We start from the raw sequence: 112,836 nt of genomic DNA, 5'->3' as shown, positions 1-112,836 counted from the left end.
CGATGTCGTGGAGGACGACCGTGGCGAGATTCTTTTCGACCAGACGCTGCGCCGCCGTCGCTCCGACAAATCCGGCGCCGACCACGGTGACTTTGGGCTTTCTCATGCCGACAGTGTAACATGCCCCGAGGGGTTTCCTAGGGGCGGTTCTTGGCGAAGACTGCGCGGAAATTGGTGCGGGGGGGGAGGACGCGAAGGGGGCGGTGGATGCCCTTCGGGACCGGGTACAGACCCTGTACAGGTGGAGGCGATCCGCACGGGTTAGACGACGCAAGAGGGGCTTCGCCCCTCCTGGACCTCCCCATCAGATAGGCCTGAACTGTTGGGAGCGACACCGCATTAGGCCATCCGCTTCGGGTAGAAAGAGTCCGCTAGTTCCCTTGTCCGCTTGGGAGGAACTACGCGTCCGAGTGCTGGCGGAACCGAAGCGGCCCTGCTCTTTTGGCTACCGCGTCGGGAAACCCTGCTGCTTCAGGTACTCCCGCACCTGCGGCACGGTCATCTCGCCGTAGTGGAAGACGCTCGCGGCGAGGACCGCGTCGGCCTTTCCCGCGCCCAGCACTTCGGCGAAGTGCTCGATCTTTCCCGCGCCGCCGCTGGCGACGACGGGGACGGGGACGGCCTCGCTGACGCGGCGGGTGATCTCGATGTCGAAGCCGGTCTTCATCCCGTCGGCGTTGATGCTGTTGAGGACGATCTCCCCGGCGCCGAGCTCGACGCCGCGGACGGCCCACGCCTCGGCCTCCCACTCGGTTTCCTTGCGGCCGCCGTGGGTGAAGACTTTCCACAACCCGGCGGGGGTCCGCTTCGCGTCGATGGAGAGGACGATGCACTGCGCGCCGAAGCGTTCCGATCCGGCCCGGATGAGGTCGGGATTGGCGACCGCCGCCGAGTTGACGCTGATCTTGTCGGCCCCGGCGTTGAGCATCGCCCGCATGTCGTCGACGGCGCGGATGCCGCCGCCGACCGTGAGGGGCATGAAGCACTGGTCGGCGGTCCGCTCGATCACGTCGAGGATGTTCCGGCGCCCCTCGGAGGAGGCGGTGATATCGAAGAAGACGAGCTCGTCGGCCATCTGCTCGTTGTAGCGGAGGGCGAGGGCGACGGGATCGCCGACCTCGGTGAGGCCGCCCGCCTCGGCCCGGCCGAACTGCTGCCCGCGCGTGACTTTCCCGGCGTGGACGTCGAGGCAGGGGATGATCCGTTTGGCGAGCATGGCGTGGCGTTTTGAAAAGGGGCCTTCGTACTACGCGAAAGACCGGACTATTGCCAACCCTCGATTTGCCGCAGCGCCTCGTAGACGCCGATCCCGACCGAGGTCGCGAGGTTGAGGCTCCGCACGCCGGGATTCCGCATCGGGATCGTGACGCAGGCGTCGGCGTGCGCGGCGAGGAGCGCCTCGGGGAGCCCCTTCGTCTCCTTGCCGAAGACGAGGTAATCGCCGGCGCGGTAGCGGGCCGCCGTGTGGAACCGCTTCGTCTTCGTGGTGAAGAAATGCCACCCGGCCCCGGGATCGGCCTGGGCGCGGAGGGCGTCGAGGTCGGCCCACGTCGTCCAATCGAGGAGGGGCCAGTAATCGAGCCCCGCCCGCTTCAGCGCCTTGTCCGAAAGATCGAACCCGAGCTTCCCGACGAAATGGAGCCGCACGCCCGACGCCGCGCAGAGCCGCCCGACGTTCCCCGAGTTGCCGGGGATCTCCGGCTCGACGAGGACGAGGTGAAGGCGGGGAAGGTCGGGCATGGGGCTGCCCTTTATAAAAGGGCTCCTCCCCTGCCGCCTAGGGAGAAATCGCCCGCCTCGGCAATAGATTGTATCTAACGATTAGTTTTTACTCGAAATAATGTAATTTCTTATTGTGCCACATTGAGGGTCTCATGTAGTACTCCCTCCCGAATCCTTTCTATGGTGAAGCCTTCTTTCGCCCGTTTTGTCGCTCCGGTCGTTTTCGGCCTCTTCGTTGTCGCGGGCGGGGCGCGGGCCGATGACGGAAGCCTCACCCTGACGGGCGCGTCGCTGAATTTCTCCCTCCAAAGCGGGAGCACCGGGACGCTGGTCATCGACGGGAGCAGCATCGCGAACGGGACCGTTCTCCAGCTCGCAGCGGGAGCGTACACCTTCGGGGGCGGCTCATCGGTCGTCGGCGTCGCCGGGACCTTCACCCTCCTCGATCTCAGCCCTTCCTCGACGATCACCTTCTCGAATGTTTCCGGGACCTCGGGCGCGACGCTGACCCTCAATTCGACCTTCAACCCCGGCGGCAGCGCCGCCTACCTCACGGTCAGCGCGGTCGGCTCCACGACGACTTCCATCATCGGCGCGACCACCGTCACCGTCGGCGGCGCGAGCGACACCCAGGCAACCTCCCTGCTGTTAAGCGGGGCCTCGATGACCTTCGACCTCGCCAGCACCACCAGCCACGATCAGGTAGACGTCGGGACGCTCGGCTCCGTCTCGTTCTCCAACACGGTCCTCACCCTGAACGAGGTCGGCACGACGCTCGGCACGGGGACCTATACGCTCTTCACCGCCGGAACGGCGGGCAGCTACTCGGGATTGGTCGTCGACGGCAACGGGGCGATCAGCGGAGGCCTGACACTCTCCTCCTCGACGCTCAACGGCATGAACACGGCCCTCTCCCTCTCGGGCGGCGACATCGTCCTCACGCTTTCCGCCGCTCCGGAGCCCTCGTCCCTCGCCCTCAGCCTCCTCGGCCTGGGCGCGGCGGCGTTCACCCTCACTCTGCGTCGTCGGCGTCCGGTTCCGGCAGCCACGTCGGGTCCCGCCGGTTCTTGGCCCGTTGGAGACGGACCGGCTTCGGGTAGTAGCCGACCTTCATGAGGTAGAGCCCCATCGCGGGGGCCGAGGCAGGGGCGGCGGTCCGCTTGCCCGCCCTCACGATCTTGCCGAAGTCGGCGGGCGAGAGCTTTCCCCGTCCCACCCGGGTCAAGGCCCCGACGATGTTCCGCACCATGTGGTAGAGGAAGCCGTCGGCGGTGACGCGGAAGAGGACGAGCGGCCCCCTGCGGGAAATCGCGAGCTCGGAGATCGTCCGCACCGTCGTCGTCCGCGCGTAGCCGGCGTTCGAGGCCATCGCGGCGAAATCGTGCTCCCCGCGCAGGTGGGCGGCGGCGGCCTCCATCGCCGCGAAATCGAGCGGCATCGGCAGGTGCCAGACGCGGTCGACGAGGAAGGGATCGCTGAAGGGGGCGTTGTGGACGCGGTATTCGTAGGTCTTCTCCCGGACGTCGAAGCGGGCGTGGAAGCTCGGCTCCAGGAACTCGGCCTTCGTCACCCGGATCGCGAAGGGAAGGTGGTCGTTCAACGCGCGGAGGAGGACCGGGGCCGCCAGCTTCCGGGGCGCGGTGAACCCGGCGACCTGGCCGACGGCGTGGACCCCGGTGTCGGTCCGGCCCGAGCCCTCGATCGAGATCGGGCGATTCCAGATCCGCGCGATCACCTCCTCCACGGTCTGCTGGATCGAGGGGTGGCCCGCCTGGCGCTGCCAGCCGTTGAAGGCGGCCCCGTCGTAGGCAATGGTCAGCTTGTGCCCCGCCATCGGATGCGCCGACATCAATCGTGCTCCGGCGATTCCAGGTCGGGCCCCGCGTCCTCGATCCCGGGATGGACGGTGAGGCGGTCGAGGTAGGCCTGGAGGAGGACGGCGGCGGAGGCGCTGTCGATCTTCGTCCGCTGGTCCTTCGCCTTGTGGCCCGCCTCGTGGAGATAGCGTCCGGCCTGGACGGTGGAGAGCCGCTCGTCGACGGTCTGGATCGGCGTCACGATCGTCCGGGCCAGGTGGGCGATGAAGGCCCGCACCTTCTGCGCCGCCTCGCCGTAGGAACCGTCCATGTTCCGGGGCATGCCGACGACGATCGTCTCCACCTTGTGCTCGGCGACGATGCCGCGGAGGGCCTTCACCAGCGCCCCGAACGGCTCCGCCGGGAGGAACGGGAGGGGCCGCGCCAGCGACCGCGTCGTGTCGCTCACGGCGACGCCGATCCGCTTGGTTCCATAATCGAGGGCGAGGACAGACATAGGGGCAAAAGGACTTTGAAGAAACGGGCAGAACGGTGCCAGATCGCCCCCCCGGGAGCCACCTTTTTTCCTCATTTCCATCGTCCCTGATTCGCCTACGCTAAACCCCTCATGTCCCGCCCCGCCCTTTATCTGAATGAAGCCACCCGCCACCGCATCCGGGACGGCCACCCGTGGGTCTTCCGCAGCGAGGTCGCCCGCGTCGAGGACGGGGCCGTCGACGGCGGGACCGTGCGGATCATCGACACGAAGGGCCGCCCCCTCGGCTCGGGCATCTACAATAGCAAGTCCCAGATCGTCGTCCGCCGCTACTCCCTCCGCGACGAGGAACTCGACTCGGCCTTCCTCAGCCGCGCCCTCGACGCCGCCCTCGCCCTGCGGAAGCGGCTCCCGGCCCGCAACGCCCAGCGCCTCGTCTGGTCGGAGTCCGACGGGCTCCCCGGCCTGATCCTCGACCAATACGGCACCGGGGAGGAGGCCGTCCTGGTCCTCCAGACCGTCACCGCCGCGATGGCCCGCCTCCAGCCGGAGATCGTCGCCCTCGCCGCCGAGAAGACCGGGGCGAAGACGATCCTCGCCCGGAACGACATCGCCGTCCGCACCCTCGAAGGGCTCCCGCGCGAGCAGGGGGCCCTCCTCGGCTCCTACGCGCCGCCGACCCGCCTGAACATCCTCGGCGTCGACCTCGACCTCGACCTCCTCGCCGGGCAGAAGACCGGCCTCTACCTCGACCAGCTCGACAACCACGCCGCCGTCCTCCCCTACGCGAAGGGAAAGCGGATCCTCGATTGCTTCTGCAACCAGGGCCTCTTCGCCCTCGCCGCGAGGAAGGCGGGCGCGGTCTCCTGCGACGCCCTCGACCAATCGGCCGAGGAACTGGGCCGGGGCAAGGCCGCCGCCGCGCGGGAGAACCTCGAGATCAACTGGATCGAGGCGAACGCCTTCGACTGGCTCCGCGAAGCCGAGCGGCGGAAGGGGCGCTACGACATGATCGTCCTCGATCCCCCCTCGTTCACGAAGACCAAGGACCAGGTCTCCTCCGCCCTGCGCGGCTATCACGAACTCCATCTCCGCGCCCTGCGGATGATCGGGCCGGGCGGCCTGCTGGCCACCTACTGCTGCTCCCACCACCTGACGCGGGAACTCTGGCACACCATGCTGCAAGGCGCGGCCAAGGACGCGGGATGCACCCTCCGCCTCGTCTCCACGCTGGGACAGGGCGGCGACCACCCCGTGCTGCTTCATATTCCCGAAACGGAATACTTGAAGGGATTCCTGGTGGAGAAGATTTAAAAGATTGCGAAGGGGGCGGTGAACGCTCCTTCGGGACCGGGTAGATGACCCTGTACAGCTGGATGTACCCCGCACGTGTTAGACGACGCAAGAGGGGCTTCGCCCCTCCTGGACTTGCCTCCCGGCCCTGCAAGTTTGTTTCCCCTGAGGAACGAGTGTCGCTACCGCGACGGCAGTCCCCGTCAGATAGGCCTGAACTGTTGAGAGCAGTGCCGCATTAGGCCGTCCGCTTCGGGTAGAGAACGTCCGCTAGTTCCCTTGTCCGCTTGGGAGGAATCACGCGTCCCAGTGCGGGCGGAGCCGAAGGGGGCTGAACGTCGTTTTCCTACCCCTTCGCCTGCCCCCGCTTCTTCGCGATCAGCAGCCCCATCACGATCCCCAACGCGAGGACGAGGCCTGCGATTCCGGCGGTGATCCAGACGGCGGTCTTCGTGATCGGGTAGCTGCTGGCGACGACGTCGCAGCAACTTTCGGCGAGGAACGGAATCATGAGCCATTCTCCTCCGGGCCGATAAAAAAGAAAAGCGCGATCCCGCGAGGGTCAAAACGCATACTTCACCGCCGCCGAGAACGTCCGCTGCGGGAACGGATGGTAGAGGAAGTATTTCTCGCCATTCACGTTGTCGATCCCGGCATCGGCGGAAAAGCGATCGTTGAATTTGTATTGGGCGTGGAGGTCGAAGACCACGAAGCTGTCGAAGGAGCCCATGACGCCGTTGTTGTTGTCGGTGTTGTCGAGCGTCGAGTATTGGACGCCGCTGTAGCGCCCCGCCGTCGTGAGCGCCCAATGGCGGTCCGGATGGTAGGTGGCGCCGAACGTCGCCCGCCAATCGGGGACATAGGGGACCCGCTTGCCGACCGCCGTCGAGCCATAGGCCGTGGCCCACGCGGGATCGCTGAGGATCTCCGAGTTCACGTAGGTGACGCTGTCGAAGAGCGTCAGCCCCTCGATGCCGACATTGTCTTTCTGGAAGGCGAGTTCGATGCCCGTGTTGCGGACGACGTTGACGTTGGAGACGTAGGAGGTCGGGGCGGTCGCGCCCGCCAGGTAGGAGGTCTGGGAGATCAGCGCGTTGTTGATGTACTCGTTGAAGACCGAGGCGCGGAGGCTCCCGCCCCCACCCGCAAACTTCCGCGTGACGGCGAGTTCCTCCGAGATCACGTTCTCCGGCTTGAGGTTCGGGTTCGGCGCGGCGTAGGTCGTCCCGGTCGAGACAATCTGGTATAATTCCGTCACCGTCGGGTAGCGGTAGGCCTGCCCGAAGGAGCCGGTGACGTTCCACCTCTCGCTCGGGTCGTAGCCGAGGGAGAGCTTCGGGGAGAAATTGACCTTCGCCATGCCCGGCTGATTCGTCACGGTCGTCCCGGTCACGCCGCCGGTCGCGTTCTGGGTGGTGGCGAGGTTGTAGCCGTTCGTCGCTTCCCAGAATTCGAGTCGTCCGCCGGGGGTCAGCGTCCACTTCGGGGCGAATTTCCAGGCGTCCTGCGCCCAGAGGGCCTCGGTCATCGTCATCCCTTCGCCCTTCGTGTAGAGCGTCGAGGTCGAGTCGGCCCCGGCGTTCCACGTCGGCGTGGCGTAGGTCGGGTTGCTCAGCTCGTAGCGGTCGCCGTGGAGGCCGAAGCTGATCTCGTGGCCACCCTCTCCGCCCGTCCCGGCGGGTCGGTAGATCCCCTTGAGGTCGCCGTTCGTCCAGTTCGTCCCGTCCATCCGGGCGATGTTTCCGTTGGTGCTGAAGTTGGTCCCCGTGCCGACGGTGTAGGGACTCCGCTGGAGGTCCTGGAGGTAGTAGTAGTTCGAGGCGACGACTTCCCAGTCGAAATCGTCCTTCGTCTCGCTCTTCAGCGAGAGGGCGTTGGAGAGGTGGCTCTGGTCGAGGGAGTAGGTGTTGCCCGCGAAGCTCTTCAGCCCGCCGAAGGTCGCGTTCCCCGCACCATCGCGCAGGTAACTTTGGACGCGGGCGTCGGCGTCGTTGTTCCAGAAGCCGATCTGGTAGGTCGCCTTCCACGCCGGCGTGAGGTCCCAGGCGAGTTTCCCCGTCGTGTTCGTCATCTGGGTGTGGAGGAGGCCGCCCGCGCCGAGGACATCAGCCCTAGTTCCTGTCTTGCCCGCCGCCGCATAGGCTCCGGTCGTCCCCGCCGGGGCCGTCCCGCCCGCCGACGAACTCGTGATCAGGGCGAGCGGCTGGCTGTAGCTGTTCTGGAAGTTGTAGGTCACCAGCCAGGCAAGGTCCTTGTGCCGGTCGCCGAGGACGAAGCTGCTCTGGTCGGTCTCGTAGGTGTCCTTCGTCCCGTAGAGGCGGAAGGTCTGGAACGACTCGGTCTGGCTGAAGTCGGCGAGGAACGTCTCGGGCATCTTCGTCGTGATGAGGACGACGCCTCCGGCCGCATTGCCCGGATAGGCCGCCGCGAAGGGGCCGTAGATCACGTCGACCCGGTCGATCTGCCCCGGCGAGACCATCCCCCAGCGGGGCGCGCCGTTCGTGTTGTTGTTCCCGATCAGCGCGGAGAGCAGGACGTCGTCGGCGTAGACGAGGCTGCGGGCGCTGGCGTTGACGCCCGCCGTCCGCGTGGCGAGGACGGCCTGGGTGTCGCCGTTGTTCCGCTTCCGCAGGAAGAGGCTCGGCTGGTATTTCAGCGCGTCCTCGCTGTCGACGATGTTGAGCGTCTCGTCGATCCGGTCGGCGGTGAGGCTCGCGGCGGTGTTCGGGAGCCGATACTTCGCAACCGGCGAGGGTAGACCCGAAGGGGCCGCCGCGCTGACGACGACTTCCTCCAATTTCTGCGCGGGTTCCTCGGCCCCGACGACCGAAGCCAATAAACCCGATAATCCGACAGCCAGCCCGGCCCGGGCGGCCTTGTTCCAAAACGAATCCAATGAACTCATACGAGCTCCTTTCCGTGCCGCGCGGACGCGATCGCGCCCGGCGGAAATGACGAGGGGGGGGAGGCGGGCCCGAAAAGGGCGCGCCGACGACGGCCTAGCGCGCGGCTAGGAGAGGAGGCCTCGCGGCGGGAGCGCGGGCGGGGCCTCGGTCCGCAGGGGACCGACGAGGGCTTCGGTCCGCCACGCGAGGCGGGCGGAGGGGAAGGCGGGCGGGACGACGGAAGGAAGGGAGGAGACGGCCTCGGCTTTCTTGGCGGCCTTCACGAGGAGGAGGCCCGGGGCGGGGTCGTCCTTCTCCTGCTTCTTCGTGATCACGATCTTCGCGCACATCTCGCAGGGATGCTCGCCGTCGAGGGTCTGGGCGACGGCTTGGCGGAGGGACATCTTTGCCTCGACGCGCTCGGCGACCATCCCGGCCCAGGCCACCGACTGGAGCACGGCCCAATGCCCTCCCGCCATCGCGAAGAGGGCCAGGGCAACCAGCGGATAGCCGAGGAACCGAACCATGCCCCCCCATCCAAGGGAGGCCTCCCCGGAACGGCAAGCCCCGATCGGCCCCTGCGACATCGTGCCACAGGGTTGCCTACCCGGGAAACTTGTCCTATCTTCGGGCGCGTCATGGAAGACGCTTCGGGAAAAACCGCCGACCGGGGCTCATTCCGTCTTGTCCTCTTTGCGGGAGGGAGCGTTTTCCTCCATCTCCTCGGCCTCCTGCTCCTCGTTCTCTTCTTCCACAACGCGAAGACGCCCGGACGGGGCTTCGCCCCGGCTCCCTCTCTTTCGCTGAGCTTCCTGAACGGGGCGGCGGCGGCGCGCCCGGCAGCCCAGGCCCAGGCTCAATCTCACGCCGCGGCCTCCGCTGCCCCGACGCCCGAAGCCGTCCCGGCCCCGCCCCCGGTTTCTCCCGTTGCCGTCGCGCCGATCCCGCCGCCGCCGCCGACTTCCGTCCCGGCGCAGGGCCAGAGCCCAGGTCAGGAGAGCGCCCCCGCCGAAACGATGGCCTCGTCCGCCACCGCCGCCAGCTCCTCCGAAACCGAAGCGGGCACCAGCGCGAACACGAGCGCAAACACCGGCCCTTCCGCCAGCGGCAGCGCCGCCTCCCCCCAGGCCGGTCCCGGCACCCTCTCCCTGTACGGCGTCGAGGGATCGGGCCGCCGGATCGTCCTGGTCTTCGACGTCTCGGACTCGATCTTCCTCCGCCGGCCCGGCCTCTTCGACACGCTCTACGCCGAGGCCCTCGCCCGGATCGACACGCTGCCGCCCGCCGTCCTCTTCGACCTGATCGTCTTCAAGAACGGCTCCCTCGCCTGGAAAGGGGAGCCCCTGCCCGCCACCGAGGCCAACCGCGCCGAGGCCCGCCGCTGGCTCGCGAAGGTCGCCCGGCAGGGCATCCACTTCTCCGTGAAAGGCGGCACCCCCGGCGTGCCCTCCTTCGAGGGGAACGGCACCCGGGGCGACACCGCGCTCCGGCAGGCCATTTCCCTCGCTCCCGACTGGATCATCGTCGTCACCGACGGCCAGTGGCAGGTCACCGGGGCCAACGCCCGCCCCGATCCCATCCGGGCCGAGGCCCTCCTCGCCGACCTCCGTGCCCGCGCGGACTCCCTGCCGAAGATCGACATCCTCCTCCTCACCTCCCGGAAGACGACGGCCCAAGACAATGCGATCACCCAGGCGCTGAGCGAGCAGAGCGGCGGCAACCTCGTCCCGCTGGCCGACGAAGTGGTGGCTGCCCACTAGAGAGCGGCGTCCCGTTCCGACTCCCCCTCATTGACGTTTCCCGTTCCCGGGGCAAAGTTAATGCTCCCTATGCCGCGCCTTCCCGCCCTCCTCCGCCCCCATCCCTGGCTCGGTGGCGGCGCCTTGGCGGGCCTCGGCCTTCTCGGCCTCCTCTTCGGCATCCTCCTCGTCGCCTCGCTCTTTCCCGGCTTCACCATGCGGCAGGTGGCCCGGCTCCTCCACTCGCTCAACGGCCAGACCCTCGCCTTCTCCGGGGCGCGGTGGGACAGCTCCTCTTCCCTCGCCCTCCTCGACGTGACCATGACGGGCCCCGATCCGGCGGCCCCCGATCCCTACTTCCGCGCGAAGCGGGTCGAGATCGTCTGGAACTGGGCGAAGCTCCCCACCGTCCGCCGCCTCCGCCTGATCGAATTGGAAGAACCCGAGATCACCGTCGGCAAGATGGCCGCCGCCTTCGCCGCCGGGCACAAGGAGACCGAAAGGAAGGCCGTCGCCGAGGCCGACGACGACAAGGACGACACGAACCCCATCGAGATCATCCGCCACATCTTCTACAAGGTCCGGATCATCCGCGGTACCGTCTGGCTCGACAACCTCGCCCCCGGCATGGAGGCGATCCCCCTCTCCATCGGCGGATCGACGCCGCTGGAATGGAACACCGGCAGCGTCTCCCGCGCCGCCGCGAAGGAGAACGAGACCCAGGTCGCCGTCGCCAACGGCGTCCGCCTCTACGCCCGGGACGACCAGCTTTCCCCCGTCCTCGACCTCGGCCACATCGAGATCCACTTCACCTGGGCCGGCCTCGCCCGGCAGGAGATCGAGTACCTCTCCATCTCCGACCCCACCATCTACATCGGCCCCCGTCTCTTCGCCTTCGCCGACGAGTTCAAGGCCCACCTCGCCCCCGCCACTCCGGCTCCAACTCCGGCTCCAACTCCGACTCCGGCTCCGGCGCCCGTCCCGGCACCGGCAGCCGCCGACGCCCCGGTGAAGGAATGGGTCCTGAAGGACTTCGGCCTCTTCCATCTCCACCTCACCATCACCGCCTTCGGCGAGCCCGGCCTCGCCCTCCCCCTCAGCTTCAACTCGACCTCCCAGAACCTCAGCATCAGCCAGCTCAGCCACCTCCAGTTCAAAAACCGCCTCGTCATCAGCGCCCCGGAGCTCGATTTCCCCGCCTACGGCGTGAAGCTGAGCGGCCTTGACCAGAGCAGCGGCGTCGAGTTCAACCTCCCCCCGCAGGACAGCACCGCCCGGAACCTCGTCGAGACGATCAAGATGAAGGAAGCCAGCTGGAAGGAGATCGCCGCCCAGGACGTCTGGGCCACCGTCACCTTCAACCGCGAGGGGATCTTCGGGAAGATCGGCGGGAAATTCTACGACGGCTACCTCGACGGCTTCTACCGGGTCGGCTTCGGCGACGGCTTCCCGTGGCATGCCGGGCTCTACATGAGCGGCAGCCAGGCGCAGGTTCCCGTGCGGAAGGTCGCCGGGGAGCACTTCGACCTCTCCGGGAAGGTCAACGCCCACGTCGTCGTCGACGCCCGCGCCCGGGAAATCCTGACCTGCGAGGGGGAGCTGAAATTCCCCTCGGGCGGCCGCCTCGCCATCCCCTCCGTCGCCGAGGTCGCCACCCGCCTCCCCGAGAGCTGGGGGCCCTACTCGGCCCAGCGGCAGATCGTCGCCCGCGTCCTCGAGAGCTTCGAGAACTATCCCTTCGACCTCGGCACCGTCCTCCTCCACTACGGCGTCCCGACGAGCACCGCCGAACTCCATCTTGAAGGCCCCGCCGGAAAGCGTAACTTTGTCCTGAACTGGAAACAGGAAAACCAGACCACCCCCGGATTCTCCCTCCCCGAGCAAAAGCCCCCCCAGATTTCCGTCCAGATCGACAAGCCCACGACATCGACCCCGTCGCCGATCCCGCCCTCAACCCCGCCTCCCAAAAAGCCATGACCTTCCCCCGCCGCCCCCTCCTCCTCGCCCTTCCCTGCGTCTCGCTCCTCCTCAACGGCTGCGCGCCGACGGTGAACGTCGCCGTCCCGAAGCCCGTCGTCATCGACGTCAACATGAAGGTCGACGTCACCAGCCGCAACGAGGCCCCGAAACCCGCCGCCGACGCCACCAAGGACAAGACCGGCGGGGCCGCCGAGGACGCCCACAACCTGAGCTCCGAAGTCCAGTCGCTGAAGGAGACCCACTTCATCGGCGAGGCGGCCACCGGCTACGTCGCCATCCGCGATCTCCCCGCCGGGAACGCCGCCGCCGGGAAGGTCAACACCGGGGAAAACTACGGCGACTACATCAAGCGGATCGTCGACGAGGAGAACCGCGCCCGCCGCACCATCTACGGCACCCAGGCCTCGACCCAGGGGACGACCCTCGACGTCGAGGCCCGCGCCGCCGGGAAGCGCCTCTTCTCCCAGGCCAACTCGGGCGAATGGCTCCAGGACGAAAACGGGAAGTGGACGCAGAAGTAGGGGAACGGCAATCGGCAAGGGACCGAAGAGACTATTCGTGAAACGGGCGGCTTTCCGGTTTCATTTCGCGCGATGCGGGCTTGAGTCGGGTCCGAAACCGGGCCATAACAGATCGCAATGACGGAGCCCTCCCCATCCGGAACGGCGACGCCAGCGGCAGGGGAACCGTCGGCCGTCCCCGACCTCGCCCTCGACCTCCAGACGACGCGGACCCTCCTCGACGGCGTCATCCGCCACGCCCTGCGCGGGACCGCCGCCTTCCGCGCCCTCCGGGACGCCCGGGGCCGGATCACCGACTTCGCCTGCCTCCTGGCCAACCCCGCCGCCGGGCTCTTCTTCGGCGAGGACCCCGATGCCGCCCCCCAGCCGGAGGCGAAAAAGAAGGGCAGGGCGTGGTCGGAAAAGACCCTCCTGGAGGCCGCCCCCCACCTCGATTTCGAGGGCATTTTCGAGACCTTCGTCGCCGTCGCCAACAGCGGCGAGCCGGTCGAGTTCGAGTATTACACCGAGCATTACGCCGCCCCCCACTGGTTCCAGATCAACGCCGCCCGCCTCGGCGACGGCTTCGCCGCGACCTTCACCGACATCACCTCCCGGAAGGCGATCGAGCAGGACCTGGCCGAGAGCCGCCACCTCCTCGACGGCGTCCTCCGCAGCGGCGTCGATGGCATGCTCGCCTTCTCCGCCATCCGCGACGAGAACGGGAAGATCATCGACTTCCGCTTCATCCTCGCGAACCCCGCCGCGGAGCGGACCTGGGGCGGCGGCCAAAGCGGAAAGGGCCTCGTCGGCCAGCGCCTCCTCGAGGTCCTCCCCCAGCACCGGGAGAGCCCCCTCTTCAACCACCTCGTCCACATCGTCGAGAGCGGCCAGAGCGACGAGTTCGAGTACGAGACCATCCCCCCGACGCCGACGCCGCTCCAGGCCTTCGCCGGGACGATGAAGCCCGCCGCGCCGGAGTGGTTCCGCATCGCGGGCGCCCCGCTCGGCGAGGGGATCGCCATCACCTGCACGAACATCTCCTCCCGGAAATGGGCCGAGCGCGACCTCGTGAAGGCGAAGGAAAAGGCCGAGGCCGCCGACCGGGCGAAGGGCGAGTTCCTGGCCATGATGAGCCACGAGCTGCGGACCCCGATGAACGGCGTCATCGGCTTCAGCAACATCCTGCTGGAGACCACCGGCGTCGATGCCCAGCAGAAGGACTACATCAACACGATCAAGCGGAGCGCCGAGTCCCTCCTCTCCCTCATCAACGACCTCCTCGACTTCTCCAAGATCGAGGCGAACAAGCTCGAGGTCGAGAGCTGCCCCTTCCAGCTCCGCGCCTGCATCGGCGACGCCGTCGAGATCCTCAGCCCCCAGTACCGGGCGAAGGGCCTCGCCCTCGTCCAGGAGATCGCCGACGACGTCCCGGAGCATCTCATCGGCGATTCGGCCCGCCTCCGCCAGATCCTCGTCAACCTCCTCTCGAACTCGGCGAAGTTCACCGAGAAGGGCGGCGTCACGCTCCGCGCCTTCCTCGGAGAAGGTCTCGCCGGGGACGGCACGCGCCACCTCCACCTGGAGGTCTCCGACACCGGCATCGGGATGACGGAGGAGGTCATCGCCCGCCTCTTCCGCCCCTTCACCCAGGCCGATTCCTCGACCACGCGGAAATACGGCGGCACCGGCCTCGGCCTCGCGATCTGCAAGCGCCTCGTCGACCTCATGGGCGGCGCCCTCGCCGCCACCTCGGTCCCCGGCCAGGGGAGCACCTTCCGCTTCACCCTCCCCTGCCGCGCCCACACCCCCTCCCCCGCCGAGGCCGCCTCCAACGCCTCGAACGACGAGAGCCTCCCCTTCGCCGCCCGCTACCCGATGCGGATCCTCGTCGCCGAGGACAACGCCATCAACATGCGCCTCGTCCTCCTCCTGCTGAAGCAGATGGGCTTCGGCGGCCATCCCGCCGCCAACGGGATCGAGTGCCTCGAGGCCGTCCGCGCCGCGAAGAAGACCAACGCCTATCCCTACGACGTCATCCTCATGGACATGCAGATGCCCGAGATGGACGGCCTCGAATGCACCCGCGCCCTCCGCTCCGAGGGGAATCCGATCCAGATCATCGCCCTCACCGCCGACGCCATCAACGGCGCGAAGGAGCGGTGCCTGGAGGCGGGGATGAACAGCTACCTCACGAAGCCGCTGAACCGGAAAGCCCTGGAGAACGCCCTGCGCGAAGCCTGGCTCGCGGGCCGGGCGGGGGCGAATTAAGGGATCGCGGGGGGAGGGGCGGCCCTTCGGGACCGGGTACATGACCCTGTACAGGTGGATGTAACCCGCGCGTTTAGAGATGCAAGAGGGGCTGCGCCCCTCCTGCACCACCCCCTCTGATAGGCCGTGGTGTAGATGGAACGCAGCCCTAAAGGCCGTCTCCCGTACGCTCACTTTACTCCGCTGGATCTAACCTCCTTGAGGGCCGAGCCATGGGAAGGAGCGGCCAGAAGCAAAGTTATCTGGCCATCGCCTTTCTCCCCGCCACCATCAGCGTGGGGAACGAGATCCGCAGTTCGCCGTTCTCCTCCCGCGGCGCGAGGCCGCCGGAGTCGATCCCCCGCAGCGCCTCCTCCCGGTAGAGGGCGCGGAGCAGCTCGTCGTCGCCCGGCCTCGGGAACGAGGAGGCGAGGAGCGATTCGATGCCGACGTCGAGGCGGTAGAATCCCATCCGCACCGCCTCCAGGCCGACCTCGGCGGCCATCGGCTCGAAGCTCTCCAGCGGGATCACGCGGGAGTGGGAGGGATCGCGGAACCGCTCGAAGCGGTCGTAGGCCTCGGCCTGCTCCAGCGGGACCGAGGCGTCGATGACCAGCACCGTCCCGCCCGGGCGACAGACGCGGACCATCTCCCGCCAGGCCCGCTCGGGCTCGGTGAGGTGGTGGAACGAGTAGCGGGTGACGACCATCGAGAACGTGCCGTCGGCGAAGGGGAGCGCCTCGGCGTCGCCGACCTCCCACGCCACGTTCCGCGCCCCGCGCGCCGCCTCGGTCCGCCGGGCCTCGGCGATCATCGCCGGGGTGAGGTCGATCCCCGTGACCCGGCCCGCCCGCGCCGCGAAGGCGCAGGTGACCAGCCCCGGCCCGCAGGCGACGTCGAGGACCTCGTCCCCCGGGCCGACGCCGGAGAAGTCGAGGATCTTCGCGAAGATTTCCGCATCGGAGTGCTCGGGCCGGGCGGCGAAGGGACCGGCCTGTTTCGTGAACTGTTCGAGGATCTCCGCCCGATGGGCCGAGGCGGCGGCAGAAAGGTTTGTCATCGCTCCATCTTCCCATTTTCCGAACGGGTCCGCTTTCGTCTTTCGGCCATTCTTTTGCTTTTTCCGGCCAAACAGGGTTGAATGGGGATTCCGCTCCATGCCCCACCCCTCCCTTTCCACCGCCGCCACCGCCCGGGAACTCCGCCGCCTCGGCCTCGTCCAGGCGCAGGCCCCCGCCTTCTCCTTCGCCGACGGGACGGGGAAAGAGCCGCGCACCCTCGCCTACGGCTGGCACCGGCACGCAAACCACCAGCTCCTCTACGCCTTCCACGGCACCGTCCGGCTCGAGACCGCCGAGGAGGTCTGGCTCCTTCCGCCCCACCGGGCGGCATGGATTCCGGCCGGGGCCCGCCACCGGACGATCCTCGCGGGGGTCTCCCTCGGCAACGTCTACTTCGACCCGAAACGGTATCCCTCCCTCGGCGGGGAACGGAGCCGCATCCGGGTCTTCGCCGCGCCCCCCCTCCTGCGGGAGATGATCGGCTATTCGCTCCGCTGGACGAACAAGCCCCGGCGGGCCGAGGAACGGCGCTACGCCGCCGATTTCTTCGCCACCCTCGCCCAGCTCTGCCGCACCCTCTGCGCCGAGCCCCGCCTTCCCTACTCCCTGCCCCGGATCGGCCCCGACCGCCTCCGGGCGGCGGCGGAACAGGCGCTCTCCACCCCCGGCGCGGCGGCCCTCGCCGACGTCGCGCGGGCCGCCGCCCTTTCGGAACGGACCTTCCGCCGCCGCTTTCACGAGGCGGCGGGGATGACGTGGCGGGAATACGCCCTCCGGGCGCGCCTCCTGCTGGCGATGGAGAAACTGGCGGGAGGAAAGGAGAACGTGACCGAGACCGCCCTCGCCGTCGGGTTCAACAGCCTCAGCGCATTCGGCAAGGCCTTCGCCGGCTTCACGGGAGAGACGCCGAATGCGTTCCGGCTCCGCTCCCTCAGCTCTCCCGCCGATCCCGCTAGCCCTGCTTCTTCTGGCACGCGGGACAGAGGCCGTAGAAGCCGAGCTCATGCCGCACCGAGGCGTAGCCGAGGCGGGAAGTGACTTCGGCCTCCATGGCCCGTCCGGGGCAGTCGAGGCCGGTCGGCTCGACTTTGCCGCAGCCGACGCAGAGGACGTAATCGTTGTGGCGGCCCGCCTCGGCGAGGACGTAGTAGGGGGTCCGCTCGTGAAGCCAGATGCGGCGGACGACGCCGATCTCCTCGAGCTTCTGCAGGACACGGAAGACCGTCGCCGGATCGCACTGCTCGGCGATGCCCGGGGCCTCGGCGACGGAGGAGAGGGTTACCGGGGTGCCGCGCCGGTCGAGGAAGGCGAGGATCGTGTCCCGGGCCACCGTCTTCCGCAATCCCGCCCGGCGGCAGGCCTCGACGGCGGCGCTGTAACGGTCGGAGGCCTTCGCCTCCCCTTTTGCATCGGTCCTTGCCTCTCCCTTCACCGAGGTGACGGCGAGGCCGAGGTGGGTCTCCCCGTCCCCGGCGCAGCCGCAGCCGCACGACGAGAGGAGGGAGGGCGGAGCGGAACGCTTCTTCATGGACCGTCGGCTTCCCTTATTTTCCATTGGCCGCCGAGGGGCGGCGCGCCATCGCGATCTTGCTGTTCGCCGCCATCGGATAGAGGCCGGGGCAGCAGCCGATGATCTCGACGAAGGCGCTGTTGAAGGCGCTGAGCGAGGTGTAGCCGACCTCGAAGGCGACCTCGGTCACCGTCTTCCCCGCGCCCCCCTTGCCGCCGTTGCGGAGGAGCTCCGCCGCCCGCTCGATGCGGACGCCGCGCAGGTATTGGGGGAGGGTCATCCCGACGGCCTGGGAGAACGTCCGGCTGAGGTAGAAGGTGCTGCAGCCGACCTCCTTCGCCAGCATCTCGAGGGTCGGCGGGTTTTCGAGGTCGCGCTTCAGGAGGAAACAGACCCGGTCGATCCGTTCCCGCATCTGCCGCTTGCGCCGCTCGCAGAAGAGTTCCGGCTCCCCCTCGGCCTTGAAGAGGATCTGCCCCATTACCTCGGCGACCTTCGCCGGGTACCACAGGGGCCGGGCGGCGGGCGGGACCGGGGGCTCCAGGAGCTGCTCCCGCAGGGCGAGGAGGGCGGTGGGGAGGGGGAAGATCTCAAGGAGCGGGACCGACTCCTCCGGGGCGTCGAGGAAGCGGTGGACGTCGTCCCGGAGCCCGGCGCGGAGTTCCGGCGTCCCGAGGGCGGTCCCCATGAACCCGGCCGAGAGCTCGATCGTCACGAAGCGGTGCCGCATCCCGGGAAGACGCTGCGCCTTCAGCCGCTCCTTCCCCGTCGTGTAGAGGGCGGCCTGCCGGGCGGCGAGCGGCTGCATTTCCTTCCCCGCCCCGTTCATCCCGAAGCGGGCCTCGCCCGAGAAATTGAGGCAGATTTCGAGGCTCGGCGCGTGGAAGCTCCGGCTCCAGTCGAACGGCTTCTCGGTCTCGAAGTCGTGCCACTCGACGCTCATCCCCTCCCCCGGGAAACTGCCGTAAAGCGGCCGCCAGCTCCCCTCGATGGGACGCCACGCCGCCGCTTCCTCCGCATGGGCGAGGTCGGGGGGGATGGGGGAAAGGGTCTCGGGCGGCATGGCGATGACGGTCGAAAACGGGTCGGAAACAAACCTAACACGTTTCAGCCAAACTACAGGGTGAGGGCAAAATAGGGAAGACCAAGGTTGTCCTGGTTATGCTCGGAATTGTCATCCTTTACCCTGGGAAGCGGGCGCGGCGCAGGGGGGAAGGCAAGGACAAGAAAGGCGGGATTTTGGCCAAGGAGCCGCAAGACCGCCGCCGGGGAACGGCCCACGATGGAGCCCTATGAACAGCCTCGGTTTCCTCTCTTTGGCGCTTCTGGCGGGAATGATGTTGCCCCTGCAGGGCGGCATCAACAATCCGCTGAAGCAAACCTTCGGCTCCTCCCTCATCCCGGCCTTCGTCACCTTCTCCGTCGGCTCCCTTTTCCTTCTCCTCTACGCCGTCGTCACCCGGGTGGCGATGCCCGAGGCGCGGCTGATCGCCCGGATCCCGTGGTGGAACTGGATCGGCGGCGGCCTCTGCGGCGCGATCTTCATCAGCCTCATGATCGGCCTCTGCACCCGCCTCGGCGCGGGGACCCTCTTCGCCCTCATCGTGGCGGGGGAGATGGTGATGTCGCTCACTCTCGACCACTTCGGGTGGCTCGGCTTCGCCTCCCACGCCGCCACGCCCGGACGGCTCGCCGGGGTCGTCCTCCTCATCGGCGGCATTTATCTGATCGAACATGCCTGAACTCCTTCCCCCCCAAACCTCCAACCCTCCCCCGACCATGCCCCTCCTTCCTTCCTCCCCGAAGTCCCTCCCCGGCCATCCCGGCGTCCTCGCCTGGGTGCGGGAGATGGAGACCCTCTGCCGTCCCGCCGCCGTCCATTGGTGCGACGGCGGCGAGGCTGAAAAGAAGAGCCTCACCGAACTCGCCGTCGCCGCCGGAATCCTCATCCCGCTCAACGCGAAGCGGTGGCCCGGCTGCTACCTCCACCGCTCCCACCCGGGCGACGTCGCCCGCGTCGAGGAGCGGACCTTCATCTGCACCCGGACGCGGCAGGAGGCGGGGCCGACCAACCACTGGACCGCGCCCGACGCCATGTACCAGCGCCTCCACAAGCTCTGCGAGGGTGGCATGGCGGGACGGACGATGTACGTCGTCCCCTACCTCATGGGGCCGCCGGGATCGGCGCTGACGAAGGTCGGCGTCGAGGTCACCGATTCGATCTACGTCGCCCTCAGCATGGGGATCATGACCCGGATGGGAGCGGTGGCGTGGCAGCACCTGGCGCAGCTCGGCAAGACGGGGACCTTCACGAAGGGCCTCCACTGCACCCTCGGCGTCGATGCGGAGCGGCGCTACATCGCCCACTTCCCGCAGGACAACGCGATCATCTCCACCGGCTCGAATTACGGCGGCAACGTCCTCCTGGGGAAGAAGTGCCTCGCCCTCCGCCTCGGCTCCTTCCTGGGCCGGGACGAGGGGTGGATGGCCGAACACATGCTGATCCTCGGCGTCGAGTCGCCCGAGGGGGAGAAAGCCTACGTCGCCGCCGCCTTCCCGAGCGCCTGCGGCAAGACGAACTTCGCCATGATGGTCCCGCCGAAGCGGTTCCGGGGCTGGAAGGTGACCACCGTCGGAGACGACATCGCCTGGATGCGGCCCGGCACCGACGGGCGGCTCTACGCCGTCAATCCCGAGGCGGGCTACTTCGGCGTCGTCCCGGGGACGAACTACCAGTCGAACCCGAACGCGATGATCTCGATGTCCCGCGACACGATCTTCACCAACGTCGCCCTCACGCCCGATGGCGATCCTTGGTGGGAGGGGAAGGACGGGGAGCCCCCCGCCCGGGCGATCGACTGGAAGGGGAAACCGTGGACTCCCGCCTCGAAGGAAAAGGCGGCCCATCCGAACAGCCGCTTCGCCGCGCCGATGCGGAACAATCCCGCCCTCGATCCCGGGGTCGACCGGCCCGAGGGGGTCCCGATCAGCGCCATCGTCTTCGGCGGCCGACGCGCCACCACGATGCCCCTCGTCTTCCAGACCTTCAACTGGATCCACGGCGTCTACGTCGGCGCGACGATGGGCTCGGAGACGACCGCCGCCGCCGGCGGCCAGACCGGCGTGGTGCGGCGCGACCCGATGGCGATGCTCCCCTTCTGCGGCTACAACATGGGGGACTACTTCACCCACTGGCTCCGCATGAGGAAGCTGCTCCGGAACCCGCCGAAAATTTTCCACGTGAACTGGTTCCGCCGCGATGCCGACGGGGACGGCGCCTTCCTCTGGCCCGGTTTCGGGGAGAACATGCGGGTCCTGAAATGGATCGTCGACCGCTGCCAGGGCCGCGTCCCCGCGCTGGAGACCCCCCTCGGCTGGATGCCCGAGGCGAAGGACATCGACATGAAGGGGCTGACGAAGGAGGACAACGACCGCCTCGCCCGCTCCCTCGCGATCGACATCGAGGGCTGGAAGAACGAGGTGATGCTCCAGGACGAGCTCTTCCTGAAGCTCTACGCCGACCTCCCGAAGGAGCTTATCTTCCAGCGGGAACTTTTGATTTCGCGGCTTTAGCGGCCTTGGCCGGGGCCGGTTTCAGGAGCCTCTCCCGGTACGCGCTGGGGGAGGCCCCCGCGATCTTGCGGAAGACCCGGTTGAAGTGGCCGAGGGAGCCGAAGCCGCACTCGAAGGCGATCTCGCTCACCCGGAGGTTCGGGTTCACGAGGAGGTTCCGCGCCTTCTCGACCCGGGTCCGGGAAAGGTACTCGGTGAAGGTCAGCCCCGTCGCCTTGCGGAAGAGCTTGCAGAAATAAAAGGTGCTGACGTTGAGCGCCTTCGCCATCTCGTCGAGGGAGAGGTCGTCCCCGCTCCGGTCGGCGATGAGGCGTTTCGCCTTCGTCACCATCGGCGATTCCTCCTGCGTCTTGCGGATGAGGAGCTGGTTCGCGAAGGCCGAGAGGTGCTGGGCGAAGATCTCGAGCAGCCGGATCATCGCCCCGTATTGCTCGGGAGAGAGAACCTTGCCGTGGAAATAGGCATCCTCCAACCGGCGGAGGTCGACCTCGACGCCCCACTCGATCAACTGGCGGCAGACCCGGGAGAACCCCGCCCGGCTCGGCTTCCCCAACGCCACCTGCCCCGTCTGGAGGAACCCGATCACCTCGGTCCCCACGCGGAGCGGCACGGCGGTATCGGAAAGTCCGGCGAAACAGGTGACCGTCGCCGATTTCTCCCCCGCCTGCGCGCCGTCGGTCATCTTCTGCTGCACCTCCAGGCAGGCGGCGCAGCTCCGGCTCGACTGGGCGAGGAGGAGGCAGAACGGGTTCTGGTTCTTCTTCCCCTCCATCGCATGCCGCCAGATCTCGTGCGGACGAAGGGCCAGGGGGAGCCGCGTGGCGTCGCTGAACGCCGCCTCGTAGTCCCGATAGATCCGGGATTCGGAAAGCTGCTGAAGGATTTCGGTGGGCTTCAGCATCTCCCTGCACGATACCACGGAGGTCAAGACAAGATCGGCCCTCTTTTGACCAACCGATGCGGAGCAGGGCGCGCCCGCAGGCGTAGGCTGGAACCAAGGAACACCACCATGAAAACCAACCTGAAATCGCGCAACGCCCCCGCCCTCGTCCCCCTTCCCTACCAGGCGGAGGAAAGCGAGGACATCATGGGCCTCGTCCGGGAACTGATCGACGGCGACCAACCCGGCCTCCTCTCGACCGTCGACGAGCAAGGCTTCCCCCGGACGCGCTGGATGTCGACCCTCGCCTGCCAGGACTTCCCCTATCTCTACACGCTGACGGCCCCCTCCAGCCGCAAGGTCGCCCAATTGCAGGCCCGGCCCCGGGTCAGCTGGACCTTCTTCAACCGCGACCTCACCCTCGTCGTGAACCTCACCGGCCGGGCCACCGTCCTCACCGATGCGAAGACCGTGAAACGGGTCTGGAACCAGGTGCGGGACAAGCATCACGCCTACTTCCTCCAGAACTGCGCCGAAGGCCCCTCCACCGCCGTCATCTGCACGCGGGTCGAGCGCGTCGAGTGCACCACGCCGCAGAACTACATGCATTTCCAGATCAACCCCGAGGAAATCAAGGAAGACTAGCTCTTCCTCCTCCCACCCCGGAGAAACCACTATGAACACCCCCCTCTCCCCCCTCGCCGCTTACCTCAACACCGAAGGCCCCCGGCACCACTCCCTCCACCCCGCGGCCCTCGACCACCCCGGCCCCGTCATCACCCTCTCCCGGGAGGAAGGAGCGGGCGGCGAGGCCATCGCCCGCCTGGCCGGGACGATCCTCAGCGAACGGGGCCCCCACCCCCGGCCCTGGCTCGTCTTCGACGACGAGCTCGCCGCCCGGATCGTCCGCGACCATCACCTCCCCGACCGGATCCGCGCCTTCCTGACCGACGAGCAGACCTCGGCCATCGATGACATCGTCGAGGAACTCGTCGGCCTCCATCCCGACCGTTTCCTCCTCGTTCAAAAGATGATCGAGACGATCCTCGGCCTTGCGAAGATCGGCCGCGCGATCTTCGTCGGCCGGGCCTCCCACATCGTCCTGATGGGGATGCCGGAGGCGCGGCACATCCGCATCGTCGGCACCCTCGAGGAGCGGGCGAAACGGCTGGCCGATCCCTCCGCCCTCCCCGGCCTCAGTCCCCTCTCCCTCGCCGAGGCCCGCGCCCGGGCGAAGAAGATCGACCGCGCCCGGATGCGCTTCATCGGCCATTACTTCCACCGCGACATCGACGACCCGCACGGCTACGACATGACGCTGAACACCGACCGCCTCTCCCTCGAGGAGGCCGCCCGCATGGTCGCCGCGCTGGTCCCGGACTCGACGGTGCCATTCCTGTGACGGCGCGCTAAAGCGGTTGCAGTCCCCGGGCCCCTCGTCTACCGATGAGGGCGCATGACCGAGCCCACGCCCTCGCCCGACGCGCCCCGCCCCTCGTTCCGCGAGGCCTCGCGCTTCTGGCTGAAGCTCGGCCTCGTCAGCTTCGGCGGCCCCTCGGGGCAGATCGCCCTGATGCACGCCGAAGTCGTCGAGCGGAAGAAATGGGTCACGGAGGAGCAATTCCTCGCCGGGCTCAATTACTGCATGCTCCTCCCCGGCCCCGAGGCGCACAAGCTGGCCATCTACCTCGGCTGGCTCCTCCACCGGACGCGGGGCGGCCTCGTCGCCGGGATCGGCTTCGTCCTCCCCGCCGCCGTCCTGCTCTGGGCGTTGAGCTGGCTCTACGTCGCCTATGGCACCGTCCCCGCGCTCGCCGGGCTCTTCCACGGGCTGAAGCCGGCCGTCGCCGCCCTCGTCGTCGCCGCCCTCCTGCGGATCGGAGGGAAGGCGCTGCGGAGTCCCGCCGCCCATGCCGTCGCCGCCGCCGCGTTCCTCGCCCTCTTCGCCTTCCATCTTCCGTTCCCGCTCGTCCTCGGCGAGGCGGCGTTGGCCGGCTTCGCGGCGGGGCGGGGCGGCCGGAGTTGGTTCCTGCTGAAGGCCGCGCCCGGACCTGCCGCGCCGTCCGTTCCCCCCTCCTGGCAAGGGGAGGGCCGCCGCCTCATGCGCGTCGGCGGCCTCGGCCTGCTCGCCTGGCTCGCCCCCGTCGCCCTGCTGGCGTGGGCGCTGGGGCCGGGACAGACGCTGGTCCGGGAAGGATGGTTCTTCGCGAAAGCCTCCCTCATCGGCTTCGGCGGGGCCTACGCCGTCCTCCCCTACGTGGGACAGCAGGCCGTCGAGCACTTCGGCTGGCTCCAGCCCGGACAGATGATCGACGGCCTCGGCCTCGCCGAGACGACGCCCGGGCCGCTCGTCATCGCCCTCGAATTCGTCGGATTCCTCGGCGCATGGAACCAGCCGGGAACCCTCCCCCCCCTCCTCGCCGCCACCCTCGGGGCCGGACTCACCGCCTGGATGACCTTCGTCCCGAGTTTCGTCTGGATCTTCCTCGGCGCCCCCCATGTCGCGCGGCTCTCCGCCGACCGCCGCACCGCCTCGATCCTCGGTGCCGTAACCGCCGCAGTCGTTGGCGTCATCCTGAACCTCGCCGTCTGGTTCGCGCTCCACACCTTCTTCCCCGAGGCACGGGGCGGGAAGATCGACCTCTTCGCCATCGGAGTCGCCGTGGCCGCATTCATCGCACTGGTCCCCGGAAAAAGAAATCCCATGGCCGTGATCGCCGCCGCAGCAGCGGCAGGCCTCATGTGGGAAGTATTCAACCCCTAAGCGCCCCTCTCACAATAGGAGTCAGGGCGTATTGGCCCCGTCTCTCCCTATCGCTCGTACCCTCGGGCGCTCCAGGAACCATCCGATTTTAATCCAGTTCGGAAATAAGGCGCCGCCCAAGCGCGTCCGCCTAGCTAAGGCCCTCCGAAGGGGAGGTTCCAGGAGGGGCAAAGCCCCTCTTGGGCTATAAAGCGGATCGCCTCCAGCTGTACAGGGTCGACCCCGCCCGCCCCAACGGGCGCTCCGCCCCCTACTCCCCCTCAAAACTCAAACTCTCAAAAATCGTCGAGACATGCTTCACCTTATTCCACGTCTCGAGCAACAGATCGGGCCAGCGGGGAGCCAGATTGTTCACTCCCTCGCGATAAACGAGCCACTCCGGCGATTCGCCGGGGTTCCACTCGGGCGGGAAGTAGGTCCCCGAGGCCCCGAGGCGGAAGAGGTGGACGATCTGGTCGGCGAGGGAGATCATCGCCGCCTCCTCGACGGGGCCCGGGCTGTAGCTCCACGAGTGGTGAAGCCGGATCGCCTCGTAGAGCGAGGGCGGGAGGCCCTGCTGCTGAAGGTACCACGCCCCGATGCTGGCATGGTTCAGCCCGGCGATCTCAATCTCGACGGGGGAGATCTCGCACTGCTTCTCCGCCGTCTCGGTGAGGATCTTCTTGAAAATATCGGGGGCGAGGAGGGCGAGGGCGAGCTTGCCGATGTCGTGGAAGAGCCCCATGACGTAATAAGCCTCGTCGGTCATCCGGGGCTGGCGCATGTAACCCGAGAGATGCTGGAGGACGATCGCCACGGCGACCTCGTGGAGCCAGAAGTCGCGCCACGTCAGCAGATGTTCCGGGATCGGGGCCGTCGCCTCGATGAGGCGGGCGGTGAGGATCGCGTTGCGGACCTGGTTGAGCCCCAGGAAGAGGACCGCCTCGTCGATGTGGAGGATCGGCTCGACCGGGGCGTAGAAGGCCGAGTTCGAGAGCCGGAGGATCTTCACCGTCAGGCTCTGGTCGGCGCGGATCAGGGCGGTGATTTCCTGCACCGTCGTCCGGGGGTTCCCGGTGAGGTGCTGCAGCTGCTTCACGATCACGCCGAGGGAGGGGAGGACCTGGCTCGCCTTCGGGTCGGAAATCAGCTCGTAAATGGGGGGCTGGCCGGGGGTCGCCTCGCTCGGGGGCTGAATCGGGGGCTGGGATGCCGTTTTTTCCATCGGAAATACGCTAAAGCCTTGCGATGCAGTTTCAGGAAGCAGACGGGGCTTCGGTGACCGAAACCATGTACGAAACGGAAGAGCCCGTCTAGCATTTAAAGAGCCCGGGCGGCGTCAGCCGAATGAAGCACATCGCGCCGGACAGAGCCCGTCCATCTTCCCTGTTGAACGGGTCCGAACTCCCCCCGATGCCTAGGTAGAAAAAGAGAAAGATTCGCGTATTCCCGATTTTACTAGAACTACGCAAACGAGGTATGCTAAGTGCTTCCCTCAGTAACCGTCGCCGAACATTCAAAAACGGAAGCCTTGCCTGTGCATATCATATCGACCTTCGCCCGAGCCGCCGCCAGAGAAGTCTTCGCCACGATGTTGAACATCGAGGTGGCGGCCAATGAGACGGAGGACGACATCGCCAAACCGCCGATCGAGATCTCCGGCGTCAGCGGCGGCGTCAGCTTCACCGGCAAGATGACCGGCATCCTCTACCTCAACCTCACCGACGGCCTCGCGAAGGCCGCCGCGAACCGCATCCTGGGAGACGATCCCAACCGCCCCGCCGACGAGGTCAACGACGTCGTGGGCGAGCTCACCAACATGGTGACCGGCAACCTCAAGTCGAAGATGGCCGACCGCGGATTCAACTGCGCCCTCAGCATCCCCACCGTCCTCCGGGGCCTGAAGGTCAGCGTCGACAACCTGCAATCCCCGCTCTCCCTGACCAGCTCTTTCAACGTGCCCGAAATCAACGAGACGTTGAACATTTGCATTTTTGCCCGTTTAGAGGAATAAGACTACCATGGCCCAGCCCAAGATCCTGAGCGTCGACGACAGTAAGATGATCCACATGGTCATCGGTCGCGCCTTCAAAAATTACAACGTCGATCTCTCCTTCGCCAGCAACGGCGTCGAGGGCCTCGCGGTCGCGACCCGGGAAAACCCGGACCTGATCATCCTCGACGTCACGATGCCCGTCATGGACGGCGTCGAGACGCTCAGCAAGCTCAAGGCCGACCCCGTCCTGAAGGAAATCCCCGTCATCATGCTGACGGCCGAAGCCGGCAAGGAAAACGTCGTGAAGATCGCCCGCATGGGCATCCGCGACTACATCATCAAGCCCTTCACCGAGCAGGTCCTCCTGGAGCGCGTCGGCCGCGTCCTCGACCTCCAGCCCAAGGGCTCCGGCGAGAACCGCAACAAGACCCTCGAGGACACCGCGAACATCCTCGTCGTCGACGACAAGCCCGCGATCATCGACCAGGTCCGCTCCGCCTTCTCCAGCACCTCCTGGCGCGTCACCAGCGCCGCGCAGTGCGGCGAGGCGATCGACCTCTCCTCGAAGGAAGTCCCCGACGTCATCCTCATCAACCTCTCCCTCCCCGAGGGCGCGGCGTTCAACTTCTTCCAGATGATGCGCGCCAACACGAAGACCAAGTCGGTCCCCGTCTTCGGCATGAGCGTGAAGACCGCCACCGAGGAGCAGAACCGGGCGCAGTCCATCGGCTTCAACGGCGTCATCACGAAGCCGATCGACCCGTCGGAACTCTTCTACCGCGTCTGCCGCGCGATGAACGTCGACACCTCCAGCCGCTACTTCTTCGTCGCCGGCGGCATCCAGGTCTGCAAGATCCCGAACAACCCCTCGCAGATCATCGCCACCGAGCTCGCGAACTACATCTCCCCCAAGACCCGGGAAATGGTCGATTCCGGCCTCAACAAGCTCCTGATCGACGCCAGCGAAGTCCAGCGGATCGAGATGACGATCATCAAGCTCCTCCTCCAGATCGTCCAGTCGTGCCGCGAGCTGAGCATCAAGTTCCGCGTCATCGGTTCCAGTGAATTCACCGGCCAGGCCCGGGCGTTCGAAGAAACTAAAGATCTCGAAGTTTTTGCCGATAAGGAATCTGCGCTGATCGGATTTTAGTTGATTCCAAAAGATTGCGGGCGGATGGAGCCACCCCAAAGCAGGAATCCCTAGGCCTCCGCTTGGCGCGCAAGCGCCATGAAACGCAATATCTCTGTAAGTGGTTCGCCCCGAATGATTCGGGCGCAACCCCGGCATCCCTTCCCCAGCCCCATCCTGGCGCTGGCCTGGAGTGCGTTTACCCTGAGCCTCCTCCTCCCCTCCCCCGGGGCGTCGGCCTCCGATATTCCCTACGCCGACGTCGACCAGACCGTCTTTTCCCCGAATTCCCCCCAGGCGACCCACTTCCTCTCCAATCCCGTCGCCATGCGCGCCGGGGTCCGCGGCGGCGGCGACCCGAAGGACATGATGGCGAGCTCCAACGAAGTCGCCCTCCCCCCCCTCCCTGACGCCCTCCGGCCCCTCGGACCGGCGAAGGTCGCCCCCGCCCCCCGGACCGAATCGATCATCGCCGAGCTTCCCGCCGCCCACGGCCTCGGCATGGAACCCGTTCCCTCCAAGGCAAAGGAGCACGCCGGCAATGACGGCGGCGACCTCCCCGAAGCCGACGTCGTCCAGGAGACGCCCGCCCCGAAGCCCGCCTCCAACGCCTTCCTCGACTGGGTCCGCGCCCATCGGGACGCCGAGGAACTGGCCAAGCAGCAGCGCGGCCAATACAACGCCGACGGCTCCCCCGCCTCCGACGCCAAGACCAAGGGCAAAGCCCGGGAAGAAGACGGCACCGACGGCGACGGCGACGACCTCCTCCTCCACATCCGCTACCCCTACACGTGGAACCAGGAGGCCCCCTCGGGCCACGGCAGCTCCGTCATCTACACCGTCCCGCAGCGGTAGGCACGCGCCTCCGGTCGAGAGCGAAGAGGTAGACATCGAGGGGAGGGAACGGTACCGTGCGAGGCAAGATGGTGATCCTCCGCGCCGCCCTGCTCCTCCTCCTCACCCTCGGGCTCACCCTCCCGTCGACGCTGCCGCTCCACGCCGACGACAACGACTTCAACCCCGGCATCGCCACGCCGAACGAAGTCCTCGCCCAGGCCCGCCGCTGCGCCGACCGGGGGGACTACGCCATCGCGATCCAGCTCATCGAGCGTTTCATGCGGGTCCCCGGCGTCGACCGGCCCGCCCTCGCCGAGGCCGTCTTCCTCCGGGCGAAGATCGCCCAGAAGATCGACGAGCCGACCGCCGCCCTCGTCTGGTACCGGCGCTACCTCTCCGAGTTCACCGACCAGATCGACGCCCCCCGCGCCATGTTCCAGTCCGGGGAGCTCTACAAGCAGCTCGGCGCCTACGACCGCGCCCGGGAAGCCTTCTACAAGACCCTCTCCTTCGCCATCAACAAGGCCTCGTCCCTCGACAAGTCGGACTTCTCCTCCTCCCTCCGCCTCTCCCAGGCCGCCACGTGGGAACTGGCCGAGACCGAGTACCTGGCGAACAACTGGGAACGGGCCGACGAGCTCTACGAGCGGTTCAAGAAGCAGAATCCCTCCCTCGAGAAGCTGATCCAGACCTCGAACTTCCGCCAGGCCGACATCGCCTTCCAGCTCCACAAGGTCCCCGACGCGATCGCGAAATACGAGACCGCCCTCGCCATCGCCCCCTTCCATCCCTTCGCCGCCGAGTCGTGGCTCCGCCTCGTCACCCTCTACGGCATCACGAAGGACAAGCCGAAGCAGACCGCCGCCCTCCAGTCGTTCATCTGGCTCGTCAACACGCTGGAGAAGGACGACCAGCTCTACTGGCAGCGCCGCTGCGCCGACCAGCTCCTCGCCGAATACAAGGGGAACCTCCTCGACCAGACGGCCCTCCTCGAGACGATCCTGAAGAACAAGGAGAATCCGGCCTGGGCGAAGATGCTCGATTTCTACCTCTCCCTCCTCGACCGCCAGGCGAGCGACCCGACGACGAACATCCCCCGCCCCTCCGCCGCCGCCAACGACGATTGGAACCGGTGGCTGGGCGACTTCCGCACCCGCCTCGGCGGCATCATCCAGCAGATCGAGGTGATGCGAAACACCGACACGACGCCCGCGCCCGCCCCCAGCGCCAGCCTCGGCTCGATCGGCGATACCGGTCCCGCCCGGGCCCCCTCGGCCCCGGCCTCGACTTCCACGGTCCTCGCCCCCCCCGCCGCCCCGGCGAAATAACCGCCGCCCCTACCGCTCCGGCGTAGGGAGGATATTGCCGGAGATCGTCACGTCGGCCCCGAGGCCGGAGACGTTGCAGAGCGCCCCGAGGCCGCTCTTCCCCTCGACCCGGTTGTTCACGATCAGGGCCTCGGTGAGGTGCGGGTCGCCGCAGAGATTCACGGCGCACCGCTTCTCCCCGGTGAAGAGGTTGTTGCTCAGCATCAGCCCCGAAACCGGCTGGTCCCCCTGCCCGAGGATGATCCCCTGCCCTCCCGGCCCGGCGAAGCGGAAGACGTTCCCGTCGATGAAGGTGTGGGTCAGCGGGTGGAGGACGTAGATGCCGACGCCGTCGGGCGGGATCTCGAAGGTGTTCCCGACGATCTGGCAGTTGTCGAGCGGCGTGGCGGCGGTATCGCCGTAGGCGGCCACGCCGCAGTTCCTCACCGTGTTGCCCGTCATCTTGAAATTCGGCTGGGTCGATTTCCCTCCCGCCGTGAACCAGTTCAGCCCCTGGGTCGCGAGGTGACCGTTCTCGTCGAGGCCGTCGAGGAGGTTCTCCTCGAAGAGAAGGTCGCGGTTCGCAAACGTCGTCTCCCCGAAGCCCGAGAGGCCGAGGAGAAGCTCCAGCGAGCGGGCCTCGCTCATCGCGTGGAGGTGGCAGCGGCGGACCGTATTCCCGAAGCCGTCGGCCCCCGGAGGCCGCCCGATGGCGACGTAGAAGGCCTCGGTCCCGGCGGTCTGGTTCCCGTTGTAGCCATGGATCATCTCGACCCCCTCGATCAGGCAGTGGGTCCCGTTGAGGCCGAGGGCCGTCGCGACGATCTTCGCCTTCGGAAGATTCGCCCCCGCCTTGCCCGGATTGCAGTCGAGCGTCACGTTCCGCAGCTCGAAACCGGCCAGCCCCCCGGGCCGGGCGAGGCCGCCCTGCAGCAGGCAATAGCTCGTCGCCTTTTCCTTCGCCTGCCTCGACAAGCCCGCATAGTCGGCGCGGAGGATCGTCCGCCCCTGCCCGGCCCCCTCGAATTTCCAGCCGTCCTTGAGCTCGACGCCGCAGAGCAACTCGCCCGCGCCGCAGAAGCGGGAGGCGGGTTCGATCGGGAAGGTCCCCTCGGCGAAGTGGACGCGGGTACTCTCGGGAAGCGCGGCGAGGAGGGCCTTCATCCTCGCCGCCGTCGATCCGTCGCAGGGGTCCTGCGCCGTCCCCCGGCCCGCCGCCTTGTCGGCGCGGATCGCGATCCAGACCTCCCCCGGAGGAGAGGCCGCCAACGCCCGGCCCGGAAGCAGGCCGAGGAGGAGGCAAGCGGCGGAGAGCGGAAGGAGGAAACGCCTCATCATCGCTCTCCCTTTTCCTCTTCGTCTTCGTCTACTTCGCCGGAGCGGCGGGGAGCGCCTTCAGCCGCTCGTCGGCCTGGGCGAAGAAGGACGATTGCTTGTACTTCTTCACCAGCAGCGCGTAGGCGTCGCGGGCCTCGGCGTTCCGTCCCGCCTTCTCGTAGAGCTGCCCGGCGCGCCACAGCCCCTCGGCGGCGACGGAGGGGACCGATTCGTAGAAGGCGTCGATCTTCTTGTAATTGTTCACCGCGTTCGGGAGATCGCCCTTCGCGTCGGGGAAGAGCTTCCCCTGGGCCTCGAGCGCCTGGGCGAAGCCGAGGAGGGCCTGCGCCTTGATCTCGGGCGTCGAGGCGCCCGCCATGATGATCTGCTTGAAGTAGTCCTGCGCCTTGTCCTGGTCGCCGCGGCCCGCCGCGGCCCGCCCGCGCCCGAGCTTCGCCTCCCAGATCTTTTCCGACCAGGGGTAGTTCTTTTCGAGCTCGCCGAAGAAGGTGTCGGCGGCGGCCGAATCGCCCGCGCCGAGCTTCGCCGCGCCGAGGCCGTAGGCCGCCGCCGCCTGCGCCCGGTCCTCGCCCTGCCCGGTGTAGCTCGCCTTCAGCTTCGTGAAGACGGCGACGGCCGTCTCCCACTGCTTCCCCGCCAGCAGGAGCTCGCCGAAGCGTTCCAGGTCCTCGGGCGTCCAGAGGATCGCCGCGTCGGCATAGGCCTTCTGGTAGAGGGGGAAGGCCTCCTCGGCCTTCCCGCGCCGCATGATGACGGCGGCCCGGGCCAGCTCGTAGCGGCCCTTGGCCGGGGCGGCGGCCTTGGCGGCCTGGTCGGCAAAGAAGCCGGTCCCGGCGTCGAGGGTGAAGACCCCCGCGTCGATCTTCAGGATCGTGACCGCGACGAGCCCCTCGAGCGCCCGCCCCGCGGCGCGCGCCGTCGGGAAGCGGTTCACGGCGTCGAGCGCCGCCGCCGTCGCCGCGTCGGTCCGCTGCGTCCAGAGCTTCTTGTCCTCCTCGCCGAGCGCCGTATAGACGCCGAGGGCCTTCGCCGCCGTCAGCCACATCGCGGCGAGCTGCGCGTCGGCGACGGGGGCGATCGGCGTCGCCCCCGCCGCCGCCGGGGCGTAGGTGGCGGCGGCCTTCTCGTAATCGGCCCGCTTCTCGTAGACCTGCCCGATCACCATCGCGGCGCCCGCCGCCTGGGGCGAATCGGGGGCCGCCTCGCGGAGGAGCTGGGCGATGGCGAGGGCCTGGTCGAGCTCGTTCTGGGAGATGCGGAGCTGGACGGCCTGCTGCCCGGCGTAGATCGCGTAGGGTTCCTTCGGGTAGTCCTTCAGCACCTGCTCGAAGGCGGCGATGGCGCCGGGGACGTACTTCTTCTGCGCCTGGGCCGCGCCCTTGTAGTAGAGGAGGGCCGCCGAGGCGAGGGGGGAGATGTTCTTCGGGACGAACTCGTCGCTGAGCGCGATCACGAGGTCGAAGGAACCCGCCTGGGAGAGGGCCGCCGCCGACTGGACCGCCGAATCGGTGCGGAGCCGGGCCTCGGCCGCGGCGTTCAGGAGGACGATGCGGAACTCGGCGACCGCCTCGGTCGGCTTCCCCTGGGCGGCGAGCGCGCGACCGAGGAGGAAGTGGGCGCGGGGCGCCTCGGGGCTCGCCGGCTTCTTCTTGAGGAAGTCGGTGAGGACGGGGACGACGGCGGCCTCCTGCTTCAGCGTGATCATCGTCTCGGCCAGTTCGGCGACGGCGGGATCGTAATAGCGGCCGTCGGGGGCGTCCTGGATGTAACGTTTGTACTGCTCGACGGCGGCGGGGAATTCCTCCTGCTGGCGGAGGGTCTGCGCGATGAAGTAGCGGAGGTTCTTCGAGTTGGGATCGGTGGCGAAGTCGGCGATCTGCTTCTGGAGAGCCTCGTCGGCCTTCGCCACGTTCTTCTGGAGGGTGTAGGTGAGGACGGTGAGGTACCCCGCCTTCTTCCGGTCCTCCTCCGAGGCGGCGAGGGGGCCGTAGAAGCGGAGGACAGTGCGGGCCTCGTTCTGCCGGTCGGTCCGGACGTAGGCCTCGCCGATGCGGAGCCCGGCGGAGACGGCGGGATCGGGACTCTTCTTGATCTCGTCGATCACCGCCTGCTGCCGCTGGCGGCGGTCGAGGAGGGAGCGGTAGAGGGCCTTGTTCCCGGAGAGGGCGGCGTCGCGGATCTTCCCGGCGATCTCGGCGAGGTTCTTCTCCTCCAGCGGGAGGATCCGCTCCTTCGGCAGGACCTTCACGAAGGCGGCGATCGCCTTGTCGAACTCGGCCGAGCGGGCCGCCTTGTTCGCCGGGCCCTGGAAGACCTCGGCGTAGTCCATCTCGAGCGCGCCGATCTCGGTCTGCGCGTCGTTGGAGAGGGCGGCGAGCGAGGGGCTGGCCTGGACGTGGGAGAAGGCGTCGAAGGCCTTCGCGACGAACTGCTGCACCAGCGGGACGTCGATCTTCGTCAGGTCCTTCATGATCACGGCGCGGGCCGAGGCCGCCGCGATCTTGCCGCTCCAGAGATAGTATTCGCCCTTCTCCTCGCTGTTCGGGTATTCGGCGATCAGCGTCGCCGCCTCCTTGTCGGCCCCGGCGTTGTCCCCGCCGAAGTAGAGGGCCTGCATCCGGTAGTAATGGGCCTCCTGGCGGAAGATCCCCGTCGGGTTGTCGCCCGCGGCGGGGGGATAATCCTTCAGGTACTTCCCGAAGGCCTCGCCCGCCTGGAGGAGCGCCTTGTCGCGGTCGGCCTTCACCGTCTGCCGCGCGCCCTTGGAGAAGAGCGCCTGGCCGATGTAGTAGCTCCCCATCTCGCGGAGGTCGCCGGGATAGGCGGGGGTGGTCGCGACCTTGGTGAAATTCTGGAGCGCGTTGTCGATTTCGCCGACCGCGAGCTGGGCCTGCCCGAGGGCGAGCATGGCGTCGGGATAGATGACCTCGGTCGGGTAATGGTCGACGATGTCCTTCAGCGGGGTGATCGCGCCGGGGTAGTCGCCGGTATTGAGCGCCTCGACCCCCTGCTTGAACAGGTCGGCCGCCCCGGCGGCGCGTGCCTGGGAAACCCCCGCGAGGGAAATGACGAAAAGAGCCGTCCCAAAGGAGAGGAGTCGGACAGCCTGCTTCAGCTTCAATGTACCGATAGACACCAGGGCAGTATGACGGGCCGCCCCGTCAAATGGCCACGCTAAAATTGAAATTCACGCCATCCCGATTTTCTTCTTATTTCCGTGCTATTCCGGTCGGAATCAGCGAGAAAGGAACCCCTCCCGAACCCCCTTTTTCCACCCATGAGCCAATCCCTCCCTCTTTCCCGGGAAGTCACCGCGATCCGCATCCCCGGCGGCGACTCCCATCTCCTTCCCGTCGGCACCGAAGTCGTCATCACCCAGGCGCTGGGCGACACCTTCACCGTCGCCGTCCCGAGCCTCGGCGGCCTCTTCCGCATCGCCGGGACCGACGCCGACGCCCTGGGCCGCACCGCCGTCACCGAGGCGCAGGCCCTCCCCGAGGGCCAGACCCTCGAGGAGGCGGCGTGGGAGAAGCTCAAGAATTGCTACGACCCCGAGATCCCCGTGAACATCGTCGACCTCGGCCTCGTCTACACCCTCGAGATCGCGCCCGACGCCGAGGGCAAGGGCTCCGTCATCTCGGCGCAGATGACCCTCACCGCCCCCGGCTGCGGCATGGGTCCCTCGATCGCCGCCGACGCGCGGGCGAAGCTGCTGACCCTCCCCGGCGTGACCGAGGCGCAGGTCGCCGTCGTCTGGGACCCGCCGTGGGGGCCGGACCGGATCACCGAGGCAGGGAAGAAGAAGCTGGGGATGGTGTAGCGGCGCGAAGGGGGAGGCGTTCCTACTTCGCGTGAATCGCCTCGGCGAACGGACGGACGAACTCTTCCAGCCGCTTCGCCAAATCGGGCTCTTTTCCCCACTCGCCGATCTTTTTCACGATGGCGCTGCCGATGACGACGCCGTCGGCGGTCTGGGCGACGGTGCGGGCCTGCTCGGGCGTCGAGACGCCGAAGCCGACGCAGATGGGGACCGGCGCGCGGTCCTCGAACCGGTCGCGGTAGGCGTCGCGGATCGCGGCGACCTGCTCCTTGATGCCGGTCGCGATCTCGCTCTGCATCCCCGTCACCCCGGCGCGGGAGACATAATAGATGAAGCCGCTCGCCGCCGGGGCGATCTCGGCGACCCGTTCGGGCGGCGTCGTCGGGGCGATCAATTGGATGTGGCGGAACCCTTCGGGAAAGACCGACTCCCCGCCCTCCAGCGTCTCGCCGACCGGGAGGTCGAGGACCAGGGCGCCATCGACCCCGGCCTTCTGCGCCTCGCGCAACGTCTCGGCGAGGCCGCGCCGCAGGAGGGGATTCAAATAGGTGAAGAGGACGATCGGGACCTCGGTCCGCTTCCGCGCCGCGGCGACGGCGGCGAGGAGGCCGGGAAGCGTCGCCCCGGCGTCGAGGGCGCGCTGGGCGGAGAGCTGGTTCACCACGCCGTCGGCCAACGGATCGGAGAACGGGACGCCGAGCTCGACGACGTCGGCCCCGGCCTGCGCCAGCGCGACGATGAGGTCGGGCGTCGCCGCCAGCGTCGGGTCGCCGCCACCGATGTAGGCGACGAAGGCCTTCTTCCCCGCGGCGTGGAGGCGGCCGAGGGCGGCGTCGATGCGGTTCGGGGCGAGGCTCGGCGTGGCGGTCTGCGACATCCCGGTATCCAACCGGGAAGCGGAAGGCGGTGCAACCCGGAAAGATGTGGTAGATTAGGGAGAGATGCCGCCCCAGACCCCCGAACCTCGCGACCCGACGCAGCCCGCCTCCTTTTGGGAGACCTTCTACCATCCGGCGAGCGGGGCGATCATCCTCGGGATCGACCTCCTCGCCTTCGGCGGCGAGGCGGCCACCGGGTTCCTCGACGTCCTCTTCGTCTCGGTCGCCGCCTTCGCGGTCACCTTCGTCGCCGTGTGGCAGGTGGAGAAGCGGTGGGGCCGAGGCCACGGAAAGGGAACGGCGGCGTTCTGGAAGGCCCTCCTCGGCGCGATCCTCGCCGGAATCCCGCTGCCGATCACCGGGACCCTCTTCGGGACGGCGATCCTCTTCCTCTCCGGCCTCCACCACCTGAAGCTCCGCGCGGGGCTCCTCGGGCTGAAGGCGATCCGCAACCGGCTGCCGGGCAACCGATCGCTCAAATAGAGGCGAGGACGGTCCCGGCCCAGAGCCGGAGCCCGTCGAGGGTCAGCCCCGGGACGACGGCAGCGACCTCGGGCATCGCCCGCGCCACGATCCCGGCCTGCCCGCCGGTGGCGACGACGTGGACGGTCCCCTTCGGCTTTTTCCCCGCGAGGAGCTCGCTCCGGACCGCGCCGAGGATCTCCCGGATCATCCCCCGGTAGCCGATCACCGCGCCGACGCGGATCGCCTCCTCGGTGCTCTTCCCGATGGCGCGGCGCGGCTCGCGGACCTCGACGCGGGGGAGGAGCGCCGTCCGCTCGTGCAGGTACTCGGTCATCATGTTCAGGCCGGGGGCGATGACGCCGCCGCAGTAGGCCCCGTCCCGGTCGATCACGTCGAAGGTCACCGCCGTGCCGAAGTCGATGACGACGGCGGGCGCGCCGTAGAGGGAGCGGACGGCGAGGGCGTTCGCCAGGCGGTCCGGGCCGATCCGGGCCTTGTTCGGATAGCGGACCGGCATCCCCAGCGGGACCGCCTCCCCGTGGAGGACGTGGAGCCGCCTGCCGAAGACGCGCCGGAAGATCTTCGTCCGCGCCGGGACGACGCTGCTGAGGAAGACCGCCTTCCCCTTGAAACGGCGGGCCAGAGCCCGGACCGTCGCGAGGTTGAGCGACGGCGTCGGGCAGGTGCCGCCCTGCCCGCGCAGCAGGCGGCCCGGCGTGGCGACGGCGTACTTCGTGAACGAGTTGCTCACGTCGACGACGAGGAACGGAGCCTCTTTCTTTTTGAGTTCGTCCGGCATGGAGAAGGCATCTATACCTTGCCTGCGCCTTTTTGCAAACGGATGAACTTCCTCACCCTCCATCCCCTCCTCGGCATGCGCCACCTGGCCCTCGACGAGTGGAACGCCGCCCTCCGCGCCGCCGGGCACGAGGTGGAGGAACGGGCGCTCCGCCGGCCCGACGCCCCCCCGGAGGAGACCGCCGCGGCCCTCGCCGCCGAGATCGGGCGGAAGGACCCCGCCGCCCTCTTCGCCGCCAGCGCCCTCCTCTTCACCCTCCCCTCCTTCTTCGAGCGGCCCGAGGTCGCCGGGCGCCCCCTCGTCTGCTTCTGGTTCGACGATCCCTACCGGCCCGTCACCCGTTGGGAGCGGGAGCCCGGCTTCCTCGACGCGCTGCGGCGGCCCCACGTCCATCACCACGTCTGGGACGGCCATTGGCGGGCCTGGCTCGCGGAGCGGCACGGCATCGCCTCCCGCCCCATCCACCTCGCCGCCGATCCCGACTTCTATCGCCCCCTCCCCCCCGAGGGACGGACGGTCGACGACGTCGTCTTCATCGGCACCCTGGCCTCCCGCGCCGCCATCGAGGCGCGGAAGGCCGCCCTCTCCCCCGTCCTCGCGAAGGCGGCCCGGCAGGTCGAGGCCGCCCTCGTCGCCGCCCCCTTCGGCGCCGATCCCTTCGCCCTCGTCGAGGCCGCCCTCGCCGGATTGCCCGAACGGCTCCGCGCCGAGGTCGAGGCCCTCGCCGTCCGGACTCCCGACGCCCTCCTCGCCCTCCGCGCCCTCGCCTGGCACCTGGGGAAAAACGAGGTCCGCCGCCGGATGCTCCGCGCCGCCCTCGACGCCGCCCCCGTCACCCTCTTTTCCGGGAATCTGGAACAGACCCAGGCCGGGGCCGGGGAACTGGCCGCCCTCGTCGGCCCCGCCCCCCATCCCCTCCACTTCCACAATACCGGGAACCTCCCCCTGCGCGACCTCCCCCTCCTCTACGCCGAGGGCCGCCTCCACCTGCAGGGGACCGATCCCCAGTCGGTCCTCGGCGGCCTCCCCTTCCGCGTCTTCCAGACCACCGCCTGCGGCCAGGCCCTCCTCACCGACGTGAAGCCGGAGCTCCTCGCCTGCTACCGCGAGGGGACCGAGATCGCCTGCTACCGCACCGAGGCCGAGATCGCCCCGGCCATCGCCCGCTGGCTGACCCACGCCCCGGAACGCCAAGCCCTCGCCGCGGCGGGACGGGAACGCTTCCTCGCCGAACACACCTGGGCCCACCGGGTGCGCGAGGTGCTGGGAGGATTGGGCCTGACGAGGGCCGCTTAGGATTTGGGATCGGAACGGATCGGGGGTAGAGTGGGGGATGAAAGCTCTTGCCCTCTCGGGGCTCGCCCTCGCCCTCCTTTTCTCGGGATGCGCGGTCGAGACGGGATACTCCGATCCCTATCCCCCTTCTTACGCCTACCGCGATTCGACCGTCGTCTATTACGACGCCCACCCCCGCTATTACCCCGCTCATCGCCAGACCCATCGCCCGCCGCCCTCCCGGCCCGCGCCCCGTCCTGCGGGCCATTCCACCGCCCACGCTCATGCCGCGGCCCATCCCGCCCCTCCCTCCGGGACTCCCCCGCCTCATCCCCATCATTAGGAATTGCGGGACCGAAGTGGGATCAGGGAGTGGATTTGAGCGCCGATCGGGCGTAGATTAGGGGATGAAAGCTCTCCTCCTCCTGGGGCTCGGTCTTTCCCTGCTCCTCTCCGGGTGCGCCCTCTATATCGACGACCACCATCCCCATCATCATCACCATTACCATCGTTATTAAGGCGCTAGGGCGTGTTAACGATCTAAAGGGGCGATGCCGAAGCCGAAGGGAAAAGCGGCCCTCTCCTCTTCGGCATTTGAAATCATTGCTTTAGTACTTTTTTTACTCATTTTTCCGGGTATCGTGAGCGTACCCTGGAATGATTCCGGGGTGGAAAGAACGAGGACGGAACCATGAGTGCCATCGGTACCAACATCGCGGCCCTGAGCGTCGCGACCTACATCAACCAGAACAACGAGGCCTCGAGCCGCTCGATCAGCCGCCTCGCGTCGGGCTCCCGCCTCGCCATCCCCTCCGACGACGCCGCCTCCGTCGCCGTCAGCGGGAACCTCACCGCCCGCGTCGCCCGCCTCGGCGCCGCCTCGACGGTCACCCAGAGCGTCGTCTCCCTCGCCCAGACCGTCGACGGCTTCCTCTCCACCATCCAGAGCCAGCTCACCCGCCTCGGCGAACTCGCCCAGGAGGCGAGCAACGGCTCCTTCGGCAGCGCCGACCGCGCGAACTACCAGACCGAGTTCTCGACCCTCCTCTCCCAGATCAACCTCATCGCCACCAGCGCCACCTTCGACGGCCTCTCCCTCTTCAGCGCCGGCACCGTCACCCTCGCCGTCAACGCCTCGGGCAGCACCGACAGCCTCGTCCTCTCCACCGTGGCCACGGCGACCAGCCTCGGCCTCTCCGCCGTCTCGATCAGCACCGTCACCGCCGCGACCGGGGCCATCACCCTCCTCACCGCCGCGATCAGCTGCATCACCTCCCGCCGCGCCTCGGTGAACGCCGACATCTCGAAGTTCAACTTCTACAGCACGAACATCGGCTACGAGCAGACGAACGTCATCAGCGCCAACAGCGCCATCTCCGACGTCGACATCGCCTCCGAAAGCACGAAGCTGAGCCAGAGCATCATCCTCACGAAGTTCGGCGTCTCCCTCCTCGCCCAGTCGAACTCGAACCAGAAGACCGTCCTCGGCCTCCTGACCCCGTCGGCCAGTTCCTCGCGGTAAGCCGGACGTCCTTGACCTGAAAGCCCTCGGAGCCTTTTGAAATCAGGTTCCGAGGGTTTTCCATGGGATGGTCAACCGAGATGCATTTCCCCTCTCATTCCGCAACGTAGCCTCATGACGCCGTGAGTAGTCCTGAGTAGTTCCCACTACTTTTTTACAAAAAGAACTCAAGTTTACCGTGTGCCTTCCGAAATAAGGGACAGAGCATCGGTTAAATGACTGATGTTCGAGAGGGAAAACCCTCGAAAGGCTCCCGAGACCTTAGGAAAACCCCGGGGACGTCGGCAGGAAAAAACCGACCTGACTCCATGATGGAGACAGTAAGCAGAAAGGAACTCTTATGGCCGTTATCGGAACCAACATCGCCGCCGTCAGCGCGACGAATTACCTCAACTACAACAACACGCAGCTCACCAAGTCGATCCAGAAGCTCGCCTCGGGCTCGCGCCTCGCCGATCCGTCCGACGACGCCGCCGGCGTCGCCGTCTCGGGCAACCTCTCCGCCCGCATCCGCCGCCTCACCGCGGCCTCGCAGGGCGCCCAGGACGTCGTCTCCGCGGCCCAGACCACGGACGGCTTCCTCACCACGATCCAGAACATCCTGACCCGGCTCTCCGAGCTGGCGCAGGAAGCGACCAACGGCTCCTTCGGGAGCGCCGACCGGGCGAACTACCAGACCGAATTCGCCACGCTGCAGACCCAGATCGATTCGATCGCGAGCAACGCGACGTTCGACGGCATCAGCCTCTTCACCTCGACGAGCGTGACGGTGGCGATCAATGCCGACGGCATCGTCGACAGCCTCACCCTGTCCTCCATCGGAACGACGACGAGCCTCGGGATCAACGCCGTCTCCATCAGCACGACGACGGCGGCGATCTCCTCGCTGACGCTGCTGAACACGGCGATCGCCTGCATCACCACCCGCCGCGCCTCGGTGAATGCCGACATCTCGAAGTTCAACTTCTACATCACCAACATCAACACCGAGCGGACGAACGTCACCAGCGCCAACAGCGCCATCGCCGACCTCGACATCGCCACGGAAAGCACGAACCTCTCGAAGTACAACATCCTGCTCCAGTCGGCCACTGCCGAATTGGCCCAGGCCAACTCGAGCCAGCAGGCGGTCCTCTCCCTCCTCAAGTAATTGGGTAGCGGGTAAACTCCTCCAAGGTTAAGCAACAGGCCGGTCTCCGAAAGGGGACCGGCCTCTTTGTGCTCCTTTCTTCTCACTCCCTTTGGAGCAGGCCGAGAAAGAGTTGTGCCGTTATTCGGTCTTTTTCCCAAAAAAGACTAAAGTTTCCCTTTTTAAATCCGATACACGAGTCAGGACTCGGTCTGCAGATCGAGATTCGAGAGGAGGGATTCCTCGAAAGGTCGCCGGGACCTTCATGTAAAAACCGGATGTCGGAAGGAACCGACCCGAGCCCATGACGGGCTTGGGATTAGAAAGGAACTCTTATGGCAGTGATAGGAACCAATATCGCCGCGGTCAGCGCGACGAATTATCTCAACTACAATAACACGCAGTTGACCAAGTCGATCCAGAAGCTCGCTTCCGGGTCCCGCTTGGCCGACCCCTCCGATGACGCGGCCGGTGTCGCCGTCTCGGGGAACCTCTCCGCCCGTATTCGCCGCCTCACCGCGGCGTCCCAGGGCGCGCAGGACGTCGTCTCCGCGGCCCAGACCACGGACGGCTTCCTCACCTCGATCCAGAACATTCTGACCCGGCTCTCCGAGTTGGCGCAGGAAGCCACCAACGGCTCCTTCGGCAGCGCGGACCGGGCGAATTACCAGACCGAGTTCTCGACCCTGAAGACGCAGATCGACTCGATCGCCAGCAATGCGACGTTCGACGGGATCAGCCTCTTCGCGGCGACGAGCATCACGGTCGCGATCAACGCGGACGGCGTCACCGATTACCTGACGCTCTCCACCGTTGGCAGCACCACGAGCCTCGGCATCAGCACGGTCTCGATCAGCACGACGACTGCGGCCCTCTCCTCGTTGACTTTGCTCAACTCGGCGATCAGCTGCATCACCACCCGTCGCGCCTCGGTCAATGCCGATGTCTCGAAGTTCAACTTCTACATCACCAACATCAACACCGAACGGACGAACGTCACGAGCGCGAACAGCGCGATCGCCGACCTCGATATCGCCTCCGAGAGCACCAACCTCTCGAAGTACAATATCCTGCTCCAGTCGGCCACGGCGGAATTGGCCCAGGCCAATTCGAGCCAGCAGGCGGTTCTCTCCCTCCTGAAGTAATTCGGTAGGTGGAATGAAAAGGCCGTCCCGGAAGGGGCGGCCTTTTTTTGTTTGGGGGGGCGGCCTTGCGGAGGGCCCTTCGGGGCTGGCGGGGTCGACCCTGTACAGCTGGAGGCGCTCCGCTTTATAGCCCAAGAGGGGCTTTGCCCCTCCTGGAACCTCCTGTTCTGAGGGCCTTAGCTAGGCGGACGCGCTTGGGCGGCGCCTCGTCTCCGAACTGGATTAAAATCGGATGGTTCCGGTACGCCCGAGGGTACGTACTGAAGGGGGAGCAGTACCCATACGTTCAGACTCCTAGGGGAGAGGGAGGGCGGCTTTGGCTTTGCCACGGCCTAGGTAATTTTCCCCGCAAAAGAATCGCAAAAAGAATTAAGGTTTTTGGGCCTGCTTCCGAAATAAGGGATAGAGCATCGGTCATCGAGACCGGGGTTCGAGAGGAAAGGAATCCTCGACAGGTTGCCGGTCCTCTAAAAACCGGAACGTCGGAAGGAACCGACCTGGCCCCATGATGGGGACAGTATTTGAAAGGAAATCACTATGGCCGTCATCGGAACGAACATCGCCGCCGTCAGCGCGACGAACTACCTCAACTACAACAACACCCAGCTCACCAAGTCGATCCAGAAGCTCGCTTCCGGTTCCCGCTTGGCTGATCCCTCCGACGACGCCGCCGGCGTCGCCGTCTCGGGCAATCTTTCCGCCCGTATCCGCCGCCTCACCGCCGCCTCCCAGGGCGCCCAGGACGTCGTCTCCGCCGCCCAGACCACCGACGGCTTCCTGACCACGATCCAGAACATCCTCACCCGCCTCTCCGAACTCGCCCAGGAAGCGACCAACGGTTCCTTCGGCAGCTCGGACCGCGCGAACTACCAGACCGAATTCGCCACGCTCCAGACCCAGATCGACTCGATCTCGAGCAACGCGACGTTCGACGGCATCAGCCTCTTCGCGGCGGCCAGCATCTCGGTTGCGATCAACGCGGACGGCGTCACCGATTACCTGACGCTCTCCACCGTCGGCAGCACCACCAGCCTCGGCATCAATGCGGTCTCGATCAGCACGACCACGGCTGCGCTCTCCTCGCTGACGCTCCTGAACTCCGCCATCGCCTGCATCACGACCCGCCGCGCCTCGGTCAACGCCGATGTCTCGAAGTTCAACTTCTACATCACCAACATCAACACCGAGCGGACGAACGTCACCAGCGCCAACAGCGCCATTGCCGACCTCGACATCGCCACGGAAAGCACGAACCTCTCGAAGTATAACATCCTGCTCCAGTCGGCCACCGCCGAATTGGCCCAGGCCAACTCGAGCCAGCAGGCGGTCCTCTCCCTCCTCAAGTAATTGGGTAGCGGGTAACTCCTCCAAGGTTAAGCAAAAGGCCGGTTCCCTCGCGGGAACCGGCCTCTTTGTTTTTACCACCTCTCTCCTCTTCCCCAGGGAAAAGCGGGACGGAGAAAAAGATTCCTCAAAAAAAGGTAAAGTTTTCCCCGTTCCTTCCGAAAGATAAGACAGGACGTCGGTCATAGACCGAGGTTCGAGAGGAAGGAATCCTCGACAGGTTGCCGGTCCTCTAAAAACCGGAACGTCGGAAGGAACCGACCTGGCCCCATGATGGGGACAGTATTTGAAAGGAAATCACTATGGCCGTCATCGGAACGAACATCGCCGCCGTCAGCGCGACGAACTACCTCAACTACAACAACACCCAGCTCACCAAGTCGATCCAGAAGCTCGCTTCCGGTTCCCGCTTGGCTGATCCCTCCGACGACGCCGCCGGCGTCGCCGTCTCGGGCAATCTTTCCGCCCGTATCCGCCGCCTCACCGCCGCCTCCCAGGGCGCCCAGGACGTCGTCTCCGCCGCCCAGACCACCGACGGCTTCCTGACCACGATCCAGAACATCCTCACCCGCCTCTCCGAACTCGCCCAGGAAGCGACCAACGGTTCCTTCGGCAGCTCGGACCGCGCGAACTACCAGACCGAATTCGCCACGCTCCAGACCCAGATCGACTCGATCTCGAGCAACGCGACGTTCGACGGCATCAGCCTCTTCGCGGCGGCCAGCATCTCGGTTGCGATCAACGCGGACGGCGTCACCGATTACCTGACGCTCTCCACCGTCGGCAGCACCACCAGCCTCGGCATCAATGCGGTCTCGATCAGCACGACCACGGCTGCGCTCTCCTCGCTGACGCTCCTGAACTCCGCCATCGCCTGCATCACGACCCGCCGAGCCTCGGTCAACGCCGATGTCTCGAAGTTCAACTTCTACATCACCAACATCAACACCGAGCGGACGAACGTCACCAGCGCCAACAGCGCCATTGCCGACCTCGACATCGCCACGGAAAGCACGAACCTCTCGAAGTATAACATCCTGCTCCAGTCGGCCACCGCCGAATTGGCCCAGGCCAACTCGAGCCAGCAGGCGGTCCTCTCCCTCCTCAAGTAATTGGGTAGCGGGTAACTCCTCCAAGGTTTAAGCAAAAGGCCGGTTCCCTCGCGGGAACCGGCCTCTTTGTTTTTACCTCGGAAACCCGGCCAGTGCCGTTCCGACCGCCGAGACCACTTCGTCCCACGCCCCGTCGCGGGGCTGGCGGAAGAGGCGGGCCGTCGGATACCACGGCGAGTCGGCGCAATCGCGCAGCCAGCGCCAATCGGCGGCGTGCGGCAGCAAGATCCAGAGCGGGAGCCCCATCGCCCCCGCCAGATGGGCCGAGGCCGTGTCGACCGAGATGACGAGATCCATTTCCCGGAGCCGCAACGCCGTGTCGTAAAAATCGGACCCGTCGGGAAGGCCCGCCAGACCTTCCTCCCACCATCCGCCCGGACAGCCGTCGTGATGGAATCCCGTCCAGCGGACGCCGGGGACGGCAGCCAGCGGGGCGAGGAGGGCGGGCGGGATCGAGCGGCGGAGGTCGTTCCCGTATTTCGGATTGCCCGAGGCGACGAGGCCGACCCGGAGAGGACCGCGATCTCCCGTCCGCCCCGGTTTTTCATCCCAGGCCAGGTACGGCACCGACGCCGGAATCGTCTCCAGCCGCGTCCGCACGATGTGGGGCAGGGAGAGAAGGGGAGCCTCCCACGCGGCCTCCCGCGCCGCCCGGTCGATCTCCGAGGCGCGGACGATCCCGTCGACGCCCGGCACCCGGGCGAGCAGCCGCTCCAGCAGCGGGTCGCAGGCGAGGAGGACGCTTCCCCCCCGCTCCTTCGCCAGCGCCGCATAACGGGCGAACTGGATCGCGTCGCCGAAACCCTGCTCCGCGTGGAGCAGCAGCGTTCCCGAGAACGGTTCCCCCGTCCAGCGCGGCACCGGGAGACGGCGGTAGGCCCCGAGGTAATCGCGCGCCTCGTAATCGGCGAAGCCGTTCTCAAGATCGCCGAGGGTGAGCCGGGAGAGGGCGCGGTTCCAGCGCAACGCCGACGACGGCCCCTCCCCTCCCTCCAGCGCCGCCGCTTCCGCGTACCGCCGGAGCGCCGCCTCGGGCCGCCCCTGCCGGTGCTCGACGATGCCGAGGTTCACCCGTGTCTCGGCCCGCTCCGGGCGGAGCGCCGCCGCGCGGGCGAAAGCCTCCCCCGCCCCGGCCAGGTCGCCCGCCGCGAGGCCCTGATTGCCCAGGCCCGTCCAGAGCCCGGCCATCCGCGGATAGGCGCGCAGCTCCTTTTCCCAAAACCCGGCTGCCGCGCCGGGAGCCAGTCCCTCTGCGACCAGCGCCCGTTCGAGGTTGTCGGCGATTTCCCCGTTTCCCGGATCGGCTTCCGCCGCGCGGCGGAAGAGCGCCGCGATCGTCCCCGGCGCGGCCTCGGCTTCCTCGGCCAGCAGGCCGAGGTTGTTCAGCGCCACCGGATGCGAGAGGCCGAGGGTCGCCGCCCGCCCGACGCAGGCGCGGGCCGCTTCCTTGTTCCCCGCCCTCACGTGGCAGAACGTCGCGAGGGCCAGCGCCTCGACGTGATCGGGTTCCGCCGCCAGGAAGCGGTCGAGGGCCGACGTCCCCTCCCCGCCCCGCCCCTCCTGGAAGAGGGCGATGATCGGCTGCAACCGGGGATCGCCGGTCTGGCCCGCGCTCACGTCAGGAGCCCCCGGAGGCGGTGGTTCCAGAGGTGCTCCGACGCGGTGCGGCGGCGCGCCCGCTCGCCGAAGGCGAGGGCCGTGTCGGGATCGGCGAGGAAACCCCGCACCCGGGCCTCGGCCTCGCCGAGGGAGGCGATCGCCGCGATCTCGCCCTCACCGTAGCAGCGGAGGACGTCGGGCGAGGCGAAGTTGACCGAGACCCGGCCGTAGGCGGCGATCTCGAAGAGCTTCTCGTTCGCCGTCGCGTCCCGGCAGGCGTTGGAGCCGTTGAGATGGCAGAGATAGTTTTGGTAGACCTCGCCGAGGCGGTGGAAGGGAACGTCGGGCCGCGCCTCGATGCCGTAGGCCCGCCACGCATCGGCGTTGCTGTGGACGTCGAGGAGCCCCGCCCGCCACAGGCGGTGGACGAGGGCGGGACGGTCGAACTGGTTCGCCATCTTCACGACGAGGAGGGCGTTGAGGATCTCCCCGGAGTGGTTCAGCGCGGCGAGGACCGCCGGGAAATGGGCCTCCAGGGCCCGGAAGACGACCGCCGCCGGGATGTAGGGCTCCCGCGCCCGGAGCTCGAGCGCGTGGGCGAAGAAGGCGAGGACCGACGGCTCCCGCGCCACGAGGGCGGCGAAATGGCTCCGGGCGAAGAGGAGCGCGATCTCCCGCGCGAGGGAGCGGATCTCCTCGATCTCCGCCCCCCGCTCCAGCAGCGCGAGGAGGGCCGGTGGCGGGGGGACGTTGAGGCCGGGGTTCCCGACGAACGCGGCCTTCCCCTTCGTCTCGGGAGAGGGCCACTCCCGGCGGCGAAGCGCCTCGGCGGGGGCGGCGAGGAAGCTGAGCCGGGTGTTCGCAAAGCCGAGGAGCCGCATCTCCTCCAGCTGTCCCCGCCCGTAGCAGCAGTGGAGGACCTTCGGATGTCGGAGGGCCTCGGGAAGGCGGGCGGCGGCGCCGGGGAAGCAGGCGTTGTAGGGGGCCTGGCACCAGGCCTTCACGTCGTCGAACCAGAAGGAGACGACCCGCCGGATCCGGGGATGGTCGAGGAAGAGGCCCGGATCGAGGTACCAGTTCAGGTCGAGGCCGAGGATCGTCCCGATCCCGCCGGCCTCGATGCGCCGGGCGATCTCGCGCCCGATGACGGCCCCCGTCTCGGCGGCGAAGGAGGCGTCGTCGTCCTCCATCAGGACGCGGGCCCGGATCATCCCCGTTTCCCAGATCTCGGTCCGGTGGCCCTCCTCGGCGCAGGCGCGGGCGATCGCCTCGGCGGTCTTCGTCGCGGGAGTCGAGGCTTCGTGGATCGCGACCCAGACGCCGTCCCTGCCTTCTTTTTCGATCCCTTCGTCCGAGCCCGGATCACCCCCCTCCTCGACCCCCATTTCAGCGCCGTGAGCCGCCAGAACCTCCTCGAGGAAAGCCCGCAAGGCGTCCGAGGGCGCGGAGAAAAGGCGGATCTCCCCGATGTCGAAATGGGAAAGGAAAAGCCGCTGCTGCGTCACCAGCACGTGCCGGACGCCGACCGCCGCGACGTCGCCCGAGTCGGCCAGGCGGGGGAAGAGCGCCTCCATGTCGGCGAGGTCGCGGAGGAGCACCCGCTGGCGCTCGTCTCCTCGCCCCGAGGAGAGAGCCGCGCGCGCGCGGCGGGCGCGACTCCAGGCCGCCGGGTCCCCGGCATCGGCCAATAGCAGAATCGTGCTTTTTCCCATCACTCCCATTCCTGCCACCCTCGCATCCTCATCGGAGCGCGGCCAGCTCTCTCAGCAACGTCGCCACGGCGGCCAACGGTTCGGCCCAGGCTGCGGCCACGCTCTCATGGCTCGTCCCGGCGGGGGGCGTCGCCTGGCGCAGGAGCCGGACCGAGGGATACCACGGCGTGTCCCCGCGGCGGAGCATCCACCGCCAATCGGGATGGAAGGGGAGGAAGAGCGCCGTCGGCTTCCCGAGGCTCCCCGCGAGATGGGCCACGGCGGTGTCGACCGAGATCACGAGGTCGACCTCCTCCAGCGCCATCGCCGTGTCGTAGAAGTCGGCGAAGCCGCTCCCCGCATCGCGCAAACCCCGCCCCTCCGGTCCGGCGGGCCAGCCCGCCACCGCCTTCGCGACGAGGGCGGGATCGCCCTTCTGGAAGCTGATCCACTCGATGCCCGGGATCGAGGCGAGGGGATGGAAGATCGAAAGGGGGATCGAGCGGAGGCGGTCGTTGGCGTGGGCCGGATTGCCCGCCCAGACGAGGGCGACCTTCAACAAGGGCTTCCGCCCGGGAGGCTTCGCCGCGATCTCCTCGTCGTCCTCGATCCCCGCCTCGTCGGGGAGGAAGAACCGTTCCGGCGGCGGGACCGTCCCCTCCGTCGTCCCGAAGCGGAGCGCGGCGGAGATCATCGGCAGCTCGTAATCGCACGGCGGAACGGTCGGCGATCCCGAACCCTTCCCCGCCCCCCCCTCCCGGCTGACGACCTCGGAGACGCCCCGCGCCGAGACGAAGAGACGGCGGAGGCTTTCCGGGCAGGCGACGACGACCTCGGCCCCCCGTTCCGCCAGCAGCGGCGCGTAGCGGATGAACTGGATCGCCGTCCCCGCGCCCTGCTCGGTCCAGAGCAGGATCCGCTTGTTCCGCAGGTCCTCCCCCTTCCAGCGGGGCATCGGGTAGCGGAGGGGCGCGTTATCGGGGAGCCGCCACCGCCACTCGTATTCCTCCCAGCCGACCTTGAAGTCGCCGCAGAGGAGGCGGGCGAGGGCCCGGTTGCAGCGGACCTCGGCGTCGTCGGGATCGAGGGCGAAGGCCCGGTCGATCGCCTCGAGCGCCCCCGCGACGTTCCCCTGCTCGAGCTGGGCGAGGGAGAAATTGCGCCAGACCTTCGCCGCCTTCGGAAGCTGGAGGAGCGCCTCCCGCAGCTCGGCCTCGGCCGCGGCGGGCTGGTGTTCCTCCAGCAGGCAGGTGCCGAGGTTGAAGTGGGCCCAGGCGTAATGGGGGGAGAGGCGGAGCGCCTCGCGGTAATGGCTGACGGCCTCCCGCACCTTGCCGACGCCCTTCAGCGTGTTGCCGAGGTTGCTGTGGGCCTCGGCGTAGGTCGGCCGGAGGCGGAGCGCCATGCGGAGTTCCCGCTCGGCCTCCTCGAGGTCGCCGAGGTTGAAGTGGCAGACGGCGAGGTTGTTGTGGATCTCGGGGACCGCGTCGAGGGTCGGCAGGGTCTTCCGGTAGATCTCGATCGCCATCGCCGGATCGCCGGCCGATTGGAGCTGGAGGGCTTCCTGCGCCATCGCGGCGGCTTCTTCAAAGGAGGGGGCACTCATGGGAGGAGGATCATGGGCCTGGGGTCCCATGGTGGACGGTTGCGACTCCCCCTTCCGAAATCAACGCGGCGGCAGGCCCGGCCCCGATGGCGCGACCTTCCCTTCGTTCTTTTTTTTCTTCCGCCAAAATCGCGAGCTCCCCGGCGAGGCGCTCGGCCAATCCCTCCCAGTCCCCGGGCCGGGGCTGGCGGAAGAGGCGGGCCGTCGGATACCAGGGCGAGGTCTCCCGGTCGAGGAGCCACCGCCATTCCGCATGGCACGGCAGGAGGAGCCAGAGCGGCTTCCCCATCCCGCCCGCGAGGTGGGCGACCGAGGTGTCGACCGAGATCACGAGGTCGAGCCCCGCGACGACCCGCGCCGTGTCGAGGAAGTCGCGGCACTCGGCCACCGCGTTCGGGAAGGGATAGTTCCCGCCCTTCCCCGGCTCGAACTTCTGGAGGCCGACGAACTCGACCCCCTCGACCCGCGTCAACGGCACGAGCGCCTCGACGGGGCACGACCGGCTCCGGTCCTCGACATGGGCGGCGCTTCCGGCCCAGACGATGCCGACGCGGAGGGGGCCATCCTCCCTCTTTTCCTTCCCCGCCGCGTCGTCGGTCGAGGCGAGGTAGGGGACCTCGGCCGGGATCGCGTCGAGCGTCGGGCTGAAGATTCCCGGGAGCGAGAGGAGCGGCGCGTAGTAGGCGAACGGCGGCCGGGGCATCCCGCGGAGGATCACCCGGTCGAGGCCCGGGACGCCGCGCAGGACGCGGGCGACCTCCGGCTGGCACTCGATCACGACGGAGCACCCCTCGCCGCCCCGCTCCTTCACCTGCCGCGCGTAGCGGATGAACTGGAGCGTGTCCCCGAGGCCCTGCTCGGCCAGGAGGAGGAGGGTCTGCCCGGGGAACGGCTCCCCGAGCCAGCGGGGCGCGTTGGAATCGATCTCCCACAGGAGCCGGTAGGAGCGGAAGCGCCACTCGAATTCCTTCCACCCCTCGGCGAAGTCCCCCTGGAGGAGGCGGACCGTCGCCCGGTTGATATGGGTCTCGGCGTGGTCGGGCTTCCGCGCGAGGGCCTTCTCGAAGACGGCGATCGCCTCGTCGATCCGGCCCTGCGAGCGGAGGCAGGCGCCGTAGTTGTTCAGCGCCTCGACGAGGTCGGGCCGGAGCTGCGTCGCCCGCGCCAGCTCCGGTTCGGCCTCGTCGAGCCGCCCGAGGCGGTAGAGCGCGGTGCCGAGGAGGAACCGGTACTCGACCTCCGCCCCCGGATCGCTCCCGTAGCGGGCGGCCAGCGGGGCGAGGCCCGCCACCGTCTCGGCGAAGCGGGACTGGGCCAGCAGGGCGCGGGTGAGGTTGAACTGGGCGGGCTCCAGCCGGGGGGCGAGTTCCAGCGCCGTGCGGAAGCACCGTTCCGCCAGCGGCCCCTTCTTCCACGCGAGGAGGGCGAGGCCGTAGTTGTTCCACATCTCGGCGTTCTTCGGATCGAGGCGGAGGCCCTCCTCGAAGGCCTTCGCCGCCTCGGGGACCTCCCCCCGTTGGAGCGCGATCAGGCCGAGGAAGTTCGCGGGGCCGGGCTCCTGCGGGAACTGCGTCCGGCACGAGGCGAAGAGGGGGGCCGCCTTGTCGAGATTCCCCGCCTCGTAATACCGGAGAGCCTTGGTGAAAAGGGGGTTTTCCATGCGCGGCGGGGAGGGGTATAAAAAGACTATCCCTCTCCCCCAAAAAAGCAACGGAACCCCATGTCCAAACCGAAGAAAATCGACCTCTCCGCCGCCGCCTCCCCCCTCGCCGCCGATCCCTTCGCCGCCCTCGGCGCCCTCGACACCTCGGCCCTCCCCCCCGGCCACGACGGGGTAGCGCCTTCCTCGCCCGAAAAGGCGGCGAAGAAGGGACGCCTTCTCCTGCGGCGGGAGAAGAAGGACCGGGGCGGCAAGACCGTCGTCGTCGCCTCGGGCTTCCCGAACGAGGCCGAGGCCGACGGGACCGTCCGCGCCGTCCGCAAGGCCCTCGGCTGCGGCGGCACCGTCGAAGCGGGTACGAGCGGTTTTGAAATCGTCATCCAGGGAGATCGCCCCGCCGCCGTCGCCGAGGCGCTGCGCCAGCTGGGCTATCCCGTCGGCGGCGTAATCCAATAAAGCGGACGAATCGTGCAAAAAGAGAGGTTTCCCTCAAGGCTTCTCTTGTTTCCCGATAAAACAGCCGCTATGCCTGAGTAATATCCCCTACCGGATGAATCGCGCCTTAATCTACTCCCTGGCCGGGCTCGCTGCGATCCTCATCGTCGGCCTCGCCGCCCTGGCCCCCGGCAGCGGCGCGAACCAATCGACCGACGGCCTCGACGAGGCGATGCAGACCTACATGAACGCCATCCTCACCGGGGACAAATCGGCCTTCCTGAACTGCTTCTCCCGCAGCAGCAACTGGCGCTTCATCTCCTACCGGGCGAAGACCCACGCCACCGTGCGGAACACCAGCATGAACTACGAGGAGACCGCGAAGGAAATGGCGCGCGAGGGCGGCCTCTGGTCGGCCTTCTTCGGCGGGACCGACGCCTACCGCTACCGGGACCGGATCGCCGACCATCCCCTCCGCGTCTGGACGAAGGACGAGACCCACTCCTTCACCATCCCCCGGAGCGAGGGCGTCATCAGCTTCGTCCGCTGGGCGCGGGACGAGGACAGCGGCCGCTGGGTGATCAAGATCATCGGCGACGACTCGCCCTGATCCGTCCGGCCCCGCCTCCCGCGCGCTGCGCTCAACTCGCGGCGACCTGCGCCCCCTTCAGCGCGAGCAGCAACTCGGTGCCCGGGACGTCCCGCACCTCGAAGCCCCGCTCCCGGAGGAAGGCCGCGCATTGGACGCGCATCTCGATCCCGTGGTATTCGAGGAAGACGACGCGGGCCGTCCGCAGGGTCTGCTCCGCCCCCTTCAACGCCTCGAGCTCGTGCCCCTCGATGTCGATCTTGACGATCTCCGGCGCGGGGGAAAAACCGTCCAGCGTGCGGACGGGGAAGCGGCGGGTTCCCTTCGCCGAGAGGATCACCATGCTCGAATCGGCGTCCTCCTCGAAGCAGACGAAGCCGTCGGAGGACGAGATGCCGCAGTGCTCGACGCGCCAGTCGCCCTCCCGGCCCTCCTCCCGCGCCTTCATGTAGAGCTCGCGATTGGCGTCGAGGATGTCGAAGCAGCTGCCCGGCTCGAAGGAGCGGACCCGGGCGCGCGGATTGACGGAGAGGGCCCAGAGCGCGAAGGCCCCGCAGTTCGCGCCGACGTCGAAAATGACCGGCGCGGGGAACCGCCGCAGCTCCGCGGCCAGGGCCTCGTAGCTCCGCCGCACCACCACCTCGTGGAAGAACCGGAGGCCCGAGGGACGGTCGGAGCGGGCCAGCCAGCGATGCGGCCCGAGGCGGAGGACGAAGCCCGCCTTCACCCCCGCCGCCTTGCAGGCGAGGAAGGCGGCCAGACCGGGAAGGGAGCGGAGCCCCCCGTAACGGACCAGGCTGAGGACGAGGGAAAGGGTCGACATCGTTCCCGGGGTTTCGGTGCTTCCGTTTTCCGCGTTCGGAGGGGGCCTATCCCCCCGCCGTCAGGTGCTTCGCCAGGATCTTCGAGTTCCGCCCGCTGTTCTCGTACTTCTCCCGCCGCTCGGCGGGGAGGAAGTCGGGGGCCACCTCGCGGAAGCCGCCCTTCTGCTGGAAGAAATTGAAGGCCTGGGTCGAGAGGGCAAAGAGCTCGGCCGCCCCCTTTTCCTTCGCCAGGTCCTCGACGAAGAGCATCAGCTTCCGGCCGATCCCCTGGTTCTCGTGGGCGTGGCTGACGTGGAGGCAGGCCATCTCGGCCTTCTTCTCCTCGGGATGGACGTGGAGGGCGACGCACCCGGCGATGCTCCGGTCGATCTCGAAGACGTAGTAGTCGGAAAGCTGCGCGAGGATGCCCGCCCGGGTCCGCTTCACGAGGCCCTGGGTCTGGACCGATTCCTCGGTGAGCGCCAGGATCCGCGAGACGTCCTTCTTCAGCGCCCGCCGGATCGCGGTGTATTCGTTGGCGTAGATCATCGTGCCGATGCCGACCTTGGAGAAGACCTCCCCGAGGATCGCCTCGTCCCGCCGCCCGTCGAGGATGTGGGACCGGCCGACGCCGTTCTTGCACGCCCGGATGCCGTGCTCGACCTTCGACCGGAGGCCCTCGTCGATCTCGTTGCGCGACTTCTTGAAGAATTCCTCGGCCTCGAGGACCGACATCTGGCTGATGAGCCCCTCGCCCCGGAGGAGGCCGGGCTGCGGCGAAAGATAGATCAGCTTCCCGGCCCGCAGCTCCTCGGCGATCGTCTGCGCGACGCCGTCGGAATTGACCCGGTAGGTCCGCCCCTCGCCGTCGAAGCCGAGCGGCGGGACGACGGGGATGATGCCCCGGTCGAGGAGCTCGTTGAGGAACGCCGTGTCGAGCCGCTCCACCCGGCCGGTGAACTGCCGGTCGACGCCGCCGATGATCCCGAAGGGATGGGCGATGACGGCGTTGGAGTAGCAGGCCCGAAGGTCGTTCGCGGCGAGGCCCTCCATGATCTCGTGGGTCACCCGGTTCGCGGCGGTGAGGGCGACGGCGAGGGTCGCCTCGTCGGTGGTCCCGGTGCCGTCGATGTTGGAGAGGGCGACGCCGGAGGAGGCGGCGAGGTCTTCCATCTGCTTCGCGATGCCGTGGACGATGACGACCCGGATGTTCAGGCTCCGCAGGACGGCGATGTCGAGGAGGATGTTCGGGAAATTCTCGTGCGCGGCGATCGCGCCGTCGATGGCGATGACGAAGACCTTTTCCCGGAATTGGGGGACGTAGGTCAGGATGCCGCGCAGGTCGGAAACATTCATGATGACGAGTAAGGTACGATTAACGCCGATTTGACGCTTGGCGAGACTTTACCAAGCGGGCCGCCAGCACGATCGCCGCGATCATGCTGCGGGGGTCGGCCTTCCCCTTCCCCGCGAGGTCGAGGGCGGTGCCGTGGTCGGGCGAGGTGCGGATGAGCGGGAGGCCGAGGGAGACGTTCACGCCGTCGTGGAAGGCGAGGAGCTTGAACGGGATCAGCCCCTGGTCGTGGTAGGCGCAGACGACGGCGTCGAACTCCCCGTTCCTCGCCCGCCAGAAGACGGTGTCGGGGGAGTGGGGGCCGGTGAGGGCGAGGCCGGGGAAGGCCTCCCGCGCCGCGGCGAGGGCGGGGACGAGGATCCGCCCCTCCTCGTCGCCGAAGAGGCCGTTCTCCCCCGCGTGGGGGTTGACCCCGGCGAGGGCGATGCGCGGGGCGCGGACCCCCTTCGCCTGGAGGAAGGCCGCCGTCTCGACGACGACGCGGAGGATCTTCTCCCGCGTGATTTTCCCGAGCGCCCGGCGGAGGCTGAGGTGGGTCGAGAGGAGGGCGACGACGAGGCGGGGCGAGGCCATCGCCATGACGACGTCGTCCTCCGGGACGCCGCAGCGGGCGGCGAAGAACTCGGTCTGTCCCGGATAGGGAAAGCTCAGCCCCTTGCTGGCGCGGATGAGGGTCTCCTTCTGGACCGGCCCGGTGACGACGGCGGCGTAGCGGCCCGCCTTCCATCCGGCGGCGGCGGCCTCCAGGGCCTTCAACGCGATCCCGGCGGAGCGGGCCGTCGGCCTCCCGGGCGCGACCCCTTCGGCGGAGCCGAGGACCTCGTAGCGGAACCCCTTCGGGAGCCGGGGGGAGCGGAGGGCGGCGGCGACGACTTCGGGGCCGATCCCCGCCGGTTCCCCGAGGGTGATCGCGAGGGTGGGGAGGAGAGCCCGGGCTCCCGTCTTGGCCATTTAGAAATTGGTTTTGATGAAGGCCTTGCCCCGGAGGCCGTCGATCCACTTCTGCTGGAGCCGCTGGCGCTCCTCCTGGAGGAGGGTCCGCTCGATCGAGGCGCGGACCTCGGTCATCGAGGAGACGCGGGGCCGCTTCGTGTCCTCGACGCGGACGATGTAGAAGCCGTCGTCGGAGGGGACGACGCGGCTGGTCTGCCCGGGCTGGAGCCCGAAGGCGACCTTCACCAGCTCGGCCCGGAGATCGCCGCGCCGCACCCAGCCGAGGTCGCCGCCGTCGGCGCGGCGGGGCCCCTCGGAATAGGAGCGGGCGATCTCGGCGAAATCGGCGCCGGAGTCGAGCTTCAGCAGGATCTCGTCGGCGAGGCCCTTCACCTGGTCGGCGCGGGCGGGATCGGTCGCCTTGCGGAGGAAGATGATGCTGACCTTCGCCTGCTCCTCCTGGGTGAACTGGGCGACGTTGTCCTGGTAATACTGCTCCACGCGGTAGGGGGAGACGACGATGTTGTCGGGGATGTTGTGGCGGCGCATGTAGCCGATGGCGGCGTTGTCCCGGAAGTTCTTCTTCACCTCGGAGAGGGACATGCCGTTCGACTGGATCGTGCGGATGAAGGCGGTGCGGTCCCCCTCGTACTGGTTCTGGATCATCGCCTTGATCCGGGCCTCGATGAAGCTGTCGGGGATGAAGAGGCCCTGCTCCTTCGCGTCCTGGATGATGAGCTCCCGCTCGATGAGGGCGCGGAGGGTGTTGAGGCGGGCCTCCTTGATCTTCTCGACGAGGACGGGGCCGTCGTAGGTCTCGCGGAGGGAGCGCTCGGTGTCATCGACCTGCTTCTGGACTTCGCTGAAGGGAATGACCGAGTCATTCACGATCGCGATGATGCCGTCGGCCATCTGCGCGCGGAGGGGGAGGCTCGCCGAGAGGAAAAGGGCCGAGAAAAGGGACGCGAAGACGAAAAAAGCCCCGGAGAGCCCAGTTAAACGAAGGAAAGAAGCCATCGGCGTATCTCGGCGAACTTATTTTCCGGCGTCCCCCCCGTCAAGCGGGGAAACTTACCCCCGATCATGACAAAGTCGCCGTTGCGCTTCAAAATCAGCTTTTCACCCTGGGTTTCGATCAGGGAAAGGCCCCGTTGGGCCCCCAAAATTCGCAATTCGGTGACGGCGAGGAGCCGTTCGACCGGGAGGGGCCACTTGCCGTGCCGGTCGAGCCACTCCCGCCGGACCGCCTCGAGGTCGTCGAGCGTGGAGGCCTCGACGACCCGCCGGTAGCCGTCGATCCGCCACCGGCTCTCCTTCAGGTAGACCGTGGGGAGGAGGGCCGGGGGGCGGACGTCGGTCGCCTCGGAGCGGTGGAGGGCGACGAAGTCGAGCTGGACGCGGCACTCCGCGGGATCGGTCGCCAGCTTCCCGCCCTTGATCCGGGAGACGGCCTTCTTCAGCAGGTGGCAATAGAGATCGAAGCCGATCGCCGTGATGTGGCCGCTCTGCGCGGTGCCGAGGAGGTTCCCCGCGCCGCGGATCTCGAGGTCGCGCATCGCCAGCTTGAAGCCGGAGCCGAGCTGGGCGTACTGCCGCATCGCGCCGAGCCGCTTCCGCGCGTTGCCCGCGCCCCCGCCGACGCCCGTCGTCCCCCCCTCGCGCGGCAGGAAGAGGTAGGCGTAGGCCTTCGCCGTCGAGCGCCCGACGCGGCCCCGGAGCTGGTAGAGGTCGGCGAGGCCGAAGCGGTCGGCGCGGTCGATGAGGATCGTGTTCGCGTTCGGGATGTCGAGGCCGCTCTCGATGATCGTCGTGGCGAGGAGGACGTCGGTCTCCCCGGCGACGAAGCGGTGCATCACCTCCTCGAGCTCGTGCTTGTCCATCTGCCCGTGGCCGATCTCGACGCGGGCACCCGGGACCAGCTCCCGGAGCCGCGCGGCGACCCGCTCGATCGTCTGGACGCGGTTGTAGAGGAAATAGACCTGGCCCTGGCGCGCCAGCTCCCGCTCGATGGCGGAGCGGATCACCCGCTCGTCGTAGGGGCTGATGACCGTCTCGACCGACTGGCGGTTCGCCGGGGCGGTCTCGAGCGTGCTCATGTCCCGCGCCCCGGTCATCGCCATGTAGAGCGTGCGCGGGATCGGCGTCGCCGAGAGGGTCAGCACGTCGAGGAGGCGGAACAGCTGCTTGAACCGCTCCTTCTGGACGACGCCGAACCGCTGCTCCTCGTCGATCACGACGAGGCCGAGGTCCTTGAAGGCGACATCCTTCGAGAGGAGCCGGTGGGTCCCGACGACGACGTCGACGCCCCCCTCGGCGAGGCCCTGGAGGACCCGCTTCTGCTCCTCCGGCTTCCGGTAGCGGCTCAGCAGCTCGACGCGGACGGGATAGTCGGCGAAGCGTTCCCGGAGGTTCTCGAAATGTTGCTGCGCCAGCACCGTCGTCGGCGCGAGGAAGGCGGCCTGCTTCCCTCCGGTGGCGGCCTTGAAGAGGGCGCGGATCGCCACCTCGGTCTTGCCGAAGCCGACGTCGCCGCAGATCAGGCGGTCCATCGGGCGGGGCGATTCCATGTCCCGCTTCGTGTCGGCGATGGCGCGGAGCTGGTCGGGCGTCTCGTCGTAGACGAAGGCCTCCTCGAACTCGGCCTGCCACGGCGTCTCCTCGTCGGGCGGGTAGGCGAAGCCGCCGAGGGTCTCCCGCTCCGCCTGGGTCGCGATCAGCTTCATCGCGTATTCGGCGACCGCCTTCCGCGCCTGGGCCTTCGCCTTGTCCCAGCGGGGGCCGCCAAGCTGGTCGAGCTTCGGCGCCTTCTTCGTCGCCCCCATGTAGCGGGAGACGAGGTAGGCGTCCTCGAGGGGGACGTAGAGCCGCGCCTGGTCGGCGAACTGGAGGACGAGGGCCTCGGTCTCGCCCTCCCCCTCGGCCGGCGAGGGGAGCGCCTTCATCCCCATGTAGCGGGCGATGCCGTGGTGGAGGTGGACGACGAAATCGCCGTCGCCCCATTCGGCGAAGGCCCCCGCGTCCCGCCCGCCGCCCATGATCCCGCCCACGCCCCCCGCGCCGCCCGTCGGGGAGAGGCCCGGCTTGGCGGGGTTGCGCGCCTGCCTCCCTTTCATGCGGAGGGCGCGAAGGGTCTGGTAGCGGCCGAAGATCTCCGCGTCGCTCAGCATCGCCCGCTTCGCCGCGGGCCAGACGAAGCCGCGCAGGAGCCGCCGCTGGATGAAGGCGACCGCGTTCGGGGCGACCTTCTGCTCGGCGAGGATCTCCCGCAGCCGCTTCTCCTCCCCCTCGTTGTTCGAGGCGACGACGACTTCCCATCCGTCGCCGAGCCAGCCCCGGAGGTGGTCGAGGAAGAGATCGCGCCGGTGCTCCTGGACCGTCCAATCGGCGCTGTTCCTCGAGTGGAGGAAATCGTGGGCGAAGAATTCGAGCCCGGGCAGCTCGGCCGCCTCCTCGGCCCCGGCGTCGCGGTCGTCGAGGCAGAAGGTGACCGTCCCTTCGGGAAGGTATTCGCGGAGCGTCGCCCCGCCGAGGCCGAAGGCGATGACCTTCCTCCCCTTTTCCCCCTCTTTTTCCGAGGTCGGCGGCGCGACCCGGATCAGGCTCACCTCGGCCTCGTCGAGCGAGGCGACGGACCGCTGCGTCACCGGATCGAACTCGCGGAGCGAGGCGACCTCGTCGCCGTCCCACTCGCTGCGGACGGGAAGCATCGAGGCCCACGAAAAGACATCGACCACCGCCCCCCGGACGCTGAACTGGCCGTGGATCTGGACCTCCCCCTCGCGCTGGTATCCGGCCTCCTCCAGCCGCTCCAGCCACGACTCGCGGGACAGGGTCCCGCCAACGGCCAGGAGGACGACCTCCCGCGCCAGCGACTGCGGCAGCGGCAGCGGCTGGTCGAGCCCCGCCCGCGTCGCGACGACGAGGGGAGTGCCGGAACCGCCTGCCTCCCGCTGCACGCGACGGGCGACGCCGAGGCGCTCCGCCGCCACGTTCGGATCGGGAAGGGCCTCGCCGACGAGGGGCTCGGCTTCGGGGAGGAGAAGGAGGCCGGGACCATCCGGGGAGGGAGTCCACGCCTCGAAGTCCCCGGCGAATTCCTCCTGCGTCCGGGGCCCCGGCGCCAGCACCAGGACGGGGCGCCCGAGCCCCGCCATCAATCCGGCCACGACGAAGCCCTGGGCCGCCGCCGGAATCGCGGCGAGGGAAAAGCAGGGCGTTTTCCCCTTGGCCTTGAGGATCTCCTTCCGCGCCGCGGCCAGTTCCTTATGGGAAAACCAGGCCTCCGCATCGAAGACCGGCGCAGGCGGAAGGGAGACAGACGAAGAGCGACGGGAAGAGGCCATGCGATGAAGCAGAGGCAACTCTAAACCCTGTCACGCCCTTTGGAAAGGGAACACACAGCTTTGCTTGTGGATGCTCCTTCCCATGGCTCGGCCCTCAAGGAGGTTCGATCCAGCGGAGTAGAGTGGGCTTATGGGAGACAGGCCTTTAGGGTAGCGCCCTATCTACACCACGGCCTATCAGACAGGACTGCCTGCGCGATAGCGCAACACCTCGTAAAGGGGCAATTAATTAGCAGGGTCGGGAGACAAGGTCCGGAGGGGCGACTGCCGTCGCGCTAGCACACTCGTTCCTCAGGGGAGACTAACTTGCAGGGCCGGGAGGCAACCCCTCCGTTCGTTCAAACGCGCGGGTTACATTCACCTGTACGGGGGATGTACCCAGCCCCGAAGGGCCGCCCCTCCCCCTCACCCCAGCCGCATCTGCCCCGCATCCACCCGCACGGCCCGCGCCGCCGGGGCGTGCCCGGACCGCCCCTCCCCGCCCCCCTCGACGACCGCCACCAGGTCGGCAATCGAGGCGTTGAGGATATCGGACTGGTTCTGCAGCTCGCGGGCCATCCCGGAAGCCTCCTCGGCGGCGGCGGCGTTCGACTGGGTCGCGCGGTCGACGTCGGAGACGGCCGTGTTGATCTGCTGGATGCCTTCGGCCTCTTCCTTGCACTGGCTGACGATCTCGCCCATCGCGCCGTCGGCCTTGACGATCTTCTCGAAGATCGCCTTCAGGGTCACATCGACCTCCCCGGCCTTCCGGCCGATCTCCTCGAGCTTCCGGCCGACCTGCTGGTTGATCGCGACGCCGGTGACGCTCCGCTGGATCGAGTCCTCGATGATCGCCGAGGTCTCCTTCGCCGCCTCGGCGCTCCGCTGCGCGAGGGAGCGGACCTCCTCCGCGACGACGGCGAACCCGGCCCCGGCCTCGCCCGCGCGGGCCGCCTCGACGGCGGCGTTCAGCGCGAGGATGTTCGTCTGGAAGGCGATCTCGTCGATCGTCTTGATGATCTTGGAAATGGAATCGCTGGAGGCCTTGATCTCGTCCATCGAGGCGGTCATCTTCCGCGAGGCGTCCTGGACGTCGTGGACGCCGTGGGTCAGTTCGCCCATCCGCTGGACGCTCGCCTCGGCCGAGGCCCGAGCCTCGCCCGCCAGCGCCTTGGAGAGGGCGGCGTTGTCCGACGTCCCCTTCACGATACTCGAGATCTCCTCCATCGAGGCGCTCGTCTCCTCCAGCGAGGCGGCCTGCCCGCTCGCCCCCTCGGCGATCTGCTGGCTCGACTGGGCGAGCTGCGCCGCCGATGCCGCCGTCTGCTCCGAGGCCGTCGAGATCGTCGAGATCACGCGATGAAGCGAGACCGAGAGGCTCCGGTAGGTGTAGATCCCCGCCGCCACGAACCCGACCAGCGCGAGGACCGAGAGGACGGCCGCGATCACCTGCGTATGCTCGCGCTGCCCGTCGAAGGCGGCGTCGCTCTTTTCCGCCTCGGCCAAGGCATCTTTGGAAAGGGAGCCCAGATCGTCCTCGATCCCGTCGCGGACCTTGTCGAAATCACCGTCGATCTTTTGGAGTTCGGGGAAATTGTTCGCCTTCACCAGCGATGCCATCTTCTCGTAGACCGCGTCAAAGCCGTCGACCTTCGCCTTCACCCGGGCCGCGGCGGACTTCTCCGCATCGGTATCGGCCTTCGTCGCGAGGTCGGCGAGGAGGCTCTGGAACTCCTTGTTCACCTCGGTCCAATCCTTCCGGTTCTGGTCGAATTCCTGATTGATCACCAGATCGCCGATGACGGTGTAGGTCTTTGCGGGCATCGCCTCGAGCCGCCCGATCAGGAGCGCCTTGTGGACGGCGTCAAAGCCGCGGTCCTGGATCTTCCCGAGGGTATAGAGGCTGACATTCAGCAACACCACGAACGCCGCGATCGCGACGAGCCCGATGACGGCGTTGAGGGCGATTTTGGCTTTGAGACTAAGCTTTTTCATAAAAAATGGACTCCCCGAAAAACGATTTCTACGATCGGCAAACATCGCCACATTGTCGCCTTCAATGCCAGAGATAAAGACAAATTCGTATTACAAGTAATATCACTTAAGCTTATTTCACCTTAGAAAGACCTTAAGGCCCTTATAGGTCCCCCCTCCCAGAAGAGCCCCGAGGAGGGGGGCAATCAGGTAGACCGTCAGCCAGCCCCAGCCATTCACCCGAAACGGGATCCCGCCCCATCCCGCCCAAGACGAGACCAGCCGCGGCCCCAGATCGCGGGCCGGATTGAAGCAGGCCATCGTCAACGGCCCCAGGAGGGCGATCAGCACCGCCACCGCAAGGCCGATGAGCGCCGCCGCCAAGAGGGGGCGTCGACCGCCCGTCCCCTCGCTCACCCCGCCGATCACCAGCAGCAGGACCGCCGTCCCGGCGACCTCGACGGCAAAGGCCGCCCCCTCCGCGATCGAAAAGTACTCCCCGAAGACCCTCGCGCTCGCCTCGCTCCCCGGCAGGCCCCGGACGATCCCCTGCGCCGTCTCGAAATCGGCCAGCTTCCCCGCGAAAATCAGGTAAAGGAGAGCCGAGGCCGCCATCGCCCCGGCCAGCTGCGCCGCCCAATAGCCCGGCACCCGCCGCCACGGAAAGCCGTTCCAGACCGCCGCGCTGAGCGTCACCGCCGGGTTCAGGTGGGCCCCGCTCCACGCCGCCGTCAGCCGGATCGCCGCCGCGACGCCGAGTCCCCAGACGAGCGGAACCCCGAAGCGCCCCATCCCCACCCCGCCCGCCACCGCGACGCAGAGACTGCCGCACCCGAACCAGACCAGGAGAAACGTCCCGACAAACTCCCCGACCAGCCATCGCGGCACGATGCCGATTGGAACGACCTCCCCCTTCATGGCCTTAGCAGCAACCGGGGCCGGAGCAACAAGACCCGTCCGCCGCCGCCGCCCCGGTTTCTGCGGGACGGGCGCACGATTTCCCGCGTTCCTCCAGCTTGCATTGCAGGACCGGGAGACGGAGGAAGACCTCGACCGCCTCGGCCTTCACCTCGACCTTGTCGATGTGGAAGACGACCGGGGGAAAGACATCGTTGCCGTACTCGATCCGCAATTCGGTATCGGGGTCGACCGCGATGAGCCTGGAGACCTCCTCCAGAATGCCCGTCACCTTCCCCGCCGCCATGGCCCGTTCCGAGTCGGGATCGTCCGAGAGCCAAAGCTGAAAGATGGTTTCCTTCCAATGATGGGCCATGCCCCCGCAATCGACCGTCGCGAAGGTCGCCGTCTTCACCTCGGAAACGTGATAGGAAGGGTGGACCACGACTTTCCGGTGATCGAGGAAGCGGAGGAACTTCGTCGGATGCGATTCGATGAGCTTGAGGAATGCGGAGGTTTGCATAGGGGTTGGGGGGCGGTTCAGACTTTCAATCCTTCAGGGCATCGCGCCATCCGTCGGCGTAAGCCTCGAAGACCCGGCCGATCTCGTCGCGGACGCGGCGGAAGACGGCGAGGACTTCCTCCTCGGTTCCCTCCGCCTGGGCCGGATCGTCGAAGCCGTAGTGGTGGCGGCCAACCTGGCCGGGGAACACCGGGCACGCCTGATCGGCGTTCCCGCAGACCGTGATCACGATGTCGATGCGCCGGTCGAGGAACTCCGCCATGTTCTTGGAAGCGTGACGGGAGAGGTCGATGCCGATCTCCCGCATCACCGCGATCGCCTTCGGGTGGACGTATCCGGTCGGCTTCGACCCGGCGCTGTGCACCTCGAAGAGATCCCCCGCGCGATGGCGGAGAAACCCCTCGGCGAGGTGGCTGCGGCACGAATTGCCCGTGCAGAGGATGAGGACCTTTTTCATGGGAATAGATGCATATATGCAATTTTAAGCATATATGTCAACCCGTTCCCGCCTGTGGAATTGACTTGGAGGGAAAGGAGGGGAATCGTGGGGGCATGCCCGACCTCGCCTCGTTCGCCCGCCAGCACAAGGCCCTGGGAGATCCCTCGCGCCTGCGGATCATCCGCCTCCTGAAGGAGCAATCCCTCTGCGTCTGCGAGATCGAATCGGCGCTGGAGCTCCCCCAATACGCCATCTCCCGCCACCTCGGCATCCTCCGCCAGGCCGGGCTCGTCGAGGGCTGGCGCGAGGGAACGTGGATGCACTACCGGCTGGCCGAAAAGCTGCCCAAGGCATGGCTGAAGGCCCTCGACGCCCTCTGCGAAGTCTGGGACGCCGACAAGCAGCTGCAAAAGGACCGGAAGCGCGTGAAGACGCGATGCTCCTGAGCGGTTCCCCGCCGGAAGAAGAAAAACGAAACGTCGGACCGGCGAGATTTGAACTCGCGACCCCTTCCACCCCAAGGAAGTGCGCTACCAGACTGCGCTACGGCCCGTTACGTTTCGTACCCCGAATCGGGCGAACCCGATAAGGAGGGGTGACGCTAAAGGATTTTTCCCGGATCGACAAGTGTTTCTCTCTAATTAAAAGTAGCCCCTTAGAAAGACGCCCGCATGCCCCCTTCCCGCCCTCTCCGCATCGGCCTCTACGGCGGCACCTTCGATCCCGTCCACCACGGCCACCTGATCGGTGCCCGGGACGCGCTGGAACAGGCCTCCCTCGACCTCCTCGTCTGGATTCCCTGCGCCCGCTCCCCCCACAAGGCGGGCCCGCCGCTCACCTCCGACGCCGACCGCCTCGCCCTCCTGGAGCGGGCCCTCTCCTCCCTCGGGGAGCCCCGGTTCCTCATCTCGCAGCTCGAGATCGCCCGGGCCCGGCGCCAGCCCCTTTCCCCTTCCTACACCATCGACACCGTCCGCGCCTTCCGCGACGCCTTCCCCGACGCCGCCCTCTTCTGGCTGATCGGGGCCGACCAGCTCCCGAAGCTCGGGACGTGGAAGGAAGCCGCCGCGCTCCGCCGCCTCGTCACCTTCCTCCTCCTGGAACGGACGGACGATGCCGGAGGCAAAAAAGGGAAACAGCGGAAGCTTCCGGCCCGGGTCGCCGCCCTGCCCTCGCCCCGGATCGTCACGATTTCGGCGACCGAGATCCGCCGCCGCGTCCGGGCCGGTTTGCCCGTCGATCACCTCGTCCCGCGGGCCGTCGCCACTTCTATTGCCAAAAGGGGGCTCTACCGATAGTCTGGCCGGCCGACTCCATCACGTCCCCCAAGATCCAAGTCCAAGACTATGCCCGCCAAACCCGTTAAAAATCCTGAAGGTCTGAAACTGGCCAAGCTCTGCCGCGCCTTCGCGGAGGAGAAGAAAGCCATCGATCCGATCATCCTCGATCTGCGGGAAATCTCCTCCGTGGCCGACTTCTTCGTGATCTGCTCCGCCGACTCCGAACCCCAGCTGAAGGCGATCGGCAACGGCCTCGAGAAGATGCTGAAGGACGACCACGACGTCCGCCCCCTCGCCGTCGACGGCTACCCCGTCAGCCAATGGATCGTCGCCGACTACGGCGACGTGATGGTCCACATCTTCCACAAGACGACCCGGCCCAAGTACAACCTCGAAGGCCTCTGGCGCGACGCGCCGGTCGTGAAGTAACCCGTCCGGGTTACTTCCTCTTCATGGCGGCCTTTTTCAAGGCCGCCTTCTTCGCCGCCGGTTTCCGCTTCGGCGCGTCCTTCCGCTTCTCGATCAGTGCGTAGGCCGCGTGATTGTGGATGCTCTCCATATTCTCGGCCTCGACCTTGTACCACGTCACCTGCGGATGGGCGTTGACGCGGAGGGCGACGTTCCGCACCAGGTCCTCGACGAAGACCGGATTGTCGTAGGCCCGCTCGGTCACAGCCTTCTCGTCGGGCCGCTTCAGGAGGGAGAAAATCTCGCTGCTCGCCGAGGCCTCGATCAACGCGATCAATTCCTCGATCCAGACCGTCTTCTCGAATCGCACCGCCAGGGAGACGTAGCCGCGCTGGTTGTGCGCCCCGTAGGCGCTGATCGCCTTGGAGCAGGGGCAGAGCGTCGTCACCGGGACGATGACGGTGAGGACGAAGTCGCGCTTCGGCCCGTCGACCGTCGTCTCGAACTTCACGACGTAGTCGACCAGCCCGACGGCCCCGGTCGCCGGGGCCTTCTTGCCGATGAAATAGGGGAACTCCATCTCGATGTGGGCCCGCTCCGCGTGGAGCCGCTTCTGGAGGGCGCGGAGCATCTTCTCGACGTTCTCCACGTGGATCAGCCGCCCGTGGGCATTGAGGATCTCGACGAAACGGCTCATGTGGGTCCCCTTGAACTGGTGGGGGAGGTCGACCGTCATGGCGAAGGTCGCCACCGTCGACTGGGTCGCGTGGGCGCGGTCCTTCACCTCGATCGGATAGCGGAGGCCCTTGACGCCGACGCGGTCGATCGGGATGTTGCGGGTGTCCCGTTCGCCCTGGCGATCGGGGATGGAGGCGGCGGAGGCAGTCATGAGTGGGGGGATTCAGGCTACCGGGAAATCGCCCAAACGCAACTCTCGCCGTTTCCCGGGGTTTATGCCACAAAGGGTTTCCTGTGTTCCGGGCCGCGTTACTGATTTGTCTCATCTGGGGGGGAGTTCTCCTCGCCTCCCCCGCGCAGGCTGCCGATCTCCATGCCGTCCACCGCGTGAAGAAGGGGGAGACCCTCTACGCCATCGCGAAGGAATACGGCACGACCCCGGCGGCCCTCGCCGCGGCGAACCACCTCCCCCCGGGAGCCTCCCTCCGCGTCGGGCAGAAGCTCGCCGTCCCCGGGAAAACCGCCTCCCGCCCCGCGCCGACCCGCGCTGCCGTCCCCGCGCCTTCAACAGCCGCGACGGCGACGACACCCCCGCCGCCCGCCGCCGAAGACAACGGCAAGGAGGACCGGGACGATCCCCCGCCGAAGTACCTCTTCATCGTCGGCAAGCTCAAGGCCGCCATCGACGACGCCCCCGTCCGCCAGGGCCGCTGGCGCTACATCGTCTTCCACCACAGCGGCACCTCCAGCGGCAACGCGAAGGCCTTCGACTACTTCCACCGGAACGTGCGCGGCATGGAGAACGGCCTCGCCTACCACTTCGTGATCGGGAACGGCCACGGCTCCGGCGACGGGGAGATCGAGGTCGGCGGACGGTGGACGAAGCAGCTCCAGGGCGGCCACCTCCACAGCGACGAGCTGAACATGATCGCCCTCGGCGTCTGCTTCGTCGGCGACTTCAACACGACGCGTCCCACGAAGCGCCAGATCGCCGCCGCCATCGAGCTGGTGACCTATCTCCGCCAACGCTGCGGCGGCCCCGATATCCTCTTCAAGGGCCACAAGGAGATCAACCCGCGCCCGACCGAATGCCCCGGGAAGCTCTTCCCCCTCGCGGCGTTCCACAAGATCTTCGATTGATCCCCCGCAATAATCGGTATCGCCTATTCCTCCCGTTCTCCATACAAAAAGCCCATGAAAGCCGCCCCTCCCTTCACCCCTCTCACGCTGAAGACCCCCGCCGCCAACCTCGCCGCCGTCCTCCACGCCGCGCCGGGGAAGAAACTGGTGATCCTCTGCCACGGCTTCACCGGGACGAAGGCCGAGCACAACCGCCTCTTCGTCCAGACGGCCCGCGCCTTCCAGAAGGCGGGGATCAGCGCGCTGCGGTTCGATTTCTTCGGCTCCGGCGACAGCGACGGGGAATTCAACGAGATGACGCCGAACACCCAGATCCGCGACGCCCTGGCCGTCCTCGCCTGGGGCCGCCGCCGCTACGACCGGGTCGCCCTCCTCGGGCTGAGCTTCGGCGGGGCGACCTCGATCTGCGCCACCCACCAGGCGAAGGGGAAGCAGAAGCCCGACGTCCTCCTCACCTGGTCCTCGGTCCCGAGCCTCCGCTGGTGGAACAGCGTCCCGCCGAAGGACCCCGCCCCCGGCGCCGCGAACCCCCTCAACGTCGGCAAGCGCTTCTTCACCGACCGCCCGAAGATCGACGTCCCCGAGGCCTACGTCGCCCTCACCCTGCCCCGCTTCCAGATCCAGGGCGACCAGGACATCCCCGAATTCCGCGAACGCTTTGCCGCCTACTGCCCGAAGAACGACCCGCGCGTCCGCCACCTCGTCATCCCCGGAGCCGACCACGTCTTCACCACGTGGAAGCACCGCAAGCAGGTGATCGACGAGAGCGTGAAGTGGGTGAAGAAAGAGCTGAAGTAAAAACCAAGCGACCTTGCCCATGCCCTTCCTCGCCGCCTTCGAGAACCGTGCCGATCCCTTCCTGATCCGGGAGCGGGGCTCCTCGGTGCGGACCGAGCTGGTCGCGGGGGCGACGACCTTCGCGGCGATGGCCTACATCCTCGCCGTCAATCCGGCCATCCTCGGCGCGACGGGGATGGACAAGGGGGCGGTCCTGACGGCGACGGCCCTCGCCTCGGCCCTCTTCACCGTCGTGATGGCCCTCGCGGCGAACCTCCCCGTCGCCGCCGCGCCGGGGATGGGGATCAACGCCTTCTTCGCCTTCACCCTCTGCCTCGGCAGCGGGGTGCCGTGGCGCGGCGCCCTCGGCCTCGTCTTCTACAGCGGCCTCCTCTTCTTCCTCGTCACGGTGACGGGGCTCCGCAGCCGGATCATCGCGGCGATCCCGCCCTCCCTCCGCGCCGCCGTGGCGTGCGGCATCGGCCTCTTCATCGCCTTCATCGGCCTCCAGAAGGGCGGCCTCGTCGTCGCCCATCCGGTAACGCTCGTCACGGTCGGGAAGCTCTCCGCCCCCGGCGTCGGCCTCGTCGCCCTCGGCCTCCTGCTCGGCGCGTGGTGCGTGGGGCGGCGGAAGCCGGGCGGCTTCCTCTTCGTCATCCTCCTCATCACGCTCCTCGGCCTCCTCGTCCCCGGCGGCCACGGGAGGCCGCTGACGGCGACGCCCGAGGGAGGCTGGGGCGCTTTCCCTCCCTCGATCCTGCCGGTGCTCGGGCAGGTCGATTTCGGTTATTTCTGGACCCACCTCGGGAAGTGCCTCCCGGCGCTCTTCGCCCTCTTCTTCGTCGACCTCTTCGACGGCCTCGGCACCCTCCTCGGCCTCGGCGAACGGCTGAAGGGAAGCGCCGCCCTCCCCATCGACCGCGCCCTCCGCGCCGACGCCCTCGGGGCGGCGGGCTGCGCCCTCCTCGGCACCTCGACGGTGACGCCCTACATCGAGTCGGCCGCCGGGATCGAGCAGGGCGGGCGGACCGGCGTGACGGCGCTGGCGACGGCGGCCTGCTTCCTCCTCGCCCTCTTCGCCGCCCCCCTCTTCCTCGCCATCCCGCCCGCGGCCACCGCGCCGGTCCTGATCCTCGTCGGCCTCGGGATGATGCGCTCCTCCGCCCGGATCGACTTCGACGACTGGACCCTCGCCCTCCCGGCCTGCCTCATCGTCGTCGTGATGCCGCTCACCTTCAGCATCGCCGAGGGGATCTCGGCGGGCCTCGTCTTCCACGTCGCGCTGCGGATCGCCGCCGGACGGGTGCGGGAAGTCTCCCCCGTCCTCGGCGGCCTCGCCGCGCTCCTCCTTCTCCATTATGTCTGGCGCGGGCAATAGTCGAAAGGAGGGCCTGCCCCGTTCTCTTCCCCCCTCGCTCGTCGCCCTCTGGACGGCGGCGCTCATCGTCCTCGTCGGCGGCCTCGTCACCGCCCGCCATCTGCCGGGGGAGGGCTTCACCGCCCTCATCCAGTTCTCGGAGGAATTCACCCCGCGCACCCTTCCCGCGCTCCGGGAGACGCCCCACCACGTCCGCCCCTCGGGCTACGACGGCCAGTTCTACGCCCAGCTCGCCCTCGATCCCGCCCTCCGCGATCCCGTCGCCCTCCAGAAGGCGCTCGACGCCCCCGCCTACCGCGCCCGGCGCGTCCTGATGCCCGCCCTCGCCGCCGCCCTCGGCCTCGGCAGCCCGGCGCGGACCCTCGACGCCTACGCCCTCCTCAACCCCCTCTTCTGGCTCGCCCTCGTCGCCCTCCTGCTGCGGGCCTGCCGCCCCCTCTCGCTCCCGGCGATGGCCTGCGTCACCGCGGTCGCCCTCTCCGGCGGCGCGGTCGAGTCGATCCGCCTCGCGCTGACTGATCTCCCCGCCGCCACCCTCCTCCTCGCCGCCGCCCTCCTCGTCATGGCCGACCGGCCGAAGCCCCTCTGGGCGGGCCTCCTCGGCGCCCTCGCCGGATTGGCGCGGGACACGGCGGCGGCGGCGGCGGGCTTCCTCCTCCTCCCCGTCGGGGAATGGATCACGGCGAAGGAAAGCCCCTCCCGCCGCGCCCTCTTCCTCCGCTGGGCCGGGGCGATCGCCCTGGCCGCCCTCCCCGTGCTGGCCTGGGCCGCCTACGTCGCCCACGTCTTCCCCGGCTCGGTCGGGCAGGGGAGCGGCGCCCACGACAACTTCGCCTTCCCCCTCGCCGCCGCCCTCGCCCGGGCCGCCGCCGCCTGCCACGAGCTTTCCCGCCCGGCGACGCCCCTCTTCGGGCAGGAAACCTTCGCCCTCTGGACCCTCCTCGGCCTCCACCTCCAGGCCCTCTACCTCCTCCTCCATCGCCGCCCGCAGGAGGCGCTCTGGCGGATGGCCCTCCCCTTCGCCCTGCTGATCTGGTTCCTCGGCCCCGCCGTCTGGAGCGGCTACCTCGCCGTCGCCCGCGCCCTGCTGCCGCTGACCGTCGCCTTCAACCTCCTCCTCCTTCCCTCCCTCCGCGACAAATCACCGCAGGCATGGGGATGGTTCACGGCCGGGAATTTCTTCTCCCTCTTCGGCATCATCAAGTTCTCGACCTACGTCTCGTAGCGCTCCCGCCGAGGCGCGCCGACGGCGCGATGCAATCGGCGAAAGTACCCCCGGTAAAGCGCCCGTCGGCTGGACATCGGGCCCGTTCGGTGGCATCGTAGAATCATGCAAATCCACATCAGCCCGCGGGGCGTCAAGCTCACCGCGGCGCTTCATGGTTACGTCGCGGAAAAACTCGAAAGCCTGGAGAGCCTCGCTGAGGGCCTCATCGGTGCCCACGTCGCGATCTACCACGATCAGTCCCGCGCGAACAAGCATGCCTTCGTCGTGAAGGTCCACCTCGCCGTCCCCGGCCCCGACCTCCACGCCGAGGACCACGGCCACGAACTTTACCACGCCATCGACGCCGTCGTCGCGAAGCTCGACACCCAGCTCCGCAAGAAGCACTCCCTCAAGACGAAGACCTCCGTCTCCGCCGCTCGGAAAGCCAAGGCCAAGCGCATCGCCGCCGGAGTCTAGTCTCAACCCGTCAAACCGATGAATACCGGGGGGCAAGCCACGACGCTTCCGCCCTCCGGCGTCTCGTCGGCCTCCCAGCCGCCGGGGCCGCAGCCCCTGTTGCTCGCCTCCTCCTCGCCGCGGCGGCGGGAAATCATCGCCTCCCTCGGCGTCCCCTTCGAGGTCGCCGGGGGCATTCCCTTCACCGAGCGGGCCGAGCGCGACAACGTCGCCCTCTCCCCCGGCGAGCTCGCCTGGTACAACGCCCTCGGCAAGGCGCTGACCGCCGCCCGCCTCCATCCCCTCCGAACGATCCTCACCGCCGACACCGTCGTCAGCCTCGACGCCCGCGTCCTCGGAAAACCGGCCGACCGCCGCGAGGCCGAGGCGGCCCTCCGCGCCCTCTCCGGCCGCACCCACCTCGTCCAGACCGCCTACGTCCTCGTCTTCCCGACCCCCGAAGGCGAGCGCCCCCGCTTCACCGGCGACGTCGAGAAAACCGAAGTCACCTTCCACCGCCTCACCCCCGCCGCCATCGCCCGCTACCTCGACGCCGTCGACGTGAGCGACAAGGCGGGGAGCTACGCCATCCAGGAACGCGGCGAGGAACTCGTCCGGGGGATTCGGGGATCGTTCTCGAACGTGGTGGGGTTGCCGGTCGAGGCCGTCTCGCGGCTGCTGGGGAACGCGGGGTATCGGGCTTGGCAGGAGTTGTAGGGGGGGGCGCGGGTTGGGGGGCCCTTCGGGACTTGCGCGGTCGACCCGGTACAGCTGGAGGCGATCCGCTTTAACGCCACAGAGGGGCTTCGCCCCTCCGTGACCTCCTGTTCTGAGAGCCTTAACTAGGCGGACGCGTTCCCCCTGCGCCTTGTCTCCTCACTGGATTAAAATCGGATGGTTCCAGTACGCCCGAGGGTACGTACTGAAGGGGTAGCAGTACCCATACGCCCAGATTCCTATCGGGAGGGAAGCGTATGGAAGAGATATCTTCAGGGGTTCAGCACCGAGGAGATAAGCCTGCATCCTTGGATGCTCCTTCCCATGGCTCGGCCCTCAAGGAGGTTAGATCCAGCGGAGTAGAGCGGGCGTATGGGAGATAGGCCTTTAGGATTACGCCCCATCTACACCAAGGCCCATCAGACAGGAGGGTCCGGAGGGGCGTGCCCCTCCGTTCGTTCAAACGCGCGTCCGGCATCCACCTGTACAGGGAGATGTACCCGGTCCCGAAGGGCTGCCCCTCCCCCCGCGACCCCTTTCCCCCTAAACCTGATTCTGCGCCAGGAACCCCGCCAGCGCCTTCCGCGCCTTCGTCACTTCTTCATAGAGGGTATCGAAGAGCGCCGCATCGGGGAGGACGGGCGTCGCGCGGATCGTCTTCTCGATGGTCGCGGCCGCGTCGGAGGCGAGCTGGGCGCTGACGTTGGCCGAGGAGCCCTTGATCCGGTGGGCCGCTTTTTCGACCACCTCGAGGTTCCCCTCGGCGACGGCCTTCCGGAGGGTGACGATGTAGGTCTCCGAATCTTCCATGAAGATCTTCACCAGCTCGATGAGGAGCGCCCGCTTGCCCCGCGCCCGGGAGAGGGCCTCGCCGAGATCGAAGACGACGCGGCCCAGCTCGTGCTGCTCCCCGGAGACGGCGGCGAGGAGGGTCGGCTTCTCGGGCGGCGTGGCCGGGGCGGGGGCGGGCGCGGCGGCATTGGCCCGTCCTTCCGTCTCGATCGCCTCGGTGAGGGAGGTGGGGTCGAGGGGCTTCAGGAGGGCGACGTCGATCCCCTTCCAGGCGGCCTGCCCGTCGGCGGCGCCGCTCAGGAGGACGATGCGAAGCGGGCGGCGGCGGACGCCGTCGCGGGCCTTGCCCTCTTCCCGGAGGGCGAGGGCGAGTTCCTCCCCGCCGAGGCCGGGCATCTGGAAATCGATCACGGCGGCGTCGAAGAGCGTGCCGCTCCTCTCCCCCTCGCTGAAGGCGGCGAGGGCGGCCGTCCCGTCAGCGGCGACGACGACACGATGGCCCCGTCCTTCGAGGATCGAGGCGGCGATACGGCGGTCGATCCGGCTGTCGTCGGCGACGAGGATCGTCAATACGGGAACCGAAGGGACGCTGACGGCGTCGGCGACGGAGGAAAGGGAGGCATCGCTAAGAGACATAAAGAAAGCTCCGAGTGTAGCACCCCTGCCGCTTTCCCGTGAGGGGGGGAAATTACTTAATTTCCGAGGAAACTTTGTTAAGCGAAATATCCCCTTTTAGAGACGCATTTATCGCCCTTTCAACTGACGGGCGACGACAGCAACGACGCGGCGGGCGGCCTCGTCGATCTCGGCCTCGGTGGTGCCGCGCCCGAGGGAGAAGCGGAGGACGGCCCGGGCCTCGGCCTCGGGGAGGCCCATGGCGAGGAGGACGTGGGAGGGCTTCACCGCACCGACCATGCAGGCCGACCCGCTCGAGAGGGCGAGCCCCTCCAGGTCGAGCGAGATGAGGAGATTCTCCCCGTCCAAACCCCCCGAGAAGCTGACGTTGAGCGTGTTGGCGAGGGTCGCCTTCCCCGCCCCGTTCCGCCGGATGCCGGGCAGGGCGCGGAGGGCCTCCCAGAGCCGGGCGACGAGGGCCGCCTCCCGGGCGTGCTCCGCCTCGCGCCGCTCGTGGGCGAGAGCCAAGGCCTCGACGAGACCGACGGCGGCGGCGACGTTCTCCGTCCCCGGGCGGCGCTGGTTTTCCTGCGTCCCGCCTCGCAGGAAGGGGACGAGGGGGAGGCCGAGTTCGATATAGAGGAGCCCCGCGCCGAGGGGGCCGTAGAACTTGTGAGCCGCGAGGGCCATCGTCGCGACCGGGAGGCCGAGCTCGGTCGGGAGGGGCTCCTTGCCCGCGCTCTGGACGGCATCGGTATGGAAGGGGATGCCTTGCGCCCGGGCGAGGGCCGCGATCTCGGCGACGGGGTGGAGGACGCCGGTCTCGTTGTTCGCCGTCATCGCGGTGACGAGGGCGGCACCGGGCTTCAGCGCCTCGGCGAGGCGGGCCGGATCGAGGCGGCCCGAGGCCTCGACGGGGACGATCTCCAGGGCGAAGCCCTCCTCGTCGCGGAGCGCCGTGCAGGTTTCCAGGACGGCGTGATGCTCGGTCGCCGCCGTCACGATCCGGCGCGGCACGGGGGCCCCGCGCCCGCTCTGGGAAACGCGGGCGCGGGCGAGGCCGCGCAGGGCGAGGTTGTTCCCCTCGGTCCCGCCCGAGGTGAAGACGATCTCCCCCGGCTTCGCCTTCAGCAGGGCGGCGGCGCGATCCCGCGCGGTATCGAGGGCGGCACGGGCGCGGCGGCCCTCCGCGTGGATCGCGGACGGATTCCCCCCGCCGCCAAGCCACGGCTCCATCGCCGCGCGGACGGCGGGATCGAGCGACGTCGTCGCGTTGTGATCAAGGTAGATGCGAGAGGGGGCCATGACCGCGCCCTTCGCTAGATTTCCCAGTTGGCCGTCTCGCTCTTGATGCGGGAGCGGATCTGGACCTGCTGCTCCTCCATCGTGACAGTGCAATCGGGCGGGACCGAGTTCAGCAGCCAGACGTTGCCCCCGATCACGGCGCGGGCACCGATCACCGTCGTCCCGCCGAGGATCGTCGCGCCCGGATAGAGGGTGACGTCGTCCTCGATCGTCGGGTGGCGCTTCTGCCCGCGCAGGCTCTGCCCGCCGTAGGTGGAGCGGGCCCCGAGGGTGACGCCATGGTAGATCTTCACGTTCCGGCCGATGGTGCAGGTCTCCCCGATGACGACGCCGGTGCCGTGATCGATGAAGAAATGGGAGCCGATCGTCGCGCCCGGATGGATGTCGATCCCGGTGCGGGAGTGCGCCCATTCCGTCATCATCCGGGGGAGGAGGGCGATCTTCTTCCGGTAGAGGAAATGGGCGAGCCGGTAGACGGCGATCGCCTCGATGCCGGGATAGGAGAGGATGACCTCCTCGGTCCCCGCCGCCGCCGGATCGCCCGCATGGGCGGCCTCGACGTCGGTCTGGAGGATGTTGCGGATCGGGACGAGGGCGGAGAGGAACTCGTCGGCCACGGCCTGGGCCGACTGCTCCAGCCCGGGGACGGGAGCGAAGTCGAGGCTCTTGGCGATCTCGTCGATCAGCTTCGGGCGGAGTTCCTGCAACGTCTCCAGGACGAGGCCGGGCATCTCCTTCCCGCAGATCGGGCGGCCCGCGTAGAAGCCCGGGAAGAGGAGGTGGAGGAATTCCTCGGTCAGCGCGGCGACGGCGTCCTTCGACGGGAGGTTGATCCCGTCGATATGGTTGATCCCGCCGCACTCGGCATACGAGTCGAGGAGGGCGTCGGTGAGGCCGGGAAGGGGGTCGGGCGCGTGCATGAAAAGAGTGACAATCTATCCCCGTCCCGCCCAAAGGACAAGCCTCCCCCCATCCCGCCGAATCGTCCGAAACCCGAACGTTTTCTCGCCTTCGGCACCGGAGAGGGCTACGCTCAGGCCGGAGGCCGGCCCGGGGGGGACCGCCCCACCCCACGCTCCATGAGCGAATCATCGACCGATTTGATCGAGGCGATCCGTTTCGGCTTCTTTGCCGAGAAAGGGACGTCGAAAGGCGTCTTCGGGAAGAAGATCATCCTCGAGATCAAGAAAGCGTTGCTGGCCGGGAAGATCCGGTCGGGCGAGGCGTTCCCCACCGTCCACCAGCTCAGCGAGGAGCTCCACATCCCGGCGAAGATCGCCTTCCAGGTCATCTCCTCGCTGATGGCCGAGGGGATCCTCGAAATCCAGGAAGGAATGGGGACGACGATCAAGGGCGTCCCCCCCTCCTCCCCGATGCTCCGCAGCGCCTTCCTCAGCAACGAGGCCGAACACTTCGCAACCGAGGCCCGCTTCCTCGGGCTGAAGGAGGGCGAGGTGCTCGATACGCTGCGGTCGTATTGGATTTGAGGAGCCGAAGCGGCGTCCTTCCGACTCCCTGGCCCCTTAGTCCTCGATCTTTTCCTTCGTCCACGGCCCCCCGACGAGGGAGCGGTAGGCGCGGTGGCCGGGCGGGAGGGTCGAGATCCCGGCGATCGTCGGGTCGAGGAGATGGGCCTCCCCCAGGCGGATCACGCGGGCATCCTTTTCGTCGTCCGTCGTGCCGCAGAGGAACGCCCAGCTATGGTCGCTCGCGTAATGGACGGCGACGAGGATCGGCTTCTTCTCCTCCAGGACCTGCCGGGTCGTGAGGGTTGCCGCATTGGGGACTTGATCGAAACGCCACAGACTCATGCATCAAGGCTAGAGCCTGTTCATGCCCTTTGGAAAGTCCGAGGGGAGGGGCAGCCCCATAGCCGTAGATAAAGCGCGACCCAAAAGGCCTATCTCCCAATAGGAGTCTAGGCGTCTTGGCCCCGTCTCCCCCCACACTCCGTACCCTCGGACGCTCAGGGAACCATCCGATTTTAATCCAGTTCGGAGACAAGGCGCCGCCAAAGCGCATCCGCCTAGTTCAGGCCCTCAGAACAGGAGGTTCCAGGAGGGGCGAAGCCCCTCTTGGGCTATAAAGCGGATCGCCTCCAGCTGTACAGGGTCGACCCCGCCAGCCCCGAAGGGCCGCCCCCCCTATTCCGACCGCTGCACCACAACCCCGTACCACCCCATCCCCTTGTAAGTCTCATACCCCGGCGTCTTCGAGAACGCGACGAGGGTCCCGTCGGAGAGGGAGTAAAAGCCCTTGTCCTGGCCGTCGGGCTTCAGCGGGAAGGTCTCGGTGAGGACGCCCTTGCCGTCGGAGGAGGCGATCACGCGGCCCTTCGCGTTGAGGAGGAGGCAGCGGGTGCGGGGCTTCTCGTCCTCGGTGAGGCGGATGCCCTTCACGACGGCGTCGGCCTGGGGGCCCCAGTCGAAGAAGATGCCGAGGACGCCGATGGCCTTGGCGTTGGAGATGCCCCCCTCGCGGACGGCGGTGCAGTAGACGGCGCTCGTCTTGCCGCCGAGGAGGGGCTCCGCGGCGATGTCGACGGCGGCGAAGTCGTCGCCCGATTTCGTCGCCATCCCGGCGCGGAACCATTCGGTGTGGGCCACGTTCGTCCCGACGACGCCGGGATAGAGGTCCGGCCGCCCGTTGGCGATGACGACGCCGTGGGTGTTCGCGATCCAGAGGTCCATGTAGACCGTGTAGCTGTTCAGGATGACGCGGAGGCGCTTCGTGGCGTGGGCGGAGAGGGTCTCGTTGTGGGCCGCGCCGCGGCGGCGTTCGGGATCGGTCGGGTGGTCGGCCTGGAGGACGTCGACGGCGGCGGCGTCGGTCGCCCACCAGCGGACGTCGCAGGAGCGTTCGTAAAGGTTGCGGTCGATGATCTCGATGGCGTTCAGCGCGAGGTCGACGGCCCGCTCGCCCTTCGCGAGCTGGATCGCCTCGATCATCTGCTCGCCGAAGACCGTCATGTTCCCGATCGACCCGGCGAGCTCGATGGAGAGTTCCGAGGCGAGCTTCGCGACCCGCTCGGAGACCTTCTGCACCTGGTCGGCGACGACGGCGAAGCCCTTCCCGGCCTGTCCGGCGCGGGCGGCCTCGATGAGGGCGTTGAGGGCGAGGATCTTCGTTTCCTGCGTCACTTTGTTGATCGAGCCGATCTTCTTGTCGGCGATGTCGGCGACGCGGCGGGAGAGTTCGACGATCTGTTCCTGGCGGGAGCCGGAGGAACCGGTTTTCTGCTCATCCAAGGTGGCGGAATAGCTCATGGGGTTTATGAATCGTGTTTCTGGTTTGTTTCAATTTGAAGCGAAGCACAATGCATGCCATTCAGTTGAACGCAAAGCGTTTTTGCCCCGCTCATTTTGGTTCTAACTGGTTAATAAATAAGTAACTTCTGATGCGCTCACTCCAGGGAACCCGGTCGGGCTTGTGGCGCAAACCGATTGCGCTTATCTTCCTCTCCCTATGTCGCAGGCTCCCGTCCCCCCTCCCGCCATTCCCGTCACCCTGATCACCGGATTCCTCGGCTCCGGGAAGACGACCCTTCTCAACCGGATCCTCACCGAGAACCACGGGAAGAAGATCGCCGTGATCGAGAACGAGTACGGCGAGATCGGGATCGACCACGACCTCGTCGTCCAGAGCGACGAGGAGGTCTTCGAGATGAACAACGGCTGCCTCTGCTGCACCGTCCGGGGCGACCTCATCCGGGTCCTCGGCACCCTCCTGAAGCGGAAGCAGAAGTTCGACTCGGTCCTCATCGAGACGACCGGCCTCGCCGATCCCGGCCCGGTGATCCAGACCTTCTTCATGGACGACGAAATGAAATCCCAGCTCCGGGTCGACGCCGTCGTCACCGTCGTCGACGCGAAGCACCTCCTCCTCCACATCGACTCGAGCGAGGAATGCCGGAAGCAGATCGCCTTCGCCGACATCGTCCTGCTCAACAAGATCGACCTCGTCACCCCCGCCGAGGCCGACGAGGTCGAAAAGCGGATCCGCCTCATCAACCGCCTCGCCGTGATCCACCGGACCCAGAACTCCGACATCGCCATCGACAAGGTGATCGGCGTCGGCGCGTTCGACCTCGACAAGGCCCTCGACGTCGATCCCCGTCTCCTGCCCGAGGAGAAGGCCCCCTTCACCTGGGGCGGCCTCTGGCGGCTCGACTCGGGCGAGTACACGCTCCATTTCAAGGCGGGAACGAAGGCCGCGCAGACCGTCGCCCTCTTCCCCAACGCCCACGTCAGCCACAAGGGCCTCCACATCGCCGAGCACACGGCGGAAGAGATCTTCGGCAAAGCCTCTCGCAACGTCGCCCCCGGCGGCAAGGCCCCGATCACGCCCGCCGAGGTCCCGCTCCGGCTCGATCTTTCAGGCGATGGCGAGGGCGAAGTCGTCTTCTCCGTGAAGATTCCCGACATGGGCGGCTACGCCCTCTTCACCGAATTCACGCCGGACGAAACCGGCTTTCGCCTGGAAAAGAAGGGGAAGGTTATCCCCCATTCCGAAGGCCACGGCTTCGGCGGGGGTGCCGATTGCGACGAGCACGGACACAGCCATACGCACGCCCCCGGCACCGGCCACGGCGAGATGGGCCACGAGCACGAGGAAGGCGTCTCCTCCGTCGGCATCGACCTCCCGGGCGAGCTGAAGCTCGAGCCGTTCGAGAAATGGATCGGCGACCTCCTGAAGAACAAGGGGGCCGATCTGTACCGCTTCAAGGGGATCGTCGCCCTCGTCGGGCAGGAGAAGGAATTCGTCTTCCAGGGCGTCCACATGCTCCTCGACGGACGGCCCGGACGCCCGTGGGGCGACAAGGAGCGGCGCAGCCGCCTCGTCTTCATCGGGAAGAACCTCGACCGCGCCGCGCTGAACGCGGGCGTCCGCGCCTGCGCCGCCTAATTCCCCCGCGACCCCGCGCCATGGAACCCTCCGCCGCCCTCGTCAAGCTCGCCAAGGCCCGCCCTCCCTTCTGGAAGTGGCAGGGCGGCGAATTCATCCACGCCCTCGCCTGGGCCCCCCACGGCCACACCGTCGCCGCCGCCACCCTCGGCGGGGAACTCGTCGTCCTCGACGGCGTCACCGGGAAACCCCGCTGGCACAAGCCCGCCGCCCACAGCGACAGCATCCTCTGGCTCGCCTGGCACCCGCGCGACCCGATCCTCGCCACCGGCGGCCAGGACGGCGTCGTCCGCCTCTGGGACGCGGCGAAGGGGTCGCCCCTCCGCGAGTGGACCCCCGATCCGAAGAAAAAATGGGTCGAGCAGGGCGCGTGGTCGTTCGACGGCGCCTACCTCGCCGTCGCCGCCGGGAAGAGCGTCACCTTCTGGAACGCCGCGGGCGAGGCCAAGGGCAAGACCGGCGAGGGCAAGGCGACCGTCGCCTCGATCGCCTGGGAGCCCGACCTCGACGCCCACCGCCTCCTCGTCGCCGGCTACGGCGGCGTCCAGGTCTGGGAACCGGGCAACGACGAAGCCGTCACCGGGGCCGAATGGTCGACCTCCGTCCTCGCCGCCGCCTGGGACCTCCACGGCGAGTGGATCGCCGCCGGAACGGGCGACGGCTCGATGCAGGTCTGGCGCGTCGGCACCGAGCACACCCTCCGCATGGGCGGCTACCCCGGCAAGGTCCGCGAACTGGCCTGGCACGCCGACGGCAAGCACCTGAGCACCGGCGGCGGCCCCAACGTCGTCTGCTGGAGCTTCGACGGGGAAGGCCCCGAGGGGAGCGCCCCGATCGAGTGGATGGGCCACTCCGAAAACGTCACCGCCATCGCCGCCCACCCGACCGATCCGAACCGCATCGCCTCCGTCGGCAAGGAACACCTCCTCTTCCTCTGGCGCATCGGCGACGAGAACCCGGCGGGCATCCGCGCCCTGCCGGAGAGCCCTGCATCCACGCTCGCGTGGAAGCCGGATGGATCACTCCTCGCGGCGGGGTGCGAGGATGGTGGGGTGGTGGTGTTTAAGATTGGGTAGGGGGTTGGGGAGCGCCCTTTGGGGCTGGCGGGGTCGACGCTGTACAGCTGGAGGCGATCCGCTTTATAGCCCAAGAGGGGCTCCGCCCCTCCTCGAACCTCCCCTTCGGAGGGCCTGAGCTAGGCGGACGCGTTTGGGCGGCGCCTCGTCTCCGAACTGGATTAAAATCGGCTGCTTCCCGAGCGTCCGAGGGTACGTACTGAAGGGGAAGCGGTACCCATACGCCCAGACTCCCAGCGGGAGGGAAACGTATGGGAGAGATATCTTCAGGGGTTCAGCACCGAGGAGATGGGCCTGCATCCTTGGATGCTCCTTCCCATGGCTCGTCCAGCTGTACAGGGAGATGTACCCGGTCCCGAAGGGCTGCCCCTCCCCCGCGCTCCCTTCACCCTACAGCCCGCTTCCCAGCCCGAAGCGCAAAGGCCAGAAAAATCAACGCCAAGATCGTATAGGCCATATCGGCACCGACCGACCCCCAGCAGACCGGCCTCCACTCCCCCCCCGGCACCACGCTCAGCAGCGCAATCCCGCCGACGATCTTCCACCATGACGGCTCCCGCCGGAGATGGCGGCCCAGGAAAACCGCGAGGAGAACGCACGCCAAATCGCCCCATTCCATGAGGAAAGAGACCCCCGGATCGACGGCGCGGGAGATCGCCCACGCCTGATTGGCAGCCAGGATCGCGAAGGCAAGGCCCGGCACCCATCGCTCCCGAAACAGCAACCCCGCGAAGCACGCGACCGCCACGGCGGGCCGGACCGGGGAGCCGACCGCGACGGCGGCAACGCACCACACGATCCCGACGACGAGGAGAAACGGGGCGGCGAGAGGAAGGCCGAGGCGCATGGCCGAAAGAATGCCTCCCCGGCCCCGGCGGATAAAGCCCGAAGCGGGGATTGACTCCCGCCCCCCCGTTCCGGCATCGTCCCTCCCCTTTAACCCCCCCTTCCAGCCCTCCCGCCTATGTAACCCTTTCCGCGAAGAGTCTTTCATCCCATCGATTCAGGGAAGGCCGTGAAAACCGGCCACAGTGGACGCTGCGGTAACGAGCCAGTCCTGTCCCCCATCTCCCCGCCCCCTCTTCGGGCCGGGAGAACATCGCCAATCGGGGCGCCTGCCATTTCAGGCGCCTTGGTGAAGGCCGGGGAACGGGCAACGGGAGAATCCTCCCGCCGAAGCTCGGAGTCCGAACATCTGACCGATCCGGGAACCCGTTTCCGCAACCCTCATCTCTTGCCGCACCAGCAAGGAAAGGATCCCCAATGCAGCGCATCTCCGTTCGCGGGCTGGCCTTCGCCATCGCCCTCGCCCTCCCCGGCCTCGGCTCCCTCCAGGCCGCCTCCACGTCGTCGAAGACCTCGTCCTCGACTTCCGCCACCTCCTCCGCCCCGGCCTCGTCGGCGACGGATGACACCACCGACCTCGACCTCGACCCCGTCATCGTCACCGCGACGCGGATTCCCGAGCCCCTCAGCCAGACCTCCTCCAGCGTCACCGTCATCTCGGCGAAGGAGATCGAGGACAACGGCTACCAGAACGTCGTCCAGGCCCTCCAGAACGTCCCCGGCCTCCGCACCGCCACCCCCGGCACCCCCGGCCAGGTCACCGGCGTCTTCATCCGCGGGATGAACTCGAACCAGACCCTCGTCCTGATCGACGGGAAGCGCCTGCCCCAGGGCTTCGACGGCGCGTACGACATCACCGACCTCCCCCTCGACAACGTCGAGCGGATCGAGGTGGCCCGCGGCCCCCTTTCCGCCGTCCAGGGGAACAGCGCCGCCGGCGGCGTCATCAACATCATCACGAAGAGCGGCCAGGGCATGAAGAAGCCCGAGTACGCCGTCACCGTCGAGGCGGGGAGCTTCAACACCTTCCACGAGACCGTCTCCGCCCGGGGCGCACAGGGGAAGTTCGACTACAGCGCCGCCTACTCCTCCCTCCTGACCTCGAACCAGCGCCGGAACAACGACTACGACCGCGAGAACGCGACGGCGAACCTCGGCTACCAGGCCTATGACGACGTCCGCCTCTCCCTCGCCTCGGCCTACCGCGTCACCACCGTCCAGAACCCCGGATCGGTCCCCTCCTCCAGCCTGAAGAAATGGCAGCAGTGGGAGACCTGGAGCGTCAGCCCGACGCTCGACTGGAAGACGACCGAGGCCTGGAGCCAGTCCCTCTCCTTCCAGCACAGCCAGCAGCGGATGGCCAACGACAACGAGCCCTCGGCCAACAACCGCCAGCAGGTGAACTCGAACGAGGTCGACTGGAACCACACGATCACCCCGATCGAGACCCTCTCCATCGCGGCGGGCGGCCAGTTCGAGGACAAGACCACGTGGCAGTACGACGACTCGCTCCGCTCGCTCACCTACAACAACCACCAGACGAACAAGAACGTCCACACCGGCGTCGACTGGGAGGCCCTCCCCGGCTGGCACCTCGTCCCGAGCGTCAGCCTCGACGGCTACTCCGACTACGGCGACTTCTTCAACTGGCGCGCGGCGACGAGCTACGTCGTCCCCGCCACGAAGACGAAGTTCCTCGGTTCCTACGGCACCTCGACGACGGCCCCCTCGGACCAGAACTTCCTGACCTACGGCGGCTTCCAGATCCCGAACTTCAACCTGAAGCCCGAACAGACGCGCGGCTGGGAGGCGGGCGCGGAGCAGCCCTTCTTCGGCGGCAAGTGGACCGTCGGCGGCACGTTCTTCGAGAACTCGATCGACAACCTGATCTACACCCCCGTCGCCACCCCGCTCAACCTCCGCCACACGCGGACGCAGGGCGTCGAGGTCACGACCGGAATCCATCCGATCAAGGAACTCGACATCACCGCCGCCTACACCTACCTCGACGCCATCAACACCGACACGATGGCCCGGCTGGTGCGCCGCCCCCGCAACGAGACCTCGTTCGACGTCACGGGCCGTCCCGCCGAGAACGTCACCCTGGCCCTCGGCGGCAGCTGGCTCAACGGGATGCAGGACACCGACGCCGCGACCTTCGCCACGTTCAACCCGAAGAACATCTTCTCCACCCGCTTCGCCGCGACGTGGAAGATCACCTCGAACGTCTCCGTCTTCGGCCGGATCGAGAACCTCCTCAACAACCACTACGAGGAAATCCCCGGCTACCCGACCCTCAGCCAGGCCTTCTATGCGGGGTTCAAGCTGACCTACTAAAGACCGTCCCTCCCGCCAAACCCCTTCCCCGCCGGCATCGCCGGCGTCGGAAGGGGTTTTTTGTTTCCCCCCCGAAATTCCATGCAAAATGCAGCCACCCCATCGGGCGTCATGCAATTCGCACGGATTCCGCGGGAGAACGTGAAAACTTAACCCGCTTGGTACCAGCCCGTTAGAGTTAATTTGGCAAGCTGGCATCGGGACTGCGTCTCTTAGCCCATGAGCCACACCGCCACCCTCCCGAAAGTCCACATCGCCCAACTCCACGACCTCTACCTCGCCGAGTGCCAATTGGCCGAGACCTTGGCCACCCTCGCCAAGAACGCCGCCGATGCCGAGCTCCGCAAGGGTTTCCTCGCCCAGCGCGAGCAGAGCCTCGAAAACGCCGTCCTCCTGAAGAAGCAGTATACCTCGCTGAAGAAGAAGTCGGCGTCCGGCAAGGGCCAGCTCAGCATCGGCCTGATGCGCCTCCTCCAGTCCCTCCGGGCCGAGCACCAGGCCATCGTCGAATACACCTGCGCCCAGAGCCTCGCCCAGGCCCTCGGCTTCGGCGGCACGATCGCCGGTTCCTCCCGCCGCAGCCTCGCGGGCAGCAAGGCCTAGTCCCCGTCCCTCCTGCCCAGGCGGTGCCCGCCGCCCGTGATTGAATCACGGCGGCGGGGTGGTATCCTCTCCGCATGCCGCCCGCCCGCCGCCTCGTCGTCCATCTCCTCACCGGCTTCCTCGGCGGAGGCAAGACGACGGTCCTCAGCCACCTCCTCTCCGCCCCCGGCTTCCCGAGGGCCCGGACGGCGATCGTGGTGAACGATTTCGGCGAGGTGAACGTCGACGCCGCCCTCCTCTCCCATGCCGCGGCCCGCACCGAAACGGAAGGCGAGCCGACCTCCAAAATCGCCCGCCTCGCGGAACTCTCCGCCGGGTGCGTCTGCTGCACCAGCTCCCCCCAGCTCGGGCAGACCCTCCTCGACCTCGCCGACGATCCCGGCCTTGACCAGGCCTGGCTCGAAGCCTCCGGGATGGCCGAGACCGACGACCTCCTCGACCGCCTCACCGACCCCCGCCTCGTCGCCCGCATCGAGGTCGGCCGCATCGTCCACGTCCTCGACGCCTCGGCCTATCCCGGCTGGTGGACGAACCGGACCCTCGCCCGCGAGCAGCTCCGCTGGGCCACCCTCCTCGTCGTCAACAAAGCCGACCGCGCCAACCCGAAGGCCCTCGCCAAGATCGACGAGGACATCGCCCGGCTGAACCGGACCGCCCCCCGGATCGACGCCGTGCGGGGCGCGATCACCCTCCCCGAGGAACCCCTCTCCCACCGGCCCGCGCCGACCCCTACGCCCGGCGCGCTCCACCTCTGCGGCTGCGGCCACGACCACAGCCACGAGCCCGATCATCCCCACGGCCACACGCCCCCCGTCCAGGGCCACCCGGGGGCGACCCTCTTCCTCCCCCTCCCCGCCCCCGTCGCTCGGGAAAAACTCGACGCCCTCCTCGCCTCGGCTCCGGGGGAGATCTATCGCGCCAAAGGATTCCTCGCATTCGACGACGCGCCCGAAGAGGTCGCGCTCTTCCAGAAAGCGGGCGAGCAGGCCGAGACGATCGTGTGGAAGGCAGGCAAGATCGAGGTCCCGTCGCGCGGCCTCGTGCTGCTGGGCCGGGAGATCGACGCCCCGGCGATGCGCGCGCACTTCGCGGCGTTGGGATAAGGGATTCCCCCCGCGATCCCCTACGCCCCCCACCGCTCCAACCGCCCCACCGCCCAGCGCAACGCCTCCTCGCCGATCACGAAGGGCGGGGTGAACGCCACGGTGTTCCGATCCGGCCCGTCGGAAAGGAGGATCACCCCTTCGGCCAGCATCCCCTCGACGATCGCCCCGGCGCGGGCGGGATCGGGACGGCCCGCCCGGTCGACGACGTCGATCCCGGCCATGAGGCCCCGGCCCCGGGCGCGGACGAAGCCGAGGTCTTTCGCCTCCAGGTCGCGCAGGGCGGCAAGGAGGATTTCGCCCTTCCGCATGACGAGGTCGCCGAGGCCGGGGGCCTCGAGCAGGCGGAGCGATTCGAGGGCCATCCGGCAGCCGAGGGGGTTGCCGAGGAAGGTGCTGGTGTGGATCGCCTCGCCGGTCGAGAGGGGCCACGCGTCGATCACCGCCGCCTTGCCGACGCAGGCGGAGAGGGGGAAGCCGCCGGTAAGGGCCTTGCCGAGGCAGACGAGGTCGGGGACGGTCATCGCGTAATCGCAGGCGAATCGCTGGCCGGTCCGGTACCAGCCGGTGAAGATCTCGTCGAAGATCAGGAGCGCCCCCGTCCGGTCGGCGAGCCGCCGGAGGAGCGGCAGGAACCAGTTCGGCGGGATGTTCTGCCCGCCCCGGCCCTGGATCGGCTCGACGAGGATCGCGCCGACGGGGTGGTCCGCCTGCGTCAACGCCTCTTCCAGGGAAGCCGCGTAGGTCACCGCGTCGAACTCATGGCCGGGATAGGGGGCGAAGCGGGCGAAGTCGGCGAGCTGGGCGGCGAAGGGGGCGCGGAAGAAGTCGGAGCCGGTGACGGTCAGCGCGCCGTAGCCGAGGCCGTGGTAGCCGTTGCGGAAGGCGAGGACGCCCCGCTTCCCGGTCGCCAGCGCCGCCGTCTTCAACGCCGCCTCGACGGCCTCGGCCCCGGTGCAGCCGAGGATGACCTTGCCGGGACCGGCGCCCCACGCCTCGAAGGTGAGGCGGGAAAGCTCGGCGCAGAGGCAGGCCTTGAGGGCCGTCGGGTGGACGTCGCCCATGCCGTGAAGGAGTTTCGCGGCCTGGTCGGCGACGGCGGCGACGAGGCTCTTCTCCCCGTAGCCGAGCCCGGCGACGCCGAAGCCCGAGGTGAGGTCGAGGAAGCGGTTCCCGTCGGCGTCCCAGACGGAAGCCCCTTCGGCCCGGTCCCAAAAGACGGGAAATCCCGGCGAGAGGAAAGTGACGTTCCGGGACTCGTTTTGAGCCAATTCGGCAGCCAAACGGCGCGATTCAGGGCCGGGAACGACGGTTTTGAGGAGGGGGAGCATGGAATGGGCTACGGCGAAAAAAGGACGGTAGCCACGATGCCGGACCGGCCGCCCCGTGGAAAGACGGTAAATTTCTGAAAAAATGATCCCGAGATCGGGAGGTACTTGAAAAGCCCCAGGTACTTCCCCATAGTCGCTCCGTTATGCCTGCCGCCGGAACCAAAAGCGTAAAAACACCCTCCGTAGCGCAACCCGTATCGCTCGATCTCCCCCCTGAAGGGAAGCTCGATCTCTACCGACAGATGCTCCTCATCCGTCGCTTCGAGGAGAAGGCGGGCCAGGCCTTCACCCAGTCGAAGGTCAAGGGCTTCTGCCACCTCTACATCGGCCAGGAGGCCGTCGGCGTCGGCACCATCTCGGTCCTCGAACCCCGCGACGCCGTCATCACGGCCTACCGCGACCACGGCCACGCCATCGCGCGCGGCATGGAAATCAACCCCCTCATGGCCGAGCTCTTCGGCAAGGCCACCGGCTGCTCCCGCGGCAAGGGCGGCTCGATGCACTTCTTCTCGAAGGAAAAGAACTTCTACGGCGGCCACGGCATCGTCGGCGGCCAGACGCCCCTCGGCGCGGGCATCGCCTTCGCCCAGAAGTACCAGGGCACCGGCGGCGTCACCCTCTGCTACCTCGGTGACGGCGCGGTGAACCAGGGCCCCTTCCACGAGGCGCTGAACCTCGCCGCCCTCTGGAAGCTCCCCGTCATCTACATCATCGAGAACAACGAATGGTCGATGGGGACGAGCCTCGCCCGTTCCTCGGCCGGCCTCCCCCTCGTGAACCGCGCCCACGGCTACGACATGGCCGGGATCACGGCGGACGGCATGGACATCGACGACGTCCGCGCGAAGACCGCCGAGGCCGTCGCCCTCGCCCGCTCCGAGAGCCAGCCGACCCTGATGGAGATCAAGACCTACCGCTACCGCGGCCACTCGATGTCCGACCCCGGCAAGTACCGGACGAAGGAGGAGCTCGAGAAGCACCTCGCGAACGACCCGATCCACATCTACAAAACGAAGCTCATCGCGCAGAAGGTCGCCGACGAGGCGTGGTTCGAGGCCCTCGACGAGAAGATCCGCGCCGAGGTCCAGGCCTCCTACGACTTCGCCGAGGCGAGCCCGGAGCCCGAGCTCCACACCCTCTACGAGGACGTCCTCGCCCCCGAGGACCAGATCCCCGAGATCCCCCGGGTGAACTACAATCACTTCTAAGCCTTCCCCTTCCTTCCGATGCAAACGATCACTGTGCGCGAGGCGCTCAACCAGGCGATGGCCGAAGAAATGGCCCGCGACGAGCGGGTCCTCCTCATGGGCGAGGAAGTCGCCGAATACGACGGCGCCTACAAGGTCAGCCAGGGCCTCCTGAAGAAATTCGGCCCGAAGCGGATCATCGACACCCCGATCAGCGAGGCGGGCTTCACCGGCCTCGCCATCGGCGCGGCCACCCTCGGCCTCCGCCCCATCGTCGAGTACATGACGTGGAGCTTCTCCCTCGTCGCCTACGACCAGATCGTGAACAACGCCGGGCAGATCCGCTACATGTCGGGCGGCCAGTTCTCCGTCCCCATCGTCTTCCGCGGCTCCTCGGGCGGCGGCCTCCAGGTCGGGGCCACCCACTCCCACACCCCGGAGAACTGGTACGGCAGCGTCCCCGCGCTCACCGTCATCACCCCCGCCTTCCCCGACGACGCGAAGGGCCTCCTGAAGGCCGCGATCCGCTCGAACAACCCCGTCTGCTTCATCGAGAACGAGAAGCTCTACGGCTTCAAGGGCGAGGTCCCCGACGCCGAGACCGACACCCTCGTCCCCATCGGCAAGGGGAAGATCCGCCGCGCGGGCGGCGACATCACCCTCGTCGCCAACAGCGCCTCGACCCACCTCGCCCTCGCCGCCGCCGAGACGCTGGCGAAAGAGGGCATCGAGGCCGAGGTCATCGACCTCCGCACGATCAAGCCCTACGACTTCGAGCTGATCGCGAACTCGGTCTCCAAGACCCACCGCCTCGTCATCGTCGAGGAGAACAAGCCGTTCTGCGGCTGGGGCGCCCAGGTCACCTACGACGTCCAGCGCCAGCTCTTCGACGAGCTCGACGCCCCGATCACCCGCGTCACCGGCCTCAACGTCCCGCAGCCCTACAACGGACGCCTCGAAGCCGAGGTGATGCCGAACGAGGCCCGCGTCCTCGCCGCCGTCCGCGACGTCATGAAATAACCGGAGCCCTCTCCGGTTTCCCCCTTTCCGCCCGTTCCCCGTTCCCCGATTCCGATCCCTCCACCTGTTTTTGATTTATGGCTAAAGAAGTGACGATGCCCTCCCTGAGCCCCTCGATGACCGAGGGCACGCTGGTCAAATGGCTGAAGAAGGAAGGCGACGCCGTCAAGGAGGGCGAGGCGATCGCCGAGGTCGAGACCGACAAGGCGACGATGCCGCTCGAAGCCTTCGATTCCGGCTTCCTCGTGAAGATCACCGCCGAACCGGGCGCGAAGGTCGCCGTCAACGGCATCATCGGCTACATCGGCAAGGCGAAGGACGAGAAAGTCTCCGACGCCCCCGCATCCGCCCCCGCCAAGGCCGATGCCCCCAAAGTCGAAGCCAAGGCCGAAGCGAAAGCCGAAGCCGCTCCCGCCAAGGCCGTCGCCCTCCCCGCCACGCTGAAGGAAGTGACGATGCCCCTCCTCTCCCCCTCGATGACCGAGGGGACCCTCGCCAAGTGGCTGAAGAAGGAAGGCGACGCCGTCAAGGAAGGCGAGGCGATCGCCGAGGTCGAGACCGACAAGGCGACGATGCCGCTCGAGTCGTTCCACACCGGCTTCCTCGTGAAGATCATCGCCGCTCCCGGCGACAAGGTCCCCCTCGACACCCGCATCGCCCTCATCGGCGCGACGAAGGACGAGAAGGTCGACGCCGCCCATCTCGCCAAGGCTCCGGCGACGGCCGCGGCTCCTGCCGCCGCCAGCGCCCCCGCACCCGCCGCGTCGCCCGCTCCGGCGGCCAAGGCAGCCGCGGCGCCCGCCGCCGCCTACGCCCCCACGGGCCGCGTGAAGGCCTCCCCCCTCGCCAAGAAGATCGCCGCCGAACTCGGCGTCACCCTGAACCGCCTCACCGGCACCGGCCCCGACGGCCGCATCGTGAAGCGCGACGTCGTCAACGCGCCCCAGGGCGGCAGCGGCGGCTGGGACGTCTTCCCCTCGGGCCCCATCGCCAAGGAGGAGAAGATCCCCCTCTCGAACATGCGGCAGACCATCGCCCGCCGCCTGCTGGAGAGCAAGACGACGATCCCCCACTTCTACCTCGAGATCGAAGTCGACGCCGGACCGATCGTTGACCTCCGCACCTCGCTCAACGCCGGATTCGAGAAGCTTCCGAAGCCCTTCAAGCTCTCGCTGAACGACTTCATCCTGAAGGCCTCCGCCGAGGCGATCCGCCGCGTCCCCGCGATCAACGCCTCCTTCGCGGGCGACTCGATCATCCAGTATTCCAACGTCATGCTCGCCTTCGCCGTCGCGATCCCGCAGGGCCTCATCACCCCGGTCATCGCCAACGCGCAGGACAAGACCCTGAAGGCGATCAGCGACGAGGCGAAGAGCCTCGCCGTGAAGGCGAAGGACGGGAAGCTGACCCCCGCCGAGTACACCACCGGCACCTTCACCATCTCGAACCTCGGCATGTTCGGCATCGACCGCTTCTCCGCGATCGTCAACCCGCCCCAGGCCGCGATCCTCGCCGTCGGCAACATCGTCGAGAAGCCGGTCGTGAAGAACGGCCAGATCGTCGTCGGACGCCGCCAGAGCCTCACCCTCTCGTGCGACCACCGCGTCGTCGACGGGGCCGTCGGGGCGAAGTTCCTCCAGGAACTCCGCACGCTCGTCGAGAACCCCTCCCTCCTGCTGATCTAGCGGAAAGGGCGGGCGGGGGAAGAGGCCAACGCCAGTGAACGTCGCCGCCTTCACCATCGCCTACGGCAAGGAGGCCGTCACCCAGGCCCGCCTCCTGCGGGCGACCTTCAAGGTCTCCCATCCCGAGATCCCCCTCTTCGTCGTCGACGAATCATTCTGGCCCTTCTTCGCCCGCCAGCCGCGGGCCGCCCACACGGGGGAGATCTCGGCGCTGCGGACCCTCGTCGGCCACTTCCTCGGCCTCTGCTTCGACCGCGTCGTCTACTTCGACGCCGACGTCCTGATCCTCGCCCCGATCCCGCGCCTCCTTGAAGCGCGCGCCGGGGAACCGGCCGTCCTCCTCACCCGGGACAAGGCGAGCTTCAACTACGGCAACGCGGGCCTCCCCTCGGTGAACTCGGGCATCGTCGCCTCGTCGAACCCCGATTTCTGGCTCATCTGGGCGATGACGATCTATTCCAGCGCCCCCCGCCTCGTCGGGAATTTCTTCGACCAATTCACCCTCCGCCTCCTCGCCCTCCAGAACGCCTTCCCCCACCTCATCGTCCCCGACCGCGAGGAGGGGGAATACCACAACATCGGCTACCTCGACCTCGACGAGTCCCTCCATCCGTGGCGGCGCGAGGGCGACGCGGCCTTCAAGGGCGACGCCCGCATCCGCATCTGGCACTGGGCGGGCTACGGGAACAAGCCCTCCCCCTTCCATCTCCCCGCCCCGCTCCGCGAGGTCGCGATGGCGCGGCTGGAACAGGCCCGGGCGATGCAGCTTCCCCCCTACGAGGAAGAGAACCGCGCCCTCCATGCCGCGACCCGTTCCCAACCGCTGGCCGACCAGTTCTACGCCCTCGTCGAAAACGAATTCCGGAGCCTCCCCTTCGACCACCTCGACAGCCTGAACTTCCCCCACCGCACGCCTCCCCCCGGCCTCTTCGGCTGCGACGCGCCCGCCGCCTGGGAAAGCCTCCGCATCGTCCCGCCCCACCTCCACCGCCGCCTCCTGCCGCACGGCCCTCGCTATCTCTACGCCCTCTCCGAGGAGCGGCTCCGGGAGGCCGACGTCGAGGCCTACGATCGCCCGCTCGGCGGGTGACGTGCGGCCGGCCCGGCAATCGGGCTCGACCCCGGGACCGGAACAGGGTGAAATTGTTCCCATGATTTTCGTCGCCGCCGTCCTGTTTTTCGTCGCGATCGTCCTCGCCGTCGCCGCCCGGCGGCCCTCGGAATTCCGCGTCACCCGCTCCCTCGTCATGGCCGCCCCCCCGGAGAAAATCTTCCCCGAGGTGAACGAACTCCGCCGCTGGCACCCGTGGTCCCCGTGGGCGAAGCTCGACCCCGACGCCCAGGTCGTCTTCAACGAGATCCCCGCCGGGACCGGCGCCTCGATGGCGTGGTCGGGGAACAACAAGATGGGCGTCGGCCGGATGACCGTCGTCGCGAGCGAGGCTCCGTCCCGGGTCGCCTTCCGCCTCGACTTCGAGAAGCCGTTCAAGGGAACGAACCTCGCCGAGTTCGCCTTCCAGCCCACGAATGCGGGAACCGAGGTCCGCTGGACGATGACGGGGACGAGCCCCTTCGTCATGAAGGTCGTCGGCCTTTTCCTGAACTGCGACAAGCTCTGCGGCGACCAGTTCGAGAAAGGCCTCGCGCAGTTGAAGGCCGTCGTCGAGGGGTAGTCCGCCTCCCTCGGGAAAATCACTCATTTCAGTCCGCTTGAGCGAGTTGTACTTGTTTTTATAACTCCTTCTGAAAAACTCCCGCCCGTGAAAACGATTGCGGGATGGAACCCGTTTTCAAGGGGCCGGAAGGGAAAGATGTCGGGCCTCGTCGGTCTGAGCCTCGCCGTGCTTACCCTGGCGACCCTCCCCCCTTCCCCCGCTCGCGCCGTCATCGGCGGGACAACGCGCGATGTCTTTTGCGCCCACGGCTTTTCCCTCTCCCGCTACGAGACCTTCTCCTTCGAGCCCCTCGAAGGGGAGGCCGACTACAACGGCCTGAGCGACGCCGATTGGGCGCAGGTCCGCGCCGCCTTCGTCGCCGAGATGGCGGCCCACGGCTACCGCCACGTCGAGAAGGGGGGCCAGCTCCAGCTCTCCTACGGGGCCTTCCCGCCGATCGATGCGGCCCATCCCGTCACCGGCCTCTTCGTGAAATTCCGCACGGGCCTCCGGATGTTCGACCTCACGAAGTGGTCGGGCGGCGCGATGGTCGACGGCCCCTACACCCCGGCGACTCTCGCCGGGATCGTCCCCCTCCTCGGGAAACAGATCCCCCTCCGCACCGGGCCCACCGCAGAGTCCTCTGCCGCGCCCGTCTCCGCCGCGGCCGAATTCATGCCCGCCTCCGCCCGATGAAAAAGCGGCTCTCCCTCCTCCTCCTCGCCGCGCCGCTCCTCCCCCTGGGCGACGTGCTGGCCGAGAATCCCGATCCCCTCAGCCGGATGATCGAGAAGGACTATCCGATCCAGGGGATGGTCGGCGTCATGGGCGGGGCCTATGCCGGGAAGAACTTCCAGAAGATCGACGCGAACGCGACGCCGATGTTCTACTTCGGCGCGAAGCAGCTCTTCGACTGGGAGGTCTTCAATACGCCGATCGAGTTCGACTTCGGCCGGAGCCTCCAGTTCTCCCTGCGGAACATCGAAGGCTCGGCCTGGTCGGCGGGCCTCGGCCTCGACTACAACATCGCCAGCATCCGGGAGCGCGGGAGCAAGGGGAACCCCGTCATCCCCGCCTCGTCGAACTTCGTTCCCGGCTACGACATCACGACGCTCGGGCCCTACGTCTTCACCCGCTACCAGGCGACGCACGCGGTCGGCATCGAGCTCTCGGAACGGCTCACCGAAAACCATTTCCACGAGGGGAACGACCACGCCATCAGCGCCCCCTTCAAGCCGAAGGATTACCTCGAGACCGAGAGCCGCCTCCTCGTCGACGTCGACCTGCGCCGGATGGACCCCCGGCCCGAGGTCCGCGATTCCGGCTTCTACACCGGCGTCTACACCTTCGTCCGCGAGCGCGACTCGGGCGTCTACGACCGGAGCACCGCCTTCAAGACGAGCAACGAGACGACCTACGGCGTCGGCGGCCTCGGAGAGCAGCTCTGGCAGCCGTGGATCAGCGGCAACCTCGGCATCGTCATCGAGGGCGAGATCGTCGCCAACCCGGACCGCGTCTACCTCGGCGAGACCGACGGCACCCGCAGCCAGGGCCATCTCTACCCCCACTTCCACGGCAGCCAGAACATCTGGCCCGGCGGCTCCCTCGAGGCGAACTTCGGGCCGAAGCTGATCTACGCCCGCTTCGGCCAGTCGGGGAACAGCCCCTCCTTCGTCGTCGGCGACCTCACCCTCGGGCAGGCGCTGAGCAAGAACATCAGCGTCGGCCTCACCTACGGTTACGACGCCGATTCCTTCAAGGAAACCCGCGTCGGCGTCGACAAGACGGGCCGCCACTACATCGGGGCCTCGACGATGTACCACTTTTAAGGGGTGGTCAGGCGTGCCTGTCGCCCTTCACATCGACCTCGACGGGGCCTGGAGCCCCCTGGCCGCCGAGATCGGCTCCACCGCCCTGCCGACGATCCCCCTCCGGCAATGGGGCCCGGCCCTCCGCTTCTGCGCCCCCGCCTCGTCCCTCGCCGCCCTCCGGGACGAGCTCTTCCCGACCCTCTGTCTTCCCGAATACCGGGGCCTCCCGATCCTCTACGGATCGGGCGATTTCCACCACCTCGCCGCAGTCTGGCTGCAGCGGATTTCGACCGCCGCCCGTCACCCGGAGGCCGAGCCGCTCGTCCTTCTCTCCTTCGACAACCATCCCGACTGGGCTTGGACGCCGCCGCGCTGGGCCTGCGGCGGATGGATCAACCGGGCGCTCGACCTCCCCCTCGTCGCCGAGGCCGCCGTCTGGGGCTGCGGCAACATGGAGCTGAACTGGCCCGTCCGCCTGCTGGGGAACCGCCGCGCCGTCCGGAAGGGACGGCTCCGGCTCTTCCCGTGGCGGGAACGCTTCCCCGCCCTCGCCCCCGACGCCTGGCCGTGGCTGGAGCGGGCGACGTGGCGGAAGGCCTTCCTCGACTTCCTCAAGGCCCGCCAGGGCCGCCGCTTCTACATCACCGTCGACCTCGACTGCCTCCGCCCGCAGGAAGCCCAGACCGATTGGGAAAACGGCCTCTTCACCCTCGACGACGTGGCCTGGGCCGTGGCGCAGGTGCGGCAGGCCGGACGCCTCGCGGGCGGCGACCTGTGCGGCGCGACGTCGGGTAGGGGCGAAGGCGAGTTGTATGAGCGCCCGGTGCAGCGATTCCTCGCGCGGCTCGATCATCCCGCCCTGCCGACCCGGACGGAGGAGGAACGGGAAGAGGGCCGGGTGATGAACGAGCGGGCGGCGGCACGATTGCTGCCGCTGTTGATGGCCACGGGGTAGAGGGGGGTGCCTCGGGATGCTCCTCCCAGGCCTCGGCCCTCATCGAGGTTAGATCCAGCGGAGTAGAGTGGGCTTATGGGAGATAAGGCCTCTTGGATCACGCCCTATCTACACCAAGGCCCATCAGAGGGGGCGGTGCAGGAGGGGCGCAGCCCCTCTTGCATCTTTAGACGCGCGGGTTGCCTCCAGTTGTACAGGGAGATGTACCCGGTTCCGAAGGGCTGCCCCTCCGCCGCGATCCATTTCCCCCGTGCGTATCTCTTCCATGGATGCTGCTTCGATGCGGCCTCTTCCTTGGAAGGCAAGGGAGCGGGGCAGCCCTTCGGGGCTTGCGCGGTCAACCCTGTACAGCTGGAGGCGATCCGTTTTATAGCCCAAGAGGGGCTTCGCCCCTCCTCGAACCTCCCCTTCGGAGGGCCTGAACTTGGCGGACGCGCTTGGGCGGCGCCTTGTCTCTTAACTGTTTTAAAATCCGCTGTTTCCCGGAGCGCCCGAGGGTACGAGCTATAAGGAGAGACGGGCCAATACGCCCAGACTCCCATCGGAGAGAAAACGCTTGGGATGAACCCCGCGTCCCCAAGCGCCCCCCTACGACCGCACTTCCTTCACCCGCACCTTCCGCCCGTAGCGCAGCAGCCGCATCGCATTCCCCATCACGCAGAGGTCGGAAAGCCCCATCGCGAGCGCGCAGGCCACGGCCGGGACCATTCCGATCATCGCCAAGGGGACCATCGCGGCGTTGTAGAAAAAGGCCCAGAAGAGGTTTTCCCGGATGACGCGGAGGGTCGCCGCGCTGAGGCGGAGCGCCTCGGGGACGGCCTCCAGATCGCGCGTCAACAGCACCATGTCGGATGCCTCGCGCGCGACGTCGGAGGCGCCGAGGACGGCGATGCCGAGGTCGGCGGCGGCGAGGGCCGGGCCGTCGTTGATCCCGTCGCCGACGAAGGCGACGCGCTTCTCCTTCCTCCCCTCGCCCACCGCCCGCATGCGGACGACGAGGTCGGCCTTCTCCTCCGGACGGATGCCGAAGTAGACCCGCGTCCCCTTGATGCCGACCTCCTGGGCCACGGCGAGGGCGGGGCTTTCCTCGTCCCCCGTCACCATGTAGACGGCGTAGCCGTCCTTCTCCAACCCGCGGATCACCGCTGCCGCCTCGCGCCGCACCGGCTTCACGAACGTGATGAGGGCAGCCACCTCCTCCCCGATCGCGAGAGCGAGGGGACCACCGCCGAGGCGGGGGAGGAAGGCGTCGGGAAAGACGACGCCCGAGGCGATCAGCCACGCCGGGGAGCCGAGGCGGGCGGTCCGCCCCTCGCACCGGCCGACGACGCCCGCGCCCCGCTCCTCCCGCCAGCCCTCGACGGCGAGCGGGGCCGCCTTCGGGTAGTGGTGGACGAGGGCGCGGCAGAGCGGATGGTGGCTCGGCGCGGCGAGGGCGCGGACGAGAGAGGGGAAGAGGGAGGGGGGCAGGACGGGCGCCTCGCCCTTCGCCCGGGGCGGGAACTCGACCGCCTTCACCGTCAATTCCCCCGTCAAAGTTCCGGTCTTGTCGAAGAGGACGGTGTCGATCTTCCCCGTCTTCTCAATGGCCGAGGCGTCGCGGAAGAGGATGCCCCGCCGCGAGGCCGCGTTCGCCGCCGCCATCAGCGCGGCGGGGGTGGCGAGGCCCATCGCGCAGGGGCAGGCGACGACGAGGACGGCGACGGCCCGGAGGAGGGAGGCCTCCCAGCCGATCGCGCTGAGGAAGCCCCAGCCGAAGAACGTGAGGATGGCGAGGGTGATGACGACGAGGACGAAGTAGCGGCTGACGCGGTCGACGAGGCGCTCGATCTCGGCGCGGCTGCTCTGCGCCCGCTCGACGGCGCGGACGATCCCGGCCAGGGCGGTCTCCGACCCGAGGCCGTCGACGCGGACGACGAGGCGGCCGTCGGTGTTGAAGGTCCCGGCGCGGACGGGGAACCCCGGCCCCTTCTCGGCCGGGAGCGATTCCCCGGTGAGGAGGCTCTCGTCGATCGCGCCGTAGCCCTCGACGATCTCGCCGTCGATCGGGATGCGGTCCCCCGGCTTCACGAGGACGAGGTCGCCCTTCGCGAGGCTGGCGAGGGGAACCTCGACCGCCTCGCCCGGGCCCCCCGCCCCGCCCCTGCCGGGGAAGCGGAGGACGCTCTGCGGCACGGAACGGAGCAGGGCCCGGAGCGCCGCCCCCGAGCGGGTCGCCAGCCGCCCCTCCAGCCAATGCCCCGCGCCGACGAGGGTGAGGATCGACGACGATTCGAGGAACGAGACGTGGAGGTGGCCGGTCGAGCCCCCGGCGACGAACCCGACCAGCTCGTAGAGGCTCAGCCCGAAGGCCGCCGTGCTGCCGAGGGAGACAAGGGTGTCCATCGTGAGGCGGTTGCGGAAGAGCTGCCGCCAGGCGTTCCGGTAAAAGGGGAAGCCGAGGCCGATCTGGACCGGAAGGGCGAGGGCGAAGGCGAGCCAGCCGTAGCCGCCCCCGGCGTTCCCGTTGTTCGCGTCGAAACCCCATTCGGCGACCATGAGGGTGACGGTGACAGGGATGCCGAGGAAGAAGAGCGGGGCGCTCCAGAGGCTCCCGGTCCGCTCCGCCGGTTCGAGGTCGACGCGGCCCGGCTCCCCCGGCTCCCGCTCCCGGCGGGGCTTCGCGCCGTAGCCCGCCTGCTTCACCGCGCGGACGAGGAGGGCCGCCCGCTCCCGTTCCTCGGCCTTCCGCCGCGCCTTGGCCCGGCCCTCGATCTCCCCGCCGCGCCCCACCACGGGGGCCTCCGGCTGCTCGGCCCAGGTGACGACGGCGTTCTTCCCCTCGAGGTCGACCTCGGCGAGCTCGACCCCCTCGACCCCGGCCAGGGCTTCCCGCACGTTCCGGGCGCAGCCGGAGCAGGTCATCCCTTCGACATCGAGGATCGTTTCCATACGCCTATGAATAGTAAGGGAGAATAGCTGGAGCGCAACGCGGCGATATGCCACCCTGAGACCCTCACTCCCGCACCGATCGCACCATGAGCTCCCCCGCCCCCCGCGTTTCCGTCGTCATCCATTTCCTGAACTCCCTGAAACACCTCCCCGCCGCCGTCGAGAGCGTCCGGGCGCAGACCTTCACCGATTGGGAACTGGTCCTCGTCGACGGAGGCTCGACCGACGGCACCGTCGAATGGGTGAAGGCCCTCGCCGCCCGGGAGCCGGAACGGATCCGGGCCTTCTGCTACGCCGACGTCCGGAAGGAAGGCGAACCGGCCCGCCTCGGCGTCTACCCCTCCCGCATCTGGGGCGCCCGCGAGGCGAAGGCGCCGCTCCTCGGCCTCATCGACTCCGACGACCTCTGGCACCCCCTCTTCCTCGAACGCCAGTACGCCCTCTATAAGGCGACGCTCGGCGACCGTCCCGGGATGGTCTACTGCCCGATGGTCTACTTCTGGGACGATCCGATCGAGAACCTCCGCAGCTTCGTCCAGCGGATGCCGAGCCCCGGCCTCCACGAGCCGCCCTCGATCCTCCATTCCTTCTACGACAACGATTACGAGACGAGCGCCGGGAACACGACGACGTTCATCGCCCGGGAGTGCGTCGTCGCCGCCGACGCGCTGACCTCGGCGGCCTCGATCCTCGCCGACGACCAGTTCCTCTGGGCCTACGTCGGCCTCCGGTGGCCCATCGTCGTCAACCCCGAGCCCCTGGTCTGGTACCGGCAGTGGCCCGGATCGAACTGCGCCACGATGAAGAGCGACGCCGGGGCCGTCCGCCGCCGCCACCTCGCCTGGTTCCACGACTACGTCACGAAGGAATACCACGGCCCCGCCGCCGAAAAGGAAGCCCTCCTCCGGCACACAGAGAAGTGGATCAAAGAAATCGACCACCCCCCCGGCCCCCTGGGACGGAAGTGGAAACAGTGGAAAGCCGGACTCCGCCGCCGCCTGACCTAAACACGTCTCCCAAGCGCCCCTCTCCCAATAGGAGTCAGGGCGTATTGGCCCCGTCTCCCCCCGCAATCCGTACCCTCGGGCGCTCCAGGAAGCAGCGGATTTTTATCCAGTTCGGAGACAAGGCACCGCCCAAGCGCGTCCGCCTAGTTCAGGCCCTCAGAACAGGAGGTTCCAGGAGGGGCGAAGCCCCTCTTGGGCTATAAAACGGATCGCCTCCAGCTGTACCGGGTCGCCCCCGCCAGCCCCAAAGGGCACCCCGCAAAACAGCGCAAAAAACGCGCCGCCCCCCTACTCCTCCCCCGCCTCCTCCGCCGGCTTCAACTTCAACAACCGCAACCGCCGCAACCCCTGCGCCCCGACCTCCTCCGCGATCAGCCGCAGGACGATGGCCGAATTCGGGTCGGCCACGTCGGTCTGCGCCCGCTTCGACGGGGGATGGCCGAACTGGGCGATGGCCCATTCGCGGACGGTCTCGCGGCCCTTCGCCTGGATCGGCCAGCCCGTCTCGTTCGCGAGGTCGCGGAGCAGCATCCCGGCGTCGACGAGGGCGGCGCTCTCGCTCAGCTCGTAGAAGGGGCCCTTCTCGATGTCGAACTCGTCTCGGATGTCGCCGACGAGTTCCTCCAGCACGTCCTCGAAGCAGACGATGCCGACCATCCGGTCCTGCGCGTCGAGGACGACGGCGAGGTGGTTCCGCGACTTGCGGAAGAGCTCGAGCATCGTCGGCAGCTTCGTCTTCGGGAGGAAGGTGAGGGCGGGGCGGACGAGGGGCTCGACCTCGGTCTGGTTCCCGAGGACGGTGTATTGCCAGAGGAGTTCCTTCACCATGAGGACGCCGACGATGTCCCCCTTCCCCAATCCGCAGACGGGGAGGCGGCTGTAGCCGGAACGCTGGGCGAAGTTCAGGTTCTCCATCAGCGGGGCGTCGCGCCAGAGGACGGCGACGTTCTCCCGGGGGACCATGACCTGCTCGGCGGTCGTCTCCTTCAGGCGGAGGGCCTTGATCATGATCTGGTTGATGAGGACGTCGGAGGGATGGGCGTGGCTCGACGTGGCGAGGACGTCCTGGAGCTCCTCCGGGCTGAAGCCGTGCTCTTCCTTCGACGACTTCACGCCGAGGAGGAGGAGGATCCATCCGGCCATCGTCTTCAACACCCAGATGAGGGGGAAGAAGACGTAGTAGAAGAGGAGGAGCGGCGGGGTGAACCAGAGCAGCAGGGAGCGGGGCCGGTGGAGGGCGACAGTCTTCGGCACCAGCTCGCCGAGGACGATGTGGAGGGAGGAGGTGATGCCGAAGGCGGCGAGGAAGGAGAGGACGTGGTAGACGACGTCCCCGTGGTCCCCGACGAAGGGGATGTAGGCGATGATGGGGGCGAGCCACGGATCGACGACGGAGGCGACGAGGGGCTCGCCGAGCCAGCCGAGGGCGAGGCTCATGAAGGTGACGCCGAGCTGGACGGCCGAGATGAAGCGGTCGAGGTTCTGCGTGACGCGGTAGGCGATCCGGGCGCGCCAGTCGCCCGCCTTCACCAGGGGGCGGAGCTGGGTGGCGCGGACGCGGACCATCGCGAACTCGGTGGCGACGAAGTAGCCGTTGGCGAAGATGAGGAGGAGCATCGCCGTCGTGTCCCGCAGGACGTGCGGGGGGAGGGGCGGGATCTCGAAGGACATAGGAGGAAGGGGCGGGAATGGGGGCAAAAAGGGACGATGCTACGCGATTGCACCCCTTTGAGCAAGACCCGGTCCGGTTTGGCTGGATTGTCGCCGATTTGTTACTTTTCTTCCCAGGGAGCCTTCTCTATCATCCGGAGACCTATGTCAGAAGTCGAAGGTCTCACCGAACAAGCCGAAGAACACATCCACCACGCCGCCCATTCCGGTCCCCAGTGGGCCTCGTGGGTCGCCCTCTCCACCGTCATCCTCGCCGTCCTCGCCGCCCTCTCGGCGTTCCTGAGCGGCTTCAACGAGACGGAGGCGCTGATCAACCGCCAGCTCGCCTCCGACCAGTGGAGCTACTACCAGGCGAAGGGCCTCAAGGGCAACACCGCGAAGGCGAGCGCCGACCTCTTCACCCTCCTCTCGAAGCCCGGCCCGGAGTCGCAGGAATCGATCAAGAACTACCGCGAGGAGCAGACCCGCTACAAGGAAGAGCAGGAAAAGATCAAGGAGACGGCGACCGAGTTCGAGCACGAGTCGAACGCCGCCCTCCACAACCACGAGACCTACTCCAAGGGCGTCATCCTCTTCCAGATCGCGATCGCCGTGAGTGCCGTTTCCGTCCTCACGAAGCGGCGGCGCTACTGGATCGTCAGCCTGGTCGGCGGCGCGGGCGGCCTCCTCTTCCTGCTCTGCGGCCTCCTCCAGCAGTTCGGCCCCCACCTCGGCGGCCACGGCGGCCACTAGACCGCCAGCCATTCAAAACCGATGAACCGAACCCCGACGGCCCTCTTCCTAGTGGCGTGCGCCGTCGGGGTTCTTTTTTGCGCGGGCGCAGCGGCCCAGGTCCACGAGGACGGCACCGGCTGGCGGCCCGATCCGGCCGTGGTCGAGCGGGCCGCGGCGCTCTACTCCGGCCCCGATCCGAAGAAGCAGGAGGAGGCCTACAACCAGGCCTACTTCGAGTTCTACCACTCGACGCCCGACAACGCCGTCGCCGACTGGCAGATCGCCAAGCGGATGAACGCCCTCTACTCCGGCGACGATCCGAAGAAGCAGCGGGCCGCCTACCGCCAGGCCTACCGCGAGGTCTGGAAAAAGAATCCGCCGAAGAACGCCCCGATCCCCGACGTCCACCTCTGGATCGACCCGGTCTCCGCGCAGGAAAAGGAGCGGCTGGAAAGCGGCCTCGACAAGCCCCCCGCCCATTCCAAGATCGGCTCGAAGTAGGGGACCGATGAAAGAGCCCCTGCGCTTCGCCGTCTACGACATCGGAAGCAATTCGGTCAAATTCCTCGTCGCCGAGGCCCGGGCAGCCGGCCAGCCGCCGCTCGTCCTCGCCGAGGAGAGCCACACCACGCGCCTCGCCGAGGACCTCATCGCCACGTGCGAGCTGAAGCAGGAAGCGATCGACCGGACCCTCGCCTCGCTGAAGGAAATGGCGGGCAAGGCCGCCCGCCTCGGCGTCCCGCCCAACGCGCCCGGCTCCGTCCACTCCCGCGCCGTCGCCACCAGCGCCGTCCGCGACAGCCGGAACCGGAAGGCCTTCCTGAAGGAGGCCGCCGTCGCCCTCGGCTTCCCCGTCACCCTCCTCAGCGGGGAGGAGGAAGCCGAGGGAGTCTATCGCGGCATCCGCTCCGGCGGCCACCGGACGACGTTCGAGGAGGGCGACCTCCTCGCCGTCGACGTCGGCGGCGGCAGCGCCGAGTGGATCCTCGGCGCGGGCGGGAAGATCGCCCGCCGCGTCAGCCTCCCCCTCGGCTGCGTCCGGCTGCGGGAACGCTTCATCCCCGGCTACCCCGTCCCGCAAGGGGCCCTCGACGCGATGGCGCAGAGCCTGGAGGAACAGCTCGCCCCCATCCTCGCCGACTACGCGCGGGAGCGCCGGGACCGCCCCGTCGTCGGCACCGGCGGCACCATCACCGCCGCCGCCGCCATCGCCCTGAAGCTCCCCGACTACGATCCCTCGAAGGTCCACCTCCACGTCCTGACGCGGGAGACGATCGCCTGCGAGCTGAACCGCTTCGCCGCGCTCGACGCCGATTCCCTCCGCCACGTCACCGGCCTCCCGCCGAAGCGGGCCGACATCCTCGTCCCCGGCCTCGCCGTCTTCCTCGCCACGCTGAAGCTGCTGGAGGCGAGCCGCCTCACCGTCAGCGTCCGCGGCCTCCGCTACGGCGTCCTCGACGGCCTGATCGCCGAGGCCGCCCCCGCTTCCTCCGCAACGGAGGGGAAGTGACCCCGCCCCTCCCCGCCTCGTCCCAAGAGGTCGCGGTCGAGGCCGAGGCCGAGGTCGCCGCCCTCGTCGCCCGCTACGAGGAGGAGCCTGAGCACGTCACCCACGTCGCCGCCCTCGCCGACGCCCTCTTCCTCGCCCTCGCCCCGTGGCACGGGCGGGGCGAGGGTTGCCGCCTCCGTCTCCGCGCCGCCGCCCTCCTCCACGACATCGGCTGGTCCCAGACCCCCGACGGGCGGGGCCACCACAAGGAATCGGCCCGCCTCATCGGCGAGTGGAAATGGAAGACCCTCCCGCCCGGGGAGATCGCCCTCGTCGCCCAGATCGCCCGCTATCACCGGAAGAGCGTCCCCCGGCCCGATCACGCCGCCTACACCGCTCTTCCCCCCGACCACCGTCGGACCGTCTCGGTCCTCGGCGGCCTCCTCCGCATCGCCGACGCCCTCGACCGGACCCACACCCAACGGATCGCCACGCTCCGGGCCCGGATCGCGCCGACGGAGATCGTCGTCCTCGTGACGCCGAAACCGGGCGGCGCTTGGGACGAGGAACGCGCCATGGCGGAGAAGAAGAAAGATCTCCTCGAAGCCGAAGCGCAGCGCCCCGTCCGGTTCGAAGCGGCGTAAAATCTTCCTCTCCCCCATCGAGTAGCAGAACCCCCTCTTGGAATGGGATCGAAAAGGGGGTATCTTAGGGAACCGAAACCATGGATCCGAACAAGTTCACCGAAAAGGCCCAAGTCGCCATCGCCGAGACCCAGTCCGAGGCCGCCCGCCGCAGCCACGCCTCCGTCGATGTCGAGCATCTCCTCGCCGCCCTCCTGGCGCAGGACGAGGGCCTCGCCCCCCGCCTCTTCTCCCGCGCGAACGTCCCCGCCGAGGTCCTGCAGGATCGGCTCGAGGACGAGCTCGCGAAGCTCCCGACCGTCACCGGCGCGGGGCAGTCGGCGGGCGTCCACATCACGCAGCGGCTGAACAAGCTCCTCGTCTCCGCCCAGGACGAGGCGAAGCGGCTGAAGGACGACTACGTCTCGGTCGAGCACCTCATCCTCCCCATGTTCGACGAGGCGTCGTCGACCCCCGTCGGGCGGATCTTCAAGGCTCTCGGGGCGAAGAAGGACGCCTTCCTCAAGGCGATGGCCGAGGTCCGGGGCAACCAGCGGGTCACCACCGCGAACCCGGAGGCGACCTACGAGGCGCTCGAGAAATACGGGCGCGACCTGACGAAGGCCGCCGCCGCCGGGAAGCTCGACCCCGTCATCGGGCGCGACGCCGAGATCCGGCGCGCGATCCAGGTCCTCTCCCGCCGGACGAAGAACAACCCCGTCCTCATCGGCGAGCCCGGCGTCGGCAAGACGGCGATCGTCGAGGGCCTCGCCCAGCGGATCATCGCCCGCGACGTGCCGGAGAGCCTGAAGGACAAGAAGATCGTCTCCCTCGACCTCGGCGCCCTCATCGCGGGGGCGAAGTTCCGGGGCGAGTTCGAGGAACGGCTCAAGGCCGTCCTCCAGGAAGTGACCCAGTCCGAGGGGCAGATCATCCTCTTCATCGACGAGATCCACACCGTCGTCGGCGCGGGGAAGGCCGAGGGCTCGATGGACGCCGGGAACATGCTGAAGCCGATGCTCGCCCGCGGCGAGCTCCACTGCATCGGCGCGACGACCCTCGACGAGTACCGGAAGTACATCGAGAAGGACGCCGCCCTCGAGCGCCGCTTCCAGCCCGTCCTCGTCGCCGAACCGACGGTCGAGGACACCGTCTCGATCCTCCGCGGCCTCGCCCGCCGCTACGAGCTCCACCACGGCGTCCGCATCCAGGACGGCGCGCTCGTCTCCGCCGCCACCCTCTCCCACCGCTACATCGCCGACCGCTTCCTCCCCGACAAGGCGATCGACCTCATCGACGAGGCCGCCGCGAAGCTCAAGACCGAGATCGAGAGCATGCCCGAGGAACTCGAGACCCTCGAACGCCGCACCCTCCGCCTCGAGATCGAGCAGGAGGCGCTGAAGAAAGAAAAGGACGCCTCGTCGAAGACCCGCCTCGCCGCGCTCCAGAAGGAGCTGGCCGACGTCCGCGCCGACCGCGACGCCCTGAAGGCCCGGTGGCAGGCCGAGAAGGCGAGCGTCACCGGCCTCCAGACCCTCCGGGGCGAGCAGGAAAAGCTCCTCATCGAGATCGACCAGGCCGAGCGCAACCACGACCTGAACAAGGTCGCCGAACTCCGCTACGGGAAGCTCCCCGAGCTCGAGCGGAAGATCTCCGCCGCCGAGGAAAAGGCAAAGGCCGACGCCGCGAAGGCCGACGGCTCCGACAAGTCGGCCCGCCTCATCCAGGAGGAGGTCACCGAGCAGGAGATCGCCGAGGTCGTCGCCCGCTGGACCGGCGTCCCCGTCGCCCGCCTCCTCGAGGGGGAACGGGACAAGCTCCTCCGCCTCGACGCCATCCTCCACGAGCGGGTCATCGGCCAGGACGAGGCCGTCAGCGCCGTCGCCGACGCCGTCATCCGCGCCCGCTCCGGGCTGAAGGACCCGAAGCGCCCCATCGGCTCCTTCCTCTTCCTCGGCCCCACCGGCGTCGGGAAGACCGAGCTCGCCCGCGCCCTCGCCCAGGCCCTCTTCGACAGCGAGGACAACATCGTCCGCATCGACATGAGCGAATACATGGAGAAGCACTCCGTCGCGAAGCTCGTCGGCGCCCCTCCCGGCTACGTCGGCTACGAGGAGGGCGGCCAGCTCACCGAGGCCGTCCGGCGCCGCCCCTACACCGTCATCCTCTTCGACGAGATCGAGAAGGCCCACGGCGACGTTTTCAACATCATGCTCCAGGTCCTCGACGACGGCCGCCTCACCGACTCCCAGGGCCGCACCGTCGACTTCAAGAACACCCTCCTCATCATGACCTCGAACATCGGGAGCCCGTATCTCATCGAAGGGGCCACGGAGGATGGCGAGATCCCTGAAAAGACCCGGGAGAAAGTCATGGGCGAACTCCGTTCCCATTTCCGTCCCGAGTTCCTGAACCGGATCGACGACGTCGTCCTCTTCAAGCCCCTCACCCTCGCCGAGATCACGAAGATCGTCGACCTCCTCATCGGCTCCCTGCGGCGGCGGCTCGACGACCGCGCCATCACCATCACCCTGACGGCGGCGGCGAAGACCCACCTCGCCAAGGCCGGCTACAGCCCCGTCTACGGCGCGCGCCCGCTGAAGCGGCTCATCCAGAAGGAACTCGAGACCGCCCTCTCCCGGAAGCTCCTCTCCGGCGAGGTGAAGGACGGCAGCACCGTGAAAGTCGACGCCAAGGGGGAAGAGTTGCTCTTCACCACCCAGGCGGGATAAGCTGACCCCACATCGCCATGAAAAAGCCGTCCCCCCGCAAAGCGAAGCCGACCCAGCCTCGAGTCCGGAAGCAGGCCCGTCCCGCCTCCCTCCCCGTCCCGCTGGCCCCCGCCGGGGACGTCCTCCTGCGCGAGCGGATCAACGCCCTCGCCACCATCCTCGACGAGACCTCCCGCCGCTTCCTCTCTCGCCTCCGGCGCGAGATCGAGGAGACCGAGGAAGGCCTCCACCGCCAGTCGGTCAAGAAACAGGAAAAAGCGATCCGGCTGATCGACGCCCTTCAGGTGAAGCCCGCCAAAGGCCGCCGCAAGGACCTGAAGAAGATCGACCTCCTCATCGGCGAGCTGCAGAAGCTGACCGAGGAGAAGTAGCCGGCCGCGCCGGGCCTGGTGGGCGGTGAGGGATTCGAACCCCCGACCAACTCGGTGTAAGCGAGCCGCTCTACCACTGAGCTAACCGCCCGAAGCCGCGCAAGGCTCTCGCGAGGCGACCACTATGCCCGTCCCGAATCGGGGGGCAAGGAGATCCGTCAGGCCGTCGCCCGGCGGCGGGCGGCGGCCAGGGCGAGGAGGACGGCGCCGGAGGCGAGGAGGATCCAGGGGTCGGGCTCCGGGACGGCGGCGAGCTGGAACTGGAGCGAATTGGCGTTGAGGATGAAGGTGCCGTGGACGGTGCTGAGGGAGCTGAGGCTGAAATCGGCCGCGGTGAACGTGGTGCTGCCGAAGGTGGCGAGGGTGTAGAGGCCCGAGGCCCCGCCGAGGTCGGTGAGACGCAGGGAGTAGCCGGTTCCCGTTCCCTTGATGAGGGAGCCGCTCCCGAGGTCGAGGCGGTCCCCCGCGCCCGAGGCACCGAGCTCGAAGATGAAGGTGGAGCCGCCGTTCCAGGTGTAGTTCCCGCCGACGGCGAGGGTCCCGATGCCGCCGGTGCCCGGAGAGAGATAGGTCCCCGCCTGCTGGATCACCGATCCGGCGATCAGGCCCGTCCCGCCCAGCGTCGCGAAGTTCCCCGACGCGAGGGTCACCGTGCCGGTCCCGGTCGCGCTTCCCGCCGTCGTACCGAGGAAGAGCGCCCCCTGGTTGACGACGATGTTCCCGCTGAAGGTCCCGCTGCTGTCCCCCGTGAGGGTCCACGTGCCGCCCCCGGTCTTCGTGAGGGTGCCGGAGCCCGCGAAGACGCCCGCGTAGGTCTCGGTCTGGTTGGCCGAGCCGGTGGTCAGCCCCGCCGTCCCCATCGTCACCGTCCCGGTCCCCTGGAGGGAGGAGCGGAGGCCGCCGATCGATTGGCTGTGGCCGTTGAGGTCGAAGTTCGCCGTCGGGTTCGCCGCGTCGAACTGGACGACCGAGGAGGAGGAGATCGCGTTGTTCACCCCCATCCTCACCGTGCCGTCGTGGATGAAGGTGGTGCCGGAATAGGTGTTCGCGGCGTTGAGGGTGGCGACGCCGACGCCGTCCTTCGCGAAGCCGCCCGCGCCGGAGATGACGCCGTTGAGGGTCGTGTCCTTCGCCCCCTGCACGACGAGGAGGTTCCCGCCGTTGGCGACGGTCCCGTTGAAGACGAGGTTCCCTCCCTCGGCCTCCCAGTTCTGGGCCCCGGAGAGGGTGACGGGGACGCTGAAGGTCTGCGTCGCCGCGCTCTCGTTGCGGATGCCGGTGGTGCCGACGGCGAGGGTATTCGTCCCGGTGAAGGTGAAGCCGCTGCCGCCCGCCGTGGAGCGGAAGAGCATGCCGCGCACCGCCTGGTTCGCCGCAAGGGAGACCGTCGTCTGCCCGCCCGCGGCGGCGCCGTCGAAGACGACGGGAAGGGCGGCGGGGACGCTCCCCTTCGACCAGTTCGCGGTCGCGCCGAAGGCACCGCTCCCCCCGCCGCCGGTCCAGACGTTGGCGGTGTTCGCCGTGTCGGTCGGGACGTCGTAGATCGTGAAGCGGAGGGCGTAGCCGTAGGGGGCGAGCTGGGCGTTCGTCGGCGTCACCGGATCGTAGGAGGTCGTCCCGACGGTCATCGGGACGAGGCTGCTGGTCTGGGTCGGGTAGTAGAAGACGCCGAGGAGGGTGAGCTGGCCCTTGTAGGTGATGAAGACCGGGCTCCCGGAGTCGCCGCTGTCGGCGTTCAGGAAGGTCCCCTTGCTTCCCTTGCTGTAGCTGACGAGGAGGCCGTCGCTGCCGGCGTTGCCGATACCGCTGACGACGCCGGTCCCGACCTGCTGGCCGATGGCGGCGGGGGGATCGTAGGGAGTGATGACGTTGCTGCCCAGGGCGAAGACCGACTGGCCGACGTAGTTCCGGCTCGAGATGTCGAGCATGCGGGCGACGGTGACGTGGTCGGCATCGGTCGTCGCCCGGTTCAGCGTCGTGAGCGCGACGTCGCCCGCATAGCCGTTGTTCTTCAGCTGGATCGTCCCGGTCACCGTGGCATAGACGGGATTGTTCTGGGTCCCGACGAACTCGACCGTCGGCGAGGAGGGGAAGGGGGAGCTGTCGATCGCGTGGTGGGCCGCCGTCGCAGCGATCCCGGGGGCGATGAGGGTGAGGTTCGTCGAGCGCCCGTTGTAGTAGCTGAGGGACCAGCCGACCGAGGAGAAATCGTACCCGGCCCCCACCCAATTCGGGTTGCTGTTGGGGACCGGGTTCGTGACGTTCTGGGAATTGGTCGTGATCGATCCCGGCTGCCAGCGCGAGTCGTTCGCCGCCACGTCGCCGTCGCTCAGCGTGAGCGCCTCCGCTTCCGGCAGACGGGCCGAAACCAGGAAGACGACCGCCAGGGAGAGCCAGTGCCGCGCCATATTGTTTTTCGGTCCCGGGTTGGTGCTATCCTTGCTTCAGCGTGACGACGACGCCGTCCTGGGGCGGGACGACGAAGGCCGCCCCCTCGCGCCGTCCGCGCACCACCTCGGCGACGGACCAGCCGGGGGCGAGGTCGGGGGTGAAGGAGAGGGTTTCCCGCCCGTAATTGACGAGGACGAGGTGGAGGCGTCCGTCGGCGGCGGGATGCTCGGTGACGCCGAGGCCGGGAAGGCCGTTGCGGACGACGTGCCGCGCCCGGACTCCCGCGCCGATCTCCCGGTAGAAGGCGGCGTGATTCCGCTCCTCGAAGGCGCCCGGGGCCTTCACGGCATCGAGCTCGATCGGCACGCTGAGGAAGTAGGCCTGCCCCTTTCCTCGCGCGAAGCGGACGAAGGCCGGGTTGCCGTCGGCCTCCCGGGCGAGGACTTCGGCCCCCCCCCGGTTCAGGTCGAGGCGGTAGGGCGAGGCGACACGATGAATCTCCCCAGCCCAGGCGATCTCGGCGGGGACCGTCCGCTGGCACCGGGCCTCGACCTCCATGCCGAACGCCCGTCCGAAGTCGGCGAGGAAGCCGTCGTTGAGCGACAGATAGAGCGTCGCCCCCGATTCGATCCGTTTATTCAATGCGATCCCGAAGGCACGGGGGATCGCGTTGAAGCCGGAGACCGATGGCAACAGATAAAGATCGGCATCTCGGAGGGGCTGGTGGGCGCTCTGGAATTCGACCTCGAAACCAGCCTGTTTTGATAGGATGAACGATGCGTAGGCCACGCCCCAACGATCCTGATCGTCGGTCAAGATGCAGACGGCGCGGCGACGGCGCGGCGCGAGGACCGGGGCGGTTTTCAGGAAGGCCTCGAACGCCGTGAACTCGGCAACGACCGGCTTCGGGGCGCGGTCGTTGCGGAAGAGGCCGAGCTCGCGCTCGGGGGAGCTCCACTCATAGGGGGCGTAGGCGAGGTGGTCCTGGTCGAAGGCGCACCACCAGAGGAGCCCCTCGTTGCCGTGGGCCCAGAGGGAGAAGAGGGCGCCGCGGAGGTAGTCGGCGGCCCGCCGTTCGGAGCCGAGCATCGGCCCGAGGGTGCCGACCTCCTCGGCGAGGCACGGCTTCCCGCCGACGTCGGCGTAGAGGCAGCCCTCGGCGGTCGCGTGGAGGCCGCTGCGGATCGTCCCGAGGCGGTCGCGGTCGCAATGGGGCGTGAAGGGGGGATAGGGATGGATCGTGAGGACGTCGGTGAGCTCGGCCTGGTCCTCGATGCTCCACGTGTCGTCGCGGCCCGCGGAGAGGCTGTGCATCCCGGAGATGACGGGGCGGGTGGCGTCCTCGGCGCGGATCGCGTCGGAGATCTGCGCCGTCCAGCTCCAGGCCGCCTCGCGGGAACCGGGCGCGGCGAGGCAGTTGCACTCGTTGCCGAGGTCCCACGAGACGATCGCCGCGTGGGTGCGGAAGCGGGAGACGAAGGCGCGGACGAAGCGGACCTGCCACATGAGGGCGGCGGGATCGGTCAGGATGTTCCTCTCCTCGAGCGCCGGCGGGACGAAGAGGCGGCCGCTCATCCACCCGGTGACGAGACCGACGATGAGCTCGAGGCCGTGCTTCGAGGCGAGGTCGGCGAGGACCTGGAATTTCTCCAGCGCGGCGCGAGAGACCCCCGCGCGGCGCAGGGCGGGATCGCCGCCGTCATCGGGAAGGACGGTGTCGCAGGCGCGGCCCATCGCGGTGTAGAGCCGCTTGATCGGCTGGAATTCGGGCCAGAGGGGGAAGACCCGGACAGTCCGCAGGCCGCTCTCGGCGAGGAGCCGGAAATCGGCGTCGACGACCTCGGGCCGCCAGTTGGCATCGGACCACATCTCGATCCCCGCGTGGGAAGCCCAGTAATTGCAGCCGAGGGAGAAGCGGCCCGTGTGCTTAGTCGTTTCGTTCATGGAAAAATCGGAAAGATTCTAGGGGGAGAACTGCCGGTTGCGGATGACGCGCCAGCGGTAGTAGGTATCGAGGGTCGGCGTCGCGTCGGGGTTCGTGCCGTAGTCGGGGATGCTCGTGTTGTTGGCGTCGATGAAACGCTCGATGGTGGCGGAGCCTCGGTATTCCCCGGTGACGACATCGGCCCCTTCCTGCCACGCGCTCGGGATCGAGGCCGCCGCCTTCTTCAGCGACTGGGCGCGGAAGTGGACGGTGTAGGTGTTCGACTTCGTCGTGAGGCGGGGATAGAGGGTCGTGTAGATCCGCTCCCGCAGGTTTTCCCCGGTAAGCCGCATCCCGGCCCAGAATCCGCCCGTCGTGGTGTTCGCCATCGTCGCGACGGAGGCCCCCGTGAGGCCGAGGGGGACGATGTGGAGATCGCAGATCTCCGAGGCCGACCGGTAGACGTCGCCCGACTGGAACTTCGTCTGGAACTGGGCGAGGGTCTGCGTCGCGTCGACGGGGTAGTCGACCGCCGGGACCTGGGGGCCGACCTTGTAGCCGAGCTGTACGTCGGCGTTCGGGATCGCGTAGACGCGCTCCGACTTGAGGAGGGCGTTGAGCCCGGTCGACCGGTTGATGTAGGTGAAGGGGAGGATCTGGTAATTCATGTTGATCTTCCCGGCGGTCGAGAAGCGGTCGCTGATCGCGTAGGGCTCGACGACCGGCATCCAGAAGAGGTCGAGGAAGAGATGATCCTCGGGCAGATGGCTGGAGCCGAAGTGGCTCGTCTGGGGGTGGAAGAGGAGCGTCCGCCACGGGACGCCCGCCTTCACCCCCGTAGGCAGGGAGCCGAACATCCCGGGCGACGGAATCTGGCGGTTCGGGGAGAAGAAGTTCACCCCCGCCGCATTGGCGGTCCACGGGTAGTCGAAGTAGGTACTCGCCCCGGCGGCCCCCGGCCCGAGGCCCTCGTCGGGCTTGTTGATGTAGGCGCCGTCGGGGATGTTCGGAAGGCCGCTGTCGAAGTCGCCGGTTCCCTCGGGGGTGTTCGTCCCGGTGGCCGAGGGGATGATGTCGGGCGCGGCCAGGGTGCCCCGGTACTGGGCGGCGGTGATCGTGCTGGGGAAGTAGCTGCCGAGGGAAAGACCCTGGGTGCTGGCCGTGCTGTAGGCCTCGGTGAGGGTCGAGGCCCACATCTTCGTCGTATCCCGGTAGTCGGGATGGATGATGTAGGTCGACGCGGGGACGTTGTTGAGACCGGCGAGGACGCGGAAGTCGCCGTGGGCCGGCTGGACGGTGCGGACGACGTCGTACGTGTCGATCACGGGATTGCCGAGCTGCGGCGTCGTCGCTCCGCCTTGGCCCTTTGAGCTGACGAAAGAGAGCCGCCCCGGGAAGGTGCCGAAAATCGAGGGATAGGCGCTGGTGTTCGGGAAATTCACCCCGAAGCTCCACCAATTCGGCAAATCGGTCGTCGGGGGCGAGACCAAACTCGGATCATTGACGAGGGCCGGGATCGGCAGGACAACCGAGGGAAGGGGAACATTGAAAGTCTGCAAAACCTGTCCCGAAGCGATGTCGGTGAATGTGACGATGAGGGTCGTGCCGGCGAGGAGCATCGACGTCGTGCCGGCGGCAAGCTTCACGGGAACGCTGACCCAAGGATAGGACCCGCCGTAGGCGTTGGTGAAGAAACGCCAGGAGGGATGGCCGCCCCAGCCCGAGCCGCCATTGATGATGTAGCTGAGGAGGCCGTTGTAGTTCTCGGTCCCGCTGATGGCGGTGCCCGTGAAGAGCTGCGACGTCCCTCCCCCGGGCAGGGCGGTCAGCGACATCGCCCCCTGACCGGTGATCGTCATCTTCATCGACGGGGTGATCGTCGTATACCCCATCATGGGAGCGAAGAGCTGGGGAATGAGGATTGCCTGGACGACCTTCTCCCCGGGGGCGAGTACCACGTTGCCCGTGTTCCGAAGCGCCTTGTTATTGACAAGGTCATTGCTGCGGGGAACGGCGGCATCGGCGTTGCAGATGAAGCCGATGCCGAACGAGGAAAGGGTGAAGGAGCGACCGAGGCCCTGCGTCACCGGCACGGTGATGTTGTTCACGGTCGGCGCCACCCAGCCGTGGCCCGCGGCGCCCGGCGCCTGGGTGTAGGGGGTCTTGCCGGTCCCCGTCATGCTGTCGTCGTAGAGGTTGGTGCAGCGGATGTAGTCGAAGATCTCCGTGAGGATCTGGTCGCGGTCGTCGCTGTACTTCGTCAGGAAGTTGTTGCCGAATCCGGGGATCGCCCGGCCCGTGAGGGTCCGCAGGTATTTGTAGAGGGTTCCGTTGCGCGGGAGGCTGATGTCGGTCGTCGGGTTGGTG

Annotated in this window: 101 protein-coding genes and 2 tRNA genes (2 of these 103 running past the window's edge); 58 read left to right on the top strand and 45 right to left on the bottom strand. The window is 67.9% G+C overall.

Annotation, left to right across the window (positions count from 1 at the left end; all coding sequences use genetic code 11):
* The 3 genes from mdh to BLU04_RS06910 all read right to left on the bottom strand — a co-directional run.
* Positions 1–106: the start of a malate dehydrogenase gene (gene mdh / locus BLU04_RS06920; RefSeq protein ID WP_093283904.1), read on the bottom strand. The gene continues 824 nt to the left of window position 1, outside the view; the window shows 106 of its 930 coding nt (coding positions 1–106); it begins with the start codon at positions 104–106; its stop codon lies beyond the left edge, outside the window.
* A gap of 339 nt (positions 107–445) precedes the next feature.
* Entirely contained in the window at positions 446–1,216 is a 771-nt protein-coding gene (gene hisF, locus BLU04_RS06915) for an imidazole glycerol phosphate synthase subunit HisF (protein ID WP_093283901.1), read from the bottom strand.
* A gap of 47 nt (positions 1,217–1,263) precedes the next feature.
* The gene (locus BLU04_RS06910; protein WP_093283899.1) at positions 1,264–1,740 is read right to left on the bottom strand and encodes a tRNA (cytidine(34)-2'-O)-methyltransferase; all 477 of its coding nucleotides are present in this window, start codon (positions 1,738–1,740) and stop codon (positions 1,264–1,266) included.
* Between the two features lie 162 nt (positions 1,741–1,902).
* Here BLU04_RS06910 and BLU04_RS06905 point away from each other — a divergent pair, with 162 nt between their 5' ends.
* Positions 1,903–2,838: a PEP-CTERM sorting domain-containing protein gene (locus BLU04_RS06905; protein WP_093283896.1), complete on the top strand. Its 936-nt coding sequence runs from the start codon at positions 1,903–1,905 to the stop codon at positions 2,836–2,838.
* On the opposite strand, the gene truA is transcribed toward BLU04_RS06905, so the two are convergent.
* Positions 2,735–3,571 (bottom strand): tRNA pseudouridine(38-40) synthase TruA, encoded by an 837-nt coding sequence (gene truA / locus BLU04_RS06900; RefSeq protein WP_197673054.1) that lies wholly within the window; start codon positions 3,569–3,571, stop codon positions 2,735–2,737. The genes BLU04_RS06905 and truA overlap by 104 nt on opposite strands.
* Entirely contained in the window at positions 3,571–4,035 is a 465-nt protein-coding gene (gene ruvX, locus BLU04_RS06895; RefSeq protein ID WP_093283893.1) for a Holliday junction resolvase RuvX, read from the bottom strand. The genes truA and ruvX overlap by 1 nt, the downstream gene beginning before the upstream one ends.
* 111 nt (positions 4,036–4,146) lie before the next feature.
* Between ruvX and BLU04_RS06890 the strand changes: the two genes are divergently transcribed.
* Positions 4,147–5,328 (top strand): class I SAM-dependent rRNA methyltransferase, encoded by a 1,182-nt coding sequence (locus BLU04_RS06890; protein ID WP_093283892.1) that lies wholly within the window; start codon positions 4,147–4,149, stop codon positions 5,326–5,328.
* Positions 5,329–5,653: 325 nt separating this feature from the next.
* Here BLU04_RS06890 and BLU04_RS16355 read toward each other — a convergent pair whose 3' ends face one another.
* The 3 genes from BLU04_RS16355 to BLU04_RS06880 form a co-directional block, all read right to left on the bottom strand.
* Positions 5,654–5,818 (bottom strand): hypothetical protein, encoded by a 165-nt coding sequence (locus tag BLU04_RS16355; RefSeq protein WP_157895177.1) that lies wholly within the window; start codon positions 5,816–5,818, stop codon positions 5,654–5,656.
* A 51-nt stretch (positions 5,819–5,869) separates the two neighbouring features.
* Positions 5,870–8,212, bottom strand: a complete 2,343-nt coding sequence (locus BLU04_RS06885) for a TonB-dependent receptor (protein WP_093283890.1) — start codon at positions 8,210–8,212, stop codon at positions 5,870–5,872.
* A 105-nt stretch (positions 8,213–8,317) separates the two neighbouring features.
* Positions 8,318–8,719 (bottom strand): hypothetical protein, encoded by a 402-nt coding sequence (locus BLU04_RS06880; RefSeq protein WP_093283888.1) that lies wholly within the window; start codon positions 8,717–8,719, stop codon positions 8,318–8,320.
* 111 nt (positions 8,720–8,830) lie between these two features.
* Here BLU04_RS06880 and BLU04_RS06875 point away from each other — a divergent pair, with 111 nt between their 5' ends.
* The 4 genes from BLU04_RS06875 (at position 8,831) to BLU04_RS06860 (ending at position 14,682) form a co-directional block, all read left to right on the top strand.
* The gene (locus BLU04_RS06875) at positions 8,831–9,952 is read left to right on the top strand and encodes a hypothetical protein (protein WP_093283885.1); all 1,122 of its coding nucleotides are present in this window, start codon (positions 8,831–8,833) and stop codon (positions 9,950–9,952) included.
* 69 nt (positions 9,953–10,021) lie between these two features.
* Complete coding sequence (locus BLU04_RS06870) at positions 10,022–11,908, top strand: hypothetical protein (RefSeq protein ID WP_093283883.1); 1,887 nt, start codon at positions 10,022–10,024, stop codon at positions 11,906–11,908.
* Positions 11,905–12,432, top strand: coding sequence for a DUF1318 domain-containing protein (locus BLU04_RS06865; protein ID WP_093283881.1), 528 nt, complete (start codon positions 11,905–11,907; stop codon positions 12,430–12,432). The genes BLU04_RS06870 and BLU04_RS06865 overlap by 4 nt, the downstream gene beginning before the upstream one ends.
* Before the next feature lie 117 nt (positions 12,433–12,549).
* A complete protein-coding gene (locus tag BLU04_RS06860; RefSeq protein ID WP_093283879.1) occupies positions 12,550–14,682 on the top strand; it encodes an ATP-binding protein in 2,133 nt (710 codons plus the stop codon).
* Between the two features lie 238 nt (positions 14,683–14,920).
* On the opposite strand, the gene BLU04_RS06855 is transcribed toward BLU04_RS06860, so the two are convergent.
* Positions 14,921–15,721: a class I SAM-dependent methyltransferase gene (locus tag BLU04_RS06855; protein ID WP_157895176.1), complete on the bottom strand. Its 801-nt coding sequence runs from the start codon at positions 15,719–15,721 to the stop codon at positions 14,921–14,923.
* Between the two features lie 97 nt (positions 15,722–15,818).
* On the opposite strand from BLU04_RS06855, the gene BLU04_RS06850 reads away from it, so the two are divergent.
* Positions 15,819–16,760, top strand: coding sequence for a helix-turn-helix transcriptional regulator (locus BLU04_RS06850; protein ID WP_093283874.1), 942 nt, complete (start codon positions 15,819–15,821; stop codon positions 16,758–16,760).
* Here BLU04_RS06850 and BLU04_RS06845 read toward each other — a convergent pair.
* Together BLU04_RS06845 and BLU04_RS06840 are read right to left on the bottom strand one after the other, a co-directional pair.
* On the bottom strand, positions 16,675–17,250 hold the full coding sequence (locus tag BLU04_RS06845) for a transcriptional repressor (RefSeq protein ID WP_157895175.1): 576 nt from the start codon (positions 17,248–17,250) through the stop codon (positions 16,675–16,677). The two genes, BLU04_RS06850 and BLU04_RS06845, sit on opposite strands and share 86 nt — an antisense overlap.
* Before the next feature lie 16 nt (positions 17,251–17,266).
* A complete protein-coding gene (locus BLU04_RS06840; protein ID WP_093283869.1) occupies positions 17,267–18,295 on the bottom strand; it encodes an AraC family transcriptional regulator in 1,029 nt (342 codons plus the stop codon).
* Between the two features lie 229 nt (positions 18,296–18,524).
* Between BLU04_RS06840 and BLU04_RS06835 the strand changes: the two genes are divergently transcribed.
* Both BLU04_RS06835 and BLU04_RS06830 read left to right on the top strand, forming a co-directional pair.
* Positions 18,525–18,974 (top strand): DMT family transporter, encoded by a 450-nt coding sequence (locus tag BLU04_RS06835; RefSeq protein ID WP_093283866.1) that lies wholly within the window; start codon positions 18,525–18,527, stop codon positions 18,972–18,974.
* A 37-nt stretch (positions 18,975–19,011) separates the two neighbouring features.
* Complete coding sequence (locus tag BLU04_RS06830; protein WP_093283864.1) at positions 19,012–20,805, top strand: phosphoenolpyruvate carboxykinase (GTP); 1,794 nt, start codon at positions 19,012–19,014, stop codon at positions 20,803–20,805.
* On the opposite strand, the gene BLU04_RS06825 is transcribed toward BLU04_RS06830, so the two are convergent.
* A complete protein-coding gene (locus BLU04_RS06825) occupies positions 20,768–21,706 on the bottom strand; it encodes a helix-turn-helix domain-containing protein (protein ID WP_093283861.1) in 939 nt (312 codons plus the stop codon). The genes BLU04_RS06830 and BLU04_RS06825 overlap by 38 nt on opposite strands.
* 108 nt (positions 21,707–21,814) lie before the next feature.
* Here BLU04_RS06825 and BLU04_RS06820 point away from each other — a divergent pair, with 108 nt between their 5' ends.
* The 3 genes from BLU04_RS06820 to chrA are packed head-to-tail and all read left to right on the top strand — an operon-like array spanning position 21,815 to position 24,449.
* Positions 21,815–22,330 carry a pyridoxamine 5'-phosphate oxidase family protein gene (locus tag BLU04_RS06820; RefSeq protein WP_093283859.1) on the top strand — a complete coding sequence of 172 codons (516 nt, stop codon included), beginning with the start codon at positions 21,815–21,817 and terminating at the stop codon, positions 22,328–22,330.
* Between the two features lie 31 nt (positions 22,331–22,361).
* On the top strand, positions 22,362–23,087 hold the full coding sequence (locus BLU04_RS06815) for a cytidylate kinase-like family protein (protein WP_093283856.1): 726 nt from the start codon (positions 22,362–22,364) through the stop codon (positions 23,085–23,087).
* A gap of 54 nt (positions 23,088–23,141) precedes the next feature.
* Positions 23,142–24,449 (top strand): chromate efflux transporter, encoded by a 1,308-nt coding sequence (chrA, locus tag BLU04_RS06810; RefSeq protein WP_093283854.1) that lies wholly within the window; start codon positions 23,142–23,144, stop codon positions 24,447–24,449.
* Positions 24,450–24,699: 250 nt separating this feature from the next.
* Here chrA and BLU04_RS06805 read toward each other — a convergent pair whose 3' ends face one another.
* Positions 24,700–25,653, bottom strand: a complete 954-nt coding sequence (locus BLU04_RS06805; RefSeq protein WP_093283851.1) for an HDOD domain-containing protein — start codon at positions 25,651–25,653, stop codon at positions 24,700–24,702.
* A gap of 312 nt (positions 25,654–25,965) precedes the next feature.
* On the opposite strand from BLU04_RS06805, the gene BLU04_RS06800 reads away from it, so the two are divergent.
* From BLU04_RS06800 to BLU04_RS06785, 4 genes are all read left to right on the top strand, one after another.
* On the top strand, positions 25,966–26,442 hold the full coding sequence (locus tag BLU04_RS06800) for a chemotaxis protein CheX (RefSeq protein WP_157895174.1): 477 nt from the start codon (positions 25,966–25,968) through the stop codon (positions 26,440–26,442).
* 7 nt (positions 26,443–26,449) lie between these two features.
* The gene (locus BLU04_RS06795) at positions 26,450–27,574 is read left to right on the top strand and encodes a response regulator (RefSeq protein WP_093283846.1); all 1,125 of its coding nucleotides are present in this window, start codon (positions 26,450–26,452) and stop codon (positions 27,572–27,574) included.
* Positions 27,575–27,688: 114 nt separating this feature from the next.
* Entirely contained in the window at positions 27,689–28,408 is a 720-nt protein-coding gene (locus BLU04_RS06790; protein WP_093283844.1) for a hypothetical protein, read from the top strand.
* A 68-nt stretch (positions 28,409–28,476) separates the two neighbouring features.
* Entirely contained in the window at positions 28,477–29,718 is a 1,242-nt protein-coding gene (locus tag BLU04_RS06785) for a tetratricopeptide repeat protein (protein ID WP_093283841.1), read from the top strand.
* A 9-nt stretch (positions 29,719–29,727) separates the two neighbouring features.
* On the opposite strand, the gene BLU04_RS06780 is transcribed toward BLU04_RS06785, so the two are convergent.
* Positions 29,728–31,035, bottom strand: a complete 1,308-nt coding sequence (locus tag BLU04_RS06780) for a hypothetical protein (RefSeq protein ID WP_093283838.1) — start codon at positions 31,033–31,035, stop codon at positions 29,728–29,730.
* A gap of 28 nt (positions 31,036–31,063) precedes the next feature.
* Complete coding sequence (locus BLU04_RS06775; RefSeq protein WP_093283836.1) at positions 31,064–34,171, bottom strand: tetratricopeptide repeat protein; 3,108 nt, start codon at positions 34,169–34,171, stop codon at positions 31,064–31,066.
* A 141-nt stretch (positions 34,172–34,312) separates the two neighbouring features.
* Here BLU04_RS06775 and BLU04_RS06770 point away from each other — a divergent pair, with 141 nt between their 5' ends.
* Positions 34,313–34,855 (top strand): iron-sulfur cluster assembly protein, encoded by a 543-nt coding sequence (locus BLU04_RS06770; protein WP_093283833.1) that lies wholly within the window; start codon positions 34,313–34,315, stop codon positions 34,853–34,855.
* A gap of 22 nt (positions 34,856–34,877) precedes the next feature.
* Here BLU04_RS06770 and trpA read toward each other — a convergent pair whose 3' ends face one another.
* Entirely contained in the window at positions 34,878–35,732 is an 855-nt protein-coding gene (trpA, locus tag BLU04_RS06765) for a tryptophan synthase subunit alpha (protein ID WP_093283830.1), read from the bottom strand.
* 64 nt (positions 35,733–35,796) lie between these two features.
* Here trpA and BLU04_RS06760 point away from each other — a divergent pair, with 64 nt between their 5' ends.
* Entirely contained in the window at positions 35,797–36,216 is a 420-nt protein-coding gene (locus tag BLU04_RS06760; RefSeq protein ID WP_093283828.1) for a hypothetical protein, read from the top strand.
* Here the strand turns inward: BLU04_RS06760 and BLU04_RS16350 are convergent.
* Positions 36,209–36,997, bottom strand: a complete 789-nt coding sequence (locus BLU04_RS16350; protein WP_157895173.1) for a type III pantothenate kinase — start codon at positions 36,995–36,997, stop codon at positions 36,209–36,211. The genes BLU04_RS06760 and BLU04_RS16350 overlap by 8 nt on opposite strands.
* A 42-nt stretch (positions 36,998–37,039) precedes the next feature.
* On the opposite strand from BLU04_RS16350, the gene BLU04_RS16345 reads away from it, so the two are divergent.
* The 8 genes from BLU04_RS16345 (at position 37,040) to BLU04_RS06720 (ending at position 44,524) form a co-directional block, all read left to right on the top strand.
* On the top strand, positions 37,040–38,293 hold the full coding sequence (locus tag BLU04_RS16345) for a glycosyltransferase (protein WP_157895172.1): 1,254 nt from the start codon (positions 37,040–37,042) through the stop codon (positions 38,291–38,293).
* A 37-nt stretch (positions 38,294–38,330) separates the two neighbouring features.
* Entirely contained in the window at positions 38,331–38,615 is a 285-nt protein-coding gene (locus tag BLU04_RS06745; protein ID WP_093283820.1) for a hypothetical protein, read from the top strand.
* 64 nt (positions 38,616–38,679) lie between these two features.
* On the top strand, positions 38,680–38,790 hold the full coding sequence (locus BLU04_RS17230; protein ID WP_343124802.1) for a hypothetical protein: 111 nt from the start codon (positions 38,680–38,682) through the stop codon (positions 38,788–38,790).
* A gap of 173 nt (positions 38,791–38,963) precedes the next feature.
* Positions 38,964–39,794 (top strand): flagellin, encoded by an 831-nt coding sequence (locus BLU04_RS06740; RefSeq protein WP_093283818.1) that lies wholly within the window; start codon positions 38,964–38,966, stop codon positions 39,792–39,794.
* A gap of 340 nt (positions 39,795–40,134) precedes the next feature.
* Positions 40,135–40,944 carry a flagellin gene (locus tag BLU04_RS06735; protein WP_093283815.1) on the top strand — a complete coding sequence of 270 codons (810 nt, stop codon included), beginning with the start codon at positions 40,135–40,137 and terminating at the stop codon, positions 40,942–40,944.
* A 314-nt stretch (positions 40,945–41,258) separates the two neighbouring features.
* Positions 41,259–42,068: a flagellin gene (locus BLU04_RS06730; protein ID WP_093283813.1), complete on the top strand. Its 810-nt coding sequence runs from the start codon at positions 41,259–41,261 to the stop codon at positions 42,066–42,068.
* A 537-nt stretch (positions 42,069–42,605) separates the two neighbouring features.
* Complete coding sequence (locus BLU04_RS06725) at positions 42,606–43,415, top strand: flagellin (protein ID WP_093283810.1); 810 nt, start codon at positions 42,606–42,608, stop codon at positions 43,413–43,415.
* 299 nt (positions 43,416–43,714) lie between these two features.
* Positions 43,715–44,524 carry a flagellin gene (locus tag BLU04_RS06720; RefSeq protein WP_093283810.1) on the top strand — a complete coding sequence of 270 codons (810 nt, stop codon included), beginning with the start codon at positions 43,715–43,717 and terminating at the stop codon, positions 44,522–44,524.
* Between the two features lie 72 nt (positions 44,525–44,596).
* Here the strand turns inward: BLU04_RS06720 and BLU04_RS06715 are convergent, their stop codons facing one another.
* The 4 genes from BLU04_RS06715 to BLU04_RS06700 are packed head-to-tail and all read right to left on the bottom strand — an operon-like array spanning position 44,597 to position 51,080.
* Positions 44,597–46,141, bottom strand: coding sequence for a tetratricopeptide repeat protein (locus tag BLU04_RS06715; RefSeq protein WP_093283808.1), 1,545 nt, complete (start codon positions 46,139–46,141; stop codon positions 44,597–44,599).
* Positions 46,138–47,835, bottom strand: coding sequence for a glycosyltransferase (locus BLU04_RS06710; RefSeq protein ID WP_157895171.1), 1,698 nt, complete (start codon positions 47,833–47,835; stop codon positions 46,138–46,140). Before BLU04_RS06710 ends, BLU04_RS06715 begins: the two co-directional genes overlap by 4 nt.
* Positions 47,836–47,863: 28 nt before the next feature.
* Complete coding sequence (locus BLU04_RS06705) at positions 47,864–49,420, bottom strand: tetratricopeptide repeat protein (RefSeq protein ID WP_162274650.1); 1,557 nt, start codon at positions 49,418–49,420, stop codon at positions 47,864–47,866.
* 10 nt (positions 49,421–49,430) lie between these two features.
* Positions 49,431–51,080: a tetratricopeptide repeat-containing glycosyltransferase family protein gene (locus BLU04_RS06700; protein WP_093283800.1), complete on the bottom strand. Its 1,650-nt coding sequence runs from the start codon at positions 51,078–51,080 to the stop codon at positions 49,431–49,433.
* A 60-nt stretch (positions 51,081–51,140) separates the two neighbouring features.
* Here BLU04_RS06700 and BLU04_RS06695 point away from each other — a divergent pair, with 60 nt between their 5' ends.
* Together BLU04_RS06695 and BLU04_RS06690 are read left to right on the top strand one after the other, a co-directional pair.
* Positions 51,141–51,536, top strand: a complete 396-nt coding sequence (locus tag BLU04_RS06695) for a translation initiation factor (RefSeq protein ID WP_093283798.1) — start codon at positions 51,141–51,143, stop codon at positions 51,534–51,536.
* A 94-nt stretch (positions 51,537–51,630) separates the two neighbouring features.
* Positions 51,631–52,125 carry a hypothetical protein gene (locus BLU04_RS06690; RefSeq protein ID WP_093283796.1) on the top strand — a complete coding sequence of 165 codons (495 nt, stop codon included), beginning with the start codon at positions 51,631–51,633 and terminating at the stop codon, positions 52,123–52,125.
* A 31-nt stretch (positions 52,126–52,156) separates the two neighbouring features.
* Here the strand turns inward: BLU04_RS06690 and BLU04_RS06685 are convergent, their stop codons facing one another.
* The 9 genes from BLU04_RS06685 to BLU04_RS06645 all read right to left on the bottom strand — a co-directional run bounded on the left by BLU04_RS06685 (position 52,157) and on the right by BLU04_RS06645 (position 63,367).
* Positions 52,157–52,927: an FkbM family methyltransferase gene (locus tag BLU04_RS06685; protein WP_093283793.1), complete on the bottom strand. Its 771-nt coding sequence runs from the start codon at positions 52,925–52,927 to the stop codon at positions 52,157–52,159.
* A gap of 46 nt (positions 52,928–52,973) precedes the next feature.
* On the bottom strand, positions 52,974–54,263 hold the full coding sequence (gene argA, locus BLU04_RS06680) for an amino-acid N-acetyltransferase (protein ID WP_093283791.1): 1,290 nt from the start codon (positions 54,261–54,263) through the stop codon (positions 52,974–52,976).
* A 19-nt stretch (positions 54,264–54,282) separates the two neighbouring features.
* Entirely contained in the window at positions 54,283–55,212 is a 930-nt protein-coding gene (gene pdxA, locus BLU04_RS06675) for a 4-hydroxythreonine-4-phosphate dehydrogenase PdxA (RefSeq protein WP_093283788.1), read from the bottom strand.
* Complete coding sequence (locus BLU04_RS06670) at positions 55,213–56,211, bottom strand: peptidylprolyl isomerase (protein WP_093283786.1); 999 nt, start codon at positions 56,209–56,211, stop codon at positions 55,213–55,215.
* Positions 56,190–59,537 carry a transcription-repair coupling factor gene (gene mfd / locus BLU04_RS06665; RefSeq protein ID WP_093283783.1) on the bottom strand — a complete coding sequence of 1,116 codons (3,348 nt, stop codon included), beginning with the start codon at positions 59,535–59,537 and terminating at the stop codon, positions 56,190–56,192. The genes BLU04_RS06670 and mfd overlap by 22 nt, the downstream gene beginning before the upstream one ends.
* A gap of 405 nt (positions 59,538–59,942) precedes the next feature.
* On the bottom strand, positions 59,943–61,511 hold the full coding sequence (locus BLU04_RS06660; protein ID WP_157895170.1) for a methyl-accepting chemotaxis protein: 1,569 nt from the start codon (positions 61,509–61,511) through the stop codon (positions 59,943–59,945).
* A gap of 117 nt (positions 61,512–61,628) precedes the next feature.
* Positions 61,629–62,408 (bottom strand): aquaporin, encoded by a 780-nt coding sequence (locus BLU04_RS06655; protein ID WP_093283778.1) that lies wholly within the window; start codon positions 62,406–62,408, stop codon positions 61,629–61,631.
* Between the two features lie 4 nt (positions 62,409–62,412).
* A complete protein-coding gene (locus BLU04_RS06650) occupies positions 62,413–62,910 on the bottom strand; it encodes a DUF6428 family protein (RefSeq protein WP_093283777.1) in 498 nt (165 codons plus the stop codon).
* A 25-nt stretch (positions 62,911–62,935) separates the two neighbouring features.
* Positions 62,936–63,367, bottom strand: a complete 432-nt coding sequence (locus tag BLU04_RS06645) for an arsenate reductase ArsC (protein ID WP_093283774.1) — start codon at positions 63,365–63,367, stop codon at positions 62,936–62,938.
* Between the two features lie 95 nt (positions 63,368–63,462).
* Here BLU04_RS06645 and BLU04_RS06640 point away from each other — a divergent pair, with 95 nt between their 5' ends.
* Positions 63,463–63,795, top strand: coding sequence for a metalloregulator ArsR/SmtB family transcription factor (locus BLU04_RS06640; protein ID WP_093283772.1), 333 nt, complete (start codon positions 63,463–63,465; stop codon positions 63,793–63,795).
* A 33-nt stretch (positions 63,796–63,828) separates the two neighbouring features.
* Here BLU04_RS06640 and BLU04_RS06635 read toward each other — a convergent pair.
* Positions 63,829–63,902 (bottom strand) — tRNA-Pro (locus BLU04_RS06635).
* 118 nt (positions 63,903–64,020) lie between these two features.
* Here BLU04_RS06635 and nadD point away from each other — a divergent pair.
* Both nadD and rsfS read left to right on the top strand, forming a co-directional pair.
* Complete coding sequence (gene nadD / locus BLU04_RS06630) at positions 64,021–64,647, top strand: nicotinate-nucleotide adenylyltransferase (RefSeq protein ID WP_093283769.1); 627 nt, start codon at positions 64,021–64,023, stop codon at positions 64,645–64,647.
* Between the two features lie 48 nt (positions 64,648–64,695).
* Positions 64,696–65,058: a ribosome silencing factor gene (gene rsfS, locus BLU04_RS06625; protein ID WP_093283767.1), complete on the top strand. Its 363-nt coding sequence runs from the start codon at positions 64,696–64,698 to the stop codon at positions 65,056–65,058.
* A gap of 10 nt (positions 65,059–65,068) precedes the next feature.
* On the opposite strand, the gene folE2 is transcribed toward rsfS, so the two are convergent.
* Positions 65,069–65,926 carry a GTP cyclohydrolase FolE2 gene (folE2, locus tag BLU04_RS06620; RefSeq protein ID WP_093283764.1) on the bottom strand — a complete coding sequence of 286 codons (858 nt, stop codon included), beginning with the start codon at positions 65,924–65,926 and terminating at the stop codon, positions 65,069–65,071.
* Between the two features lie 83 nt (positions 65,927–66,009).
* Here folE2 and BLU04_RS06615 point away from each other — a divergent pair, with 83 nt between their 5' ends.
* The 6 genes from BLU04_RS06615 (at position 66,010) to BLU04_RS06590 (ending at position 71,390) form a co-directional block, all read left to right on the top strand.
* Positions 66,010–66,855, top strand: a complete 846-nt coding sequence (locus BLU04_RS06615) for an N-acetylmuramoyl-L-alanine amidase (RefSeq protein WP_162274649.1) — start codon at positions 66,010–66,012, stop codon at positions 66,853–66,855.
* A 54-nt stretch (positions 66,856–66,909) separates the two neighbouring features.
* Positions 66,910–67,653, top strand: a complete 744-nt coding sequence (locus tag BLU04_RS06610) for an alpha/beta fold hydrolase (RefSeq protein WP_093283761.1) — start codon at positions 66,910–66,912, stop codon at positions 67,651–67,653.
* A 19-nt stretch (positions 67,654–67,672) separates the two neighbouring features.
* Entirely contained in the window at positions 67,673–69,010 is a 1,338-nt protein-coding gene (locus BLU04_RS06605; RefSeq protein ID WP_093283758.1) for an NCS2 family permease, read from the top strand.
* Positions 68,991–70,235: a hypothetical protein gene (locus BLU04_RS06600; RefSeq protein WP_093283756.1), complete on the top strand. Its 1,245-nt coding sequence runs from the start codon at positions 68,991–68,993 to the stop codon at positions 70,233–70,235. The genes BLU04_RS06605 and BLU04_RS06600 overlap by 20 nt, the downstream gene beginning before the upstream one ends.
* A 105-nt stretch (positions 70,236–70,340) precedes the next feature.
* Complete coding sequence (gene raiA, locus BLU04_RS06595) at positions 70,341–70,694, top strand: ribosome-associated translation inhibitor RaiA (protein ID WP_093283754.1); 354 nt, start codon at positions 70,341–70,343, stop codon at positions 70,692–70,694.
* An 18-nt stretch (positions 70,695–70,712) separates the two neighbouring features.
* The gene (locus BLU04_RS06590) at positions 70,713–71,390 is read left to right on the top strand and encodes a nucleoside triphosphate pyrophosphatase (protein WP_093283751.1); all 678 of its coding nucleotides are present in this window, start codon (positions 70,713–70,715) and stop codon (positions 71,388–71,390) included.
* 543 nt (positions 71,391–71,933) lie between these two features.
* Here BLU04_RS06590 and BLU04_RS06585 read toward each other — a convergent pair.
* From BLU04_RS06585 to epsC, 3 genes are all read right to left on the bottom strand, one after another.
* Positions 71,934–72,818: a response regulator gene (locus BLU04_RS06585; RefSeq protein WP_093283749.1), complete on the bottom strand. Its 885-nt coding sequence runs from the start codon at positions 72,816–72,818 to the stop codon at positions 71,934–71,936.
* A 108-nt stretch (positions 72,819–72,926) separates the two neighbouring features.
* A complete protein-coding gene (locus tag BLU04_RS06580; RefSeq protein WP_093283747.1) occupies positions 72,927–74,102 on the bottom strand; it encodes a cysteine desulfurase family protein in 1,176 nt (391 codons plus the stop codon).
* Positions 74,103–74,116: 14 nt separating this feature from the next.
* Complete coding sequence (gene epsC, locus BLU04_RS06575; protein WP_093283745.1) at positions 74,117–75,022, bottom strand: serine O-acetyltransferase EpsC; 906 nt, start codon at positions 75,020–75,022, stop codon at positions 74,117–74,119.
* 159 nt (positions 75,023–75,181) lie between these two features.
* On the opposite strand from epsC, the gene BLU04_RS16340 reads away from it, so the two are divergent.
* Complete coding sequence (locus BLU04_RS16340) at positions 75,182–75,589, top strand: GntR family transcriptional regulator (protein ID WP_157895169.1); 408 nt, start codon at positions 75,182–75,184, stop codon at positions 75,587–75,589.
* A 36-nt stretch (positions 75,590–75,625) separates the two neighbouring features.
* On the opposite strand, the gene BLU04_RS06565 is transcribed toward BLU04_RS16340, so the two are convergent.
* Together BLU04_RS06565 and BLU04_RS17155 are read right to left on the bottom strand one after the other, a co-directional pair.
* Positions 75,626–75,913, bottom strand: a complete 288-nt coding sequence (locus tag BLU04_RS06565) for a hypothetical protein (protein ID WP_093283742.1) — start codon at positions 75,911–75,913, stop codon at positions 75,626–75,628.
* Positions 75,914–76,246: 333 nt separating this feature from the next.
* Entirely contained in the window at positions 76,247–77,368 is a 1,122-nt protein-coding gene (locus BLU04_RS17155) for a methyl-accepting chemotaxis protein (RefSeq protein WP_093283739.1), read from the bottom strand.
* A 199-nt stretch (positions 77,369–77,567) separates the two neighbouring features.
* On the opposite strand from BLU04_RS17155, the gene BLU04_RS06555 reads away from it, so the two are divergent.
* Both BLU04_RS06555 and BLU04_RS06550 read left to right on the top strand, forming a co-directional pair.
* Positions 77,568–79,007, top strand: coding sequence for a GTP-binding protein (locus BLU04_RS06555; protein ID WP_093283737.1), 1,440 nt, complete (start codon positions 77,568–77,570; stop codon positions 79,005–79,007).
* Between the two features lie 20 nt (positions 79,008–79,027).
* On the top strand, positions 79,028–80,083 hold the full coding sequence (locus tag BLU04_RS06550; RefSeq protein ID WP_093283734.1) for a WD40 repeat domain-containing protein: 1,056 nt from the start codon (positions 79,028–79,030) through the stop codon (positions 80,081–80,083).
* Positions 80,084–80,468: 385 nt separating this feature from the next.
* On the opposite strand, the gene BLU04_RS06545 is transcribed toward BLU04_RS06550, so the two are convergent.
* Positions 80,469–80,930, bottom strand: coding sequence for a hypothetical protein (locus BLU04_RS06545; RefSeq protein ID WP_157895168.1), 462 nt, complete (start codon positions 80,928–80,930; stop codon positions 80,469–80,471).
* Between the two features lie 416 nt (positions 80,931–81,346).
* Between BLU04_RS06545 and BLU04_RS06540 the strand changes: the two genes are divergently transcribed.
* From BLU04_RS06540 to BLU04_RS06530, 3 genes are all read left to right on the top strand, one after another.
* Positions 81,347–83,266, top strand: coding sequence for a TonB-dependent receptor plug domain-containing protein (locus BLU04_RS06540; protein WP_093283729.1), 1,920 nt, complete (start codon positions 81,347–81,349; stop codon positions 83,264–83,266).
* A gap of 219 nt (positions 83,267–83,485) precedes the next feature.
* Positions 83,486–83,869 carry a DUF892 family protein gene (locus BLU04_RS06535; protein WP_093283727.1) on the top strand — a complete coding sequence of 128 codons (384 nt, stop codon included), beginning with the start codon at positions 83,486–83,488 and terminating at the stop codon, positions 83,867–83,869.
* 74 nt (positions 83,870–83,943) lie between these two features.
* The gene (locus BLU04_RS06530; RefSeq protein WP_093283725.1) at positions 83,944–84,972 is read left to right on the top strand and encodes a GTP-binding protein; all 1,029 of its coding nucleotides are present in this window, start codon (positions 83,944–83,946) and stop codon (positions 84,970–84,972) included.
* 20 nt (positions 84,973–84,992) lie between these two features.
* Here BLU04_RS06530 and BLU04_RS06525 read toward each other — a convergent pair whose 3' ends face one another.
* Entirely contained in the window at positions 84,993–86,303 is a 1,311-nt protein-coding gene (locus tag BLU04_RS06525) for an aspartate aminotransferase family protein (RefSeq protein WP_093283723.1), read from the bottom strand.
* A 143-nt stretch (positions 86,304–86,446) separates the two neighbouring features.
* Here BLU04_RS06525 and pdhA point away from each other — a divergent pair, with 143 nt between their 5' ends.
* From pdhA to BLU04_RS06485, 8 genes are all read left to right on the top strand, one after another.
* Complete coding sequence (gene pdhA / locus BLU04_RS06520) at positions 86,447–87,511, top strand: pyruvate dehydrogenase (acetyl-transferring) E1 component subunit alpha (RefSeq protein ID WP_093283720.1); 1,065 nt, start codon at positions 86,447–86,449, stop codon at positions 87,509–87,511.
* An 18-nt stretch (positions 87,512–87,529) separates the two neighbouring features.
* Positions 87,530–88,510: a pyruvate dehydrogenase complex E1 component subunit beta gene (locus tag BLU04_RS06515; RefSeq protein ID WP_093283718.1), complete on the top strand. Its 981-nt coding sequence runs from the start codon at positions 87,530–87,532 to the stop codon at positions 88,508–88,510.
* Positions 88,511–88,587: 77 nt separating this feature from the next.
* Positions 88,588–90,195: a pyruvate dehydrogenase complex dihydrolipoamide acetyltransferase gene (locus BLU04_RS06510; RefSeq protein ID WP_093283715.1), complete on the top strand. Its 1,608-nt coding sequence runs from the start codon at positions 88,588–88,590 to the stop codon at positions 90,193–90,195.
* 34 nt (positions 90,196–90,229) lie between these two features.
* The gene (locus BLU04_RS06505) at positions 90,230–91,285 is read left to right on the top strand and encodes a hypothetical protein (RefSeq protein WP_093283713.1); all 1,056 of its coding nucleotides are present in this window, start codon (positions 90,230–90,232) and stop codon (positions 91,283–91,285) included.
* Positions 91,286–91,346: 61 nt separating this feature from the next.
* On the top strand, positions 91,347–91,868 hold the full coding sequence (locus BLU04_RS06500) for an SRPBCC family protein (RefSeq protein ID WP_093283710.1): 522 nt from the start codon (positions 91,347–91,349) through the stop codon (positions 91,866–91,868).
* An 87-nt stretch (positions 91,869–91,955) separates the two neighbouring features.
* Positions 91,956–92,546 (top strand): DUF4136 domain-containing protein, encoded by a 591-nt coding sequence (locus BLU04_RS06495; RefSeq protein ID WP_157895167.1) that lies wholly within the window; start codon positions 91,956–91,958, stop codon positions 92,544–92,546.
* The gene (locus tag BLU04_RS06490; protein ID WP_093283706.1) at positions 92,543–93,679 is read left to right on the top strand and encodes a hypothetical protein; all 1,137 of its coding nucleotides are present in this window, start codon (positions 92,543–92,545) and stop codon (positions 93,677–93,679) included. The genes BLU04_RS06495 and BLU04_RS06490 overlap by 4 nt, the downstream gene beginning before the upstream one ends.
* Before the next feature lie 13 nt (positions 93,680–93,692).
* Positions 93,693–94,616, top strand: a complete 924-nt coding sequence (locus BLU04_RS06485; RefSeq protein WP_093283704.1) for a hypothetical protein — start codon at positions 93,693–93,695, stop codon at positions 94,614–94,616.
* Between the two features lie 588 nt (positions 94,617–95,204).
* Here the strand turns inward: BLU04_RS06485 and BLU04_RS06480 are convergent.
* Positions 95,205–97,547, bottom strand: coding sequence for a cation-translocating P-type ATPase (locus BLU04_RS06480; RefSeq protein ID WP_093283701.1), 2,343 nt, complete (start codon positions 97,545–97,547; stop codon positions 95,205–95,207).
* Positions 97,548–97,633: 86 nt separating this feature from the next.
* Here BLU04_RS06480 and BLU04_RS06475 point away from each other — a divergent pair, with 86 nt between their 5' ends.
* Positions 97,634–98,554, top strand: a complete 921-nt coding sequence (locus BLU04_RS06475) for a glycosyltransferase family A protein (protein ID WP_093283699.1) — start codon at positions 97,634–97,636, stop codon at positions 98,552–98,554.
* Between the two features lie 288 nt (positions 98,555–98,842).
* Here BLU04_RS06475 and BLU04_RS06470 read toward each other — a convergent pair whose 3' ends face one another.
* Positions 98,843–100,225: a hemolysin family protein gene (locus BLU04_RS06470; RefSeq protein WP_231964905.1), complete on the bottom strand. Its 1,383-nt coding sequence runs from the start codon at positions 100,223–100,225 to the stop codon at positions 98,843–98,845.
* Between the two features lie 144 nt (positions 100,226–100,369).
* On the opposite strand from BLU04_RS06470, the gene BLU04_RS06465 reads away from it, so the two are divergent.
* The 6 genes from BLU04_RS06465 to BLU04_RS06440 all read left to right on the top strand — a co-directional run bounded on the left by BLU04_RS06465 (position 100,370) and on the right by BLU04_RS06440 (position 106,154).
* A complete protein-coding gene (locus BLU04_RS06465; RefSeq protein WP_157895166.1) occupies positions 100,370–100,957 on the top strand; it encodes a DUF4337 domain-containing protein in 588 nt (195 codons plus the stop codon).
* Positions 100,958–100,978: 21 nt separating this feature from the next.
* Positions 100,979–101,440 carry a hypothetical protein gene (locus BLU04_RS06460; protein WP_093283694.1) on the top strand — a complete coding sequence of 154 codons (462 nt, stop codon included), beginning with the start codon at positions 100,979–100,981 and terminating at the stop codon, positions 101,438–101,440.
* 7 nt (positions 101,441–101,447) lie between these two features.
* Complete coding sequence (locus tag BLU04_RS06455; protein ID WP_093283691.1) at positions 101,448–102,449, top strand: hypothetical protein; 1,002 nt, start codon at positions 101,448–101,450, stop codon at positions 102,447–102,449.
* Positions 102,446–103,072 carry an HD domain-containing protein gene (locus BLU04_RS06450; protein WP_093283688.1) on the top strand — a complete coding sequence of 209 codons (627 nt, stop codon included), beginning with the start codon at positions 102,446–102,448 and terminating at the stop codon, positions 103,070–103,072. Before BLU04_RS06455 ends, BLU04_RS06450 begins: the two co-directional genes overlap by 4 nt.
* An 80-nt stretch (positions 103,073–103,152) precedes the next feature.
* Complete coding sequence (clpB, locus tag BLU04_RS06445) at positions 103,153–105,783, top strand: ATP-dependent chaperone ClpB (RefSeq protein WP_093283686.1); 2,631 nt, start codon at positions 103,153–103,155, stop codon at positions 105,781–105,783.
* A 17-nt stretch (positions 105,784–105,800) separates the two neighbouring features.
* Positions 105,801–106,154, top strand: coding sequence for a hypothetical protein (locus BLU04_RS06440; protein ID WP_093283683.1), 354 nt, complete (start codon positions 105,801–105,803; stop codon positions 106,152–106,154).
* 16 nt (positions 106,155–106,170) lie between these two features.
* On the opposite strand, the gene BLU04_RS06435 is transcribed toward BLU04_RS06440, so the two are convergent.
* From BLU04_RS06435 to vccA, 4 genes are all read right to left on the bottom strand, one after another.
* Positions 106,171–106,245 (bottom strand) — tRNA-Val (locus BLU04_RS06435).
* A 67-nt stretch (positions 106,246–106,312) separates the two neighbouring features.
* A complete protein-coding gene (locus tag BLU04_RS06430; RefSeq protein ID WP_093283681.1) occupies positions 106,313–108,562 on the bottom strand; it encodes an autotransporter-associated beta strand repeat-containing protein in 2,250 nt (749 codons plus the stop codon).
* A gap of 25 nt (positions 108,563–108,587) precedes the next feature.
* A complete protein-coding gene (locus BLU04_RS06425) occupies positions 108,588–110,489 on the bottom strand; it encodes a glycoside hydrolase family 2 TIM barrel-domain containing protein (protein WP_093283678.1) in 1,902 nt (633 codons plus the stop codon).
* 18 nt (positions 110,490–110,507) lie between these two features.
* On the bottom strand, positions 110,508–112,836 hold the 3' portion of the coding sequence (gene vccA, locus BLU04_RS06420; RefSeq protein ID WP_162274648.1) for a Verru_Chthon cassette protein A. The gene runs 1,277 nt beyond the window's last position; the window shows 2,329 of its 3,606 coding nt (coding positions 1,278–3,606); its start codon lies off the right edge, out of view; its stop codon occupies positions 110,508–110,510.

It is taken from the genome of Verrucomicrobium sp. GAS474 (assembly GCF_900105685.1).
In the GTDB taxonomy this organism is placed as follows: Bacteria; Verrucomicrobiota; Verrucomicrobiia; order Methylacidiphilales; family GAS474; genus GAS474.
This window is presented reverse-complemented; position numbering and strand designations above follow the sequence as displayed.

Coding starts and splice junctions, on each gene's coding strand:
- BLU04_RS06785 (WP_093283841.1), top strand. CDS start 28,477: ATGGTGATCCTCCGCGCCGCCCTGCTCCTCCTCCTCACCCTCGGGCTC.
- BLU04_RS06510 (WP_093283715.1), top strand. CDS start 88,588: ATGGCTAAAGAAGTGACGATGCCCTCCCTGAGCCCCTCGATGACCGAG.
- BLU04_RS06655 (WP_093283778.1), bottom strand. CDS start 62,408: ATGAAGGGGGAGGTCGTTCCAATCGGCATCGTGCCGCGATGGCTGGTC.
- BLU04_RS06735 (WP_093283815.1), top strand. CDS start 40,135: ATGGCCGTTATCGGAACCAACATCGCCGCCGTCAGCGCGACGAATTAC.
- truA (WP_197673054.1), bottom strand. CDS start 3,571: ATGTCGGCGCATCCGATGGCGGGGCACAAGCTGACCATTGCCTACGAC.
- BLU04_RS06550 (WP_093283734.1), top strand. CDS start 79,028: ATGGAACCCTCCGCCGCCCTCGTCAAGCTCGCCAAGGCCCGCCCTCCC.
- rsfS (WP_093283767.1), top strand. CDS start 64,696: ATGCCCGCCAAACCCGTTAAAAATCCTGAAGGTCTGAAACTGGCCAAG.
- BLU04_RS06690 (WP_093283796.1), top strand. CDS start 51,631: ATGAATCGCGCCTTAATCTACTCCCTGGCCGGGCTCGCTGCGATCCTC.
- BLU04_RS06870 (WP_093283883.1), top strand. CDS start 10,022: ATGCCGCGCCTTCCCGCCCTCCTCCGCCCCCATCCCTGGCTCGGTGGC.
- BLU04_RS06500 (WP_093283710.1), top strand. CDS start 91,347: ATGATTTTCGTCGCCGCCGTCCTGTTTTTCGTCGCGATCGTCCTCGCC.
- BLU04_RS06720 (WP_093283810.1), top strand. CDS start 43,715: ATGGCCGTCATCGGAACGAACATCGCCGCCGTCAGCGCGACGAACTAC.
- pdhA (WP_093283720.1), top strand. CDS start 86,447: ATGCCTGCCGCCGGAACCAAAAGCGTAAAAACACCCTCCGTAGCGCAA.
- folE2 (WP_093283764.1), bottom strand. CDS start 65,926: ATGACTGCCTCCGCCGCCTCCATCCCCGATCGCCAGGGCGAACGGGAC.
- BLU04_RS06865 (WP_093283881.1), top strand. CDS start 11,905: ATGACCTTCCCCCGCCGCCCCCTCCTCCTCGCCCTTCCCTGCGTCTCG.
- BLU04_RS06760 (WP_093283828.1), top strand. CDS start 35,797: ATGCCGCCCCAGACCCCCGAACCTCGCGACCCGACGCAGCCCGCCTCC.
- BLU04_RS06885 (WP_093283890.1), bottom strand. CDS start 8,212: ATGAGTTCATTGGATTCGTTTTGGAACAAGGCCGCCCGGGCCGGGCTG.
- BLU04_RS06650 (WP_093283777.1), bottom strand. CDS start 62,910: ATGCAAACCTCCGCATTCCTCAAGCTCATCGAATCGCATCCGACGAAG.
- BLU04_RS06440 (WP_093283683.1), top strand. CDS start 105,801: ATGAAAAAGCCGTCCCCCCGCAAAGCGAAGCCGACCCAGCCTCGAGTC.
- BLU04_RS06850 (WP_093283874.1), top strand. CDS start 15,819: ATGCCCCACCCCTCCCTTTCCACCGCCGCCACCGCCCGGGAACTCCGC.
- BLU04_RS06880 (WP_093283888.1), bottom strand. CDS start 8,719: ATGGTTCGGTTCCTCGGCTATCCGCTGGTTGCCCTGGCCCTCTTCGCG.
- BLU04_RS16350 (WP_157895173.1), bottom strand. CDS start 36,997: ATGCCGGACGAACTCAAAAAGAAAGAGGCTCCGTTCCTCGTCGTCGAC.
- BLU04_RS06555 (WP_093283737.1), top strand. CDS start 77,568: ATGTCGCAGGCTCCCGTCCCCCCTCCCGCCATTCCCGTCACCCTGATC.
- BLU04_RS06590 (WP_093283751.1), top strand. CDS start 70,713: ATGAATACCGGGGGGCAAGCCACGACGCTTCCGCCCTCCGGCGTCTCG.
- BLU04_RS06890 (WP_093283892.1), top strand. CDS start 4,147: ATGTCCCGCCCCGCCCTTTATCTGAATGAAGCCACCCGCCACCGCATC.
- BLU04_RS06725 (WP_093283810.1), top strand. CDS start 42,606: ATGGCCGTCATCGGAACGAACATCGCCGCCGTCAGCGCGACGAACTAC.
- BLU04_RS06730 (WP_093283813.1), top strand. CDS start 41,259: ATGGCAGTGATAGGAACCAATATCGCCGCGGTCAGCGCGACGAATTAT.
- BLU04_RS06530 (WP_093283725.1), top strand. CDS start 83,944: ATGCCGCCCGCCCGCCGCCTCGTCGTCCATCTCCTCACCGGCTTCCTC.
- BLU04_RS06490 (WP_093283706.1), top strand. CDS start 92,543: ATGAAAAAGCGGCTCTCCCTCCTCCTCCTCGCCGCGCCGCTCCTCCCC.
- BLU04_RS06770 (WP_093283833.1), top strand. CDS start 34,313: ATGAGCCAATCCCTCCCTCTTTCCCGGGAAGTCACCGCGATCCGCATC.
- pdxA (WP_093283788.1), bottom strand. CDS start 55,212: ATGGCCAAGACGGGAGCCCGGGCTCTCCTCCCCACCCTCGCGATCACC.
- BLU04_RS17155 (WP_093283739.1), bottom strand. CDS start 77,368: ATGAGCTATTCCGCCACCTTGGATGAGCAGAAAACCGGTTCCTCCGGC.
- BLU04_RS06840 (WP_093283869.1), bottom strand. CDS start 18,295: ATGCCGCCCGAGACCCTTTCCCCCATCCCCCCCGACCTCGCCCATGCG.
- BLU04_RS06545 (WP_157895168.1), bottom strand. CDS start 80,930: ATGCGCCTCGGCCTTCCTCTCGCCGCCCCGTTTCTCCTCGTCGTCGGG.
- BLU04_RS16340 (WP_157895169.1), top strand. CDS start 75,182: ATGAGCGAATCATCGACCGATTTGATCGAGGCGATCCGTTTCGGCTTC.
- BLU04_RS06790 (WP_093283844.1), top strand. CDS start 27,689: ATGATTCGGGCGCAACCCCGGCATCCCTTCCCCAGCCCCATCCTGGCG.
- BLU04_RS06855 (WP_157895176.1), bottom strand. CDS start 15,721: ATGACAAACCTTTCTGCCGCCGCCTCGGCCCATCGGGCGGAGATCCTC.
- BLU04_RS06685 (WP_093283793.1), bottom strand. CDS start 52,927: ATGTCGACCCTTTCCCTCGTCCTCAGCCTGGTCCGTTACGGGGGGCTC.
- nadD (WP_093283769.1), top strand. CDS start 64,021: ATGCCCCCTTCCCGCCCTCTCCGCATCGGCCTCTACGGCGGCACCTTC.
- BLU04_RS06540 (WP_093283729.1), top strand. CDS start 81,347: ATGCAGCGCATCTCCGTTCGCGGGCTGGCCTTCGCCATCGCCCTCGCC.
- BLU04_RS16345 (WP_157895172.1), top strand. CDS start 37,040: ATGAACTTCCTCACCCTCCATCCCCTCCTCGGCATGCGCCACCTGGCC.
- BLU04_RS06430 (WP_093283681.1), bottom strand. CDS start 108,562: ATGGCGCGGCACTGGCTCTCCCTGGCGGTCGTCTTCCTGGTTTCGGCC.
- BLU04_RS06515 (WP_093283718.1), top strand. CDS start 87,530: ATGCAAACGATCACTGTGCGCGAGGCGCTCAACCAGGCGATGGCCGAA.
- BLU04_RS06605 (WP_093283758.1), top strand. CDS start 67,673: ATGCCCTTCCTCGCCGCCTTCGAGAACCGTGCCGATCCCTTCCTGATC.
- BLU04_RS06845 (WP_157895175.1), bottom strand. CDS start 17,250: ATGAAGAAGCGTTCCGCTCCGCCCTCCCTCCTCTCGTCGTGCGGCTGC.
- BLU04_RS06830 (WP_093283864.1), top strand. CDS start 19,012: ATGCCCCTCCTTCCTTCCTCCCCGAAGTCCCTCCCCGGCCATCCCGGC.
- BLU04_RS06660 (WP_157895170.1), bottom strand. CDS start 61,511: ATGAAAAAGCTTAGTCTCAAAGCCAAAATCGCCCTCAACGCCGTCATC.
- hisF (WP_093283901.1), bottom strand. CDS start 1,216: ATGCTCGCCAAACGGATCATCCCCTGCCTCGACGTCCACGCCGGGAAA.
- BLU04_RS06670 (WP_093283786.1), bottom strand. CDS start 56,211: ATGGCTTCTTTCCTTCGTTTAACTGGGCTCTCCGGGGCTTTTTTCGTC.
- BLU04_RS06465 (WP_157895166.1), top strand. CDS start 100,370: ATGTCAGAAGTCGAAGGTCTCACCGAACAAGCCGAAGAACACATCCAC.
- BLU04_RS16355 (WP_157895177.1), bottom strand. CDS start 5,818: ATGATTCCGTTCCTCGCCGAAAGTTGCTGCGACGTCGTCGCCAGCAGC.
- BLU04_RS06470 (WP_231964905.1), bottom strand. CDS start 100,225: ATGTCCTTCGAGATCCCGCCCCTCCCCCCGCACGTCCTGCGGGACACG.
- epsC (WP_093283745.1), bottom strand. CDS start 75,022: ATGCACGCGCCCGACCCCCTTCCCGGCCTCACCGACGCCCTCCTCGAC.
- BLU04_RS06585 (WP_093283749.1), bottom strand. CDS start 72,818: ATGTCTCTTAGCGATGCCTCCCTTTCCTCCGTCGCCGACGCCGTCAGC.
- BLU04_RS06640 (WP_093283772.1), top strand. CDS start 63,463: ATGCCCGACCTCGCCTCGTTCGCCCGCCAGCACAAGGCCCTGGGAGAT.
- BLU04_RS06710 (WP_157895171.1), bottom strand. CDS start 47,835: ATGGGAAAAAGCACGATTCTGCTATTGGCCGATGCCGGGGACCCGGCG.
- argA (WP_093283791.1), bottom strand. CDS start 54,263: ATGAATGTTTCCGACCTGCGCGGCATCCTGACCTACGTCCCCCAATTC.
- BLU04_RS06815 (WP_093283856.1), top strand. CDS start 22,362: ATGAACACCCCCCTCTCCCCCCTCGCCGCTTACCTCAACACCGAAGGC.
- BLU04_RS06460 (WP_093283694.1), top strand. CDS start 100,979: ATGAACCGAACCCCGACGGCCCTCTTCCTAGTGGCGTGCGCCGTCGGG.
- ruvX (WP_093283893.1), bottom strand. CDS start 4,035: ATGTCTGTCCTCGCCCTCGATTATGGAACCAAGCGGATCGGCGTCGCC.
- BLU04_RS06525 (WP_093283723.1), bottom strand. CDS start 86,303: ATGCTCCCCCTCCTCAAAACCGTCGTTCCCGGCCCTGAATCGCGCCGT.
- BLU04_RS06565 (WP_093283742.1), bottom strand. CDS start 75,913: ATGAGTCTGTGGCGTTTCGATCAAGTCCCCAATGCGGCAACCCTCACG.
- BLU04_RS06905 (WP_093283896.1), top strand. CDS start 1,903: ATGGTGAAGCCTTCTTTCGCCCGTTTTGTCGCTCCGGTCGTTTTCGGC.
- BLU04_RS06820 (WP_093283859.1), top strand. CDS start 21,815: ATGAAAACCAACCTGAAATCGCGCAACGCCCCCGCCCTCGTCCCCCTT.
- BLU04_RS06705 (WP_162274650.1), bottom strand. CDS start 49,420: ATGAGTGCCCCCTCCTTTGAAGAAGCCGCCGCGATGGCGCAGGAAGCC.
- BLU04_RS06825 (WP_093283861.1), bottom strand. CDS start 21,706: ATGCTGAAGCCCACCGAAATCCTTCAGCAGCTTTCCGAATCCCGGATC.
- BLU04_RS06580 (WP_093283747.1), bottom strand. CDS start 74,102: ATGGCCCCCTCTCGCATCTACCTTGATCACAACGCGACGACGTCGCTC.
- BLU04_RS06610 (WP_093283761.1), top strand. CDS start 66,910: ATGAAAGCCGCCCCTCCCTTCACCCCTCTCACGCTGAAGACCCCCGCC.
- BLU04_RS06875 (WP_093283885.1), top strand. CDS start 8,831: ATGGAAGACGCTTCGGGAAAAACCGCCGACCGGGGCTCATTCCGTCTT.
- BLU04_RS06600 (WP_093283756.1), top strand. CDS start 68,991: ATGTCTGGCGCGGGCAATAGTCGAAAGGAGGGCCTGCCCCGTTCTCTT.
- BLU04_RS06695 (WP_093283798.1), top strand. CDS start 51,141: ATGTCCAAACCGAAGAAAATCGACCTCTCCGCCGCCGCCTCCCCCCTC.
- BLU04_RS06835 (WP_093283866.1), top strand. CDS start 18,525: ATGAACAGCCTCGGTTTCCTCTCTTTGGCGCTTCTGGCGGGAATGATG.
- BLU04_RS06645 (WP_093283774.1), bottom strand. CDS start 63,367: ATGAAAAAGGTCCTCATCCTCTGCACGGGCAATTCGTGCCGCAGCCAC.
- chrA (WP_093283854.1), top strand. CDS start 23,142: ATGACCGAGCCCACGCCCTCGCCCGACGCGCCCCGCCCCTCGTTCCGC.
- clpB (WP_093283686.1), top strand. CDS start 103,153: ATGGATCCGAACAAGTTCACCGAAAAGGCCCAAGTCGCCATCGCCGAG.
- BLU04_RS06455 (WP_093283691.1), top strand. CDS start 101,448: ATGAAAGAGCCCCTGCGCTTCGCCGTCTACGACATCGGAAGCAATTCG.
- raiA (WP_093283754.1), top strand. CDS start 70,341: ATGCAAATCCACATCAGCCCGCGGGGCGTCAAGCTCACCGCGGCGCTT.
- BLU04_RS06795 (WP_093283846.1), top strand. CDS start 26,450: ATGGCCCAGCCCAAGATCCTGAGCGTCGACGACAGTAAGATGATCCAC.
- BLU04_RS06480 (WP_093283701.1), bottom strand. CDS start 97,547: ATGGAAACGATCCTCGATGTCGAAGGGATGACCTGCTCCGGCTGCGCC.
- BLU04_RS17230 (WP_343124802.1), top strand. CDS start 38,680: ATGAAAGCTCTCCTCCTCCTGGGGCTCGGTCTTTCCCTGCTCCTCTCC.
- BLU04_RS06740 (WP_093283818.1), top strand. CDS start 38,964: ATGAGTGCCATCGGTACCAACATCGCGGCCCTGAGCGTCGCGACCTAC.
- BLU04_RS06475 (WP_093283699.1), top strand. CDS start 97,634: ATGAGCTCCCCCGCCCCCCGCGTTTCCGTCGTCATCCATTTCCTGAAC.
- BLU04_RS06780 (WP_093283838.1), bottom strand. CDS start 31,035: ATGATGAGGCGTTTCCTCCTTCCGCTCTCCGCCGCTTGCCTCCTCCTC.
- mfd (WP_093283783.1), bottom strand. CDS start 59,537: ATGGCCTCTTCCCGTCGCTCTTCGTCTGTCTCCCTTCCGCCTGCGCCG.
- BLU04_RS06745 (WP_093283820.1), top strand. CDS start 38,331: ATGAAAGCTCTTGCCCTCTCGGGGCTCGCCCTCGCCCTCCTTTTCTCG.
- BLU04_RS06700 (WP_093283800.1), bottom strand. CDS start 51,080: ATGGAAAACCCCCTTTTCACCAAGGCTCTCCGGTATTACGAGGCGGGG.
- BLU04_RS06805 (WP_093283851.1), bottom strand. CDS start 25,653: ATGGAAAAAACGGCATCCCAGCCCCCGATTCAGCCCCCGAGCGAGGCG.
- trpA (WP_093283830.1), bottom strand. CDS start 35,732: ATGTCGCAGACCGCCACGCCGAGCCTCGCCCCGAACCGCATCGACGCC.
- BLU04_RS06910 (WP_093283899.1), bottom strand. CDS start 1,740: ATGCCCGACCTTCCCCGCCTTCACCTCGTCCTCGTCGAGCCGGAGATC.
- BLU04_RS06535 (WP_093283727.1), top strand. CDS start 83,486: ATGAGCCACACCGCCACCCTCCCGAAAGTCCACATCGCCCAACTCCAC.
- BLU04_RS06860 (WP_093283879.1), top strand. CDS start 12,550: ATGACGGAGCCCTCCCCATCCGGAACGGCGACGCCAGCGGCAGGGGAA.
- BLU04_RS06425 (WP_093283678.1), bottom strand. CDS start 110,489: ATGAACGAAACGACTAAGCACACGGGCCGCTTCTCCCTCGGCTGCAAT.